This window comes from Adhaeribacter rhizoryzae (genome assembly GCF_008629685.1).
GTDB classification, from domain to species: domain Bacteria; phylum Bacteroidota; class Bacteroidia; order Cytophagales; family Hymenobacteraceae; genus Adhaeribacter; species Adhaeribacter rhizoryzae.
The window spans coordinates 230687-346029 of record NZ_VWSF01000001.1; the positions used below are offsets into that span (position 1 = coordinate 230687).

A 115343-nucleotide genomic window follows, 5' to 3' on the forward strand; every position below is an offset into this window, starting at 1 on the left:
TCGTGTATTCATGTTGTATAATACCTGTAACAACGCCACTGATTATACTGGTTAATATTGTTACAAGAAATTGGTTTTTGGTGGTAAACTTTATTATTTCTTTTAAGCCTCCTTCCAAATATGGCTCTGTTTCTACTTTAAGTTTTATGCCAGTAATAAAAGCCACTTCTCTTATAATAGCTAATAATTCTGTTTCACACTTATTCCTTACAAATGCATCCATAGAATGCGAATCATCATTAAAGAAATAGTGTATTTCTAATTTGTTAATTACTGGAGTTGTAATCATAACACTTTAAAGTATAAGCTTAGAGAGTTTAGTTTTTATCAATTTAGAATAGCTGCTTTTTCGTACAGTCTTCTGTTTTATCGTTTACGTCTAATACACAGTTCTTTCTTAAATTTTCTTACTAGTCTGTTACCTTATTGCACAAGTTGAAATACTTAGGAAGTAATAACTTCTTCTCCTTGTATATTTGCAACTATTGCTAATGCAATTTCCTTTGCACAATGTATCTTTTCTAAAGTGTTTTTTGGAGTGTAGGAGTAAATATACCTTTTGCCTGACATGAAGCAAGTAGAATTTATCTTCTAGATAAATAAATACCCGAAATAAATTATATATTTCTTTCTACATCAAATATTAAATTCACCAATAAAAGTCCATTCTGCTTAAAACTGCCCGAAACGATTTTTTTTGTATTTTACATTTTCTGAAAGGCTATTGTATATGCAAAAATACCTGCTGGCGTTTTGCCTGCTATTTACTTGCCCGGCGTTTGGCCAACTAACCTCCGGGCTTACCGGCAAAAAAGATACTTCCTACACCAATTACAGCGCTTACCAAAGTACCAGCAAGCAACACCCCAATATTAAGCTGGTGCGGGAGTTTAAATTACCAATGGTACAGGAAAAGCGTAACCTGGTATATTGTACTATTGGCGAACGGAAGCTGGTGCTGGATGCTTTTTACCCCAAAAAGAAAAGCAAGCAAAAAACACCAGCTATTTTAATTATTCACGGGGGTGGCTGGCGCAGCGGCAACCGGACGCAGCATTACCCATTGGCCCAACGGCTGGCCGCGCTGGGCTACGCCTGCTTTACCGTCGAATACCGCCTTTCTACCGAAGCGCTTTACCCCGCCGCTGTGCACGACCTGAAAGCAGCCCTGCGCTGGCTGCGAACCAATGCCAAAGCATTTAACCTGGATACTGCCAAATTTGCGGCGCTGGGCTTCTCGGCGGGCGGCGAACTGGCTGCTTTTATTGGAACCACCAATAAAAATCCGAAGTACGAAGGCCGAAATTGTTACCTGAATATTTCGAGCCAGGTGCAAGCCATTGTGGATATTGATGGTACCTTATCTTTTGTGCACCCTGAATCGGGCGAGGGAAACGATACCCGTTCTATTTCGGCGGCTACGTATTGGTTTGGCTATCCTAAAAAAGAAAATTATGTTCTTTGGGAAGAAGCTTCGCCGTTGCAGCACGTCAGTAAAAATACCCCGCCTACGCTGTTCCTGAACAGCGCCGTAGACCGCATGCACGCCGGCCGCGACGATTATCGGAAAATACTGGCCCAACATAATATTTATTCCGAAGCACATACGTTTCCGAATGCGCCGCACGCCTTCTGCTTATTTGACCCCTGGTTTGAACCCACGGTAAATTACATTGCAAATTTTTTAGCAAAGGTCTTTTAATAAATATTTACGGGCTAACTGACTTTAACTAGTAACGTAAACGGTTACCAGGCCAGAGCAGAAATATAAAAATACCATAAAAGAAAAGCAGGAATATTATTTTAAATAGTGCAGCATAACCGTAAGTATAACTTTTAATATTTTGAAAGAGTACAGCATATATTTGTACTAGCACCAGCCAGCTTAATTAAAAATCAGATACATTGGTGTAAAAATGCGCGCTTCTTTAATTCAACCTAATGTAATTTTTTAATGCACCCAAAACAGAATATTGCTCCGGATACTACTGTTAGCAGCCTTTTTCAGAATGGTGGCGAAATGGGCGCCTTAATGCGGGCCTTCGATTGGCATGCGCATCCGCTGGGCAACCCGGAGCATTGGCCCGAAAGTTTAAAAAATAATATTCGGTTGCTCTTAAACTCCGGCTTTCCTATGTTTATCTGGTGGTCCGAAGAGCTTTTTATGTTTCACAACGATGCTTATTTACCAGCCCTGGGCAATAAACACCCGGCTGCTTTAGGGGCCAAAGCGCGGGTAATGTGGGCCGAAATATGGGATGATTTAGGGGTAGTAGTAGATAATATTCTGCGGGGCGGCGATCCCTTTTTTGCCGATGCTTTGCCTTTAACCCTCGAACGCAAAGGTTTTCCGGAAGAAACGTACTGGACTTTTTCTTACAGTCCGGCTTTTAACGATAACGGCAGCGTAAACGGTATTTTTTGTGCCTGTACCGAGGTAACCAATACCGTGCTTAACCAGCGCCGTTTAAAATCGCTGAAAGAAGTTTCGGAAGAAATGACGCAGTTACAGACCATGGAGCAGGCCAGCCAGCGTACCTGCAACCTGCTTTACCAAAATAAAGAAGATATTCCGTTTTGTGCCATTTACCTTTTAAACAACACTGTAACTACGGCCACCCTGCTGGGCAAAGCCGGCAATATAGCCGATGCGGCATTGCCGGCAACCATTAATCTGGCTAATAAACAAGAGCATTGGGCCCTTACCGATGAACTAGCATTGCAGCAAATGGCCATTGTAGATTGCGCCCATGTAGCGCCGCATAACCTGCCGGATAACGAAATAAATATTAGGATAAAGCAAGCGGCCGTATTACCCATTATGCGGCCCGGGCAAAACCAGGCAATTGGTTTATTTATTACCGGTATTAGCCCCAAGCTGGTTTATAATGCAGAATATAGGGGGTATCATGCTTTATTAGCGGGGCAAATGGCTATTTCTATTACCAGCGTGCAGGCGCGGGAAGAACTGGCCCGGCAACAGCAAGTTTTAAAAGAAGTATTTCAGCAGGCGCCGGTTGGCATTACCATTTTAAGAGGGCCCAATCACCGTATAGATTTAGCTAACCCCGGCATATGCGAAATGTGGGGCAGAGAAGCAGAAGAAGTACTGGGTATACCCGTAATAGAGGCGCTGCCGGAAGTGGCAGACCAAGGTATTATGCAGTTGCTCGATGGCGTATTTACGACCGGGGAAGCATATATTGCCAATGAATTGCCCGTACAGTTAGAGCGGCAGGGCGAATTGGAAACACTGTATTTTAATTTTATTTATCACCCGCTCCGCGATTCGCAAGGCCTTATTCAGGGGGTTATTGCGGTTGCCATAGATATTAGCCAGCAAGTAAAATACCGGCAATCCATAGAAGCCCTGAACGAAGAACTGCTTATTACCAACGCCGATCTGGATAACTTTGTTTACGCTGCCTCCCACGATTTAAAAACGCCTATTTTAAACATAGAAGGTTTAATTATGGCCCTGGTAGAAGATTTGCCGGAAGCAGTACTGCAAACCGACGATGTAACAAAAGTAATTGATTTAATTAAAGCTTCGGTGCGGCGGTTTAAGCGCACCGTAACCGATTTATCGGAAGTAGCTAAAATTCAAAGGCAAGCCGGGCAAGATATAAGCCAGCTTAATATTGCCGAAACGGTAGCCGAAGTGCGGCTTGATTTTGAATCGCAGATTACCGCCTCCGGCGCCCAAATAGAAACCGATTTTGCACCGGACGGCGTTATCCAATTTTCGGCCAAAAACTTAAGAAGCATTATTTATAATCTCCTGAGCAACGCCCTTAAATACCGCGCGCCGGTACGCAAGCCCTATATTATTATTAAAACCGAAACCACCCCGGAATACGTGATGCTCTTGGTACAGGATAATGGCTTGGGTATGGATATGAGCCAGGAACGTAAAATATTCTCGATGTTTTCGCGCCTGCACGACCACGTAGAAGGTACCGGCGTAGGTTTGTATATTGTAAAAAGAATTGTAGAAAATGCCGGTGGTTTTATTCAGGTAGAGAGTACAGTTGGTACCGGCACCACTTTCCGGATTTACTTTAAGCGCTGATATCTTTAAATATAAGCAGGCAATTAATAAAATTAAACTAAATGCGCGCACCTCAATCATTTGAAACCGAAAGGTTAATTCTTAAACCTACTTCGGAAGAAGATGCGCCTTTCCTGTTGGCATTACTTAATTCGCCCAAATGGTTAAAATATATCGGCGACCGGCAGGTTAAATCGGTAGAAGGCGCTAGGGAATACATTAAAAATAAGATGCTGCCGCAATTGCAAAAGCTTGGTTTCTCCAACTACACCGTCATCCGGAAATCTGATAAGGTAAAGTTAGGCATCTGCGGCCTTTACGACCGGGCAGGCTTAGCCGGCATAGATATAGGCTTTGCTTTTTTGCCGGAACATGAGCAACAGGGTTACGCTTTTGAGGCGGCTCAGGAAATTAAACGCGCCGGCATAGAGGTGTTTGGCATAAACCAGATGAGTGCCATTACCACCAAAGATAATATTGCCTCCCAAAAGCTACTAGAGAAACTGGGTTTTAAGTTTACCAAAATGGTGCAACTTCCGCAGGATGAGGAAGAACTTTTACTCTATGAATTTACGAATAAAAACTAGTGAGAACAGTTCTTTTACAGACAGAACCATTTAAGCAACAATTAGAATAATAGCTTGTTAATTATGAAGTTGTTTAGCATTTCTGTTTCGAACAGATTTTGGTGCCATTGGCGGTGATAATACCATAGTCGTCAGGTTAAGGAAAAGAATACCGCAATTTTCCTTTTCCTTGGCTTGTCCCCTGACAAGCCAACATGATACTCTTTCAAATTTGTCATAAGGCTTGGGTTTATGTTCCGGCCTGTGAGGGCACAGGCCGGGGTAGTCTGCCTTTCTACAGCTAAGTATTCCTTTGCCTAACGGCTATGGTGTTTTCACCGCCAATTCTAAAGCTGCTGCCAAACTACTTGCTGGTGAAAACACACAGCAAGGGCAACGGTTTATACAATTTAAAAATGCTAAACAGCTTCTATTTAAGATTGTTTAGCCAGCCCATTTATTTCGAGTATAGCTGAATCAATACAAACTAATTTTTCTCTCAACGGCTTCCCGGTAATTTCTGCCAATGGGAATTTGATGATTGTCCATAACAATTCGATTGCGCTCGATGCGCTTAATGGCTTTACTTAATACCAGAAAGGACTTATGCACCCTGATAAAAAGAGAGGGTGGAAACATTTCCTGTACCATTTTTATAGAGCCTTTAATCACAATTTTCTCTTTGCCGGTATGAATAATAGCGTAATCTTTTAGCCCTTGAATATGGGTTACCTCGTTGAAATAGAGTTTAATCCGGTTTACGCCACTTTTTACAAAAATAAATTCCGGAGCAGGTTCGCCGGGTTCTAACTGGGTGTCTTGTTTTTTAAGCGAAAGAAAATCCCGAACCTTATCAATGGCGGTGGCAAACCGCTGAAAAGAAATCGGCTTTAATAAAAAATCAATAACTCCCAACTCAAATCCTTCATAAGCATAGTTGCGGTAAGCCGTTGTAAAAATCGTAAGAGGCGGCTCAGATAGCTGTTCCAGAAACGCAAGTCCGGTTATTTCGGGCATTTCTATATCCAGTAACAATACATCGGCTTTATTATTTTCTAAATAATGTAAAGCCTCCCGCGCTTTGCTAAACAAGGTTACCGACTGTACACCGCCCATTTTTTTTAAATAGCCGTCCAATATTTCCAGCGCGAGCGGCTCATCATCTACCACCACAAAACGTAACATTGCAATTAGTTTTAATATTGTTATAGTTCTATTATTAACCTGGCCCGAAAGCTATCTCTTTTATCTTCCAGCTCCAGATGGTGCCTCGTCGGATAAAGTAGTGCCAGGCGCTTGCGTAAATTGCCAAGCCCAATGCCGCCTTTACTTTTTCCGGCAACTAAAGGCGGTTTCCCATTTTCGACCACAACCGTAAGGGTAGATTGCTGCAAGCCAATATTTACGTTAAGCCAGCCGTTTTCGCTTTGTTGGCTAAGACCGTGTTTAGCCGCATTTTCTACCAGCGGCAATAATAGGAGCGGGGCAATTTCCTGCCCGTTAATGGCCCCGGTAACATTAAAACTAATAGCCGATTGTTCACTGAAGCGTAGCCGTTCCAGTTCCAGGTAGTGGTGGAGGTAGGCGATTTCTTTCTGCAGCAGCACCTTTTCATCGGTACTATCATACAACATATATTCCATCATGTCCGAGAGCTTGAGCACAACATCCGGAGCCAGTTCTGATTTTTTAAGCGTGAGCGCGTACAGATTATTGAGAATGTTAAATAAAAAATGCGGATTTATTTGGGCGCGCAGAAAATCGACCTCCGCATTTAGTTTTTCTACCGTAATTTTCTGAATAGTGAGTTGCTGCCCGTACCAGTCGAGGCTAAATTTAAGGGCGAGCATTAAGCCGAGGTACCACAAGGTGCTAAAAAAATTGTAAGATAAGGTTCCCAGCAAACGGCTATTACGCAGCGGCCCCACCACGTACCCATATAAATAATAATCGAACAAACTCTGGACTAATACATACCCGATTACGGATAAAATAACCATTGTAAAATAGGCTAAGTAGCGCTTTTGTAAAAGGTACCGCGGCAAAAAGTATTGAAGGTTGAGGTAAGCAATTAAGATAAGGAGCCCAATCCGGCCGGCCACACAAATTACGAAATAAGGCAAGTTAGCTTTCTGAATAAGATACTTTTTCTCATAAATAAAGAACCCGGTAATCAGCAGCCAAAAAACACCATGAGTTAAAGCGTATTCCAGGGGAATGCGGCGCTTGGCAAACGGCAGCTTAACGGTTTTATGCAAAAGGTCCATCTGTATTGACTTAAGGAACCGGATTGGTAATTAGGTTACCTCTCTGAGCAAAGGAAACAAAAAGGATTAAGGCTAAGAAATAATATCGACCAACTGCCTGAAAAATAGATGAATATAAGCATAAATAACCTGATATCTACTATTCTGGTAGTTAGTCTACTATATTTCTGTTTGCTATTTGCTTTAGGTAAATTAGGGTAAGAAAATTAAATGTTTCACTTAAAATTAAACCCTATGAGATCGATTAAAATAAATCAGGCGTTTATTAAAATATTTACCCTGATTATTTTTTGCTTCATCGCATTTAGTTTCACCACCCGGTTTGGTTTAGATAGTTATTCTATTTACCTGAACGACAAGCTTATTTTAAAGCAATCGGTGAACCAGCCTTTGAACCTAAGAGTGCTGCCACTGAGCACCGCCAAAGAAACCGACCAACTGCGCATTACTTATAACCATTGTACCATAAAAAATGGAGCCGGCACCAGCCGGAGCATTTCTTTACAGGATGAGAAAGGCAATATTTTAAAGAAATGGGAATTTGCCGATGCTACCAGTTCTGATTTAAGCATGAACATAGCCGTGCAAGAGCTGCTGAAATTAGAAAAGGCCCATGCCAAACAAGCGCTTAGCCTGGTGTATACATCAAGAGAGCTACCAAAAGGTGAAATGCTTTCCATGCTTCGGCTTTAAATAAGGCATACTTGCCTGGTGAAGGATAGCGAAAGGCCTGATTATGCTTTACCGGGCAAGTTTAATTCAAATGTTCAGCGGGAGTCAAAAGACTCCCGCTGTTAGCTTATATCCCAACCCATGAGTTATAATTATTAAAGCAAGAATATTAAAAACAGCGAATAGTAACTAAATATTACCTTTTAGCTAATAAAACCTATCAAACAACGTTTACCAACTCCTCTCATTTGCCCATCTTTACTTTCAGTCCGCTTACCACTTGTAGCCGACGATATATTATTCTAAGTAAGTTTTAAGTGTATAAACTATTGAAATAGAATATCATATCGAAATTTTTATATTAAAGTAATTTTGTCCCCTTACTTATTAAATTTAGCGGCTTACGCCAATTAAGGTAATTCCTAATTTCCTGGGTAATCGTCTAACCCCAACCTTACTTTCAATTGTTATTATACAAGAACTGGGTAAAATTGCTTTTACTTGGTAATTGCTGAAATTAAAAAATTGCTTAATTAAAAATATTCTTTCAATTTATAAACCTGTTAGGTGGTGATGCTACAGGGGTAACTAATTAAATATTGCCGGCTAATACTTTTCAGGTTTATTCAATAGTAACTTAAAACTTCGCCTAAAAACATGATCTTGCTTACAGGTTTTGTTTATAAGCCTTATACAAAGGTTACCAGTAAAGAAAAAAGGTTTTGGTAAGTAATAGCGGCATTAAAAATATTATCAGGTGAAAAAAGTCAAGTTTCTGCTGGGTTTACTGGCACTCGGAATAGTGTATCTGGCCTACGCTTCTAAAAAAGAAAAATTAGCTTTACCGGTTACGGGTGCTGCCGCTTCCTGGCAAACGGGTAAGATGCAGCCCGCAAAATACCGCCAGGCAATTTCCAAAGAAGCCCCGGATTCTAGCCGCTTCTCTTACCAGGCCTTAGCTTCCGGGCTGAACGAACCTATGGGCATGGCCATATTACCCAATTTAGATGTGGTGGTAATTGAAAGAAAAGGGGGTGTTAAATATTTTAATAACAGCACACAGGAACTAGCGCAAATTGCGCAATTTAATGTATTTAGTGGCATTGAAGACGGCTTGTTGGGGGTAGCTGTAGACCCGGCTTTTAAAAAAAACAACTGGATTTATTTTTACTATGCCGTTGCCGGCGACCGAAATATTAACCACTTGGTGCGTTTCGAGTTAAAAAATCAAAAACTTATTCAAACTTCTAAAAAAATATTATTAGAAGTGCCCACCCAGCGGACTTATTGCTGTCATTCTGCTGGTTATATTACTTTTGGCCCGGATGGTTTGCTGTATTTATCTATCGGTGATAATACCAACGCCGAAGAAATTGAAGGACATAACCCGATTGATGAAAGGCCCGGCCGGCAATTATCCGATGACCAGGGCACAACCGCCAACAGCAATGATTTACGGGGAAAAATTTTGCGCATAAAACCCGAAGCCAACGGCACCTACAGCATTCCGGAGGGCAACTTATTTCCGAAAGACGGATCTTTAGGCAAACCCGAAATTTTTGCCATGGGCTTAAGAAATCCTTTCCGCGTTTCCGTGGATGCGAAAACCCAGTATGTTTATTGGGGCGATGTAGGTCCGGATTCGGAAGTAAAAGCATCGGAAGGAAAGCTGAGTTACGACGAAATTAACCAGGCCCGCCAGCCCGGCTTCTTCGGTTATCCTTATTTTTTAGGCGCTAATGAGGTTTTTCCGGATTATGACTTTGCAACCAAAAAAGAAGGTCCGGGAAAAGACCCCAGGCGGCCCATTAATGATTCTCCTAATAATACCGGCGTAAAAGAATTGCCGCCGGCGCAGCCCGCGTTTATCTGGTACGGCAAAGGCCCATCTGCAAAATGGCCGTTGCTGGGTAAAGGCGGCGCTAGTGCCATGGCCGGACCGGTTTATTACAGCGATCTTTATCTGAATGCGCCTTACAAATTACCGGCCTATTACAATGGCAAATTATTTATTTATGACTGGATCAGGCGCTGGATTTTTGCCGTGACCATGGATGCCGCCGGCAATTACGTAAGCATGGAGCCCTTTCTGCCGCAGCTAAAAGTAGTGGCTCCCATAGATATGCAAATTGCGCCCGATGGTGCCATTTATTTGTTAGCTTACGGTACTAATTGGTTTGCCCACAACACCGATTCGGGTATAATCCGGGTTGAATATGCGGAAGGAAACCGTAAACCAGTAGCCGCCATAAAAGCCAATAACACCATTGGGGCGGCTCCTTTTACAGTAGTTTTATCGGCCAGCGGGTCAAAAGATTTTGATGCCGGCAGTAAGCTTTCGTACGAATGGAAGATTGGCAATAAAAGTTTATACGGGAAAGATGCCCGGTATACGTTTACCAAAGCTGGCGTTTATAAGGTAGTTTTAACGGTTTCGGACGAGCAGGGCGGAAAAGGAATAGCAACCATGCCGGTAAAGGTGGGTAATTCTCCGCCGGTAGTTGTTATTGCAACCAAAGCTAACCGCAGTTTTTATTGGGATAATACCGTCTTAGATTACCAGGTTAAAGTAACTGATCCGGAAGATGGTACTATTAATCCGGCAAAGATAAAATTAGCTTTTGATTACTTGCCCTTCGGGAAAGATTTGGCTAGCCTACTCTCAGCAGATAATGACGGAAATATTCAGCATACTGCTACGGTTAAATTGTATAATTCTCAGGATTGTAAATCTTGCCATACCCTGGAAACCAAATCTGTTGGCCCCGCTTTAAAAGAGATTTCAAAAAAATATAAAAACCAGGCCGGTGCTACCGCAATGCTGGCCCGCAAAATTATAAGCGGTGGTATCGGTAACTGGGGTACTTATCCTATGCCGCCACATGCCAACTTAGCAGAAAAGGAAGCGCAGGAAATTGCCGGCTATATTTTATCTCTGGCAGAAAAACCGGAAAAATTACCGCTTTCAAATAAAATAATTCTTTCGGAACATTTAGGAAAAGGAACCGAAGGCGCGTACGTGCTGCATGCCTCATACACCGATAAAGGAGCAAACGGCATTGAACCTTTAACCACCACCAGCCAACTGGTACTGCGCAACCCCTTAATTCAGTTTGAAGATTACCAGGAAGGAAACGTGAACGTGGTGATAGGTACCTTAAAAACGCAATATGTAACCTACATTGCCAATATTACCGATGGTAAGTTCGCTCGCTTTAACGGCATTGACCTTAATCAAATTAAATCTATCCGGTTACGGGTGCGGGAACACGGTGCGGGCGGAAAAATTGAACTGCGGCAAAATACCAAAGACGGTCCTTTACTCGGTGCAGTGGAAATAGCCGCCGGAAAAGCAACAGATACCAACACCGACTGGCAAGAAATTCAACTGCCTGTAACAGGAAAAAATATTGCTGGCGTCCAAGATTTGTATTTTGTTTTCCGGAACGGGCAAGCAAAAGAATCCTTGTTTCACCTAGACTGGATGTACTTTCAGAAATAATTAATTGGTTTAAATATTGTTTAGTTAGTGCATTGGGTCTTGATTTATTAATTCTTCTTTATAATAATTTTGACTTATCCATTTTAAACTAAGCAGGCATTTAGTAAGCATAAACTTACCCGGTTTGGACATGTTTAAATTGTTTTAATAAATCTTTATATTATTCACTTACTCCAATTTTAATGCGCTGAATTTTTCTTATATTCGTTGGCAACAATGAATATGTTTTCTTACAGCGCATTAACCGATCCTGATCTCTTCGACTTAGTGAAGTCGGAAGATGAAGCTGCTTTTAAAGAAATTTATGAGCGGTATTTTGATGTACTGTATATTCATGCCTATAAGAGATTACAGGATAAAGAAGAGGCCCAGGATGTAATACAAGAAGTATTTACAGCCCTTTGGGATAAGCGCGAGTATATTATTTTAACCAGTAGTTTACCGGCCTATCTGTTTACGGCGGTTCGGAATAAAATATTAAATACTCTTTCGCACAGAAAGTACGAGTCAAGCTACATCCAATCCCTGCAGCAATTTATTAACAAGGGAATTTGCCAAACCGATCACTTGATTAGGGAAAATCAACTACAGACCTTAATCGAAAAAGAAATAGCGGCTTTGCCGCCTAAAATGCAGGAGGTTTTTAGTTTAAGCCGAAATGCGCATTTAAGTCATAAGGAAATTGCCGCCGAATTAAATCTATCGGAGCAAACGGTAAAAAAGCAGGTAAACAATGCCTTGCGTATCCTCAGAACCAAATTAGGATTGCTTATCTTCCTGTATTTATTATTTAAAAATAATTTCTAATTTTTTTCAATTTCCCTACCCCCTATTCGGCTTTCGGCTGTCTATCTATTTAAATAAGGATAGAAACCTTCATGGATAATAGGGAAGCAAAAGAACTATTAAATAAATATGTAGCGGGTAACTGTACTGCAGAAGAAAAGGCTTTAGTAGAAAGCTGGTACCTAGAATGGCAGGCCGGTGAATTTGATTTGAGCCAGAACGAGCTCGAATTAATGAAAGCACAAGGTTTAAAACGAATCCTGCAACCAGATAAAAATAAATGGCGCTTTTCTTACTGGGGTAGTTACGCAGCCGCCGCCGCCGTTTTTGTTATTATTTTAATAAGCACAATCCTCTATAATAGCAATATTTATAAAACAGCCGAGCCAAAAATTGTTCAGCAGCAAACAGCCAAACCCCTTATTAATGATGCGGCCCCGGGCACTAACAAAGCGTTACTTACTTTAGCAGATGGCTCGGTTGTATCGTTAGATGAAATTAAAACCGGCAAAATCGCCGATTTGGCCGGTATGACTATTCGCAAAACAGCCGATGGCCAAGTGGTTTATGAAACAACTGCCGACTCTGGCAATAATGCTGCTACCGCAACTGTTACTGGCTATAACCAAATAACTACGCCCCGCGGCGGGCAACATAAAATTATCTTGCCCGATGGCACCAACGTTTGGCTGAATGCCGCCTCTTCCCTGCGTTATCCGGTTCAGTTTACTGCTGATACCCGGCGGGTGGAGCTGAAAGGCGAAGGATATTTTGAGGTGAATGGGCAAAAAACAACAGCCGGAAAACGGATTCCTTTCTTCGTAAGTACCGCCACTCAAACCGTAGAGGTTTTGGGAACGCATTTCAATATTAATGCTTATTCCGATGAAGCAGCGGTGGTAACCACTTTACTAGAAGGCGCCGTTAAAGTAGCTCCCAATCACGCCGGAATAAAAAACCATTCAATTGCAAATAAGGAAACCGTACTAAAGCCCGGTCAGCAGGCTAGCTTAAAAAATAATAGCCTTCAGGTAAGAGAAATAAACACCGAAGACGCCGTAGCCTGGAAAAATGGTTATTTCAGTTTCGAAGAAGCCGACCTGCAAACGGTGATGCGCCAGTTATCCAGGTGGTACGATGTAGATGTCGTTTATGCCGGTGAAATCTCCTCCGAAACCTTTACCGGAAAAGTGCAGCGGAATATGACGCTTAAGAATGTATTGGATATTCTTGCTTATGCTGACATCAACTTTAAAATGGAAGGCCAGAAACTGATTATTACCCCTTAATAAAAAAGCCAAAGGAAAAAGATTGTTTAACTAAACGAAGAAATATGAAAAAATAACTACATCCATTCGTCCACCCAGGAGACAGAAAAAAACCGCAGAAGTGTTGGCGCACCTCTGCGGCATATAATCTGAGCTAACCTCTTATCCCTGGAATAGGGATAAAAAAATGCAATTGTGACTTGATTTATTATTAACCCAGAAATCATAAAAGTATGATATTAAATACTTATACGCAACGCGTGCCCGTTGCCTGGCCGCGCATAACCAGAAAAATAATCATGGTAATGAAATTAACTACCTTCTTTATGATTATTGCGCTTATGCAGGTAAGCGCCGAAGGATTTAGCCAAATTAGCCTGCACGGTAAAAACACTTCTTTAGAGAAAGTTTTTAAAAGCATTGAGAAACAAACTGATTACGTCTTTTTTACCCGCGATGCGGTGCTGAAAAAGAATATTATCAGCGTGAGTGTATCTAATGTGTCTTTGGAAGCCGCTTTGGATATTTGTTTGAAAGGCTTGCCACTCACTTATAAAATTATAGATAAGACCGTGGTGATCCGGAAAACAAACGAAGAAAAAGCAGCGGAACAATCAGGGGCCATGCTTCCTATTCCGGTACGGGGCAAAGTAACCGACGAAAAAAATCAGGCTTTACCGGGCGTAAGTATTCAGGTGAAAGGAACCACTTTAGGGACGGTTTCCAATGCCGATGGTACTTACGACATTTCGGTACCCGATGACAAAGCTGTGCTGATTTTTAGTTATATCGGGTATACTTCCCAGGAAGTAAGTGTAAAAAGTCAGGGGCCGCTGAATATTGTGCTGAAAGAAGATCTCGCGAAACTGGAAGAGGTAGTAGTGGTAGGTTATGGCACCCAGAAAAAAGTTAATTTAACCGGTGCGGTAGATGTGGTTTCGGGCGAACAGCTCTCGAACCGGCCGGCTCCTAACGTTTCTTTACTCATACAAGGCGTTTCGCCTAATTTAAATATTGGCCTAAATAATTTTGGCGGCGAACCCGGGGCTACGCAATCCTGGCAATTAAGGGGCGTTGGTTCTATTTCGGGCAATACTTATCCGCTCATTCTGGTAGATGGGGTAGAAACCAATATTAATTACATCGATCCGGCCACGGTAGAAAGTGTGTCTATCTTAAAAGATGCCTCTGCATCGGCCGTTTACGGCTCCCGAGCTGCTTTTGGGGTAATATTAATCACGACCAAAAAGGGAGCTAAAAACCAGCCCGTTCGGATAGAATACAGCAATAACACTTCTTTCTCGGTGCCTATTTATATTCCGAGCATGGAGAACTCGCTGGTGTATGCGACCGCCTTTAACCAGGCCGCCATTAATGCCGGTGTAACGCCCACCTTTCCCGCCGAACAGGTAGAAAGAATAAAAGGTTATATCGACGGCACCTATAAAACCGAATACAATCCGAATAGTCCGCCGGTAAGCCAATGGCGGGGCCGCTGGGATGGCAATGCCAACTACAACTGGACCAAAGAATATTACAAGAAGTACGCCTTACACCAAAAACACAACATCAACCTAAGCGGTGGCACCGAAAAGAGCCAGTACTACATAAATGCCGGCGTATTTGACCAACCCGGAACCTACAGTTGGGGAGACGATAGCTATAAGCGGTATAATATTTTAGCCAACCTCAACTCCCAGGTTAAAGATTGGGTTTCGTTTAACTTTAGCACCAAGTATGCCCGAAGTGAAACCGATGTGCCGATTGGTATGGTAGGGTTAGACCGCACCTATACCTGGTCGCAGTTTACTAATTTCTGGCCCACCATGCCTAAGTATAATATAAACGGCACCATTGCTAATCCGTTGATATTAGTCTTGGAGCAAGGCGGCAGAATTGTTACCGAAAACCATGACTTGTGGATGAATATTGGAACTGAACTAGAACCAATTAAAGGCTGGAAAACCAGTTTAAATTACCGGTATAATTACCGTTGGGGTTCTAACACCCAAGACCCGAAACCCGTACCAGTGCCTATTCCAAACGGCTCTACCGGTAATATTGGCGAAGCCACTACGGGCTACCGTTCTACGTTAAGCCAGGGCCAGTATAGCCAGGTAAGTTTATTTACCTCTTACGAAAAATTATTAGGCCGGCATTACTTTAAAGGTTTAGTCGGGTACGAACAAGATGCCGATTATAACCGCGGCTTACAAGGTTCAAAAATGAATTTAATAACTCCCGAAGTGCCCTCTATCAGCACCGCCCTCGGTGATTTTACCCTGGATGATTACCTGAACCATTGGGCCACCAAAGGGGTTTTTGGCCGGTTGAATTATAATTTCGATGAAAAATATTTATTGGAGTTCAGCGCCCGCTACGATGGTTCTTCTAGGTTTGCGCCTGATTCCCGGTGGGGCTTCTTCCCGTCTTTCTCGGCCGGTTATAATATTTCAAAAGAATCTTTCTGGTCGCCGGTTGAACCTTATGTAAATACCTTTAAAATAAGAGGTTCTTATGGTTCTTTAGGCAATCAGAATGTAGCCAATTATTTGTATTTACCCACCATTCCCATTGCCTACCAACGCAACGCTTCTGATTTTGCTAATCCGGGTTACCTTATCAATAATGAAATTCCGTTATATGCCCGCCCGCCCGGCCTCATCAGCGACAATTTAACCTGGGAAACCATTACTACCCTGGATGCTGGGCTAGATGCCGGATTTTTGCAGAACCGTTTAAACCTGGTTTTTGACTGGTACGACCGCACTACCTCCAATATGTTAGGGCCATCGGTGCAGTTGCCATCCGTTTTAGGCAGCGGGGTACCATTCAGTAACAATGCCAAGTTATCAACCAAAGGTTTTGAGTTCTCACTGGGCTGGCGAAACCAAATTTCCAATGACTTTTCGTATGATGCCCGCTTTACGGTAGGAAATTATAAAACCACCATTCTGGAATATTTAAACGAGTCCGGCTCTATTAACGGGTGGTACAAAGGACGGGTGCACGGCGATGTCTGGGGCCTTACCACTGATAGAATTATGCAATCGGCCGACGAAGCAATACCAGACCAATCCTTCTATCATCCGAAGTGGGGCCCTGGCGATATTATTTACAAAGACTTAGATAACAACGGCGTAATAAACGAAGGTAAGCGTACCCTGGATGACCACGGCGATTTATCGGTAATAGCCAATACTACGCCTAAATTTAACTACAGCATTAGCGGTGGATTCCGGTGGAAAAACATCGACTTTAACATGTTTTGGCAAGGCATTGGCAAACGGGACTTCCTGCCGGGTAATAATTCGGAATATTTCTGGGGTTTAATGGGGTCGCCCAACAGCTCGGCTATTTTTCATGGGGGTAGAATGTTAGATTATTGGCGGCCAGCCAATGAAACCAATCTGTTAGGCCCCAACACCGATGCGTATTTTCCCAAGCCTTATTTTTCTTTTATTGAGCGCAGCAAAAACACCCAGGACCAAAGCCGCTACGTGTTAAATGCCGCTTATTTAAGGCTGAAGAACCTGCAAATAGGGTATACGATTCCGCCGACGGTGTTAAACAAGTTTTTTATTCAGCGGGCCAGATTCTACGTTTCCGGCGAGAATCTTTTAACCTTTTCGAAGCTGCCCAAAATGTATGAACCCGAAACCAGCGTTTCTTCCAACCCCCGGGAGGGCGGCGTTGATATGGGCGAAATATACCCGATTAACCAAATGTTTTCTGTTGGTGTCAACTTATCTTTTTAACCGGCCTCAAAACTTTAGAAATCATGCATAAATTAAAATATATCATCATTATTCTGGTGGGCGGCCTGTTAGCAGCTTGCCAGAAAGAAGATTTTTTGGATAGGTACCCTTTGGATGCGGTTACGGAACCGGTATTTTTTAAAACGCCTAACGACCTGAAGATTTACATGAACCAATATTATAACCGGAGTAATTTTCCGGTGATGGAAAAAGGAAAAGGCGATGTCGGAACCGATATTTACATCACAGAATCTGCTATTAATCCGCGGCTGGAAGGTAGCAGAAGTATAAACAGTGCACCGGGCCTTAATTATACCAATATCAGAAGTGTAAATTATTTCTTTGCCAATTATAAAAAATGCGAAGCCGATTTTAAAGAATACCAGCAATACGTGGGCGAAGCCTTCTTTTTCCGGGCCATGTTTTATTTTAACCTGTTAAAAAGCTTTGGCGATGTACAATTGGTAGAAACGGTGCTTACCACTAGTTCGCCGGAATTGTACGGTACCAGAAGCCCCCGAAATGTAGTGGCCGATAAGATAATTTCGGATTTGGATTCGGCGGCCTTATACCTTTCAACCGGGAAATCGAATGGCCATGACCGGATTAATAAGTGGATAGCCTTATTGTATCAATCGCGGGTGGCGCTGTACGAAGGCACCTGGGAAAAATATCATGCCGGTACTAAGTTTGGAGTTGCTGCCGCCGACCCAGCCAAATATTTTAACAAAGCCGTAGAGGCTGCTACTACCGTGATGAACTCCGGCTTATATGATATTTATTCGACCGGAAAACCCAACCAAGACTACAATGATTTATTCGGCCTACGGGATTATTCTCCGAATAAAGAAGTTATGTTCTGGACCAAAATGAACCTTAGTTTGGGCATACACGCTCATAGCAAACTTTACCGCCTGGAAACACCCGAGGGTTTTGGTTTAACCAAACAATTGGCTGATTCTTATTTAAGTCTGGACGGAAAACCAGTCTCTAAAAGCCCATTATTTAAAGGGCACGATAATATTATTTTAGAGACAGAAAATCGCGACCCGCGCTTTGTGCAAACCATATTTACGCCGGGTTCGCCGTGGTACATCGAAGCCAATGGCGCCGTCCGGAACTGGCAGGAAGCCTACGCCAAATTATACTCCAATTCTACTTATTCATCCAGCACCGGCTATGTGCGCCGTAAAGATTATAATCCTACGGTGGCTTATCATCATTTAAATTTCGAAGAATCGCCTACTATTCAATACCGCTACGCCGAGGTTTTATTAAATTATATTGAGGCCAAAGCCGAATTAGGCCAGATTACGCAGGATGATATTGACAAAACCATAAAAAAACTGCGGGATAGGGTAGGCATGCCGAATTTAGAACTGGCCAATATTGAAACCGACCCGAATTGGGAGTTCCCGGCTTTAGCACCCATCATCAACGAAATAAGAAGAGAACGGAAAATAGAACTGGCTTTAGAAGAATTCCGATGGGATGATATTGCCCGGTGGGCCGCCGCCGATGAATTAATTGTAGGAAAACGGCCTAAAGGCGCAAAAGTCTCCCAGTTTACGAATAAACCCGCTTTGCCCACCGATGAAAATGGTTTTCTCGACCCGTTTAAAAATGCCCTGCCCACTGGCTATGGATTTAAGCTAGACCGGGATTATTTGAATCCGCTGCCGCAGCATGAACTTACCTTAAATAACAAGCTGGTTCAAAATCCAGGTTGGTAAGGAGAACCTCACCCTAAATCCCTCTCCTGAAAAAGGAGAGGGACTTTGATTACTCTTTCAGCTACTGTAATTATCTCCGGCTGTTAAAAGCGTTTCCCTTTAAAAATGCGTTACCGGAGCTCCCCTTCTCCCAGAGGAGAAGGGGTTGGGGGATGATGCCCTACTCCGCCAAACTTCACTTAAAATATTCTAAACTTTAACTGCACCACTGAATGTATACAAGATTCTACAAGCCCCTTTTCTGTCTATTAACCATCTTTTTGTTAACCCAACCATTTAAAGCAGCAAGTCAAAATAATAAGCTCATTTCCGACGAAGCGGAAACAGCCCGTACCGATGCTTACGAAAAACAACTGGAGAATTATCTGCAACATTATCTGGTAGATGAGTACGAAGCCCGATCGGCGAAGGCCTGGAACCGCGATTACAGCAGCCCCGATGCCTTAGTCCGTAGTGTGGAACCTAACCGCAGAAGATGGGAGGCTGTTTTAAGCCCGCCGGTATTAACCAAAACCGGACCACTTGCCCGTAAACCACACTTCTTAGGAGATGTACAAGGGGAATGGATTGAACTGCCACTGGGCCTAATAACCGCGCAAGCGGTGCTGGCTTTTCCGGCTAAAGCAAGTAAACAAAAGCCAGTCCCGCTCATAATCGTGCAACACGGCATTGGCAGTTCGCCCGAAACTTCTTTTTCGCCGGGCGGCTACCACGAATATGCGAAAGGGTTGCTAAAAGCTGGTTTTGCCGTTTTGGTGCCCATGAATTTGCGATCAGTAGAACGGCGGAATAACATAGAACGCTATGCCCGTTTGGCCGGTACCAGCCTACCCGGAATTGAATTGGTACGCGTGCAAAACCTGCTGGATGTGGTATTAGCCGACCCAAGAGTTGATGCCGAACGGGTAGGCATGTGGGGTGTTTCGCTGGGCGGGATGGCCACCATGTTCTGGATGCCCCTGGAACCACGTATTAAGGCCGGAGTCGTTTCGGGCTGGTTTAATGAACGCCGGAATAAAATGGTCATTAAAGATAGTCGTTACTCCAGCTTTGCCCCCACTGAAGAACATGCCTTTTTTAACGGGTGGCTAACCGAATTCACCGATTACGATGCGGTTTCGATGATTGCGCCACGACCCTTAATGATTCAGCACGGCAAGAAAGATGGTATTGCCCATTGGCCCCAATTAATAGAAGAGTACGACAAAGCCAAAGTGCATTATCAAAAGCTAAATATGCCTGAAAAAATAGAGCTAACTTTACACGAAGGGGGGCACGAAGCTGTAGTAGAAGATGGCGTAAAATTCATGACCAGGTGGTTGAACACGGCTCCTTCAAAAAAGTAAAAACATCAGGAAATTAATAGTATACCCGGCGAGCTTTGCAAGAAAAAGAAGTGTGCCTTTTCATTTTTAAGATAACTACCGCCCTAGCAAAATGAAAATATTACCAGTTTGTGTTTTGGTGGTGCTGCTGGTGTTTGCCAATAATCTGGCCGGACAGGGGAGAAGTAGCGTAACGGCGAAACAGGAAATTTGCCCCGGAATTGCTAATTATTTCTCGCCGCCGGCCGCATACAAAGGGGTTTTGGGCAATTATCGTTCGCCGCTAAAGTTTTATAACGGAGATTCAGTACGCACAGCTCAGGATTGGAAATTGCGTCAAAAAGAAATCCGTGATAAATGGCATTCTTTAATGGGCAAATGGCCGGCCTTTATTACAAATCAGCAAATGGAGGTGTTAGAAACAACTAAGAAAACAGGTTACACCCAACACAAGATTCGATTTAGCTGGACCCCAACTGAGAAAACCGTAGCTTATCTTTTAATACCTCACACAAAAGGTAAAAAGCCGGCGGTAATTACCACCTATTACGAACCCGAAACCGCCATTGGCTTAGGAAAGCCCGACCGGGATTTTGCTTTTCAATTGGTAAAGCGAGGTTTTGTAACGCTGTCTATCGGAACCACCGAAACCACTAAATCGCAGGAATATTCCCTGTATTATCCTTCCATAGATAATGCAGCCGTACAACCCCTTTCGATGCTGGCCTATGCCGCGGCCAACGCTTGGTATTTACTGGCAAAGCTGCCGGAAGTAGATTCGACACGGATTGGTATTATGGGGCATTCCTATGGCGGCAAGTGGGCCATGTTTGCCTCCTGCTTATTCGAGAAATTTGCCTGTGCTGTTTGGTCCGATCCCGGTATTGTTTTCGACGAATCGAAAGAAGCCGTTAATTATTGGGAACCTTGGTATTTGGGTTACCACCCGAAGCCCTGGCGCAAACGAGGATTAATAACCAGTAATAATCCGGCAAAGGGGTTATACACTCAATTAGTTACCCAGGGCTTCGATTTGCATGAATTACATGCCTTAATGGTACCCCGGCCCTTTTTGGTTTCGGGCGGCTCGGAAGACCCACCGCACCGCTGGATTCCGCTTAGCCATACCATTCAGGTTAATAATTTACTGGGGTTTAAAAACAGAGTAGCCCAAACCAATCGCCCACAACATGCGCCTAATCCCGAATCTAATGAACAGGCATTCCTTTTTCTGGAATGCTTTCTTAAAAAGAAGCAGGCTGCCAGATAATAACGTTGCCTAAACCTCTCCAGCATTGATTCGCCACTAAAAGCCGAAAAAGCCGGTGTTCCGTGCTGTCGGGGGTAGGGGGAGCAATTTCTCCCACCTTACCAAATTAGCCGGCTCTCCGGAGTTTACCGGTGGAGTAGCAGCGTAGGTTAAAGGTGGTTCTGCGGCATAATTAGCGGGGTTGTGTCTTCTGGCGTATTCGTCCTCCCCCAACCCCCTCCCAAGGGGGACTGTTCAATATGCGTGGGAAAATAGGCAGGAAAATGCTCTTGTAAGTTCTAGATTACTTCTTTTGTTAATTCAAAGGTTTCTTCTAAATCTATGGTTACTTATGCTTACTGAATTGATTAGAGCAAATAAGGGTGAAAAGTTATTGGGGTTTACACCATTTTCAATTATTAGTAAAGGTATTCACGAACTAACAGAAGAATGTAAAGCATATTTTCTAGTTTTAAGAGAATATTTGGAATATGTCCTAATGGACATACGAGTTAACTTTGAAATGAATCAAAAAGAAAAGCATTAACCTAGAAGATTGGAGAAATAGCAGGAAATTTAAATACATCTGAGAATAGTTGATAAGAAGGAGGACTAAAATTGGTTTAAGCTGCCTTCCTTAACCTACTTTTTCAAAGTATCAGGTTTAGCAGGTTTATTATTAGGCTTAACTTTTAGAATAGGTTTTTTATCTAATACCTTTTTTATGCTATCTGGTACAGTCCCCTTATCAATTATGTATACTTGTTGTTTAACAGGTTCATGTTTATCAGTAATACCAAACCATTGCTGTCTAAGGCTTTCTGGTACAAGTGCCATTAAAGCAGCAATAAAAGACAATACAGCAATCAAAATTGAAACGTTACCTAATCTAGTTGCAGCTTTTGTAGATTCTTTTGCCTGGTCTAATGCATCCTTTTGAAGTTTTACATTATCATCGTGGCGTAATTGTTCTTTATCTTTAAATCCATTCTTAACAAATTCTATTAGTTCATTTGATGGGATTATAGCATAATCTATTTTTTTAAATAAATACTCGAATTGTTCACCTTTTAATAATTCTATTTTATTTTTGTAATCTTTTATGTGTAGATTGTTGTTAAGTTTAACTTGTACTTGTCCTTTGAAATTTTCGTCTTCAAGTATAGGGTTTGGGTTTATATAATAAATGTATATTAAATGATTTCTTTCAAGATAATCTAACAGAGAAAGGAAGTGTACAGTTTTCCTTTTTAAATTGTATTCTTCTTCATATATAATATTATGTAATTCTCTCCTTTCATCTATTGAATAGTTTTCTTTTCTTAATTTATCTACCTTTTCAGATAAAAAAACCGCAATATTATCTAGTTTATTAGTTAGGATTATAACATTTTCTTTGATAGCTAAATTTTCTAATAATCTGCCGATTTCCAAAAAATATTTTTGTTCGTTTCGTTCTTCTACAATAGCTTTTAAATAGATTTTTTCTTCTGAATTAAAATTTCGCATTAAGTATTTGGCTTTTTATATTTTAGCTTGAATATACTTATTACCTGATTTTAATATTGAAAATTTAGTTGCTAAAAATATAATGCACTTTTCTTTTACCGTTATTGTAAACAATGCAATAGCTGAGGAGTGGAGAGAAAATCTTGCAAAAGCCTAAAAATAGCTAATATGCTTTAAATTAGCGGTTTTTACCTAATCAAACCGCTTCAGCGGCGTTCCCATTTTGGAAAATAAATAAGGCTAACCCTTTCAGCATTAGCTTATACCAATAATATTATTTTAAAACTACTAAAATGAAGTAGCAAACCATTTTGGAAAATGTTTGCCAATTTTGTTTGCCACCAAAGAAGAAATGTATCAATCTATTTAACAATAATACTGATAACCTATTGATTAACAGGGTTTTAGTAGCCGCGACGGGAATCGAACCCATATCAAAAGTTTAGGAAACTTCTATTCTATCCATTGAACTACGCAGCCGGGTTCCGGGGGAGGAACAAGCGCAAATTTACCTTTTTATCAGTAAAATACAAGTCTGCTTATTCCAAAAGAACGCTCGGCATAAACAGACTGGCGGCTAGTATAAATAAACCGGCTGTTTTAAAAGAATTAAGTAAAAAGGTATAACCCAAAACGGGTTAAATCAGTTTAGGTAAGGTTTTAAGAGAACCTAAAGTAAATATTATCGGCCGGCAGTAATGGGTATTTTTAGACATCAGAAAAAGAACTTAGCGCCCCAGGTACCGGCAGTTAATGGCTCCGACAATACGCAGCCAGCGCTTATATTTATTCCGGATATAAGCGGGTTTACCAAGTTTGTAAACGAAACAGGCCTGGAAACCAGCCGCAGCTTAATTGCCGATTTGCTCGAAATTATTATAGAAGCAAATATTCTGGATATGTCGCTGGCTGAAATACAGGGCGATGCTATACTCTTTTACCGCCTGGGCCCACCGCCCACGGTGCAGGAAGTAATTAACCAGTGCAAGCAAATATTTATCGATTTCCAGAATTACCTTAAAATTGTGGAGCGCGACCAAGGCTCGGAAGCGGGGGCATCTTTATCGGATAGTCGCCTTACCTTAAAAGTGGTGGTACATTACGGCCGCCTGAGCATTACGCAAATTCGGGAGCACATAAAGCTAATGGGCAAAAACGTGATTATTGCGCACCGTTTGCTAAAGAATAACATAGACGGCGATGAATACGTGTTGCTATCCGAAGATTATTTGCAAACCCAGCCCGAAGAAACAATAAAACCTAATTTTAGCTGGTCTAGGCTGCACCAGGGCAGTACGTTTTATGAGCACCTTGGCGAAATTAAATACCGTTACGCGTTTTTAACGCCTTTGCGCTTGCTGGTAACTACCAACCGGCCCATGCAGCAAAAAAACAAATATGCCCGTGTTTTTAGCGCCAGTGCTACTATAGATGCGCCCACAGGGTTTGTTTTGCGCATACTCAGTAATTTCCGGCTTAAACCAGCCTGGGTGCTGGGCATGAGCAAAGTGCATTTTGATGTTACCAAAGCCAACCGCATAGGCATTTCGTATAAATGCGACCTGAACCGGGGCCAGATTGATATACAAACGGTGCAGAGCTTTATTGGTGAGAATGAAATAGAATACGTAGAGAAAATCTCTAATTTCCGGATTTTCCCGAACGCTTTTCTTTTTTACCACCTGCGTTCAGCGGGAGAAAATAGAACCCGCCTCGATATTAAATTTCATTACAGTGCCAGCATAGTAGGAAGCTATATTTATTCTTTTTTTATTCGTCGCCGGTTAAAAATCTTCTTGGGCAAATCTATCTGTAAACTAAAAGCACTTTGCGAACGCATGTACCAGGTACATCCTCGTTAGTCGTTGTCCGTTAATCGTTATTAGTTATTAGTTATTAGTTATTAGTTGGCCGATTTAGAAAATGCGTAAGGGCAATATTTTAATTAAAAAATAATGTTTGTGAAACGTAACCCAGGTTCAAATATCGGGTATCGCACTAACAACTAACAACTAACAACTAACAACTAACAACTAACAACTAACAACTAACAACTAACAACTAACAACGCTTACCGCACTACTGCTACAACAAACGACAATACCGTTAAAATAAGGCCTATCATAAATATGGTGTAGGAAACGCGGAGCAGCCGGTATTTTTTACTCAGTACTTCGCCCAGGTAATAAATATCGGTTATCATGTTGTTGTAAAGGGCATCTTTTTCGCGCATTAAATCGTGCATGCCCACCTGGAAATCTTCTAAAGGTATTTTGGTAAAATTACCGAAAAACAGAATATTTACTTTTTTACTTTTTACCTTATTGGCCCGTATTTTAAAGCTGGTTACTTCGGGCTGCGCCGACATAATAGCCGAAACTACTGAACCCAAGGTGGTTAATATAAGGGTGCCAACGGGCACCATCAGGATAGGATTACGGGTAAATTCGGTACCCAACACCGAGGTTTTTGCCCCCAGATAAGTAATAATTACCGACAAAATAATGGCATTGAGGCTAATCATCATGTTGGCTTTGTTATCGGCAATACCGCTCAACGACATGTGGTTCTGATACGTGGATTGAAACATGGTTTCGATGCCCCGTTTGGGTTGCGCCAGGGTTTCCCGTTCTTTTTTATTGTTTTTTTTCTGCTTTTTAGAGAGGGTACCCAGAATATTGCGCTGTTCCTGAATATTGGCTTTTAAACCTTCGTTAAATTTATCCTGGGCTACCTGGGTCCGGAAAGATTGCCCGACTAAAAAATCAAGTTGGTACTGCGCCCATTCGGCATCGGTAAAAAATTTGTTCAGAAAAACTTCCCATTCTACCCGCAGCAGCTCGGCATTCGAAAAAAAACTTTCTTTACCAATATTCGAAATATCGGCATCGGCTAAAATATCCTGCATCAGCGAGTCGGCGTGATGTTCTTTCTTGGTAGCCATAATGCAATCGGCAACTACCTGTATGCGGTCTGCGGGGTAGCCTTCTGCTGCTAAAAACTGGGTGGCATATTCCACGCTTCTTTCTTCGTGGCCATTATAGGTATCGGCATAACCCGTATCATGAAACCAGGCGGCTAAAACCAATGTTTCCAGGTCAGTTTCGTTTAGGTTGGCACTTTCGCCTAAACTCTGGGCTTCTTTGGCTATTTCGGCGGTATGTTTGTAATTGTGGTAAACTAACTTACGCGATAATTTCTCCTTAAATAAGGTAAATACATAATTACTGGCTTTGAGTATAATTTCCTGGTCTTTCATATTTTTTATTTGCACCATAAGCGGCTAAGGCGGCATTGGCAATCCAATTTTTTTACCGGGCTATACTTAGGTTTTATAGCTTTCTGAGGTTTGAAACGCAATAATAACCCGAAAGTTTGCCGGACCGGTTTACCTACCAAATAAACCAGTATTTAGGGCTTTTGTTCTTGCAGTAGTATTGGGCTGATTAAGCTTTATGGCCACACTGCGGGCATATATTGTTTTTTCTATTAAAAAGAAAAAGAGTAAAACATTTACCATTGGTATACGTCAGATAAGCTACATTAAAATATAGCGGGTTTAAAATTTATGCGGATAGACCAGGTAAAAGTTCGGCAGCGCCGGCCTGTATACTTTATACAGATTTCTCGTATAAAAGCCGTTGCCAGCCCGAAAGCCATTAATTTCCTGTGCGAGCCGGATAGCTGTTCAAACTCAAATACATCCATGAAGCATCAGTATCTTGCGTATTTTTTAAGTATTATTTTTTTATTTTTTTCTAACGCCTGCACGGTTAACCGGCCATTTTACAGCAGTGCGGTAGCCAACTGGAAAACCGTGGGGCCTCCCGACAGTAGCCGGCTAAAATATACCGTTTTCTTAATTGGGGATGTAGGCGCTCCGGAAAAAGACCCGCTGGAGCCATCGTTAAAACTGCTGCAATCGCAAATGCTGGCGGCCGGAGCTAACAGCGCTACGGTATTTTTAGGCGATAATATTTACAGCTACGGCCTGACCGAAGCTGGTTCGCCGGGCCGAAAAACCGACGAAGAACGTATTATTACGCAGCTCGACCGGTTTAAAGGCTACCAAGGCGAAAAATACATGATTGCGGGTAACCACGATTGGGCCCAGGGTTTACCCGGTGGCCTGCGGTCGGTAATCCGGCAGGAAGTATTTGTAGAAGAATACTTGAAAGACTCGACGTTTGTAACCGGCGGTGACTTTTTTGTACCCGACGAAGGCTGCCCCGGCCCCTACGAAGTTTATTTGCAGGAAGATGTGGTATTTATTGCGCTAAACTCGCAGTGGTGGCTGCAGGAAGAAGAACGTCCTTACGGGCCCAATAATTATTGCAACGTAGCCGACGAAGTAGAGGTACTTACCCGCCTCGAAGATATTATAGCCCGGAATAACGGCAAGCATATTGTCGTGGTAGGGCACCACCCTTTATTCAGCAACGGCGTACACGGCGGCAACTTCCAGTTACTCGACCACATCTTTCCGCTTACCCTCATCGAACCCTGGCTGGTTTTACCGTTGCCGGTTATTGGTTCTATTTACCCGTGGGCCCGCAAATACGGCGGCATCAGTCAGGATATTGCTCACCCCAAATACCAGGCTTATGTGCAGGGGCTTATGAATATTTTTCAGCGCTACCCCAACGTGGTGTATGCCGGGGGCCACGAGCACAATATTCAGCACTTTAAGCACGGCAATGTTAATACCATCGTTAGCGGCTCGGGTTGCAAAACCCAGCACATGAAATTAGGCGGCGGCGATGCCTTATTCGGCCACGAAGCAAAAGGTTACGCCAAAGTAAATTATTACGACAACGGCGAGGCTTGGGTAGAATTCTGGGAGCCGGTAGGCGATGGCTCAACCGGTAAATTATTCTTCCGGACGCAGATGTATACTAAAAAGGGCGGCACCCCGGTAGCTACCCCAATTGCCGAAGACAAAACACCAGCCCTCTCGACCCGGAATTACCGCGACAGCACCATTACCCTGCCAGCTAACCCCATGTACCAGGCTGGTAAGCTAAAAGAATTATTTTTAGGCGAGCATTACCGCCATATATGGGCTACCCCGGTAAAAATGCCTTACCTAGACTTACGCACCGAAAAAAGTGGCCTGCGGCCTTACCGCGTAGGTGGCGGCAAGCAAACCATTTCGCTGCGGCTCCGCAACGAAGAAGGCCACGAGTTTACCCTGCGGTCGGTAAATAAAAATCCTACTCAGGTATTGCCAAAACCGCTACAGGAAACTATTGCCCGCGACCTGATGCAGGACCAAATTTCGGCACAGCACCCTTACGGCGCGTTGGTGTTGCCGCCGCTGGCCAAAGCCGCCGGCGTATTTCACGTAAACCCCGAACTGTTTTATATTCCTTCGGACCCCGCATTAGGGCAATACCGGAATCAGTTTGCCGGCACCGTTGCTATATTGGAAGAAAACCCCGACGAAAGCCACGAGAATGTAGCCAGTTTGGGAAATGCGCTGAATTTGGTAGGTACCGATAAAGTGCTGGAACGCAAAATAGATAACAACGATAATACCGTAGATGAGACGGCGTTTGCCCGGGCACGGTTATTTGATATGCTGATTGGCGATTGGGACCGGCACGAAGGCCAGTGGCGCTGGGCCGAAAGTAAAACCGAAGACGGCCGCTTATTTACGCCGGTGCCCAAAGACCGCGATGCGGCTTTCTTTAAAACCGATGGTGTTTTGCCTTACCTGGCTACCCGCAAGTGGGGCATTCGCAACTTCCAGAACTTTGGCTATGATTTCGGAGATTACATCGGCCTGAACCTAAGCGCCCTGACTAACGATCATACTTTTTTATCAAGGGTAACAAAAGCCGAATGGATGGCCTTGGCTGAAAAAATGAAAGTCGATATTACCGATGAAGTTATCGAAGCAGCTTTGAAAGAATTCCCGTCCGAAGTATACGCCCAATCGGCACCCGAAATTGCCGCAAAATTAAAAGCCCGACGCGATATGTTGCCCCAATTGGCCGCCGATTATTATGCTTTTCTGGCCAAAACCGTAGATGTAGCCGGCAGCAACCGCACCGAATATTTTAAGGTAAATCGCCGCAACGATAAAGAAACCGAGGTAGAAGTTCGGAATATTAAACTCGACGGTACCATGGGCCGCAAACTGTACGAGCGTACTTTTTATACCGATGAAACAAACGAAATACGGCTATACGGCTTGGGCGGCAAAGATATTTTTGAAGTGACCGGCGAGGTAGGAGATGGTATTTTAATCCGGATAATTGGCGGCGATGACCGCGACAGCATTGCCGATAATTCTTCGGTGGGTGGTTTGCGTCGGAAAACGGTGGTGTATGATACGAAAGATAATAATGTTTTTCATTTTGGCTCCGAAACTAAAGACCGGACCGAAGCGGCCGGCGAAGTAAATATTTATAGCCGTACCGAACATAAAGTACCCTATTTAGGGCCGCGCCTGGCCCTGCAATATAACGTAGACGATCAGCTTTACCTGGGGGGCGGACTGGTTTATCGGCGGTATAAATTCCGGAAAGAGCCTTTTGCCGTTGAGCACAGCCTGTTGGGTAATTATGCTTTTGCCACCGGGGCTTATAACCTGCGCTACAAAGGTATTTTTACCAATATTATAAAAGATTGGGATTTAGATTTCCGGGCCAGTATTAACGGTCCGCAGTTACTGGCCAATTATTTTGGACAGGGCAACGAAACCGAAGCCAACGAAGAAAACATCCGGGATTACCGCGTGCGGTTTAAGCGGTATATCGTAAACCCAACCCTTACCTACGATATTTTCCACTTCTTAAAAATAGGGGTTGGGCCTACTTACGACCAGTTTCAGGTAGAACGGGAATCTTCGGGGCCGGCGGCACGGGCTTTAATTGCGGGCTCCGAAACCGATGCCAGTTCTTTCCGGATGAACGAGTATATTGGTGCCCGCGCTTTTATGAATGTAGTAGCCGTGAGCAACGAGGTTAATCCGTACATCGGCATTAAATGGTTGAATGAATTTTCGGTTAACCAGCAACTGGGCCACGAAAAATACCGCTTTACCAGGCTAAGTTCCGAAGTGATGTTTTACCTCACACCTAATTTCCCGTTTAAGCTTACATGGGCGGGGCGCATTGGCGGGGCGCACAACTTTGGCGATTACCGGTTTTACCAATCCAATACTTTGGGGGGTACCACTAATTTAAGAGGATATCGCATAACCCGGTTTGCAGGTCGGAGTAATTTTTACGCTAACGCTGAGGCACGTGTTCACCTCGCCAATTTTAATTTTTATTTATTTCCGGGCACCTTTGGCGTTTTAGCGCTGGTTGATCACGGTCGGGTTTTTGCCGACGACGATGCTTCGAAAAGTTTATTCAAAGGTTTGCACCGGGGCGTGGGCGGTGGTATTTGGGTAGATGTGCTGCGCAAAGCCGTGGTATCGGGTACTTACAGCGTTGGTGAAAAAGAAAAATTATTTAACCTGAACTTTGGATTTTTGTTTTAACCTACTCCAAACAAATGCAAGCTGGTAAGCAAAGGGTAGGTCTTAAGAATAAAATTTTATTTAAGAAGTCGTAAATGAAAGTAAATAATAAATGGCTGTTCTTGCTGGGGTTGTTATGCTGCCCTACTATTTTGTTGGCGCAGGTGCCTTCCGATTCGGCTAACAATGCTCCAATCGCAATCCCAACTGCTACCGTAGTCGATGAAAAAGAATTTGCCAACCCTTCGGTAATTGGCATGGGTAAAAGCAAGGGCATTATTGTTAATTACGAATGGCAACCCAATTTTGGCATTACCTCTACTTCGCCGCAGGATAATATTGGCAACAAACAAGGCGAGGTACGGCGCAATAATAAATTCGACCTAAAATTATATGCACCGCTGGTTAATAATCCGCACTTTAAAATGGTAGCCGGCTTTAATTACGCGTTCGAAGAATTTAATTTTAAATATCCGCTGCCGCCCGAATATCCGTTTTACAGCAACATTGAAGACCGGAACCTGAAAAGCATTAGCGGCCAACTGGTGGTGCTGCGCCCAATTAACGAAAAAAACTTTTACATAGTGCGCGCCAAAGGCGAGCTGAACGGCGATTATAACAGCAAACAAGTAGCAGTGCCCGATTATTTAAAAACCACGGTGGAGTTTTTGTACGGCTGGAAAAAGAGCCCGTCTTACTCGTATGGTTTTGGGGCGCAATTGGGTTATGCCTTGGGCCGCCGCCGCATTTACCCGGCTTTTTTGTATAACCGCACCTTTAACCCCAAGTGGGGCATAGAAGCCATTTTGCCGGCCAATGCCGATGTGCGGTATAACCAGTCGGAGCGTTCGTTGTGGTTTGCCGGGTTCTCGGTAGATGGCGCCAGCTACAATATTAACGTGCGCAACATTGGCATTCCGGAACTGGAAACCTTAGAATTACGCCGTTCCGAAATAAGAGGCCGCGTGCGCTGGGAAAGGGAGATTTATGATTTTCTGTGGTTTGGCGTAGAAGCCGGTTACCGCAAAAATATAAATTTTAACGCTTTTGAAAATGAAGCGAACGATGGTTTCTTCTTCGCGAAAAGGGAAGATCCGGTTATCGAGAATAAATTAAAAGGAGCAGCGCTTTTTAACGTCGAAATATTTCTGGTACCGCCCCGCCGTTTCTTAAAGCAGTAATCAGGCTGGTTATTAACTGTGTTCAGTCAAATTGGGGAAGGCACGGAAGTAAATCCGCGCCATAGAGAGTGATGGAGTTTAGGTGTACATTATTGTAGTCATCCTGAGCTTGTCGAAGGATCTATAACAACATTATAAAGTTAAATTTAGATCCTTCGACAAGCTCAGGATGACTACAATATTTTAAACGCATTAACTAATTTGGTAATAATATTATTTTTGCGCTTCAAGGAAAACATGCAAGTAAATCTGCAGCATAAAGAACCCCAATAATAAATAGGAGAGAATATTAAATCAGGGTTTGGTAGCGTTTTCGGATAGCCTTTTTATGATAACTTTATCTATTTTAATGCCGTCCATATCTACAATTTCAAATTCTACACCGTTGTACACGAATTTTTCGGCGGTAGCGGGTAAGCGGCCTAAATAATGAATAATAAAGCCAGCCAGGGTTAAATATTCGTTATTTCTTTGAATAAATTCCCTTTTCAGTTCTTTGTTTAATTCCTGTATTAAGGTAGAGCCTTTTACGAGGTAAGAACCATTATCCCGCTTAATCATGGCAGGTTCGTTAGATTCGTCGGTGTCGGGTAAATTACCCACAATGGCCTCCAAAATATCGTGCAGTGTTATAATGCCCTCTACCGAGCCAAATTCATCTACCACCACGCCCAAATATTGCTTGTGCTTTTTAAATAAATTAAGTACGGCGTTGGCCAGCATGGTTTCGGAAACGAAAATAGGTTTCTTCAATACATCGGTTAGCGAATGCCGGGGGTTAAGCATATTTTCGTAGTAATCTTTGGAGTTTAAAATACCAATTACATTATCAACTACCCCGTTCGAAACCAGGAATTTGGAATGCACGCTCTTCCGGATTTTTTCCTTAATATTTTCTTCGGGTGCATTAATATCAATCCATTCTACGTCTTTCCGGTGGGTTTTTAAATCGCGCGCTTTCTGACCGGCATAGTTAAAAATATTCTGGTGCAATTCGCTTTCTTCTTTGGCCAGTACGCCTTGTTTGCCGGCCGTTTTTATTATTTGCCTTAATTCTTCTTCCGATAATTTATCTTCGGCGGTTTCTTTAATGCCCAGCAGCCGCACCACCAGGTTGGTAGAGCCTGATAATAATTTTACCAACGGTAAGGTAAGCGTGGTAAAACCCTTAATAATAGGTGCCACAAACAGCGCAATTTTATCGGCGTTGCCCATGGCAATGGTTTTGGGAATTAGCTCCCCAATTACAATAGAAAAATACGTGATAAGCCCAATAACAATGGTAATAGAAAGAGCCTCGGCGTAAGGTTGCAGAAAACTAACCTGACTGATGAGCGGTTGCACATCGTCGGAAAGGGCTGCGCCGCCGTAAGCACCCGATACAATGCCAATTAAAGTAATACCTACCTGAATAGCCGAAAGAAAATCTTCGGGTTGGCTCAGCAGGTCCATAATAATTTTGGCATTTTTGCTGCCGCCTTGCGCTTTTTGGGCTATGCGGCTTTTTTTAACCGAAATAATAGATATTTCGGACAGGGCGAAAAAACTATTGAGTAAGGTTAAAATAATTAAAACTAAAATTTCCATAGTTTGAGTAATGTTGCCTTAGATAGTGGCATCCAGTTCGGGTAATTTGTAAAGGGTCGGGCTCCAAAGTATAGCCTCCGCACCAACCCCGGGTAATATTTATGATCTACGCAGTCTGGTTGGCAACGATAGCCAGTTAATATTATTTGGTTAATCGCTAAACTTAAACCTTGGTGTTGGCTAAAAAAAATAGCCGGAGCATGAACATCCGGCTATCAAGAACTTAAAGTAATATTTTAGAGGTTACCGGCCAACAATATCTAATATTTTGGTGTTCTTTTTAAGCGTACGCAGCACTAAAAAAGTAATTGCCCCCAGAATAAATATTACTTGCCAGAGCACATCTATTTTAAACTCGCCTTCGGCAAAAAAGTAGCTTAAAATATTAATGAGTACAAACGAAACTACTGTGGCAAACAAACCATTATACTCCCGCTTAAGCACGTTGCGCATCGAAAACTCCAGGTTAGAAGGTACCCAGCCCGAAAGGCGGGGTAAAAAAGCGGGCGTGCGGCTGGCCCAGGCTTCGTAGCGCGCCGAATAATTGCGGCGCAAAAACTCTTCTTCGGCGTACATAATCCGTTCGTAATAAATCCAGTAGGCCAGGGCGCAAATTAATACAAACCACCACACCCCAATAAACATAAACAAGCCCAGCCACATCAGAAAGTTACCCAAATACAGCGGGTGCCGTACCACGGAGTAAATACCGGTTTCGTTTAGGGTTTCGGCTACTTGTTTTTCGGTGTTGCGGCCCGAGGTACCTTTAGGCGTAAAACCAATGGTAAGAGCTCTTACTATTAAGCCCAGGAACGAAACGCCAAAGCAAATAAGGCCCCAGCTAACGCTGGTAATTAGGGGATGGGTGGTATCCTGGTAAAAATAAATAACCGCAATGGCAAAAGGGTACAAGAGCACCGGCAACCAGCTTCTTCTTTTAAATAACCAGTTTCCGTCGCGTTCAAACTCTTCTCTAAGGGGCATAAAATTTATTAATCAAAAGGTAATAATCAGGCAATTTAGGTTTGCAAGGGTCAAAAGTACTTAAAACCTAATTTACTTTAATCTAATTGGTTAATAAATTTTAACGAGCGTGGCTGGTACATGCTGTTTTGCCTGCTGCCAAATAGCATGTACCAGCCACTAATTTACCCAAAATATTACGTTTCGGGTACCAGGGTTTTCTCGTAAGCCGGGTTTAACTCTTTCAGGAAATGGTAAGTAGCGTACTGCGACCGGGTTTCGGGTTCGGTGCTGCGGCGCAGGTATACGTTGCGGGTATTCCGGGCTTTTACGTTATCGATGCGTTGCAATTCTACAATATGCCGGATTTCCTGCCGCAGGGTTTCATTATAAATAGGAAAGCCCACTTCAATGCGGCGGTTCAGGTTACGCGTCATCCAGTCGGCGGAGGCTATGTACAGCTTTTCCTGGTTGTTGTTGCAAAATATATAAACCCGGGCGTGTTCTAAGTAGCGGTCGATGATGCTGCGAACGGTAATATTATCGCTTAAGCCCGGAATTCCCGGAATAAGGCTGCAGATACCCCGTACAATTAATTCTACCTTTACGCCGGCTTTGCTGGCTTCGTACAGCCGCAAAATCATACGTTCGTCCTGCAAGGCATTCATTTTTAAAATCAGGTAAGCCGGTAAACCTTTTTTTGCATTACGGATTTCTTCGTTTATCAGGTCGTTAAAGCGATCGCGCATGTTAAAAGGCGCTACAAGCAAATGCTTAAACCGCTTATTGGGCAACCGATCGAAAAAGAACTGAAATACTTTTTCTACATCTTTCGTCAGGCGCACATCGCGGGTAAAAATAGCGTGGTCGGCGTAAATGTATGAGGTAACTTCATTAAAATTACCGGTGCTCAGGTAAGCGTAGTTAACCATTTTGCGGCCTTCCTGGCGGGTAACCAAGCCTAATTTGGTGTGCACTTTATAGCCTTCTACCCCGTAGATTACCGTGGCGCCGGCTTTCTCCAGTTTTTGGGCCCAGTAAATATTAGATTCTTCGTCGAAACGGGCTTTTAGTTCTACTACTACGGTTACCAACTTGCCGTTTTCGGCCGCTTTTACCAGCGCTTTTGCTACTTTCGATTTATCGGCTACCCGGTAGAGTGTGGCGCTAATGGCTTTTACAGCCGGATCAGCCGCCGCTTCTTCGAAAAACCGGATAACGTACTCGAAAGACTGGTAAGGATAATGCAATAAAAAATCCTGGTGATAAATGGCTTCGAGCATACTTTTATGAAACCGTAATTGCGGGTGGGGCAGGGTAGGCTGCGGCTCGTACTTCAGGCGCGGCAAATCAAAATCGGGGAAACTAAAAAACTCGCGGAAGTTGTGGTATTTGCTGCCGCTGATTAATTCATCGTCGGTAATGCCGGTTTTTATTTGAATAATATCCAGCAGCGCGGCCGGGGTAGCCGGGTCGTACAGCAACCGGGCCGGATAACCGGTTTCACGTTTTTTCAGGCTCCTTTGTATTTTTGCCATCAGGTTGCCCGATACTTCTTCTTCAATATCCAGCTCGGCATCGCGCGATATTTTAATGGCGTACGCTTCGGCCTGGTTATAATCCGGAAACAGTTGGGGCAAACACAGCCGAATTACATCTTCCAGAAACAAAACGTAGTGGTTGCCGTCTTGCTCGGGCAATTTTACAAAGCGGCCGCCGTGTTTTTTTACCGGTACTTCCATTAGAGCAAAGGCTTCGGGGTGCAGTTGCGGGCGTTTGGGCTGAAACAGCCGGATAGCCAAATATACTACTTGGTCTTTCAGGAAAACATGCGGTACGCCATCCGTTAGCATAACCGGCGTTAAGAAGTTTTGCAGGTTTTTGGCAAAATATTGCCGCACAAACGTTTCCTGTTCCGGGCTTAATTCTTTTTCTGTCAGCAGGTTTATGTGCTCACTGCGTAAATCGGGCAATATTTGGTTCCGGAATATATCGCCGAGTTCGTGTTGCTGCCGGGTTACTTCCTCTATAATATTATCGAGCTCCTGCGACGGATCGTCTTTTAGTTTCTGGAGGGTTTTCTTTTTTAATTTTATCAGCTTTTTTAAAGTAGCAACCCGCACTTTAAAATATTCATCCAGGTTAGACGAAAAAATAGCCATAAACTTAATGCGTTCCAGCAAAGGCACGGTTGGGTCTTTGGCCTCTTGCAGTACACGGTGGTTAAAAGCCAGCCAGCTTAGTTCACGGTTAAATATTTTTTTATCTTTTTCCATAATAATACTTTGGTATTACCACCAGCAGCAACTCAGGTAATTTTTTCGAGCCCGGCAAAAATTAGTGGTTAATAAATATTTACAACAGCCATTTGCCCAGCCTGTTTTTTCTGTTTAACGTAGGTTAAGGCCGGGCAATATTTTATTTAAGGTTTTTGGGATATTCGTAAAAGGCGAAAGCCGCATTTTGTTTTGCTATTTCGGCCCAGGTATCGCAATTAAAGTTCAGGCAAACCACCGCAGCCGTAGGCATAGTAGGCACCATTTCCGGCGATAGCAGATTGGCTAATTCCGAAATGGTATAATTATGCCCTACCAGCAATACTTTATCGAACTGGTTCGGAATATTTTTAATAATAGAAAGGAGATCTTGCTTGCTGGCCTGAAATATTTCTTCTTCTACGGCAATTTTTTCGGTATCGTACTCCAGTTCTCTGGCTACCAGGGTAGCGGTAGTTAAGGCTCTTACTGCTGAACTGGCAACAATTAAATCTACGGTTACTTCCCGCGAGGCCAGTTCCCGGCCCATCAGGGGCGCATCTTTCCGGCCACGATTATTCAAGGGGCGATCGTGGTCGCTTAATTCCGGAAAATCCCAGCTCGATTTAGCGTGCCGCATGAGGTATAGCGTTTTCATATAATATTTTTTTTAAGCGCAAATTATCTGTCTTTTACTTATTTTAAGGTAAAAGGATGCTTCTGGCAGATTAACCGGTTGGTTAATCTGCCAAGGATACCGCTATGGGTTAAACAGCCGCATTTAATTTTATTTTCGGCAGATAGTTTTTTTACTCCTGATTCTGCTGGTTGTTGTGGTATTCGTTTACCGGCTGCGAAGTAGGAGCATTGGGGTACCGCTCAAAATGGACGGCTCCTACCCGCCGCACCAGTTCTTCGCGCAGGGCATCCAGGTTAATGCTGTTTTTAGCCGATATAAATATGGCCGGCGCGTGAATTTTGGCCATATAAGTGGTTTTAAGTTCGTCTAAAGTGGGTTTGCCCGAGCCTTCGCCCATATCGTTTTGTTCGTCGGCTTCCTGCACGCGGTATTCGTCTATTTTATTAAATACCAGCAGCACCGGCTTATCGCCCGATTCAATGTCTTTCAGGGTTTGGTTTACCACTTCAATGTGTTCTTCAAACGAAGGGTGCGAAATATCAACCACGTGCACCAGCAAATCGGCTTCGCGGATCTCGTCCAGGGTAGATTTAAAACTTTCTATTAAGCGGGTTGGCAGTTTGCGAATAAAACCTACGGTATCGGAAAGCAGGAACGGAATATTATTTAATACCACTTTGCGCACGGTGGCATCTACAGTAGCAAATAATTTGTTTTCGGCAAATACTTCCGACTTGGAGAGCAGGTTCATAAGCGTAGATTTACCTACGTTGGTATAACCCACCAGGGCCACCCGCACCAGTTCGGTTCTGGCTTTTCGTTGCTGGTAGTTTTGTTTATCCAGCTTTTCGAGTTTGTCGCGGAGCAAAGCAATTTTATCGCGTACTACCCGGCGGTCGGTTTCAATTTCGGTTTCACCCGGGCCCCGCATACCAATACCCCCTTTTTGCCGCGATAAGTGGGTCCAGAGGTTGGTTAAGCGGGGTAAAAAATATTGGTACTGCGCCATTTCTACCTGCGTGCGCGATTGCGCGGTTTTAGCGCGCTGGGCAAAAATATCCAGAATCAGCAAGCTCCGGTCTACAATTTTTACACCTAATTCGCGTTCTAAATTACGGACCTGCGAGGGGGTTAAGTCATCGTCAAAAATGACCATATCTATATTATATTCTGTCACAAAAGCTTTTATTTCGTCTAGCTTGCCTTTGCCCACAAAGGTGCGGCTATCGGGGTGTTCCAGCTTCTGGACAAATTTTTTAACGGTAACGGCTCCTACTGTTTCGGTCAGGAAAGCCAATTCCTCTAAATATTCTTCGGTTTTTTCCTCCGCCTGGGTTTTGCTTGGCACTGCCACCAAAACGGCAGTTTCTTTTTCTTTAGCGGTTTCATGAAGTTTTTTAGCCATGTAGCGTTTAATTCTTAGTTCGGAAATGTATTTACGGTATCTTAAGCCTGCTTACCGGCAACAGGCAAAAAAAAGTATACGTAAATGTGTGGGGTAAAAGTATAGAATGCTAAAATAAACCTGCTGATTAGTTAAAATAAAATATATGTTAGTACCGCTAACTCCCTAAAAATTAAAATCCTAAATATTCACGTATTCCTAGTATCTTTGCGGCCCGAAGGTCATTTGCTTTATGCGTATTGCTATTGTTATAAATAAGTCTTGGAATATTTATAACTTCCGGATGGGTTTGGTAAAAGCTTTCCTGAAGTTAGGGCACGAGGTAGTAGCAATTGCACCCGAAGACGAATATTCGCAGAAATTGGTACTGGCCGGCTGCCGGTATTACCCCATTGAGATGGAAAGCAAGGGTACCAACCCGCTCGAAGATTTAATGCTAACCAAGCGATTTTATGATTGTTACCGTCAGGTAAAACCCGATGTAATTCTGCAATACACCATAAAACCCAATATTTACGGCACGGTAGCGGCCCGGCTGGCGGGTATTCCTACCATTAATAATGTTTCGGGCCTGGGCACAGTATTTATTGTGCGCAACTTTGTATCTAAAGTGGCTTTAAAGCTTTACAAGTTTGCTTTTCGGTTCCCGATTAAAGTATTTTTTCAGAATAAAGAAGACCGGCAGTTATTTCTGGACCACCGCCTGATAAAAGAACAAATTACCGATGTGTTGCCGGGTTCTGGTATTGATACGCAACGGTTTAAACCGGCCCCAATTTTTACCCGCAACCAACAGTTTACTTTTTTAATGGTGGCCCGGGTATTGTACGAGAAAGGAGTAGTAGAATACGTAGAAGCGGCCCGCATCATTAAAGCCCGGTACCCCGAAGTGCGTTGCCAGTTATTAGGCGGCATTGACGAATCGGGCAATATTGGCATTAAAAAATCGGTATTTCAGGAGTGGGTAGATGAAGGCGCCATTGAATATTTAGGCACCTCGGGTAAAGTAGAAACACACATTGCCGAAGCCGATTGCGTGGTATTGCCTTCTTACCGTGAAGGCACCCCCAAAACGTTGCTCGAAGCCGCTGCCATGGGCAAACCCATTGTTACCACCAACGTGCCCGGTTGTCGCGAAACCGTAATTGAAGGTCAGAACGGGTTTTTGTGCGAAGTTCGAAACAGTGAGGATTTGGCCGATAAAATGATAAAAATGTACCAGCTCCCGGTTGCGGATTTAGAAAATATGGGTAAGGCCAGCCGGCAATTGGCCGAAGAAAAATTTGACGAACGATACGTAATTGATAAATATTTAGCTGCTATTCAGGCTATTGCAAAATACCGGTTAAAATCGGCTTAAGTTTTCTGCGGAATGAAATAAATTTGCCGCAGCCTTAACAAAACCACATGGAGTTTAAAAAATTTGCCATAGCCGGATTAGTAGAAATAATACCCCACAAATTTGGTGATGCCCGCGGTTATTTCTTTGAATCGTATAGTTATAAAGTATTTGCCGAAGCCGGAATAGACGTAAATTTTGTGCAGGACAACCAGTCGCTGTCGCAGAAAGGCGTTTTAAGGGGCCTGCACTTTCAGCGCCCGCCGCATGCGCAGGGTAAACTCGTACGGGTTGCTTCGGGCAGCGCTTTAGATGTGGTTGTCGATATCCGGAAAAACTCGCCTACTTACGGCCAGCACCAAACCTGTTTGTTAACTACCGAGCAGCACAACCTATTTTACGTGCCCCCCGGCTTTGCGCACGGCTTTGTAGCCCTCGAAGACAATACCACTTTTTTGTACAAGTGCACCGACTATTATTACCCGGCTTCTGAAGGCGGTATTATCTGGAATGATCCTGCTTTAAATATTGATTGGAATATTCAGGCGCCGCTGGTTTCGGGCAAAGATGCCGTATTACCAATATTCGCCGATTTTGATTCGCCTTTTTAAAGACTTATTACAAGAGCTTAGTTAATCAGTTATTTTGTGCTTAATTCAGTTTTGGAAGGTTATTTATTAGAAATATACCTTATCTTAGTTAAATATTTATTTGCTTAAACTATTTTAAGAACAAGTCAGTTCTAATAAATATAACCCGTTAATAACATGCAACTAAACACAATGCTTCTTTTTCTAGGAGACGTAGGAGGAGGAGAAATTATGGTAATTATGGTAGCTGTATTGCTGCTGTTTGGAGCCGATAAAATTCCGGGGCTGGCACGCTCATTGGGTAGTGGTATCCGGGAATTTAAAGATGCCACTAATGGCATTAAAAACGAAATAGAACGTTCTATTAACGACGATGAACCCCGCGTTAAAACAAAAACACCAATAGTACAGGAGCCCGTAACGTCTACCGAAACAGCACCGGACCAAAAAGACGAAGAATCAAAAAGCCTCTGATAGCAGAGGCTTTTCTTTTTTTACCAGGCTTCTTTATATTACTTCCAGTAAACTCTCCAGGCCCATGCCGCGGGAGCCTTTTATGAGCAAATGCGTGTTTTGCAGCGGGTGTTGTTGCAGCCAATCTGTTAAAGTTGCTTTGGTTTCGAAATATTTAAACTGCGGATAATTTTGAGCGGCTACCTGCATTTCCCGGCCGCATAAGATTACTTCATCAAAATTTAAGCCGGCCAATAAATCGCCTAGTTTGCGGTGTTCTTCTGCGCTGTCGGGGCCCAATTCAAACATATCGCCCAGAATAACAACTTTCTTATTGGCGTTGGCTTTGGCAAAATTAGAAACCGATGCCGCCATCGAAGACGGATTTGCATTATACGCATCCAGTAAAACGGTATTGCTGTTCTTCTGTACTACCTGCGAGCGGTTGTTAGCCGGGGTGTAAGCCGCAATGGCCTGGTTAATTTTTTCTGTCGGCACGTTAAAAAACTTACCTACGCACGAAGCCGCGGCAATATTTTCGAAATTATATTCGCCAATAATCTGGGTTTGTACCTGCTCGCCGTTTTCGGATTTATATATTACATAAGGCGAAGCTTCCAGAAACTCAGCGTGGAAATAATCCGAAGCACTAGGGTAAGTAATTTTATGCTGAATGCGGCGGGCCATGCGCATCAGGTGCTCGTTCTGGGTGTTTACAAACACGATGCCGCCGTGCTGGTCCAGGTGCAGGTACAATTCGCTTTTAGCGCGCGCTACGCCTTCAAAGCTGCCAAAACCTTCTAAATGCGCTTTGCCAATATTTGTAATTAAGCCGTGGGTAGGTAAGGCTATACTACACAATTGGGCAATCTCGTTTATATGGTTAGCGCCCATTTCCACAATGGCTATTTCGTGTTCCGGCCGGATGCTTAGCACTGTAAGCGGTACCCCAATGTGGTTGTTCAGGTTACCCTGGGTATAAAGCGTGTTATATTTTTGGCTCAGTACTGCGTTGGTTAGCTCTTTGGTAGTAGTTTTACCGTTGCTGCCGGTAATGCCAATTATAGGTATATTTAGCTGCTGACGATGGTAAACTGCCAAATCCTGCAAAGCCTGCAGGGTATCGGTTACTACAAAACAGCTATCACTGGCGTAAGCATCATCGTCTACCACGGCATAGCGGGCACCTTTTGCCAGCGCCTGTTGGGCAAAGCCGGCACCTTTAAAGTTGGGCCCGTTCAAGGCAAAAAACAAAGAGTTGTGCTGGTCGGCGCGCGAATCGGTGCTTACGTGTTCGCATTGCTGGTAAAGCTCGTAGAGTTGCTGAATATTAAATGGCATAAGTATATTTTAAAATAGCTTTATCTTGTTCCTGCGTGTTATGAAAGGTTTACCCGTTGCGATTTTATTAGTTTTACTAAGCTGCCACTTGCGGGCTTTGGCGCAGCAGCAATATGCGTTTCGTTTCCGGAACGATGTAAAAATAGTTATTGATTCTGATACGGTAAAAGATCCGTGGGCGGGTGGCTTAAATAGTCCGGTTTTCTCGAAAATAGACTTAAACAACGATGGCACCGAAGACCTTTTTGTGTACGACCGCACCCTCGATAAAATATTTACTTACCTGGCCCAAAACAAAAACGGCCAATGGCAGTGGCAATATGCCCCGGAATACGAGCGCTTGTTCCCCCGGGACCTAACCGGCTGGGTGTTGCTGCGCGATTATAACCGCGATGGCCGCAAAGATATTTTTACCAAAACGAATGCCGGTATTAAAGTTTATAAAAATACCACCGGCGCTAACAACATACCTGCTTTTACCCAGGCCGTAGATTATATTAGGTTTAACAACAATATTAACTTGCAGGCCAGCAGCGAAAATTTACCCGCCTTGCTGGATATGGACAACGACGGCGATCTGGATATTTTAACTTTCGATTTTTCGGGCAGTACCACCGTTGAATATTACAAGAACCTGGCCGTAGAAGAAAATTTACCAACCGATAATTTAAAATATACCTTAGAAACCAACTGGTGGGGTAAATTAACCAAGTGCCCGCACGTGTGCAACGGCTATTTGTTTAACAGCAGTTGCCGCACCGATGGCACCAACCACAACGACGGCATGAACCTGCTGGCCCTGGACCTGGACGGCGACTCGGATAAAGATATATTGGTTGGCGGCGATGCTTGCCCCGATTTGGTACGAATAACCAACAGCGGCACCTTAACCAATGCCGTGCTGGCTTCTGCGGGTTTGCAACTGAATTATCCGGGTAATACCACCCGTGCCAGTTTTAATTATTTTCCGGCGGCCTATTACGAAGATGTAAATTTTGATAACCAGCCAGATTTACTCGTGGCCCCTTTCGTACGCAGCAATATTAACGATGAAGTAAATTTTACCCAATCGTCCTGGCTCTACAAAAATATGAGCGCTACCAATGTACCGGCTTTCGAATTTCAGCAGCGCGATTTTTTACAGGCCAATATGGTAGATGCCGGCGAGCAGTCGGTGCCGGCCCTGGCCGATGTGGATGCGGACGGCGACCTGGATTTGCTGTTGGGAAATCGCATGGGTAGTATCTGGTTTTTCCGGAATGTGGGCACGGCAACTAAAGCAATATTCAAACTCGAAACAAAAGATTATTTGAGTCTAACCGATGCCGGTTTCCGGGATATAAAACCCCAGTTTGCCGATATTAACAGCGATGGCCGACTGGATTTAATTCTGGCGGTAACCACCGGTAACAGCGGCTCTGTTAGATATATTTTAAATACCGCTACCGCCGGACAGCCCTTTAATTATGCGCTTACCAATATTAAAACTTTACCGGTAGGCCAGAATATTGGCGATGTACCGGCTTTCTACGACCTGGATAACGATGGCGATCAGGATTTAATATTGGCTTCGAATGTACGGCCTACGCCCACCAGCGGACCGCTCCGGTTCTACCGCAACACCGGCACCGCCGCCAATCCTAATTTTACCCTCGAAAACGAAGCCTGGGGCAATATTCCGGCCGAACTAACCCGGCAAAACAGTTACCTCATTATTACTGATTTAAATAAAGACAAAAGCCCCGAATTGCTGTTAGTGGATGATACCGGCGAAATAAGAATATTCGGGAATATCCGGCAAAACCTGAACGGCACTTTTACCCCGGTTTCCGATATTTTGCAGAACCCGCTCACCGAAGCGTTTGAACCCAGCAAACTAGGTAATTTTCTGGCCATAGCTGCCGCCGATTTAAACGCCGATGGCTTACCCGAAATAATTGTTGGTAGCCGCACCGGTGGTATCCATTATTTAAGCCAGCAAATGCGCGGCGAAATAGTAGATCCTGAACCATTGCCCGAACAAACCCAGGTGGTTATTTATCCGAACCCGGTAAACCGCGATTTAACTTTAACCATCCAGAGCCCCGACCGCGTAACCTTTACGCTATATAATTTGGCCGGACAGCGCATAAATATTGCCGGCAACGAATTGTCTAATATTCACCGGGTTAAAGTGGCGGGTTTAACGCCGGGTTTGTATTTGGTGCAGGTAATTACCGCCGATTTCCGCCGCAAGGCTTACAAAGTAGTGGTGCTGTAGCAAATGGAAGCTTTTATTCAGGTTAATATCGAAAATACAGCCAGTTTCTCTTTTCAACGGCCGTTGCTCTCCTGGCTTAAAGCCCAAAATCCGGAGATAGCGGTTCTGGATGTAGATTCGTTATCTGACGAAATGCTAATTACGCAAGCTAGCCGGTTAATACAGGAAGCGGCCAAATATGCCATTTATTTTAAGGTAGCCGAGCCAAACGGCAATTTGGGTGCAGCTTTTAAATTAGTGGAAGAAATAATTCGGGAAGATAAACCCGGTTTAATTTTAATAGAAGGTACCCACACCCGGCTAACGGCTATTGTGCAAAGCCGATTTTATTTGCAATATATTCCGGTAAATAACCCCGAAGAAATAAAACCGCATCTAAAAGAATATTTTAATCTGGCAGATTATTTAAACTAAACGCATCGGCATCTAAATAGGCCGGGAAGGCTTGGCGGTAAGCTTGTAAAGTTGCCTGGCTGAGTTTAATTGTTTGGATGGCTTCTGTTTCGTGCTGTTGCCAGATAACTTCACCGGTTGGTCCGTAGGCCGCTGAGTCGCCGGAATAAATAATGCCTTTGCTATCTTCGCCAACCCGGTTCACGCCCACTACATAAGCCAGGTTCTCGATGGCCCGGGCGGGTAGTAAGGTTTTCCAGGCCAAATTTCTTTTGGCCGGCCAGTTGGCAACGTACAACAATAAATCGTAATCAGGGCCAGTATTGCGACTCCAGACCGGAAACCGTAAATCATAACAAACCAGCGGACAAATACGCCATTCCTTTAGCGTAACAAGCAGCCGGGAAGTGCCAGCGGTATAAACCTGGTGTTCGTCTGCCATCCGGAATAAATGCCGCTTATCGTAGTGTTCAAAACTGCCATTGGGCCGCATCCAAATTAATCGGTTAAAATATTTTCCGTTTTCTTCAATAATCAGGCTACCGGTAATTACCGCGTTGTATTTCGCAGCCTGCTCTTGCAGCCAATTTAGCGTTGTGCCATCTGTTTTTTCGGCTAATAGGGATGCCTCCATGCTGAAACCGGTCGTAAACATTTCGGGCAGCACAATTAAATCAGTTGGCTCCGTTAAGCCTACCAGTTTCTGGGCCAGCATTTCCCGGTTTGCTGCTGCATCGTGCCAGTGTAAACTAGTTTGTACCAAGGTAACCGAGAGGTCGTGCATGGGGGGTTAGTTGTTAGTTGTTAGTAATTAGGTATTAGTTGTTAGTTATTAGTGGCTAGTTATTAATGAAAAAAAATATCGAAAATATTAAAGCTCAATTTGTTATAATTTTAAGCACTCCACCTTTGTCATTCAGGAGGAACCTATTTGGTTGTCTGCAAAATAGGTTCCTCCTGAATGACAGCGATGGAATTAATAGCCCTATAAAAATAAGAACCTTAAAAGTTAAACGCACCAATATTCCAAATCAACAGGTTATAACTCCTTTTATAATTTCTACTTGCCAAAACACTCACTATTAGAACCTAGAAACTAACAACTAATTACTTTCTCACAATACACAAAGTTTCTCGGCGGCTTGGCGTAAAGTTGCTTCGTTTTTGGCAAAACAGAAACGTAGTACTTTATTATCTTGCTGGTTGTGGTAAAATACCGAAACCGGGATGGCTGCCACGCCAATTTCCTGCGTCAATCGTTTGGCAAAAGCTACGTCGGGTTCGTCGGTAATATCTTTATAATGCGCTAACTGAAAGTAGGTGCCGGCCGATGGTATTATTTCGAAGCGCGAGGAAACCATGAGGTGGCTGAATAAATTGCGCTTTTGCTCGTAGAAAGCAGGCAGGTTCAGATAATGCTCGGTATTTTCCAGGTAATCGGCTAAGGCGTACTGAACGGGCGTAATGGTGCTAAAAGTTAAATATTGGTGTATCTTCCGGAATTCTTGGGTAAGGGCCGGCGGCGCTACACAGTAACCTACTTTCCAGCCGGTAGCGTGGTACGTTTTCCCGAACGATGAAATGATAAAACTCCGGCTAAATAATTCGGCGCGGCGCAATAAGCTTTGGTGCAACTGCCCGTCGTAAACCATGTGTTCGTATACTTCGTCGCCGATCAGGAAAATATTTGTATCCCGGATAATTTCGGATAAACTAGCTAAATCTTCGGTGCTTAGCGTGGCACCGGTTGGGTTATGCGGCGAGTTGAGCAGCAAGAGCCGGGTTTTGGGGGTAATGCGGCTTTTAACTAAATTCCAATCTATTTTGTAATCCGGAAAAGAAAGCGGTATAAACACGGGCTGCCCGCCATTGAGTAAAATAGCCGGTACATACGAGTCGTAAGCGGGTTCAATTACCAGCACCTCGTCGCCGGGGCGCACCACCGCGGCAATGGCACAAAATAAGGCTTCGGTCGCACCGGAAGTTATGGTTATTTCGGTTTCGGGGTTGGGTGCTACACTATACAGCAGTTCTGTTTTCCGGCTAATATTTTCCCGCAATTTTGCTACTCCGGTCATGGGAGCGTATTGGTTAAAGCCGTTGCGGGTATAGGTTCCAACCAGTTCTGCTAGTTCGGCCGGACAACTAAAATCGGGGAAGCCTTGCGATAAATTAATGGCCCCGTGCCCCTGGGCCAATTGCGACATAACCGAAAATATACTGGTACCAACCTGGGGCAGTTTAGATGGGGGTAAGGGTATCATGCAGCGGGCAAATAGCCAAATATTATTAATTTTTTAACTGGCGAGGCAGATAATTTAGCTGTTTTCTGAAAAATATTCTGGGGAAGATCTCCCGAAACCAGCGTGAATATTTTTAGGCGAGGTGCTCGGGAAAAAAATCCTGTACTATTTCTTTCACATCGTAATCGGTAAGCGGTTTTGCGAAATGCCGTTTTACCACGTCGTATTTTTCGAGGCGGTTTAAATCGTAAAAACTGGCCGAGGACGTAAGCATCATAATTTTGGCAGGAATCTGGTAGTGGGCGTGCAGTTCCTGGTAAGCATCCAGAAACTCAAAGCCATCCATAATGGGCATTTTAATATCCAGAAAAATCAGGTCAGGATATTCTTCAGAAGTTGCGCTACCTGTTTGGGCCGCTATTGCTTTAAGGTAATGCAGCGCTTGTTCCCCGTTCATAAATATTTTAATATCCTTCGCAATATTGGTGCGCTTCAGGGTACGCAAATTCACATGATTGGTCGTTTCGTCGTCGTCTATCAGTAATATTAAATCCAGCGGTCTCATGTGGTAAAAATAAACAAATTTAGGGTTTCCGGAAATAAACCCGGAAAGTACTGCCTTCTTTGATTTTGCTTTCCACTTCTACGTGGCCGTTGTTGTTTTGCATAATCCGATTAATCATGTACAAGCCCAGGCCGGTACCGGGTACGTGGCTGTGAAACCGCTTAAACATCTGGAATAACTTTTCTTTGTGCAAATCCAGGTTAATGCCCAGGCCATTATCCTGCACCGAGAGTATTACATGGTCTGGGCCAATGCTGGTTTTTACCAGAACTGCCGGCACCAGTTCGGGCGAGCGGTATTTAATGGCGTTGCTGATAAGGTTATACAGAATGCTGCGCAAATTAGCTTTAGAAAATTCCAGGTGCGGTACGGCCGCAAAATCGGTATTTATTTGGGCGCCGGAACTTTGAATCTGATCCTGAATACTTAAACAAATTTCTTCGGTAAGCGCCGCCAGGTCAATTTTTTCTTTTTCGGCGTGAATATTTTTCTGGACTTTGGCTATTTCCGACAGGTCGGTAATGGTGGTATTAATCTGGTCGAGCGATTTGTAAAATAATTGCACCAGCTTAGCGTGGTCAGGATCGGTGAACGCGCCTGACTTAATAATTTCTTCGAAAAGGCCGCCCATGTTTATTATGGGTAATTTCAGGTCGTGGGAAGCGGTGTAGACAAAGCGGTCAAGATCTTCGTTAATTCTTTTAAGTTCCGAGTTAGCTTCCTGCAGATTCTCCTGGGCTGTTTTCTGGTCGTGAATATCGGTAATGGTGCCTACCCACATGGTAATCAGGCCCCACTGGTTGTGCATGGGTAAACCGCGGGTAAGCTGCCAGCGGTAAGTGCCATCGGCACGCCGCAAGCGGTTTTCCGTTTGAAAATCAGTGGCAGTAGCGAGGCTATTTTTCCAGGCTTGTAAAGTATGCGGCAAATCATCGGGGTGCATTACTCTTTGCCAGCCCCATTCGGTTAGTTCCTCCATCTTTAAACCGGTGTATTGCAGCCACTGTTGGTTAAAATAATCAACCTCACCGTTGGGCTTCGCGGTCCATACTTTTTGCGGTATGGCCTCGGCTAAGAACCGGAAACGCTCATTACTTTCCTGTAACTTCCGCTGTATATCCTTCTGGTCGTGAATATCGGTACAAGTGCCGCACCATTTTACAATATTGCCTGCCACATCCTTTAAAGCTAAGCCCCGGGCCAGGTGCCATCGGTATTGCCCGGCAGCATTCCGGAGCCGGTACTCCAGTTCCAGCGGTTGGCCAGTGCTTAACCTATCGAGCCAGTGTTGCATGGTAAACGTATAATCATCGGGGTGTAAAACTTCCAGTAAACCCGAGTCTTGGCCTTCCTGCCACGGAATACCAGTATAATTTATCCATTGCTGATTTAAATAATCTATAATACCATCCGGCCGCGATGTCCAGACCAACTGGGGAACGGCCTCCGATAATAATTTAAATTTTTCAGTTTCGTGTTGCAGCTTTGCGGCCAGGGCCTCCGCTTGGTTTTTAGCTATTACCTGCCCGGTAACTTCCACCGAAAAACATAAAACACCTTCTACCTGCTGGTTCACATCCCGGAGGGGCTGAACCGAAATATTGAAATAACCAGTGGTGAATGGCGCTGCTGATCCCGTATTAATATTTAACGGGTACTCGTTGGCGGCAAAAGACTGACCAGTGTTATAAACGGTATTTATTTCTTCCAGGAAGCCCTGATTGGCTATCTCGGGCCAGGCATTGCGGGCCGGCAGACCCACCAACGCGCGATTACCGTACAAGCGCTCCATTTGGGGGTTCAGAAAAGTACATACCAGTTCAGGACCGCGCAACACACAAAACATAACCGGGGCATCGGCGAGCAGGCGCTGCAACCAGGTTTCGCGGTCTTGTAACTCTTGCTGGAAAAGCTTTTGTTCGTGAATATCCGTTGAGGTGCCAAACCATTTTAGTACCTGGCCATTCTGGTTGCGCATGGGAGTAGCCCGCGAGATAAGCCAGCGGTATTCCCCGGAATAATGCCAGAGCCGGTGTTCTATTTCAAAGGGCTGGCCGGTACTAGCCGATTGCATCCAGCGGGTGTAAGTTTCGGTTCTATCGTCCGGGTGCAAGGGTATGGTCCAGTCAAAGTCGGGCCGGTTAGCCGATTCGTCGCCAATATATTGGTAATAATTCTGGTTACGGTAGTCGGTAGTGCCATCGGGGTTACTGGTCCAGATAAGCGCCGGTACCATATCGGCCAGAAATTTAAAGCGCTGGTAACTTTCTTCCAGTGCTAGTTGCGTCATTTTCTGCGAATGAATATCGGTAGCAGTACCCAGCCATTTAACTATATTCCCTTCTGCATCCTGTTTAGGATTGGCCCGGGCCAGTACCCAGCGATATTCGCCGGCGGCATTCCGGATGCGCAGTTCTTTTTCAAAATAGAGCCCTGCTGCCAGGTTGCTTTGCCATTCAGCGGCTATTGTTTCCCGTTCTTCCGGGGGTAATAATTCTGACCAGTGAAAACCGGGCCGGCTTGCCAAACTGCGGCTTACAAAATTAAGGTAGTAAGCGTTCCGGTAGTCGGTGGTGCCGTCGGGGTGGCTCGTCCAGATAAAAGCAGGTACGGTATCGGCTAAAAACTGGAAAAAATCGGAAGTTTCTTTTAACTGTTGTTCTGTTTTTTTGTACAGCGTAATATCCTGCATCGAGCCCACCATGCGGTAAGGCACCCCGGCTTCATCGTGCAGTACATAGCCCCGGTCCATTATTTCGGAATACGAGCCATCGGCACATTGAAACCGGTATTCATCGGACCAGAATTTGCCGCCGCTCTCAATTACCTGCGTAATGCCCTGGTAAACCCGCTCCTGATCTTCGGGATGAATAAAGTCATGCCAGGATGCAGCATTGGTATCTATTTGGGTAAAGCCAAAAAGCGTTTTATAACTTTCGTTCCAAATTACGGTATTGTTACGCAAATCCCAATCCCAAACAGCATCATTGGTGGCCAAAGCAATTGCCGCAAACCGTTCCTCGGTTTTTTTGGTTTGCAGGGCCAGTAAATATTCCTGGGTTATGTCGCGGGCCTCATAAATAATATAAGCAACCTCGCCGCTGGCCGAAAGTACGGGACTATTTATGCCTTGCCAATAACTTGGCTCTTGTGCATCTGTTTGGTTAAAGGCAAGGCTTTGCACGGCCATGGTATGCGGCTGCCGCTGGCTTAGCACCTGGTTTAAAGAGTACTCCCATTCCTGGTAATAAGTGGTTGTTTCTGCATCCGGATAAAAATAAGAGCAAATAGCAGTAACCGGCTGATTAATTAAGTCTTGTTCTGGTAAAGCCAAAGCTTGTTTAAAACGGTTGCTTACGGCCAGAATAGTATGCTGCGGAGAGATTAAAATAAAATATCCTGGCAAAGATTGAAAGATTAAACGGTAATCTGTTTCGGCGTAGCCGGACGGAAGTTGCATATCTATAACCAGGGTTATTGTTGATGCCTTTTACAAGTACTTAATAAAAGTAAGGTTTTTTAAATTACCTGCCGTAAATATAGAATAGATATACAAAAAAGATTTTTGTATAAGCATTATGAGGTTAGCGCCCTGGTAGTTTTCGGGTAAGATTTAGAATATAATTTTTCTTTTCAGGCAAGCACTTTTGAAGCAAGCATTAAAACAATGGAACAGCTTATTTTCGCAGAAAATCATATTCAGGTATATTATAACCCGCAGGAAGAATGGCTTTATGTAAAGTGGTTGGGTTTACAAACCAATACCTCGGTAATGGCCGGTTTTGAAAAAGTACTGGAATATTTAAAGGCACACCAGTGCACAAAAGTGCTGAATAATAGCTTGCTGATGGACGGCATCTGGTCGGCGGCGGCTCGTTGGGTGGCAAATAACTGGTTTCCGCGGCTGCACGCAGCTGGCCCAATCTGGTTTGTCTGGATTTACGCACCGGATGGGCTAAGCCAATTATCCATAACTAAAACCTTAAGTTTAATGGCACCCGAAAATATTAAATTTATTAAAATTTTTCACGAGCTGCCAAGTGCTCAACAATGGCTCCGGACGATTTAAATATTTAACCGTTGCTGGGTTCGGCAACGGTTGGTGGTGATATACCCAATATTTGCGAAAAGTACGTAACGTGCTTGCGTTATTTACGTATGCTGAACAAACCTATTTAGCATGCCAGTAGTTTTATTTAGTGACTCTTATATACAAATTAGTTACGACGCGGAGGGAGATTGGATTTACGCTAATTGGATAGGTTTCCAGACGGTAAAATCTGTAAAAGAAGGCTGCGAAAAAATATTGCAGGCCCTCCTGGATGAATCCTGCACAAAAGTTCTGAACGATAACACGCAAGTCGAAGGCATTTGGTCGGGAGCTGCTACCTGGGTGGGCGCCGAGTGGTTTCCGCGCCTGAGCGAAGCCGGTCTTAAATGCTTTGCCTGGGTGTACTCGCCCAGTGTTTTCAGCCAATTATCAACCGATAAAGCCCTGAATCATACCAAAGAAAGCTTTGTGCGGGTTTTCTATACCATCGAAGATGCCAAAAACTGGCTACGTTCCAGCTAGTTGTACCCCTATCAAATAAGAACTGCATTTAAGTGTACATTATTGGTCATCCTGAGCCTGTCGAAGGATCTATAACAGCATTATCTAAATCAGCTATTTCAGCAAGCGTAACATAACTATAATAATGTAAGCGCATTAACCAATAAATATTCGTATTGGTTTGTAGCAATAATATTTAAGCAAAGTAAATTCTGGTAACTGCCACGAGCAGCTACTAGAAAAAATTAATGCAGAATAGCCTCAAAAATAGCTTTGGCTTTATCTACTGAGTCTACATTTTCGAATATTACCTGCAGCTTGTCTTTAGATTCTTTCAGGCGCGAGGTGCGCGAATGCTGCTGCACGTATTTTAATATTTTACCAAAGGTTTCGCCCTGAAAATACCGGTCGTTGTTTTCTGCCGGCAAATAGCCCCGCATAATTTCTTTTTTAATCGAAAGTTTCTCGAAACCTAACTTCTGGGCTTCCCAGCGGAGTTTTACAATATCAATCAATTGCACCACTTCCGGTGGCAAAGGACCAAACCGGTCGGTAATGCTGTTCTGAATTTTATCTAAACTTTCTTTGTCTTTTACGCTGTCGAGTTTGCTGTAGAGGTTTAAACGTTCCGAAATATTGCTCACGTAATTGTCCGGAATTAATATTTCCATATCGGTTTCGATGCTGCACTCGCGTACCTGGTCTACCAAATATTTCAGGTCCGGTCCTTTCAGGAATAAATTTCTAAATTCAGTTTCCTTCAGCTCTTTCACGGCATCGTCTAATATTTGGTGGTACATTTCAAAACCGAGGTCGTTAATAAAACCGCTTTGCTCGCCACCTAATAAATTACCGGCTCCCCGTATATCCAAATCCCGCATCGCTACTTTAAAACCATCGCCCAAATCAGAAAATTCTTCTAAAGTACTCAGGCGCTTGCGGGCATCCGAAGGCAAACCCGATACCGGCGGCGTCAGCAAAATACAATAAGCTTTTTTATTCGAGCGGCCCACGCGTCCGCGCATCTGGTGCAAATCGCTCAGGCCAAACATGTGTGCCCGGTTAATAATAATGGTATTGGCATTCGGAATATCCAAACCCGATTCAATAATATTGGTAGATACCAGCACATCAAACTCGCCTTCCACAAATTTCATCATGCGCTTTTCCAGCTTTTCGCCGTCCATTTGGCCGTGGGCGTAAGTAACGCGGGCATCCGGTACCAACTTCAAAATCAGGTTAGCCATTTCCTCAATGTCGCTTACCCGGTTGTGCACAAAAAATACCTGGCCGCCGCGTTTCAGTTCCTGCATCAGGGCATCCCGGATAATACTCTGGTCGAAAACGTGCAGTTCGGTTTGTACCGGCTGGCGGTTAGGTGGCGGCGTGGCAATCACCGATAAATCGCGGGCGCCCATCATGGAGAAGTGCAGCGTACGTGGTATGGGCGTGGCGGTAAGCGTCAGCGAATCGACGTTGACGCGCATTTCTTTCAGGCGCTCTTTGGTTTTTACGCCAAATTTCTGCTCCTCATCAATTATCATCAGGCCCAAGTCTTTAAACTTCACGTCTTTGCTTACGATGCGGTGCGTGCCAATTAAAATATCGGTTTTACCTTCGGCTACGCGCTTCAGGGTTTCTTTAATATCCTTGGCCGTTTTAAAGCGATTGATAAACTCCACGTTTACCGGGAATTTTTCGAGGCGGTCGCGGAAGGTTTTGTAGTGCTGCATGGCCAGAATGGTAGTAGGTACCAGCACAGCTACCTGTTTGCCGTCGCAGGCAGCTTTAAAGGCGGCCCGAATGGCTACTTCGGTTTTGCCAAAGCCCACATCGCCGCACACCAAACGGTCCATGGGGTGCGGTTGCTCCATATCGGCTTTTACGTCTTCGGTGGCTTTGCCCTGGTCGGGGGTATCTTCGTAAATAAACGACGATTCCAGTTCGGCCTGTAAAAAACCGTCGCGGGTGTAAGCGTAGCCGGGGGCACTCTTGCGTTTGGCGTAGAGTTTAATCAGCTCTTCGGCAATATCTTTAACCTTTTTCTTAACCCGCGATTTCTTGTTCTCCCACTCCGGCGAACCCAGTTTGCTCATAGTGGGCGGGGTACCTTCTTTGCCGGTATATTTACTTATTTTGTGCAGGGCATGTATACTCACGTACAGCAAATCATCGTCGCGGTACACTAGCCGGATGGCTTCCTGCATGCGACCGCCCACATCTACTTTTTCGAGGCCGGCAAAGCGGCCAATGCCGTAATCAACGTGGGTTACGTAATCGCCGGGGTGCAGCGCCCGCAGTTCTTTTAAAGTTAAGGCCTTACTCTTCGAGAACTTTTCTTTGGTTTTGTATTTATAATAACGCTCAAATAACTGGTGGTCGGTGTAAAGCGCAATTTTGGCGTTTTCGTCAATAAATCCTTCGCGCAACGAAATACCCAAATGCTGGAATTTAACATCGTGGTCCAGCTCATCGAAAATAGTGGTAAGGCGATCGATCTGGCGCGGCGAATCGGCGGCAATAATATTTACTAAGTTGTGCGATTGATTTTCGTGCAGGTTGCTCACCAGCAGCCCAAAATCTTTGTTGAAAGAAGGCTGCGGCTTTACTTCAAACTGAATATGTTCGCTGCTTTTAAAGTGAAAGCGCTTGCCAAACTCAACCGTTACAAAATTATCAAGTTGTTTTTTAAAGGTTTTCGAGCTATCGAATAAATCTTCGGGTTTAGAAACTACTTGGGTGCCGCCGTTGGTGAGCATTAAATATTCGAAAGCCTGCACCGCTTTATCAAAAGATTCGTCAATTACATCAAAAGCTTGCCGCGCATCTTTAAACCAGATTTTAGTATTGGCCGGAATAAATTCCAAAAACGGTTCGCGGGTTTCCTGCAGCAGTTTGGTTTGTACGTTGGGCACAATCGAAACCTGCGTTTTGGTTTCCACGGAAAGCTGCGTGTGCGGGTTAAACGACCGGATACTTTCTATTTCGTCGCCGAATAATTCGATGCGGTAGGGGAGATCGTTGGCATAAGAAAAAATATCGACAATACCGCCCCGAATAGCAAACTGACCGGGCTCGTACACAAAATCGGTGCGTTCAAAGTCGTACTCTGTTAGCACTTCGTTCAGAAAATTGGTGTCGAGTTTTTCGCCTACTTTAGCCCCAAAAGTATTGGCAACGAGCGATTTTTTATTGATAACTTTCTCGGTGAGCGCTTCCGGATAGGTTACAATCACCATGCCTTTGCCGGTTTTATTGTTCAGCAAATTCAGCACTTCGGCCCGCATCAAAATATTGGCGTTCTCAGTTTCGTCGAAAGAATAAGGCCGCTTGTACGACGACGGAAACAAAAGCGTATCTTTTTCGCCGTCGAATAAATTTTGTAAATCCGAGTGGAAATAGGCGGCTTCTTCTTTGTCGTGGAGAATAATCAGGTGGTGGGCTTCGTCGAGCAGGCCGGCGGTGGCCGCCGTTAAAACGGCATCGAGGCTGCCCACTAAACCTTTTAGTTGGATATGAAAAGGAGGAGCAGATTTTAACCGTTCGGCCACCGTATTTACCAGGGCATCGCGGTGGTAAAGCTCCAGGAAATCTTTAATTTTCAAGGGTATTGGGATTCGCTAAATAAAATGCAAAGATAAAGCTTTTTGTGCTTTACTAGTTACTTTACCAAAGGGTTATGGGGTAAAATCATTATCGGGTATATTACGTACTAAAGAGCGGTATATTCTTTAAATTAATTTATGTAAAAACTTTTACTAACTGGGGCAGCCCCAACCCGATGAAACAATTAGTGCTATCGGCGGATAAGCAAAGTCTTAAATCTGCTATTAACCTGAAGCTTGCTTTGTTCCTGAAGGCTTTTACGTCGGCTCTTTTCCTGACCGGAATGCTGGTTTTGGTAGGCTTGCTGTTAAAATTTACGCACCTGCCCGGCGAACAAGTAGTGTTTGTAGTAGCCATGAGTTTTTTAACTTTTTTGTTTTTGCTGCAAACCGGAATATCTTTTGTATTTGTGTTTGCGCACGCCAAGCTGGCCTTTTTGGGGGCGTTTAGCAGTTTAAGTTATGCACTCTCGTGCATAACTTTAGTATTTGTTTACGAAAACTGGTGGGGTACCTATTTAATGGTGTTACTAACGGGGCCGTTGCTGTTTATTTCTTTTCTTATTTTAATTGCTTATTTTTTATCGGGCGAACACCGGCACACCACGCACCGCAAGTTTTTGTATATTAATATTTTGTTGCCTTACCTGTTTATTTTTCTTTTGTGGCTGGCTTTTATAATTCGGCACGAAGTTCGCGAGAACAGAGATAGGCGGGTTGTCTGGAATTTCTCAGCAAGAATTTTTGGTTACCCGGAAAAACTTACCCGTTATTTTAATTTGTAACTGTGAAAAAACTAAGGTTTATTGTTGGGGCTGTTTTAATATTTTTTTTAGGGTTACCAACGGCAAAAGTGCAAGCACAAACCAACCCGCTGATGCAATCGTTTGCGGCACCCGCTAAAGCGCAGAAGCGGATAGTACTGGTTTTTGCGGCCACTGCGGCCGATGCCCGCTGGCAACGGCAACAGGTACTGTTGCAACAAGCGCATCAGGAATTACAAGAACGCGATTTAGTGGTGGTGGGCGTACTGGGCAACCAGGTAAATGCCGGCCAGGGCAGAATGGGCAAACTGCCGCCCCCCGAATCTTTACGTGAGCAATACAAAATTAAACCCGATGAATTTACGGTAGTGTTGGTAGGCAAAGACGGCACCGAAAAATACCGCGCTCCGGAAGTAATTAAACCCGGCACTATTTTCCACATTATAGATGCCATGCCTATGCGGCAACAGGAAATGCGTCGGCAAGGGCCTTAAAAATATTTAACTATCCTAAATTTTCCCGCATTTGGTAATGCTGAATTTTGCCGAACAATTAGTAGGTTTCAGCCAATATTGTGTAGCCACACTTTGGTAAAAGTATTATCGTCTGGGGCTGTTTCGCGGCCAGAGTGCCCGTAATATGCTAATATTTCCTAAAGTCGCTTTCAGTAGCAGGGGCAATTATTTTCATAGCTGCATATAAATATACGTTGGCTAAACAATTTGCCTGCTTCTGTGCCGGGTAAAAGACTAACAAAAAATTGTTTCTAATTCTGGCCAAGTCCTTTCAATCCACACCTTATCCTTCCGGGAGTCTTTATCTTAAAACCCGTATATTTTTGTTTGCCCACCAACCCGCCGAAATTTTGTATCTCTAAAATATTAACTTTATACCGCATTGCACGTGTATACATTTCTAATAAACTAAATTATTAAATTAAGTTATATGGCCTCTTTTGATATTATAAGTAAAGTAGACCCGCAAACGCTGGAAAATGCCATTAATACGGTAAAGAAAGAAATTCAGAACCGTTACGATTTTAAGGATACCAAAGGCGGTGTGGAACTGGATAAGAAAACCAATATTATTCATGTTTCTTCCGAAAACTCCATGCGGGTGGGGCAAATAGAAGATATTATCTTAAGCAAAATGGTAAAACAGGGGCTCGATGCCACGGCTCTGGATTTTTCGGAAGCCGAATATCCGTCAGGTCCTATGATTAAAAAAGATATTAAAGTAAAGGCCGGCATTGATAAAGAAAGCTCTAAGAAAATAGTAAAGCTGATTAAAGACAGCAAACTAAAAGTGCAGGCCGCCATCATGGACGACCAGGTGCGGGTTACCGGCAAAAAAATAGATGACCTGCAGGATGTAATCGCGCTGCTCCGGCGGTCCGATTTGGGGCTGCCGCTGCAATACGTAAACATGAAATCCTAGCATGAAGGCTGCAGATTGATTTGTTTTTATATTGAAAGTTTAAAATAGTAGCGTTCCCATTAATAAATTTTATTTATATAATTTTTCTGTAACCCCAAACAATGATAGAAGCTTTTAATAGCATAGACTGGACCAGCCTGGATCTTTGGATTAGTTTACTAACCCTGACCTTCATGGAAATAGTGCTGGGCATTGATAACATAATATTTATTTCCATTGTAGCGGGTAAATTGCCGGCTTCGGAACAAGGACGGGCTCGTACCATCGGGTTAATGCTGGCGCTGGTTTTCCGCATTTTGCTGCTCCTTTCTATTTCCTGGATTGTAAGCCTGAAAGATCCTTTGTTTTCGGTGGTGCTGCCCTGGAACGGCGAAGATTTTGGCGTAACCGGCCGCGATTTGATTTTACTAGCTGGTGGTTTGTTTTTAATTGCCAAAAGTACTACCGAGATTCACCATAAACTGGAAGGCGAAGAAGAGCAGGCAGGCGCTATAAAGGCTCCACAAAGCTTGGTAAAGGTTATTATTCAAATCATACTCGTTGATATTGTATTTTCCTTCGACTCCATTTTAACAGCAGTAGGCTTAGTAGATAATGTAATTATTATGATTATCGCGGTTATTATCTCGATGGGTATTATGCTGGCCTTTGCCAAATACATTGCCGATTTCGTGAACAAGCACCCGACTATTAAAATGCTGGCGCTATCGTTCCTGATTATGATTGGCTTTATGCTGGTGCTGGAATCGTTGCATACGCACGTACCAAAAGGTTATATTTATTTCGCGATGTTCTTCTCGTTGCTGGTAGAAATGCTGAATATGCGTTTGCGTAAGAAAAGCGAGCCTGTAAAGTTGCGCGATTCAACTTTGGATTAATATTCGGTTGGCTAGAAAAGAAGTAAATGATGATAAGGAAAACGCCGGCTTAATTTAAGCCGGCGTTTTTGTTTTGGAATAATATGCATTTGCTTATCTTTTGAAAGATTCCATCTTACAATGGTCTGGTGCTAACTGGCAGCATCTTCCTAAGTTCGCTCCCGGCCGCGGGCCCCGTTTGGGCACTCGGGCTGTTATGTCTTCCTTTCCTCCTGCGTCGGAATGCTGCGCACCGGAATCCCAGAAGAGCATCTTCCAAAAGGCCCTCGCTACCCAAACTGCTGTTAGTTGCCAGTAGCTACTGCCTTTCTATGTTGCTATGCGTAGAGTTAGCGCAGCGCTCTACGCATTTTACGGAAAGCCAATCTCTGATTGGCGTATTGAATAAAACCAACTTATTACTATAAACTGCTACTGAAGTTAACCAAGTCTTTGCAGCAGATGCAAAAGTTCTTCCAATTAAAAGGTTTGTTATTTTGCCTTATTTAGAAGCGGCATTATTGGCTTAGTATCTATTTAGTAGTAGCTGAAGCTGAATACGCCAATCAGAGATTGGCTGTCCGTAAGATGCGTAGAGCGCTGCGCCAACTCTACGCATAACAAGGTGAAAATTGGTAATTCAAAACGGCAGTAGCTACGCAGCAAACTACAGCAGTTTGGACAGCGAGGGCCTTCTAAGGTTGTGGTGCTTTAGCATTCCGACGAAGGAGGAAAACAAGCTTAGACAGCCCGAGTGGCCAAACGGGGCCGGCCGGCCGGGAGGCTACTTAGACTTCTAACTACAGTTAGCAACCCAGCATTGAAAGATGGAATCTTTCAAAAGATAAAGCTATTTAATTGAAAGATTTAGGGAAATTGCCTTCTTAATCGATTCAGGAAGCTGCAAAAGCTACTTCAACTCTGTTTTATACAAATAATCCCAAACCACTACCCCAACCGTTACCGAAATATTCAGCGAGTGCTTCGTCCCAAATTGCGGAATCTCCACCACGGTGTCTACCAAGGGCATTACTTCATCACCCACGCCAAATACTTCATTCCCGAAAATAAAAGCGTATTTGGCCTCCGGGTCCGGTATAAAGTCCTGCAAAAGGGTAGTGTTTTCGGCTTGTTCCAGCGCAATTAAGGTATAACCGTCGGCTTTTAGTTTTTTCGCCAATTCGGCGGTATCGGTTACATGTTCCCAGTTCACCGATTCGGTCGCGCCTAGAGCGGTTTTATTAATTTCTTTGTTGGGCGGTGTGCCGGTAATGCCGCAGAGATATATTTTCTCAACCCGAAAGGCATCGCCGGTCCGGAAGGCCGAACCTACGTTGTGCAGGCTGCGCACATTATCCAGCACCAGCACCACCGGCAGCTTGGGTAATTCTTTAAATTCTTCCACCGATACCCGGTTCAGTTCTTCCATTTTAAGCTTGCGCATGGTTCTGGTGTTTAAGCGTGTTCTCTAAAAAATACGGTAAGGGGCTGCAAAATTATACAGATTGGCTGTATCTTGCCTGTATTATTTTGGAAAAGGGACGATTAGTGGAAATAACCAGAGAAGAACAGGATATACTGGATTTGCCTACCAGCAAGAAAGGCAAAGCGGTTAAAACCGGCAACGACACCGAAGTTAGTGTAACGCCGCTGATGAAGCAGTACAACGCCATTAAGGCCAAACATCCGGGTGCGTTGCTCCTTTTTCGGGTCGGCGATTTTTACGAAACTTTTGGCGAAGACGCGGTGAAAGCGGCCAAAATATTAGATATTGTTTTAACCAAACGGGGCAACGGCACGGCCTCCGAAGTAGCTTTGGCGGGTTTTCCGCACCATTCCCTCGATACGTATTTGCCCAAACTCGTCCGGGCCGGACTGCGCGTAGCTATCTGCGATCAGCTCGAAGACCCCAAAATGGTAAAGGGCATTGTGAAGCGGGGCGTAACCGAACTGGTAACGCCGGGTGTGTCTTTTAACGACCAGGTACTCGAAAAGAAAAGCAATAATTACCTGGCGGCCCTGCACCTGGGCAAAGAACAGACCGGTATTTCTTTCCTGGATATTTCGACCGGCGAGTTTATTACGGCCCAGGGCGACCAGGAATATATCCGGAAACTACTCCAGAATTTTAACCCAGCTGAGGTGCTTTTTTGCAAGCGCAAAAAGGAAGAATTTCAGCTTTCGTTTGGCCAGGATTACTGCCATTATGCCTTAGATGAATGGGTATTTGGCTACGACTTTGCCTACGAATCGCTAACCCGGCAGTTTGGTACTACCTCGCTCAAAGGTTTTGGTATTGAGGGCATGCAAGAGGCCATTATTGCCGCCGGCTGCATTTTGCACTACCTCGCCGAAACCCAGCACCACGAGATAAGTCATATTAAAACCATTTCGCGCCTGGAAGAAGACCGCTACGTGTGGCTCGATAAATTTACGGTGCGCAACCTGGAACTGGTATTTCCGCAGCACGCCGAAGGCGTACCGCTCATTAATATTCTGGACCAGACGGTAACCCCAATGGGCGCCCGCTTGCTCAAAAAATGGGTGCTGCTGCCCCTAAAAGAAGTTAGCCAGATTCAGCGCCGCCTGAACACCGTAGAAGCTTTAATCCAAAACGCCGAACTGCTGCACGACATTGTGCACTACCTGAAGCAGATAAACGACCTGGAACGATTGATATCCAAAGTAGCGGTAAAACGGATTAATCCCCGCGAACTGCTGCAACTCAGCCGGGCCCTGGAAGCCATGCTGCCCATTAAAGAGCTAATGGCCTACAGCAATATTCCGGCGCTTCAAAAATTAGCCGACCAGCTAACCTCCTGCGAAAGCATCCGGGAAGAAATAAAAACCAAGGTAAAGCCCGATGCGCCCATGCTTACCAACCTGGGCAATATTATTAATCCGGGTATTCACGCGGAACTGGACGAGCTGCGGAAAATTGCTTTTTCAGGTAAAGATTATTTGTTGCAACTACAGCAGCGCGAAGCTAAAAACACGGGTATATCGTCGCTGAAAATTGCTTATAACAAGGTGTTTGGTTATTACCTGGAGGTTACCCACGCCCACAAAGATAAAGTACCCACCACCTGGATTCGGAAGCAAACCCTCGTAAACGCTGAGCGCTACATTACCGAAGAACTTAAAACCTACGAGGAAAAAATATTAAACGCCGAAGACCGCATCTACACCATCGAGCAGCAATTATTTAATGAGTTGGTGCTGTCGGTGGGCGATTACGTGGTGCAGATTCAGCAGAACGCCAAGGTGTTGGGCATGATTGACTGTTTAGCCTCTTTTGCTACTACGGCTACCCAGTTTAATTACGTTAAACCGGCGGTAAACGACAGTAAGGCGCTGAATATCAAAAAAGGCCGGCACCCGGTTATCGAGCGCCAACTGCCCTTAGGCGAAAGCTACATTCCGAACGATATTTTCTTGGATACCGACGAGCAGCAACTGATGGTGATAACGGGTCCGAATATGGCCGGTAAAAGTGCCTTGCTGCGCCAGACGGCCTTAATTGTGCTCATGGCCCAGATTGGTTCGTTTGTGCCCGCCGAAGCTGCCGAAATTGGCATTATCGATAAAATATTCACCCGGGTAGGCGCTTCGGATAATTTAGCGCGGGGCGAAAGTACGTTTATGGTGGAAATGACCGAAACGGCCAGCATCCTGAATAATTTATCCGATAGAAGTTTGGTGCTGATGGACGAGATTGGCCGGGGCACGAGTACTTACGATGGTATTTCCATTGCCTGGGCCATTGTGGAGCACCTGCACAACCACCCGAAAGCGCGGGCCAAAACCTTATTCGCCACCCACTACCACGAGCTAAACCAACTGGCCGACGATTTGCCGCGGGTGCGTAACTTTAATGTATCAGTAAAAGAAGCCGGGGACAAAATATTGTTTATGCGTAAATTGGTACCCGGCGGCAGCGAACACAGCTTCGGGATACACGTGGCGCAATTGGCGGGTATGCCCAACAACGTGGTAATCCGGGCGAACGAAATTATGCACCACTTGGAGCAGGATAAAATCCGCGAAGGCGATAAAAAATCGTTGCAGCAGGTGCCCAAACAAAAGTTTCAACTAAACATGTTCGAGCTGAACGATCCGCTGATGATTAAAATACGGGACTTGTTCGATAAGCTGGATATTAACACCATTACGCCCGTAGAAGCCCTGCTGAAGCTAAATGAGTTGAAAATGCTGGCAAACGAGGCTAAGAAATAGGGGTATTTTGGTGGCAGGATTGAGGTTACGTAAATATTTAAAAGCAGAGGTTAAAGTAACCCACTACTGTCATTCAGGAGGAACCTATTTAGTAGGCAGCCAAATAGGTTCCTCCTGAATGACAAGTGTGAACTCCTTAGACGTATAATTTATCTGGTTCTAAGGAGATATTACGTAACGATAGTTTATACAAAAGCTTGGGGGGAGAACTTGGTAAGCTAGGAGAGAAGGATAAAAAATATTTCCTTGAAACTCAGGAAGAAAGGAAAAAGATAAAAAATTTTTGCTGCTAGTACTTGACAATAAACAGAAGTTGCGTACATTTGCATCATCAAAACACATCAACATGTGTGGAGATAACAAAACGCGAAAGTAGCTCAGTTGGTAGAGCGCGACCTTGCCAAGGTCGAGGTCGCGGGTTCGAACCCCGTCTTTCGCTCCACTAAAGAGAAAAGACGTTGCACCCGCAACGTCTTTTCTTTATCTAAAATACTGAAGGCGCCAGCCTTCATGCCGGGGTGGTGAAACTGGTAGACACGCAAGACTTAAAATCTTGTTTCCATTAGGAAGTGCGGGTTCAAGTCCCGCCCCTGGTACTTAAAGCCCTTGTAAGTCGCTGATTTGCAAGGGTTTTTGCTTTTTTAGGTGTCAGATTTGGTGTCAAAATTATTGATGCATTTTAATTATTTTGTATTGATGGATGATAATAGACTTATATGGCCGAAGGTTTGAAATTCATTATGGCTTTATAAGTGGTTCTAAGTTACAATTAAAAGGATTATTAGAATGACTAGCTGTACAATGCCCTAACGTTCATTTTTTTAGCTATTATTTGCTCTTTTATTTCTGCTGTAGCTTTATGATGTTTTTTTCCTGATAGAAGTCAGAAAAATTTCAAACTAAATAATCGTCTGAATATTTTGGGGGATATTTAATTTTATAACCTCTTAGATTCAAACTTGTTTTGGAGTAAAAACAAATTTGAATAGCAGGTGTAAAATCTAAGTAAGCAGGTTTACCATTTTCAAAAGGTAATGTAAATGAAAATTTGGAATGGAAATTTTTACTTCTAAAGCCCAAAGCTCTTGTAGCTGAATACTTAAATGTTTTTACATCTTCTTTTAAATATTGAATAATTCGTCCTACAGTTGTTTTGCTATTAGCTAATCCTTTTTGTTTTAAGAATTCATATGTATCATGAAATAATTTCAAATGTTCTGTATTACCAACTAAATCACAACAGTCAGAGTCATTAAAATCACAAATAGCTTCACAAATAATATAACCGTTAGAATAATTCCTGATTTCTTGGCCCCACCAATGGGCATTCTCAATAAAAGAATCCCAGAAGTAGTACCCATGACCTAACCATGTATTTGGCCATTTACAAGGATATGGACCATTTAACTCTAACTTGCCTAAATCAGTATCTCTGTCTTCTAAAGTTTGATATACAATTACTCTTCTCAAAACCAATCTATTTTTGAATTGTATTCCTTCTTAAACCTTCTTCTAAATTGGTCAAATTAAGAGTAGGTAAAATAATCCCTGGTACGTTTGCCTGTGTAGTTACTAAACTAATATAAGCACGGACATAAGGAAATAAAATTGCTATACAGTTACGATAGAAAAAGTCTGGAATTTCATCCAAAGTGGAAACATTTTCAAATTTAAAAATGCCTTTACATTGTACCTCTACGAATGGATTATCACTTTCCTTATCCGACACCTTAACAAGAAATGTTAATTCAAAAGCTGCATCAGATTTATAAAAAAGACCGCTTGTATCAAATGATAAAGACAATTCTTTGTTCTTATGGTTTGATAAGTCAATCTTAACTTTATCAAATTGATAGTTTATAATTGAAAAGGCTGCTTTAAGCATATAAATTAGAATTTAATGTTAAAAAAAAACCCGAAGAAAACTTCGGGCTATAGTCTGTGATATTGGTCATTTCCTCAATGACTGGGTCTTCAGAAAAGACATAATACTGTTGCGAATGTTGCAAGAATTCTTCAACAGTTGGTCCAACATTATCAAAATCAGCGCTTTTTGACCAATCTTCTAATATTTTTTCTTCAGGCGTTGCCTCAAAATATTTCTTTAATTCTTCAAAAAAATTGCTCATTTTTAGGTGCTTTAAAGTGCAAAGATAAAAGTATTTTTAATTATTTAAATTTTTTAAAGTTATATATTATTAATATAGTTTTTAAAATATTACCTCCGAGTAAGAGATTTTAGGTAATTTACGTTATTTACCTTTTTTCGTTTTTATAATAATCGTTCTTAGGATATCAGCTAATTAGCAGGTAAACGGAACATGTTCTGGTCACCTGCACCATATTAGAAGTGCTCCAAATCACTTATGGGTTATTTTGCGCTGCTTAAAATTCTACTTACACAATATATGTATATTTAGAACAATTCCACATTTTTAAATAATAATAAAGAGGTGTTGTACTAATATCGCTACTTAAGTGTCTAATTATCATAACTTTAATAGTTTTAATAATAAATTTTATGCTTCTTCTTGAAGGGAATACTTTTTCTCATACTTAATATGTTCAAGGCAGATAAAAGCCATTTTGGTCTTATCGGACATTCTCCCTTTTACCTTTATTGTTTTTAACTCTTTAAGTCCTTCTTCAAGTTTAGAGCCAAAAACCAAAAGTGAGAGCATTTCAGTAAGTTTACCTGCTGCAAATACATTTTTTTCAACTATTCTGTAAATACCTATATAGTTCTCTTCCCTGTAGACCGCTAAAGATTTTAATACTGTAAACCTGATAGAATCTTGAACAATGGTAAAAAGAAGGTTGGAAGGGTTATAAACAAGGTTATTTTTATAGACAAATATCGAATCCATTATTTTAAAGCTCCTTGTTTCCTTAAATCTTCTTCGCTTGGTTGATAGTCCGAAAGGGTATCTCCCGTAGAAATATTTACCCAGTTAGAGTATTCTTTTATCCATTCGTATTCCATTTCATCTATCCAAGCCTCTGTTTTATCATCTCCTTTATTTTCAGGAGCTGCAACTTCTTGGTGAGCAATAAACCCAAAAGGCTGAAACGCTCTACGGTTAGTAAGATTCTGAAAAATTATATCCAATGCTGCCGGAGATATAAATTTATCTTTCGAAGAATTGGAAGTAAGCTTAGTAAAGTATTTAAAAAGCTCCTTAACCGATTTTTCGTCAGCAGGCTTAAAGTCTTGAAATTGTGGGTCAGCGGTTAAGCCTTTCCTGAACTCTTTAAATTCTGGTAACTGTATAAAGTTACTTTTAGAGCTACCACCTTTCAATTTCTCTTGCAGGGAGAAAATAAGCCTAGCTAAAGTCTTCTTACAAACCCCTTCATTAAATTTATAAATCCATTTTTCTATAACTTTTTCGGCTGATAAGGCACTTTCTAGAATAAAATGGAAATGCGGGTGATAGGTGTCTTCTGTTCTGTTGTAGGTAATTTCAAGTTTTCGGATACCTACCAGATTTCGGTCTGCTTTCCTTTCTGAATCTTTTATTTCGGTAAAGTAAGTATGCATCTTATCTAAGGTGTCCCTTAAATTTCCGGCTGTACAGTTTTTAACCGTAAGGGTGAGAAATACTTTTTCCTCCCAAGATTCTAAGGTTAAGTTATACTTTTGTATAAGTTGGGCCGTCCGGATACGGTTGCAGATTAAGCACCACCTATTTTTACAGAACTTAGATTTAGCTTCGGGGCCCCTTACAACAACCCTATGAGAACAATGATAGGTATCCCAGTACTTTTCTTTTAAAGAAGATTTTAGGTTAGCAAGAGAAATAGCAATATTGTTGTTAAAGAATTTGGCTCTTGCACGCTTGGTTAATTTCTCTCGGTCATATTCGCAGCTCCTGTCAAACTCTAAAGAATCTAAACTTAATTCCGAAGTTATTTCTAATTTATCAAGGGAAGGCTTTTTAGGGTATGGGTTAGGAGTAGCTACCTGTTTACATTTTTCCTGATTCTTAGAACCAAAAGAAGTTTTAGGGGTTGAGCCTTCAACCTTAACCGGGTTGATATTCTGGTTAGGAGAACAGAACTCTTTAGGTGTTTTTTTATCGTTTTTCATTTTGTTACCTCCTTGCCGCTTTTAAAAGTTGTGGATTTTGGGAGGTAACCAGTTTAAGTTCTGATTTAAGAAAATAAACTCTTCTGGTGTTGGGCAATTGGTGATAAGGGATTAAGCCCTTTTTCTTCCAATCAATTAGAGTTGCTTCGCTTATACCAAGCCGGGAAGCAGCTTCTTTTTGGGTAATCTTGTCATTAGAGATTTCTTTCTCTGGTTGTGTTAAAGATAGGCTAGTTTCAGCTATACAATCCTTGATTATTTGCTTAAAGTCCTTTAGCCTTAAAGGGATTAGAATCATTTGTTCCATTGACTAATTGTTTAAATTTTAGTCAAAGGTGATGTGAGTTAAAGCGATTTAGTAGAAGGGTAAGAGATTTGGTAAGTGTTATTTGCGTTTAAAGTGCTGATGGTCAATTATATTATTTTTGCTAAGTTTTTCTTTAAGGGAAGCATATTGTAAAGCGCTACTTCTTTGCATTTGAACATATTGAAGTACAAAGTCAACTATTTGCTCATGCGTAGCTATGATATTTTTTGTTTCTTTTAACTGACCTAATAGTTGGGGAAAGCTTCCTTTTGCGCCCAGCCATTTTAAACTGAAATCTTCTTTATATAATGGAATAGAATATCCTTTATTTGTATAGAAGTCAAAATTAGAGTATACAAAATCTTCAACGTTTTCTACTTCAATTTTTCCTCTGGCCTTTAAGTAATTAAATCCTTGAATTAAATATTCGGGAGAAGCTGAATATAACAACCTTTTTCTAGGTTTTAAACCTGTTAATAAATCGATAAATATTAAACTTTCATTAAAGCCTGGTTTCTTTTTTAAATAGAAATTATCCAGGAAATAAGGATGGGTTCTATTTAGGATTTTTTCTAAGAATTTAATCATTAAATGATTAAACCTTTCCTGGTTTTTGTTTTCTTCCCTGCCATAAGCAGTATAGAGTACTAGTTTTCTAATAAATTCATTAGCAGATTTAAGATGCTCTATTTCACCTTGAATAACATCATCTACAGTTCTTTGCGTTTTTTCAAACGGGTCAGGAAGAAAACTTTGGAAATGAGACGTAAAAACCTGAAAGAAAGTATATTCAATAAATTTTATCCAATTATCAATTATCTCTTCATGTACATTATTCGATTTTCCTTTAAGCACTTTTAAATTGAATACTAATCTAGAATTGTGAAGTATATCTTCGGCTATATTTGCACGACTATACATTACTAAAATCTTTTAATTTTTTTCCATTAAATTTTTGATTGAAGACTCAATTAGATTTAAAGCATTATAATCAGGAAAAGATTTTTGTATTTCCTCGTTAGAGGAACTAGGTAAAATCTTGCTTCCTCGTTCAATTAAATCTGCAATTGTATTAATTGATAATTTTAATCTCTCAATTGTGCTCTGGTCTTGATTATTATAATGTTTATTGGCAATAGCTTCTGCTTCATTCGCAAGTATATTATTTAATTGATTTTTCTGAGCAGAAATGATAGTTGATAAAGCCTCGTTTTTTAAATCTAAAGTTTTTGCATGAGCTTCAAATATTTTAGCTTCCGCATTTTTCTTTTTTATAACTGCTGCTGCCCAGCAGATTGCCGCTATAAGCTTAATTGCCATTACACTTCCTAAACCAACAACTAACCAAATAGAACCAGGTTCAGCAGTAAGAATATTTACATCGCCTTGAATGCTTTCATCTCTAATAGGAATTTCTATCCCTTTTTTGAAATCATTAGCTACCTTCGATAATTCCTCAAATGATTTAAGTTCAGGAAGTTTTATATATAATAAATTATCCGAACCATCAAAAGTTGATGCTTCAGCTACTCTATATAGATAATCTAAACCCGTCTTAATCTTATAAACTAATGATTGTACTTGACCGTTTTGGTTGGCTGATAGAAATTGTACATCATCATCACTCCTATAAATCCATGTTTCTTTTAATTTTTCTACTTCTTCCTGTATAAAGGGAATATACTCTAAATTGCTAAGTACATTTTTAAGCTTTTTTAGTTCTGAAGCTCTAAACCTATAGTCAGTATTGTTAGGAAGCTGTTCTGAAATAAACTCTAATGATGGACCGTATTTTTCAATTCTTCTTTTTATTTCTATTAAATGCATTTTATATAATCTACAGGATTTAAGTCACTTATATATTTAAGAAAGTTCTTAATAAAAAAGGATAATATATGTATTTGAAATAATAAGGTAAAAATATATATTTTTATAATATCATATATCAACAAGATATTTAATATTGTACTTGAAAATTTTAAATTAATTTACTATTTATCCTATATTTCAAATAAACTCTTAATACTTAATTATTTTAGTTTAAATATGAATACAGAATATTCAGACCTATTAGCTTTTAAAAGAATAGTTATTAGGCTTTTGGCTGCTAATTTATTTGTTTTAGGAATCACATGTTTTCTAAGTTTTATGAGCTTTAAGGAAGCTAATGAGGCATCTTCAAATGGGCATTCAGCAAAGATTATGGCAGCTCAATTGAAATATCGGTTAGTCAAAAAAGGAATAATTGAGAAAATGGATGATATGAGTACTGCGGAGGGAGTTAAAGAAATCCAGTTCTTATCCCAGGAACCTGAGCATAAAATTTCTAATTACTAGGAATTCTATTTCCTTTTATTCCAGGCTTTATTTGATTCCTCTTTTAAATATTCATCTGCAAATTTAACATACCGCTGAAAGTTCTTGTCTTTTTTGTGGCCTGTTATCTTTTTTACTAAAGTTTCATTCAGCCCAAATATCAAAGAGTTTGTGGTAAAAGTCTTTCTAGCAGTATGGGAGGTTATAAGCTCATATTTAGGAACCGTTTTTTCTATCACTTTTCCTCCTGAGTAGGAGGTTATAGTAATTAGTTCGTCTATGCCTGCAAGTTGGCAAGCCTCTTTAATGTAGGTATTGAACTTTTGGGCTGAGATAACAGGAAGGGGATTAGGGTAATCTTGGTATTTGTCCAAAATTGCTAAGGCGTAATCATTCAGGGGTATTCTCTGGAATTGCCTTGTTTTTATTATGGTTTTCTGAATTTCTCCATTCTTAATGTGTTCTCTTCTTAAATCGAATAAATCCGAGAATCTTAAACCGGTAAAGCAGCCGAAGCAATAAACATCCCTTACCTGTTCAAGTCGTTTACTTTCGTATTTAAAAACATATAGGCTGAATAGCTCTTTTTCGTAAAGGCAAATAATATCTCCTTCGCGTTCCATGGTAGAGAACTTCTTGTAAGCTAGATTTTCGTTGTACCCTCTATCTGTGGCCCAACCTAAAAAAGCCTTTAGCCTGTTTATAAGGGTTGAGAAGTAGTTATCTTTTACTTCCTTCTCCTTAAAGGCATAAGTTCGCAATTTATCGAACCACTCAAGGGTAATATTATCGAAGCGGATTTGTAGTTTTAAATCATTCTGGAAGCCTTTTAGGAAGTTTACCGTAGTCACGTAGCCCATTATAGTTCTTTTAGCTTTAAGAGGCTTATTTGCCTCTATAAACTCTTCAAAACAGGTAAAAAAATCTTTGGCTTGTGGTTGTGCGCTGAACTTGTTACTTAGTTGGCTTTCTACATATTCTTTGGTAAGTGGGATGCCATTAAGTAAAGCATGATTAAAAATACCTTGCACCTTCTTTTCGGTGTTATCTAGGATAGTATTAAACTCCGCGTGGTTATTGCTAGGCTCTCCCTTTAATGGTGCTTTTATTCTTTGGGTCTTTTCTACCCAATACTTTTCCTTAAGCTTGGCTTTAGTTGCTTTCCTTATTCTTATGCCATTAAAGTTTAAAACCATCCAAACAGGAATTAATCCCTTGGAATCTTTTTTCTGGTGATTTAAGGTAAAATTTATAGTTGCCATAATTAGGGAAGGATTGGAAGGAAAATAAATAAAGGTTAAAAAAAAATCTACTCGGCAGATTGGGCGCTTAGGCGATTGGAAGAATTTTAAAGGTTAAAAAAAAAGAAATTCCGGTTATGTGGTTTTGCAGTAGTTTAAAAAATGGTGGCAGATTTGGTGTCATTTTTTTTGTTAAAATTGGTTAAAGTACACTTAAGGGAGTTGAAGAACCCCCCAAATATGGCTTAAATGCATGAAATTTAAAAGGATTTAAGTAAGTTTAATAAGTATGGTAGTCCCGCCCCTGGTACTTAAAAAGCCGCTGAAAAGCGGCTTTTTTGTTTTACCTCATTTTTTCTGAACAGTAGCAGGAAGTCGGAGATTTCCCAATTTTATTAAAAATTTGTAGCATTACTGCGGAAGACTACAAACAGCCGGGGAAGGTCTTAATTATAATTTGTTGATTCTAACTAGACTGCACCAACATTCGCATTGTTTAAAGCAGCTACAACGGTAGCGGTATCTTCGTAAATCTGGAACCGGCTTACTTTCCCATCCCGCAGTTGAAACACATGTATCCACTCAATATTTAAGGGTTGCCCGGTAGCTCTGGCTTTGCTCTGGTAATGTCCCAATACAACCACTTTGTCGCCTTGCGCAATCATCTCCAGGGGCTCAAATACACTGAATTCGAAGGTTGCACCTACTTTGCTGTAAAACTGTTTAACCCCGTCCTTTCCTATATAACGCCCGGCAATCGGACTTAAGTCTGTGGGCCCGGGCACAATATACTCGACATCTTCTGTATAATGTGGCATTAAATTTTCAATTTCACCGGTTAAAAAAAGGCGGTATCCTTCCTGCACAACTTTTACATTTTCCTGTTCATTCATAATAATGGAGTTTAAAAGGTAAGCGGTTGCAAGTAAATTAGCTGTTGCCGCAACCACATAGGCAACAGAAATAAATGAGAATAGCTATTACTGATGAGTAATCACCTGTTGCTTTAAAAAGCAAAGGCTTAAAACTTCTTTAATATTTTAAGAAAACTAAATAATGCAGGCTTGCCAGGAGGTTCTGGAACCCAATTAAATTTTTAAACGGAAGAAACAATCCTGAAAAAGTAATGTACTCGACAAAAGTCTATAGCCAGACCAGTTTGGTTGATTTTATATAAGCAGGAGAATTATCTCTGAAATATGTCTATCTGGATAAATCCTAATAATTGCCCTTAAAGTTAAGTTTTATACAACCGTATGCAAATTTATTTGGATAAATTTATGAACGCCCAGCTCTTTGCAGTCTCCTGCAGAAGACTGCAAACTATAAATGAAACCGAAGGAACTCTGTTCCGGTAAATGACAGTAAAGCTCATTATATGCCAGCAGGTTATCAAATCCGGGACCCAAATAGCAACGTGATTCGTAGCAAAACCTCCCGATTATATTTATTTAAGTGCCATAGATTAAAATGGCGGTAAAGGATTAATTTCGATAGCTTTCCTGTTAATTAACAGGAAACCGAAGATTTACCGGTTCCTAAAAAGTTTGCCTTTAGTCTGCGGAATACTACAAACAGAGGGGTCTTCCGCTTTTGCCCAAACGAATCCTTACAGGAGCAGAAGCCAGTTTCATTAAGTTTATTGCCCATATCGCCTCCTCCATTTGAAATTACAGGCTATATGTTATCTTTAAGAATTAAGAATTATTGGGGCAAAGCACTTGATTAGATTTTAAAGTAATTTATTATGGGCGGGGCCGGAAAAAAGTACCTTTTTAAGGGAAATAATGTCATGAAAAACGTTATATTTTTACGCAATGGTAAAACTAATAAGCCTGCTACTACTTTTTCTGACTCCTCTTTTAACCCGCGCAGCAGCAAACAAAAAGAGCCCAAATGTTATTGTTATTTTAACCGATGACCAGGGGTGGGGTGATTTAAGTATTAACGGCAACAAAAATCTACAAACGCCTAATATTGATTTGTTAGCAAAGCGGGGAGCCCGATTTAATTCTTTTTATGTAAGTCCGGTTTGCTCTCCTACCCGGGCGGAGTTACTTACTGGGCGCTATCATCCCCGTGCTGGCGTTTATAGTACCTCGGAGGGTGGCGAACGAATGAACTTGGGCGAAGTTACCATAGCCGAGGTTTTCAAAAAAGCAGGTTATGCCACGGCTGCTTTTGGTAAATGGCATAATGGCATGCAATATCCGTATCATCCTAACGCCCGCGGATTTGAAGAGTTTTATGGGTTTTGCTCCGGCCATTGGGGTGATTATTTCAGCCCGATGTTAGAACACAACGGCAAAATTGTGCAGGGTAAGGGCTTTATCATCGATGATTTAACAGATAAAGCACTGGCCTTTATCCAGACGAACCAGGCTAAACCTTTCTTCCTGTATGTGCCTTACAATACGCCGCATTCTCCAATGCAGGTACCAACTAAGTGGTGGGAAAAATTCAAAAATAAAGAACTTACCATGCGGGCCGATAAGCGGGCGGGTGAAGAAGATGATAATTTTACCCGGGCAGCACTGGCGTTGTGCGAAAATATCGACTTGAATGTGGGTCGTATCCAGGATAAACTTCAGAAACTAAATTTAGATAAAGAAACCATCGTTGTTTATCTACACGACAATGGCCCTAACAGTTTCCGCTGGAACGGTGGCATGAAAGGACGTAAAGGCTCCACCGATGAAGGCGGTATAAAATCACCCCTCCTGATTCAGTGGTCAGGTAAAATTGCTCCGGGTTCCCAAATAAACCAGATTGCCGGCGCTATTGATTTATTGCCGACCCTGGCCGACCTGGCCGAATTAAAATACCAGCTTCCAAAACCCATAGATGGCCGCAGCCTGAAACCGCTTTTGCTGAAACCTTCCCAGGCGTGGCCAGACCGCCTGCTTTTCGCTCACTGGGCTGGCCGGGTAAGTGTTAGGAACCAGCGATTCCGTTTAGACCACGAAGGTAAATTGTTTGATATAAATAACGACCCCCAGCAACTAAGTGATGTTTCGGCCCAGGAACCAGAAATAACTCATCGGTTAATTAAAGCCGTGGAAGATTGGAAATCTGAAGTGTTGAAAGGTATAGCAGCGGATAACCGGCCGTTTCCGGTAGGGCATGCAAATTTCTTATACACCCAATTACCGGCCCGCGATGGCGAACCCCATGGTGCCATTGTAAGGTCTAGCATACACCCCAACAGTTCCTTTTTTACTGGTTGGAAAAGCCCGAATGATAGCATTACCTGGAATGTGGATGTGCTAACTACTGGCAATTACCAGGTTGAAGTTTATTATACCTGTCCGGTAAAAGATGTGGGCGCTACCCTACGGTTGTCCTTGGGCTCAAATCAATTGAAATTTAAAATTAATCAAGCCCATGATCCGCCCCTTAAAGGCCGTGAATATGACCGGGTTGAACGAACAGAATCGTACGAAAAAGATTTCAAACCATTAAAAGCGGGTATTATTCATTTGGAGAAAGGCCTTGGTAAATTGTCCCTCCGGGCCCTGCATATACCAGGCTCACAGGCGATTGATTTTAGGCTACTGATGCTTACCAAAGTAAATTAAAAAGAAAGGAAAAACTGTTTTTACGAGTAGTAAAATAGATGCCGAATTTGGCTGGTTTTCCTTAAGGTATTCGTCTTTTGTAATTAGCAAGTCCCCGCTGTTTGCAGTCTCCCGCAGGAGACTGCAAACAGCGGGAAACTAGAGGAACGCGGTTCCGGTAAATACCAGCAAAAGTTTCTACGAGAAATAAATCTTAGCATAATCTCCAAAAAATTGCTTCTGCTTCTAATCCCCACTATGGTGCGAAAGTTACTTCCGTGCCTTTCTCGAAAGCTAGGCTTCTAATCAAATTTAACTGTTACGCTCTTACCCGCAAAATCACCATCCGGCAAGTCTACTAAAATAGAGGTGCTGCCTTGTTCCGCATCGGGAAGGATGGTAAATGAATCGCCTTTAGCTTTGTGCGTACCGGACAAAGTTACCAAAACGCTTTTGAGTTTTCGGGAAGGGTCGGAGAGGGTTAGTTCCTGTACTTTGCCATTTTGCACTTTAAGCATGGCCATCCCTTGGCTTTCCAGGCTTACTTTTAAATTACTGGAAACTTTAGCTTCGCCGGCCTGATAAAAGGCCATTTGCGTAATACCTGATTTATTATTTTTGACGGCCTGTAACGCAGCCGTGTTGGCGATAACTTCGATTTGGCGGTTATTTTGGCTGGATGCTATAAAGGCTTGTTCGCTTACGGCCGGCACCACAATGTATTCGTAAGAGGCATTGCGGGGGCTTTTACCGTGGTCGAACCAGAGTTTAAATACCTCTTTACTAACTACTGCCTGCGAAATATTCTTCTGGTCGGTAATATCAGACCAGCGGCCTTGCTCCGCCTGGTTAGAGAGATGTACCGTGGTGGGAGCGGGTAAAATATAGCCAACTTTATCGTGGTACACGAGCTTTAAATCTTTTAGTTCGTGGTTGCCCGGCGGCAGCTTTTTAACCTGGTTATTTTGCATAATGGTTACGTCGCTGCGCATGAGGGCTTGATTAATGGTGGTGGCTATCGGCAGGTTGGGTTGCGATTTAATATCGGTGCCCAAACAAACGTATTCTTCATCAAAAAAGAACCAGGTTTTTTTAGCTTTTACCTGGTCGTGCGGGCTAATAAAATCAAAGGCTACGGCACCGTATAAGCCATCGGTTACGGCTCCTACAAAATCGGTGAGGCCATCTAGTTGAATATTTTCGGGGCCGTGCAGCTTGGGTTTTTGCATAATGGTGGTACCGGATATTTTTTGCCAGTCGTAAACGGGCCAGATGTTATGGTACTCGTCGCCTTTCAGCATTAAATAATTGGTGCCATCGGCGCGGTGGTGGGTGGTTTTACCGGGCCCGTTGTAAGGCTCTTCCATGTTGCGGTTGCGCGTAGAAAACATGCGCACCGTGGTATAAAAAGTAGGCCGCTGAAACACGAAATGCTCGGTTTGCCAAAAGAATTTACTGAAAGACTGCGCCGGCTGGGCTTCACCTTTCCGGAGTTTCATAATTTCTTCGAGTTCCTTTTTACGGTAGTCGGTGCTGATTAATAACCTTTCGATTTCGGTTACGCTATGCGGCTTAAAAGGGCCTTCTTCCTGCGTAATACTCCGGTTTTTTACACTTACATCGGTGTAAATGCCATATACCATTTGCTTGTAAATACCCTCCAGGTAATAATCTACTAGTTGGTTAATTTTTTCTTTAGCGAAAGCGTATTGGGTATTCGCCACGTAATAAGACCAACTGCCAAATTCATTCGCGTATTTGCTATAGCCGTACGAAGTGGTATTATTTACCCGGTCTTCGCGGTGGTGAAAACTGTAGTCGCTTTGCATGCCGCGCTTACCGGTATTAAATTTTATTTCGCCCGCAATTATTTTAATTACTTCGTCGAACCCGGCTTTATCGCTCACAAAAAGCATGTTTTTGGCCAAGATGCCGGCAATTACAATCCGGTCGCCGCTAGGCCGGGCTCCCGAGGCATTCATGTTGGCCCGGCGAATAATGGGTTGGGCTTTCGCTACTAAATCTTTCGGTAATTCATCTCCGATTACCAGCATAAAATCGCCCAGATTGGTAGGCGTCGTTATTTGGCTATCGTGCCAGTTATCGCCCACAAAATCGTGGTCTACCCAATATTTTAAGGAGGCAATAATGCGTTCTTTTAATTTGCTATTTTTATAATATTTCGATTTTTTGTTTTTATAGGCTTTTGCCAGATAGAGCAGATCAGATGTGTGAAATCGATGCGGAAAACCGGCCGTCCGGCTCAGGTCGGCATAATTAATATTCTTAAAACTACCATCCGGATTCATGCGGTCCAGGATAGCGGCTACCCTGCTGGCTTCTATTTTGGTTTCCATTAATTCCGAAACTACTCTTCCTTTTATAAGCTGAAAATCGGTAGGCTTGGCGGCAGCGGGTAAGGTTAAAAACGTAACGAGTATAAGGGTAATTACTAGTTTGATGGTGGAAATCATGGTTTAATAAATATGGCGCAAGTATGAAGGTAGACGCACGAAAGCCCTTTAGAAATCCGTAGCGTAGGAAGGTACAGAAAATATTAATTAAATACCAAACCTTAGAGGCTAACAAATTACCAATTTATTGGCAGTAATTTTTGGTTAAATCTGTTTTGGAACTAATAACTGAAGCATGTTACTGCTGCTAATTAAGCTATGTCTACTGTTTTAAACAGTTGTTAACTACATATTACTAAAATGCAGAAAGCCGTTTGCGGAAGCGAACGGCTTTCTGAAAGTATGTTTATTTAATTAAATAATAATTGGTTTGTTAGTAAGCGCAAGCTTTAAACTTTATGGTAAGTTTTAAGGTGTAAACTATAATGCCGCAACATTTGCTTTGTTTAAAGCTGCTACCACAGTGGCGGTATCTTCGTAAATCTGAAACCGGCTTACTTTACCATCCCGTAGTTGAAATAAATGTATCCAGTCAATAGCCAGTAGTTGCCCGGTAGCTTTTGCTTTGGCTTCATAATGGCCCAGCACCACAACTTTGTCGCCCTGCGGAATCATTTCCTGGGGTTGAAACGCGCTAAACTCAAAGTTAGCACCTACTTTACTGTAAAATTGTTTAACACCTTCCTTTCCTACATAGCGCCCGGCAATCGGACTCAAATCGGAAGGCCCGGGCACGATATACTCAACGTCTTCGGTATATTGTGGCATTAAATTTTCGAAGTCGCCGGATAAAAAAAGGCGGTATCCTTCCTGTACAACTTTAACATTGTCCTGTTCACTCATTATTGATAGGATTTATAGGGTAAGCGGTTGCAAGTAGACTAGCCGTTGCCGCAACCACATAGGCAACAGAAAAAATAAGCATATTTACTATTAATGAATATTTACTTTAAGCGTTAATAGGCGAAAGCTAAATACCTCTTTTGTATTCGGAAATAATAAAATATTGGCGCTCTGACCAGTATTGTAAGCCGCTTTAAGCTTAATTTTTAGAAACAGCTACCCTGAAGGTTAGTATACTCTCAGAATGCTGCCTTTAAATTTGCCTGGTTGATTTTAGGTAATCCAGAAGAATATTTGCAGTATATGCTATCCGGAATAATCCTAATAATTATTCTTAAAGTTAAGTTTAATATTGATGTGTGCAAATTTATTTAATTGAATTTGCGAGTATTTTATAAAATAAATATTGGTGCTGTTTGGCGCTAGCTGGTTGTTGTACCAAACTATAAGAACGCTAATTTAAAGCCAATAAAAAAGGCCGTTCACTTTCGCAAACGGCTTTTTAAATAATTCATTCGGCTATAACTTAATTTACCATTAACCGCAGATTTTGCACTTCTTGGTGGGTTTTCAGGCGTAAAATATACAAGCCTTTGGCTCCTGTTTGGGGTTCCCACAAGGTTTCTACTACCTGACCGGCCCGGGCTTTACCTTGCTGTAGCGTTTTTACCAAACTGCCTTTTAAGTCGTATATCGCCAGCGAATAATCGCCATCCTGGCTTAGGGTAAGCGCAATATTGGCTTGCCCGGCTACTGGGTTAGGATAAGCTGTAAGGCTTGTTTTTTTAGTACTGTTATATTCTAAGTTAGCATCCGGTTGGCGGGCGGTTAAAACAGGTCCGGTTCCGCGTACTCCTACTTGTACGGTAAGGGTAGCCGTAGTACCCCTGGCATCGGTAACGGTTACGGTGTAAAAGCCTGGCGTAACCTGGGGTAAATCTTCCATCTCGCTGCCGGCATTCCAACGAACTTTATAAGGTGCTAAGCCCCCCATAATGGTTAAATCAATAGCACCATCGGGTTTACCCCAGGCAGAAGCATCGGTATGAGAGGCTCGTAAGGCAAGAGGCTGGCCTTTTACCGATACATAAACCGAGGTAGTTACGCTGGCTCCCGTGGCATCGGTAACCGTTACGGTGTACAGGCCCGGCGTGGCGCGGGGTAAATCTTCTGAATCGACGCCGGCATTCCAGCGGTAGGTATAAGGTGCTACGCCGCCAATAACCGTTAAATCTACGGAGCCATCGTTGGCACCAAAGCGGGAAGCGGGGTTGTGCGCGGTGTGCAAGGCCAAAGGATCGTTTTTAGCCGATACAAAAACAGCGGTATAAGCGCTATTGCCGGCGGCATCGGTAACCCAAACTGTATAAAGTCCGCGGGTAACGCGGGGCAGATCTTCGGTAGTTACGCCGGCATTCCATTTAAAGGTATAAGGCGCAACACCGCCTACTACCGATAGATCAATAGAACCATCCTGGGCGCCATAAGCCGATACGTTTTGGTGCGCAGAAGTTAAGGTTAATGGCGTACCGGTAACGCCTACCTGCACGGTGGTAGTAGCGGTGCAGCCCGTAGCATCGGTTACCCATACAATATATTGTCCGGGACTGGCTTTAGGTAAGTCTTCGGTAGTAGTGCCGGCATTCCAGCGGTAAGTATACGGGCCGGTACCGCCCTTAACCGTTAAATTTATTGCGCCTGCGCTATTGGGCGTAGCTTGTATTACCTGCGTGGTAAGCGAAATATTGCAACCATACGTACGGGTTGTTTCCAGGGCTTTGGTGGCCTGCACAAAGCCGTAACCCGTTTGGTAATCGAAACCAAAATCGAAACCGGGCGTTAATGGGTCATCCATATCTGTGGCAGAACTAATTAAATTGGCGAGAATAGCCGCGGGGGCCAGGCTGTTGCGGCGGGTTTCCTGCATCAAGGCCGCTACTGCCGCTACATGGGGCGCGGCGGCCGAGGTGCCAAAAAAGTTAGGGAAAGCATCCGTATCTATGGTAATATCATCTCCGAAAAAAGTAGTGTTGGTGCCATCCGGACCTACTACTTCGGGCTTTTGCCGGATGTTGCTGTTGTTGAGCGGGAGGCGTGTACCGGTAAGCGTATAAATAACGGGCGTGCCGCCGGCCGAAGAAAAATTATTGATTACCGGGCGCGTTACGTTGGCGTTAAAAGATGGCGTATTAAACCAGGCGGAGGCACCTACCGCAATGGCGCTTTGCGCATTGGCATGGCCGTAAATGGTAGAACTCTTGGTGTTATGTTCCTTCGGGGTAGATACGCCAAAGTCTACCCATTTCATAATGCCGGGATTTGGTCCTTCAAATTTGGTGATCATAATTTCAATATCTATGGCTTGCTCAAAGGGGTTGGAAATGCCTACATATTCCAAGGGGTCGCGGCCAATATTATATTCCAAAGAAGAAAGCTCCGGCAAGAATACACCATTATAGAAAACCAAAACATCTAAATCGGTGCGGGCACCGGTACCGCCGCTAACCGAATAAAAAGGATCGTCCCACTGAAAAGGAATTTCGAAAGTACCGCCAGCCGGAATCCGGATTGTTTGGGTAATATCGCCGTTGCCAAAATCGTGGGCTTCGCCGTAATAACTACTATCCAGTACAATAGCCCGGCCAGAGCTCCGGAAAGCAGCCTGGTACGATTGGCGGTTATTATTACCGGCGGCACTAAAGTAAGTGATGTTGTTTTTTACGACTACATCTACCGCCTGGGCAATAATACCGTCCTGAAACATTGGCTCACCCGGATAAATAACATCATCGACAATAATGTTACAACCGGCTTGGGCCAAACGCAGAATGCCGACAGCAAAAGTTGCCTGCCCGCCCACTGCCGTATGAAAAGCAAGTTTGGCACCCGGAGCCACATCGTGGATTAATTCGGCCATACCCCTGCCTTCGTCGGTTTCATTGGGGGCATCCAGTAATATTTGCACATCGGCCGGCAAATCGCCGGTAGCAATGCCGTCTGCTGCGCCGGCCTTATCGGCGGCATACGAATCTGAAATTATGCCAATTTTAGAACCCGCGCCGGTAACATTAAATTGCTGACGGGCTTTGTCGGAGAACAAAGCCGCATCGCCTTGGGTAGTAACGGCACCGGTGGCGTGCTGCAATTTATACGCCGGCATTACCTTGTTCAGCGCTTTAACATTTTCTAGTTCGTCTATTTTGTCTATTGGGAAATAGCCTGAAACAATCCGCTTGTAATAAACGCCTTTTTGTAAGCCTAATTGCTGCAACTGGCGCAGCAATTCCTGGCCATCCGGTCCTTCAGCTACGGCATCAATGGCTACGTAACCATCCTCTACCTGGAGTAAATCTAATTTCTGCGGCTTAGTTGGGGCTTGCCGCGAACGGATACTAATGGGCGGATTAGCTAAATCGCGTAAAGCAGCCGCAGCTTTGTATTTTTCTTTATCTGAGGGTTTGGGCGTTTGCGCGAATCCTGTTTGTACCTGCAGGTTAAATAATCCAAATAAAAAGGCCGTAAAAGTTAGCCGGAGTAAATTGTGCTTCATACTGCTATGGGTTGAATATTTATAAAAGCTTTTAAATATATAGTCGGATAACACGTTATTAATTAATGGTATGTTGTCCAGAAATAATGGTAATTCGTGTTTATACAATAAAGCTGTTTAGTATTTTTGGTTTCGAACAAATACGTATATTATTAGTGGTGTTATCACCGGCTTTGTGTCAGGCAAAGAGTACAGTATTACGATATCCACCTTTGTTAATTGTCTAACTTTAAATGATTTATGGTTTTAGTTATGTGTGCTAAAAAAACGGGGCTAAAGTAACCGGTAAAGGCAATATTTAACTTAATAGCTATGGTGAAAACAAATTTAGCCTATTCATAAAATATTAAATAACTGCAATATTTATAGTAATTGTTTTGCCTCACTGGCTGTTTTATACCCGTAAGTTTCTCTGCGCAAGTTTTGCTTTAGTATTAGTATTAATAAGCTGCTGGTAAGTTATAGGTTATAACGAAATAATAATAGAATATAAACTTATTCGCAGGCAATATACCTATTTTTAGGTATTTACAGGAATTTAGTAAGTAAAGGCTTCTAAAATATTACCTAAACCTGATCGGGTTGTTTGTTTTTTACAAGATTTAGCTGCATAAATTCGTTTATTATACAATAAAAAAAGCTAAGCGGTTTGTACCGATTAGCTTTTTCGGGTAATATTTATTACTGGTTTTAGGCTAAATCTAATCTGAATAATTATATATGCAGTTGTTTAGGTATATGCGCAAGCTAATTTGATAGGGCTTATTTAACAAGTATGCAGGAACATATTACACTTTGCTAGCTAGTAAACCGGGTTATGTTATTAAGCTCAAAAACTTTCATCTCACCAGGTTGCAAAAGGCTTCAATAATACAAAACCAGTTAACAGTAAGTAATATACCGCCAACTGGTTTTGTAACTTTACCCACCCAAGTTTTTAATTCATATTTCTTCTAGTCATTGGCAATGCTCCAACTGGTTTTAGGGGCCGGCCTCGTTTATCGGTCCAGGCAAAAGAACGATCATAAACGGTTTTAATGTCGAAAGACCTGGAAGCGGCTTTGTCGGTTAGGTAATTTACTTCAAAGGTGTATTTGCCATCGGTTACCGCCGCTAAATCAAAGAATTTGGTAAATTGGGTATTGCGGATAACACCCTGGTACAAAATGTCTTTTTCGTTATTCCGGAAAATATAATTCAGGGGTTCGCCGGTATTATTTACCACGTGCAGCGTTATCTGAGCAGGAGCACTTTTATAAATGGCAGCCATTACGTCGGATGGTCTCCGGTTTTCCAGGTCAGTGGGGGTCATGTTCCGGTTTTCTTTGCTATTAATGGCAAACCGCTTTACATCTGTTTGTTTATGGCCAGCTACTACCAGCGAATACCGGCCCATTGGGGTTTGCGTAAAATTTAATATTTTGTTGTATTCTTTGCCGGTAAAAGAATCTTGAAATAACGGAATGTTGGCGTAATTGCGGATAGCAATACGCACTTGTTTACCGGTTGGGTTAAGCACGTTTACTTTTACCCGCATGGGCGATATTTCCTCTACAGAAGTAATTACGCGGGCTGTTACTTTCGCTTCTTTTAAAGTGCCTTGCGGAATTTTATCGTTTTTTTTGTTTTTACCCGAAACCTGGGCCGCAACTGGGCTAGCTACAAAAGCTACTGCAAAGCCTATCAGCATAAGCATTAATAAAATGTATCTGATTTTATGATTAGCGGTTTTATATGAAGTTTTCATGAGTTTGTTTTATTAAGGTTAAATTTTAAATAAATAATGCCTGGAAAGTGGTTTTTGCTGCGCTTACCGGAATAGCAGCGGGCACATTGCGCGTAAATTATTGCCGGCTATTGCCGCAAAAACAATACTTACCAAAACAATTGGTTAGGGGGTAGTACAAGCCTGTAAGGCAACGGCGAAGCGTAGATTAAATTTGTTTGACTGCTTTTTCTGGCCAGGTAAAAACCTGACAGAAAATAATTATTTGGGGAATGCTGGTACCAGGTGCTAAGCGGCTATTTGTCAGGGGAGAACAACAGGCTAGCAGCGCCGTAATTTTTTAGTAATAATAATATTGCTTGCGCAAGCGGGGTATATTTAGTTGTAAAAATCAGGTTCATGTACATGCCGCGTTGCTTTAAGGTACGTAATTTTGCACTGGCTTTATTAATAACTAGCAGCAATAGACCGCATAGCAAAACCCGATTTTAGCCGTTATTCAGAACCTGGCTGGCTTTTGATATTTTACCCTTTAGCTTGTAAAGCAATAAGGTTTTTCAGAAGGCTTGTGCATAGGCGTTTAGATGGTTTTGGATTAACAATGGTGTTCTTTTATTAGCTCGGATGAATGTCTTAGCGGCCTATAATAGCTAAGAAAATGGCGTGTGGTTTAGTTGTTTTTACCCCCCAACCAAAACAACTAAAATTTATTTGTTCTTTCGAAATAATGGTAAATATAGTACGACGGGTAATCTAATAAAATACTTAATATAAGTATTTTTAGAACTAATTATATTTAAGTATAGGGAAATGCCGTTTTTAGATATTTAACAGGAGATGGTTTTATATATATAATTTGAATATTTTGATATTGCTCGTTTGTCTTATGTCTGGGGTTTAAAGCAAGATTAATTTTTCGGAATATTAAAAACCGGCCAGAATAGCAAAGTGTACCAGACAAGAAGTGTCTTTAATATTCGTTTTTTCCAGCATATTGCGCCGGTGGGTTTCAACGGTATGAATACTGATAAACAATTCGTCGGCTACTTCTTTACTTGAATATCCTTTGCCTAGTAACTTTAAAATTTCTATTTCGCGTTTACTCAAAAAAGTATCTTTGGTAACGCGCTGTTCGGCCAGGTTGTAAAAGTAAGCAAAGCCGCTTTCCTGCTTGTTTATAATGTGCAGTATTTTGGTATTATCTTTTTTAAGATGCGTAATATCGGTTAATACAACCAGCAAATGCAACACCTGATTGGCTTCGTCGAGGTTTAAAATAAGGTTGCGTTGGAGCACCCGAATATACGTGCCGTTAATTTTGCGAATGCGGTAATCGTAACTAGAGCGGTAATCCAGGCGCTGATTAGGGGTTAAACCAGCTATATAATCCATTTCTTTTTCTAAAATTTCGAGTAAGCCGGGTACATCATCCGGATGAATTTTGGATAAGGTAAAGCACAATCCTTCCTGTAAATACGCCTGGGCTTCGTAGCCTAATAATTGCTCCAGTTTATAGCTAATGTACGGGTAATTGGTTTTACTCGCATCAAAAATGGCAATGGCACAATCGGCACCTATAAATATTTTTTCGAGCAGCGGGTTACGGTTTACCAAAAAGTCAAAATCTTTCGTGGCAGTACCGGGTTTGCTTTCCTGGTAGCGCTGCAATATTTTTTTTAGCGTCGGCTGTCCGTTTTCAAAAGCTTCTTCCATGCCCATTGGTATGCCATTTATCTTTTTAGTTTCTGGGGTTGCTACCGGTCATAAACGGTTAAAATCAAACAGTACGGCAGAATAGTTAGGCTTATATTTGTTTGTCTGTTTAACCTGCCTGCTGGAATTAAGTAGTATTTGTTTAGATGTTTAATTAATTCCGGAAAGTAAAAGATTTATTCTATTTTTTAATAAATAATACAATAATATATTAAAAATATACTAATTTTGGAAATTATAGTTGCCCTAAAAGGGAATTAATTTTAGTTGATTGTTAATTTATTTGTTGGTTATAAAAGAGTGAGTGGGCAGAGCGGCAACTTAGGCAAAAGCCTGTTTAATATTAACACGTTTAAGCCAGCATTATTGCCTGGTTGGTTTTGTAACGGCTTAATTTAATAGCGAAAACCTCGTGCATTAAAATAAAGTTACAGCAGTATAATAAAATAATTTGCTCTGGTATTACGGGGTTGGGTATCTAAATAAAATAACTTTACTTAGCCTTTGTAACTACTGCAACCTTATGATTTCGACTGCCACAACCCCGCAGGAATATTTAGAAACGCTGGAACCTGCCCGGCAGCAAGCTATGGGTAAACTCCGAGATTGTTTGCTCGCTAATTTACCGGCGGGTTTCACCGAAGTTATGAATTATGGCATGATTGGGTATGTGGTGCCGCATGCGCTTTATGCTCCGGGTTACCACTGCAATCCAACATTGCCGCTGCCATTTATAAGTATTGCTTCGCAAAAGAATTTTATTGCGCTTTACCACATGGGCCTGTATGCCAATGCCGATTTATTAGCCTGGTTTGTGCAGGAGTACCCAAAACACGTAAAAACCAAACTCGATATGGGTGAAAGTTGCATACGGTTTAAGCGGCCCGACCAAATACCCTACGACCTGATTGGAGATTTAGCTACTCGCCTAACGCCCCAGGATTGGATTAAACTCTACGAAAGCCAGCTAAAAAAATAGCTTTACTGCCAGCTTGCTTTTATTTGGTTGGGGCTTGTATAATTACTTATTTATGTTGCCAACCTGAAAATCTAGGTTATAAAACCAGTAATTTCTTCTTAACCAAATTGTATAAACTACTGCACAAAGCTTTTTAGCAGCTTGGTAAACGGAATGAAAAGCGTAGATTAAATATTTTGCGTGAGACTTAGTATTATTAACCCGCAATGCTTTATTCGCGGGGTAAGTTAAGCCGCATAAAAAACAGCACGCCACTAGTAGCAGCTAAACCATATGTAAAAAAGTTTTGGAGCGAAAAGGTAGCTTCGGTTTTCAGCGGAAACTGCGGCCCCTGGAGCAAAATACCCGATATTAACCCTACTAAACCGGCAATTACAAAGTGCCGCCGCTGCAACTTATACCCACCTTTTTTAGGCAACATAACTACTCAATATTTAATATTATAAATATATATTATTAAATATATTAAAGTCAAGCCTTACATTCTTTAAGGCGCTAAGTTTCTGAAAATATTGGTGTACTACCTTAACAAGCTTTTAAAAGGAAGAATTTGTGCGAAGCGCCATATGGCCAAATAATGCACCCCATTCCGTAGTAATTTTATGGTAGCCGTTTTGGTATCTAACTAAATTCCAAAATATAGAAAACAGCGCTTTAAGCAGGTTTATTGTTTTATTACAATTTTTTATCTAAAAATAGTTGCTTGGTTTAATTTAAATAAAGTAAATTTATGCGTTAATTATATTAGAGATGCGCTTTATTTTTGTTGTTGGGTTATTTTTAACTTTCTCTATTCCAGGTTTTGGACAAGTTTTCGGGTTTGAGCAGCTTATAAGTTTAACCAAGCGCGACTCGGCCCAGGTGAGCAGTTATGTTGCCGAAAAAAAATGGGTTTTAAACGAAGCCAAAACACCTACCGAAAATACCGCCGGCCGGATAACCTGGAAGCACTCTGCTTTATCTAAATCTGACCAGTTTGCCCAATATTGGCTGGTGTATTTTTATAAAGAGAATAAATGCCGCCGGCTCTCTTACGCCACTCTCGATGCCAAAACGTTTGAAGCTTTAAAAAGGCAGGTAGCCAGTAAAAACATGCGGAAAATCTCAAGTAAAAACAGCAAAGGCCTTAGCCAAACGCAGTACCAATGGGGCACCTATACCGTTACGTTAGAGCAAAACAGCAACAGCGTAGATCAGGAAAATAAGCCTATTAAAAGCTTTGAAATAACCATAGATACTATTTAAACCTTTAAATTTTAGCTAAGGTAACCTACCAGGTAAAGCTTGCTTAGTTTTTCGGGTTGTAAAAACTACCAGTATAAATTGATTTTCAGAAGATAAACCGCTATATTAACAGTAAATTAACTCCTTCTTGTCGGTCCTGCTTATTTATACCAGGCTGTTTTTGGCTCCAGTAACCTGAACTAAAAGTACATTCTTTTGCGGCTCATTTGGGCGTGGTTAAGCTTTTAGTGTTATTAATCTAGTTTTATTAAACAAACTATGCCATACGAAAAGCTGATTGTACAAGTACAATCGTTTTTAAAGGAAGGTAAAACCGATGAGGTAGTGGAGCTGTTGTTTTCTACGTATTTGCAAACCCACCCGGAGGCCCGTAACATTCAGGATTACCGCGAGCGGGTAAGTTACAAGTTGCAGAATGAGTTTAACGCGCTAGCGGAGCCGGAAGCTAAAGAAAAGGCCGAATTACTAATTTTTGGCTTTATGGCCATTGTAAGCAACAGCGAAGGCGAAACCGGTTATAATATTGTGCTTTTGTTGCTACACTTAATGCGGCGCGGCCAGTTTGATGCCATCCGCGAAATTATTCAGGTACTTAAACTCGAAAAGGCTTCGCGGTTGTTGGAAAAACTGCGATAAAGTAAATATTATAGGTTACTAAAAATAGGAAGACCAATATTTTCGGGTTGCAACCAGTTGGCTTTTACTATACCACTATCAATTAGAGACTGCGCTTAAAAATTTGGTCATCCTGAGCTTGCCGAAGGATCTATAACAGTATTATAAATTAGATTTAGCTATTTCGACAAGCGCAACAAGACTGCAATAATGTAAGCGCATTAACCAATAAATATTATTATTATTCCGCCCTTGCTTAGCTTTTTTGCCCAGCCGTAAATCTGCCTGTAAAAAACCTTAACTACTAGCCGGGCTTATTTTTTTGCCTACCAGGTAGTTAAAGCAATTTTGTTTAGGCCGCAATAAAAATAACCAGTCAACTAAACTTTAGCCATCTTTTTTTGTCTATTACCTTTTTTGGACCTAAATAATTAACGTTGTACGCGAGGCATAAACGGGTTAATAAGGTAAAAAGCGCAAAATATGTTAGAACTTTATAATTTTGCAGACCCGGCAAAAAAACTTACCTCCTGGCTACCTTAAAATTATTGCTTTGAAAGGATTTTATACCATTGTGCTGCTGATACTTTCTAACGTATTCATGACGTTTGCCTGGTACGGGCACTTACAATTTAAAAAGTTGGGTTGGCTGCAGCAGGCCGGATTGTGGGTTATTATTTTAATTAGCTGGGGCTTGGCCTTTTTCGAATACGTGTTTCAGGTGCCGGCCAATAAAATAGGTTTCCGCGAAAACGGCGGCCCTTTTTCGTTATTCGAGCTGAAAACCATACAAGAGGCGGTATCGCTGGTGGTATTTACCTTAGTAACCGTATTTATTTTTAAAACCGATAAACTTGCCTGGAATCACGCTGTAGGGTTTGCGTTGCTGGTGCTGGCGGTTTTTTTCATTTTTAAGAAATGGTAGTAATAAGCCCGAACTGCCAGCATAAATTAATATTTTAATGGAAACAGAAGAAATATCGTACCAGGAGCGCATTCGGGAACATCAGCTTAAAATAAGGCAAGTGTTTGCCGAGGTGGGCAAGGTAATAGTGGGCCAGCAATACATGGTTAACCGCCTGCTGATTGGGCTTTTTACCAACGGCCATATTTTGCTCGAAGGGGTGCCGGGTTTAGCCAAAACCCTAACCATTAACACGCTTTCCAAAGTACTGCACCTCGATTTTCAGCGCATTCAGTTTACGCCCGATTTATTGCCTTCGGACCTGATTGGCACCATGATTTACAACCAAAACTCCTCGGCGTTTGAGGTGAAAAAAGGGCCCATATTTGCGAATTTATTATTGGCCGATGAGGTAAACCGCTCGCCGGCCAAGGTGCAATCGGCGCTGTTAGAAGCCATGCAGGAAAAACAGGTAACCATTGGCGAAACTACTTTTAAGCTCGATTTGCCGTTTCTGGTGTTGGCTACGCAAAACCCCGTAGAGCAGGAAGGTACTTACCCCTTGCCCGAAGCCCAGGTAGACCGCTTTATGATGAAGGTGTTTGTTAATTATTTGTCTAAAGCCGATGAACTGGAGGTAATGCGGCGCATGGCCAATATGTCGTTCGATAGCCACGTAAACACCGTACTTACCAAAGCCGATATTTTTGGTATCCGGCACGAAATAAACCAGGTGCAGATTTCGGAAACGCTGGAGCGTTATATTATTGAACTGGTATTTGCCACCCGCCGCCCGGCCGAGTACGATTTAGCTGAATTTGCTGATTACATTCAGTTTGGGGTTTCGCCGCGGGCTAGTATTGCCTTAAACTTAGCCGCCAAGGCCGTAGCATTTTTTGATGAGCGCGATTACGTTTTGCCCGAAGATATTAAAGACGTGGCGTTGGATGTGCTGAACCACCGCATTATTTTAAACTACGAAGCCGAAGCCGAAGACATTAAAACCAAAGATTTTATAGAAGCCATCTTGCGCAAAGTACCCATTAGTTAGTAAGGCAATATTTTACATCGAAATCCGGAGTTGCAGCAGTTCCGATTCGCCGTTGTCGTTATCGGTTATGGCCAGGCCCAGGTAAGTTCCTGCATTTTCTTTTTCCTGAATCACCAGCGATTCTACTTTGCCCTTATAAGGTTGCCCGTTTTTATTTGTAATGAGTGCGGTTTGCAAAGCTTTGGCACCGTTGTTTGTGTTAATTTCCGAAATATTCAGCCAGCCTATAAAGCTACCCATTACTTCCCCGTCCTGAATAGCATCGGTGGTATTCTCAACGGAAGCCGTAAAGAATAATTTATCTTCAAACGTGTAAGCGCCCGAGAACCGCGCTTTAGAACCAGCCAGTTCGGGCAAATCAAAAGGAATAATGGTATAAGCCGGTAACTGTTCTGGTTGGCTGGTAAGGTGCTGTATAAATTCCGGGCTATCAAAAAGCAACAATGCATTGGGGCCGGTATTAGCAGAGCGCTGAAGTAAGATTAATTTGTTATCCGAAGTAACTGCCGCTGCTTCCAGGTTTAATAAATCGCCGGTTAATAGGGCGGTATCTTGTTGCATTGCGGCGTATAATTTTTTCAGGGAATATTCTTTTACTTCGGAGGTAGCATTGGTGGTTGCCGGTAGTTTAATTGTGTAGCATTTGGTGCGTGTGGGCGCCGAACCGGAGCCAAAAGCTATTAAGTAAGGTTCGCCGGCAATATTTATGGTGGTCAGGCATTCCAGGTCCGGTTTCAGGGCTTTAGGTATCCGGCCAGAACTAAAATCAGTACTCCGGAACAGCTCAATTTTATTTATTAGTTTAAAAGTGTTGGCATCCAATACATACAAAAAAGGCGAATCATCGCCAACTACGTAAATTTTATTCTCTAAAATTTCCAAGCCCGAAGCCGAAGGAATATTCTGGTAAAGAATTTTATTTAAGATGGTTATTTGCATCGTATTGGTTACCATTCTGGCGCTTTTAGCCGTATTTTGCTTTTGCGCCTGTTCACACGAAAGTAATATATGCGTACAAACGCAAAACAAGCCGAGCCAACGCAAATATCTCATACTTTTAAAGTTTAAATGAGAGCATACGTTTTCTTACTTAAAACGATAATTAGTTTACAGGTAATTCGCGCCAGATGGCTTGTTTATAACTTGCCGGATTAACCATAACCATTTTATGATTGATTTTACCAAAGAATTTGAATACCGGACTTCCCGTAGTGGTGGCCCCGGCGGACAAAATGTAAATAAAGTTTCTTCTAAAGTAGAGCTGCGGTTTCACGTAAATAATTCGGAGTTGCTAACCGAAGAAGAGAAAGCGCTGTTGTACCAAAAGCTAGGCAACTACATTACCCAGGAAGGTTACCTGCAGGTAATTTGCCAAACCGAGCGCAGCCAGTTGGCTAATAAAGAAAACTGTATTCAGAAGTTTTACGCGTTGTTGGGCAAAGCTTTTACGAAACAGAAAGCCCGTAAACCCACCAAACCATCCAAAGCCTCCCAACACGAACGCATTGCCGCCAAGAAAAAGTTATCCGACAAAAAAGCCAACCGGGGCCGTGTCCGGAATTCAGATTATTAAGAATTGAAAGTTTGATAATTAGCGTTAGCTTGAAATTAGGGTGATGCTGCTTTTATAGTCTTTATTCTATAAAAAATAATGCGGAGCTCCTTGCTTGTTCTGGGGTAAAATAGCAAGGAACTTTGGCTGGAATTTGTTTAAATTATAATTTACTTTTTATTAGTTCCAATATTTCATGCTCCTCAGAATTTAAGAAATCCTGTATAACGCTTATATTATTACGCAGCAATTCTGAAATTGAGTTAGTAGTTAAGTTTCCTGTTCTCAGCCAAATTATTTTCGGAGGAAAGCCTTTTATTATATTCAAATCGACAAAATCAGAATCGAAAGTAACTATGGCATAATCATGCTTTTTTGCATACTCAAAAATTGCTGCATCAGAAGCATTTTCTAGACCAAGCTGACGAACTTGTTTTGCTTCCGGAAATATATCTTCTAATTGTTTCACCAACTTCGGAGAAATATTCTGATCGAATAACAGGTTCAAGAGGCAATTTTTAGTTTATGTTCTTTATCGGCAGCAAAGGCAAGGCACGCATTAATCATGTCCTCATTTAGTTCTTCAAAATCCGACATGATTTCGTGTTTAGTCATACCATTTGCTAACCAATTCAGCACCTCATAAACAGATATTCTGGTGCCTTTAATGCAGGGTTTGCCAAATCGCTTTTCTGATCGAATCTCTATAAAGTCTTGATAATTCATAATTCAATATACTAAATTCTAAGCAATGGGATTTTATAACTGCCTATTTCTGAATATTAATATAAATGTACAAAAATAAGAATGCCGGTTAACTACAAGCTAACCGGCATTCTTATTCACTAATATTAAAAACTACATTTCTTTCAACTCACCTACCATTTTAGTAATAGTAGCTTTGGCATCGCCGAAGAGCATGAGAGCGTTGGGGAAACCGAATAATTCGTTTTCGATACCGGCGTAACCCGAGGCCATGCTGCGTTTACTAATAATAACAGTGCGGGCTTTATCGGCATTTAAAATGGGCATACCGTAAATCGGGCTGGCCGGATTGGTGCGGGCTGCCGGGTTTACTACGTCGTTGGCCCCGATAATTAAACAAACATCGGTATTGGCAAACTCATCGTTAATATTTTCCATTTCAATTAGTTTATCATACGGTACATTGGCTTCGGCCAGGAGTACGTTCATGTGGCCCGGCATCCGGCCGGCTACCGGGTGTATGGCAAATTTTACCGAAATATTCTTTTTCTCCAGCAGTTCGGTCATTTCGCGCACAATGTGCTGGGCTTGCGCCACGGCCATGCCGTAACCCGGTACAATTATTACCGATGAGGCAGAATCGAAAATCATAGCGGCTTCTTCTACGCCTACTTCTTTTACCTGCATGTCGGAGCCGCCACCGGCAGCCGCAGCACTGCTGCCGCCCTGGCCAAAACCACCCAACAATACGCTCACCAGCGAACGGTTCATGGCCTTACACATAATCTGGGTAAGAATAATGCCCGAAGCACCTACCAGCGCACCCGCAATAATTAATACCTGGTTGTTTAGGACAAAACCGGTGAAACAAGCGGCCACCCCGGAGTAAGAGTTCAGGAGCGAAATAACCACGGGCATATCGGCCCCGCCGATGGGAATAACGGTAAGGATACCTAGTAACAAACCAATGGCCAGCACCGCTATCATGTAAATATCGTTGTTGGGGTCCAAAACCAGGAATATACTGGCCACCAGCATAATTAAAAACAAAATGGCATTTAGTGGATGTTGGCCGCTAAAGGTTATGGCATTGCCGTTTATTTTGCCCGCCAGTTTGCCGTAAGCCACCATAGAGCCGGTAAACGTAACAGCCCCAATAATTACACTAAGCACTACCGTTACACCGGTAATAACCGGCATCGCAATATTGGCATCGTGGGCCATGCGCCAATATTCCGAAGTAGCAACCAGCACGGAAGCCAGGCCGCCAAATCCGTTAAAAAGACCAACCATTTCGGGCATCTGGGTCATTTCTACTTTTTTGGCCACGTAAGTACCCACCGCCGAACCAATTAAGATGGTAACAAATATTTCGGTGTAACTTAATACCTCCTGTACCAGCAAAGTAGCCACAATGGCAATAAACATAGCCACCGCCGAATAAATATTGCCTTCGCGGGCGGTGTGGGTTTTGCCCAGCATTTTAATGCCAACGATAAACAACACCGAAGCTACTAAATAAGCTAACTGAATAATAATGGTTAATATATTCTGATTCATGTAGGGCTATCTCCTTTATTTCTTTTTCTTGAACATTTGGAGCATGCGGTCGGTAACAACATAACCGCCCACCACGTTGAGGGTAGCGAAAAACAGCGCTACCATACCTAATATTTTACTCAGCGGGAATTCGCCGGGCAGCGGCCCCGCACAAATAATAGCCCCCACAATGGTAATACCCGAAATTGCATTTGAGCCCGACATAAGCGGTGTATGCAGGGTGGGCGGTACTTTGGCAATCAGTTCAAAGCCCACGTAACTGGCCAGTACCAGCACGTAAAGCAATACAATTAAATTTTCTATCGACATGGTTTAGGTTGTAAGTTTTAAGTAATGAGTTTTAAGTTTTATAACTTCTGATTTTTTCTTGCGGTGGAATTAAGCGTGTCTGGTTGATTTGTTTTCTGTGCTGATAATAATTAATCTGGTAATAAATTATGAAGTAATTGCTTGAAGTAAATAGCTGTTATAATATTGCATAACAAATTGTAAATCAAGCCGCAATTCCCAAATTAGTACATTAGTAAATTGGTACATTAGCACATTAAGCTAAATTAAGCTGTAGCTTTCGCCAGGATGGTTTGGGTAAAGCCATGTACCAGTTGGCCCTGGTGTGTTATAAGCGAGCCTTTGGTAATTTCTTCGTCCAGATCCCATTTAAAGCCATCTTTAGTAGCCAGGTGCAGCAGCAAAGTGCTGATGTTGCGGGCGTACAGTTCGCTGGCATTAACCGGCAGCAAAGCCGGCAAGTTAGACTCGCCGATAATAGTTACGTGGTGCTTTACTACGGTTTCATTTATTTCGCTAAGGGCGCAATTACCGCCCGATTCCACGGCCATATCTACGATTACCGAACCGGGTTTCATCGATTTTACCATTTCTTCGGTAACCAAAACCGGTGCTTTTTTACCAATAACCAGGGCGGTAGTAATAACCAGATCGGCATCTACAATGCGGCTTTTAATTAATTCCTGTTGCTTCTGTAAATATTCTGCCGAAACTTCTTTGGCGTAGCCACCTTCGGTTTTTACGCCTTCATCGGATTTTACTTCCAGGAAACGGCCGCCCAGCGATTCTACCTGTTCTTTGGTTTCGGGGCGTACATCGGTAACTTCTACTACCGCGCCTAAGCGGCGCGCGGTGGCAATGGCCTGCAAACCCGCTACGCCCGCGCCAAATATTAAAACTTTAGCGGGCGTAATGGTACCGGCAGCCGTCATCATGAGCGGGAATATTTTGCCTAAGGAATTAGCGCCCAGCAGCACGGCTTTGTAGCCACCCAGGTTGGCTTGCGAACTAAGGGCATCCATTTTTTGCGCGCGCGATATCCGGGGCACCGCATCCATCGAGAATGCCGAAATGTTTTTTTCGCGGAGTGCCTGCACCAATTCCGGCACCGTGTACGCATACAAGAATGAAATCAGGACAGCGCCATCTTTCAGCAAGCGGGCCTCGGTAGGAGTGGGGGCATTCACTTTTAGTACTACATCGGCCTGGCTGTACAACTGTACCGGATCAGTCACTACGGTAGCACCGGCTTGGGTATAAGATTCGTCGAGGAAGTTAGCGTTTACACCCGCATTTTTTTCTACGAAGCAGGAAAAACCAGCTTTGCTTAAGGTCTTAACCACATCGGGCGTAATAGCCACCCGATTTTCGAATAGCTTGGTTTCTTTAGGAATAGAAATTTTCAAAGCACTTGTGGGTTAAAATTTGTTAAAGTTTTAATTTTCAGGGTCAATTTAATTAATAAATCTGTTCTGAAACCCAGGCTTTGTAAATAATTAGAAATATTTAATAAAAAAGCGATTATTTAATTATAAATTCAAATTTTACTAATAAAAATAACTAAATAAATTTCTGAATGTCTTCGCCTAAATCGTACACAGCTTGGTTCCGGATTTTGCGGGCCAACAGGCTGCTGCCGGCAGCCGAACGATAGCCGCTGACGCAATGCACAATAATAGGTTTATCGGTCGGAATTTCTCTGTACCGATCGCGTAGTTCGGGTAAAGGAATGGCGAGACTCTGCGGAAAAGGTTTGTTGGCCGCTACTTCTTCGGGGTTACGCACATCTACAATGGTAAACTGATCTGCATTTTGGTAGAAGTTAGAAAGGTCAGTGGCAGCACTGGTTTCGGTGGCGCAAACGGGGTTAATAAGGGCACCGGCAATGTGAGTTTCGTAGCCAATTTTAGCGGTTTTACAAATTACTTCTTTTTGCGCTTCTTCGTCGGCGGCAACCAGGTAAAATATTTCGTCGGGCCGAACAATGGCACCCAGCCAGGTTTCAAATTTGGTTTCGTTCTGCAAATTAATAGCGCCCGGTACGTGGGCTGCTTTAAAGATATCTGCCGGACGGGTATCAATTACAATAGCACCTTTTTCAATATTGTAATCAGATGGCAAAAGGGGTACTGCCTGAATGCTGTCTTTAAAATCGGGAGCGCCTTTTTTATTCAGCGCCACAGCATACGGGAAATACGCGGGTATAAAAGGCTGCTCCGCTAGTAAATATTCTACGAACGCCTCTTCCGACATTTCCTTTAGGGCCGGATTGGTTTGTTTTTCTGCGCCAATGGTGCTGTAAGGATCGCTGCTAATGGCTTTGCCGCACAAGGAGCCCGCGCCGTGCGTAGGATACAATATAACATCATCGGGCAAAAGCATTAATTTATCCCGGGTAGTGTGGTACATGGCTGCGGCCAGGGTTTCGCGCGAAGTAGCAGGGTTTTCTTTATCTTCCCGTAAGTCTGGCCGGCCCACATCTCCTACAAACAACGTATCGCCCGAAAACAGGGCATAGGCTTTGCCGGTTTCGTCTTTGGCCAGCACCGAAATACTATCCGGCGAATGGCCGGGCGTATTGATAGCGTGTAAGGTTATATCGCCGAGTTTAAAAGAATCGCCCTCGTCGAAGTTTTTGTGCGGATAAGTTGCTTTGGTTAATTTGCTGGTGTAAATATCGGCTTCTTTGGTGGTACCAATTTCGTAGTGGCTGCTTACAAAATCGGCGTGCGGATGGGTTTCGATTACGGCTACAATGCGGGCATCGTGCAGGTTGGCAAACTCGTAATAATGGCGCGGGTCGCGGGCCGGGTCCACAATGGCAATTTTGCCTTCGCTCATAATTACGTAAGAATAATGCGCCAGGCCTTTATCATCAAATTGTTTTATAGTCATTGCCGCCAGTTTTAATTAATAAGCCGCCGACTGAAAAATTACCGGCAGCTACGGAATAAATGCCTTATACTCCGTAGCCTTACCGGTTGTTTTTAGTTTACTAGCCGAACAAGCCGCCCAGCAAACTTTTTTTCTCTTCTATTTTGTAGCCGGCTTTTTTTACGTTCTCAATCACTTTTTCGGCACTTACGGCTTCACCTTTTACCGTTAATATTTTATCCGGATTATTGGTGTCTACGTGCCATTCCTGCACATTTTCTACTGAATCTAAGTAAGGTTTGGCATTGGCAATACAGCCGCCGCAGTTTATATTGGTTTTAAATTTTAGCGTTTTCATCTTTATTTATTATTTAATTATTAATTTATGTAACGATTAGTCTGGATAAAGTTTGAGTTTTTGGTTTGAGTTTGTTGCCCTATTAATCCTACTATAGCTCTTACTATGGCGCGGAAGTTACTTCCGTGACTTATTAGAAATATTGCTTTCCATTCCAGTATTATTATTCTTAATACCTATTAGCAAGTCACGGAAGTAAATCCGCGCCATAGTAAGCCATAGAGAGCCAGAGAAAGGTGTAAATCTATTTCAGGACAAGACAGCAAGCGCATTTTTTTAATTTTACAATTTAGTATTCCGCAAACGCAGGCTGTTCGTTACCACCGAAACCGAACTTAGTGCCATAGCCGCACCAGCTATCATAGGACTGAGCAGAAAGCCAAAGAACGGATACAACAACCCGGCTGCCACCGGAATACCTATAACGTTATAAATAAAGGCCCAGAATAAATTTTGCCGGATGGTGCGTACCGTAGCGTGCGACAACCGGATGGCCGTTAAAATGTGGCGCAAATCTGATTGCATCAAAGTCATGTCCGCCGATTCCATGGCAATATCGGTGCCTTTGCCCATAGCCAAGCCTACATCGGCTTGGGCTAGTGCCGGCGAGTCGTTAATGCCATCGCCGACCATTGCTACTACCTGGCCCTGCGCTTGTAACTGCTGCACATAATGAGCTTTGTCGGTGGGCAACACTTCGGCTGCCACGTGCTTAATATTTACTTGTCTGGCAATAGATTGGGCAGTTTGGATATTATCGCCGGTAAGTAAATGTACCTGCAAGTTTAACGCCTGCAGCGCTTTAACCGCTTCCGCCGAGGTTTCTTTTATTGGGTCAGTTACGGGTATAAAGGCCAATAAATGTTTACTGTTACTGATGTGAATAATGGTTTTGGCCAGTGCGGCTTGTTCGGCGGCTATTTTTTGCTGCGATTCCGGCACTATTACCCCGGCATCCTGCATTAATTGGCGGTTACCTATATAATAGGTTTCGCCGGCAATTACCGCCTGTACCCCTTTACCGGTAATACTCTGGAATTTCTCAACCGCAACCGGTTTAATATTTTCAGCTTCTAATTTCCGGATTATGGCATCGGCTAAGGGGTGCTCCGATTGTTGTTCCATCGCCAGCATAATACCTTTAATATTGGCCTCATCTAAACCTGGTTGCGCCCAGCTAATTTCCTGGGCTTCGGGCTGACCTTTGGTGAGCGTGCCGGTTTTATCCAGTACAATAGCCGTGGCTTTATGGGCGGTTTCTAAGCTTTGCGCATCTTTAATTAATATGCCGTTTTCGGCGCCTTTGCCTACGGCTACCATAATGGCGGTGGGCGTAGCCAAACCCAAAGCGCACGGGCAGGCAATAATTAATACCGTAATTAAGGCTTGTAGTGCGTAAGTCAGGTTGTTTTCTACGCCCGAAAAATACCAGGCCGCAAAACTAATAAGCGCAATTAAAATAACCACCGGCACAAATATACCGGCTATTTTATCTACCAGCTTTTGCACCGGCGGCTTGCTGGCCTGCGCTTGCTGCACCGTTTTAATAATTTGGGCCAATAAAGTTTGGCTGCCGGTTTTCTGCGCCAGCAACTCAAAACTACCTTTCTGGTTTACTGTGCCGGCAAAAACTTTAGCTCCGGGCTTTTTGGCCAGCCCTACGGGTTCGCCGGTAATCATGCTTTCATCTACAAACGATTCTCCGAAGTGCACCACACCATCTACGGGTATTTTTTCGCCGGGCCGGATGCGGATACGATCCTGCGGTTGTACCTGTTCTATAGAAATTTCTTCTTCGGTATCGTCGTCGCGCAGCACCTTTACTGTTTTGGGTTGCAGGCCAATTAATTTTTTCAGTGCTACGGAAGTGTTATTCCGGGCCCGTTCTTCCATTAATTTACCCGCCAGAATAAAGGCAATTATAGCCGCCGCCGATTCAAAATATACCTGCGGCGTTAAACCCCGGCTCAGCATATATTCCGGATAAAGGGTATTAAAAGCACTAAACAAAAACGCCACACCGGTACTCAGGGCCACCAACGTATCCATATTGGCCGATAAATGGCGGGCCTTTTTAAAACCATTAATAAAAAAATCGCGGCCAAACCAGAATATTACCAGGCCTGTAAGCACCAGCATAATTAAGTTAGAACCCGGAAAACCGTGATGAAAAAACATGCCAATTATGACCACGGGCAAGGTTAAAATAAAGGCCGCAACGGTTCTGAATTTTACTTTTTCGTAGTGTTTTTTTTCGGTTTCTTCCAGTTCCGCGGCCGCATTGGCGGTGTCGGGTAGCAGTTCGTAGCCAATCTGGCTTACTATTTTTTGCATCCCTTTTAAGTTAATCTGGTCGGGTTGGTAGGTTACCTCGGCCGACCGGTTGGGGTAGCTTACGTTTACGTCCAACACGCCCGGCTGGGCTTTCAGCATCGATTCCACGCTTACCGCACAGGAGGCACAGGTCATGCCGCCAATGGGAAAAGTGGATTTTACAGTGCTGGCAGTTTCTATATCGGCAGTTTCCATATTATTTTCCTCTCTTTTTACTATTACAAAGATAGTTTCGTACGTACAGGTTCGTGTTACAGCTTCCTGCCAAAATGTTATAAGATTTTGACAGTTGGTTTAAAGGTTATACCCCTAAGAATATTTATTAAGATTAAAGCATGAAGAAACCCAAAGGTACCCTGATAGCCCTGGGCGGCGGCGGCGACGATGTGCTGCTAAAACTGATTCACTCGGAGCACTGCCACGGCAAAGCCGCGATAGAAGTAATTACCACGGCCGCGCCGGAGCCGGAAGAATCGGGGCAGGCTTACGTAGATGCTTTTGAAGAACTGGGGCAGCCCAACGTGCGGTTTATGCACATAGACGAAGAAAATGAAGCGGACCAGCCCGATTACCTGCGCCGGATTAAAAACGCCGATGTTATTTTCTTTACCGGCGGCGACCAGCGGCGGATTCTTAAGTTTCTGAAAGATACCCAGGTGCACAAGCTCATGAAAGAGCGGTATTTAAACGAAGATTTAATAATTGCGGGCACCAGTGCCGGATCGGCGGCCATGTCGGATAGAATGATTTACGAAGGTTACGGCCCTTATTCTTTAGAGAAAGGCCGCACCAAAACCAGCGCGGGCTTATCGTTTATTAAAAAAGTTTACATCGATACCCATTTTACCGAGCGGGGTCGGTTTGGCCGTTTATCAATTGCCGTGTCGCAGCACCCCGAATATATTGGTATTGGCCTGGGCGAAGAAACCGGAGTAATTATACGGGAAGGTAATTTAATCGAGGTTTTTGGAATAGGGGTGGTAACAATTATAGATGGTGCCGAAATAAAATATTCGAATATTCACGAAGTAGCACCTGGTTTGCCTATTGCGGTAGAGCACCTGGTAATGCATTTATTAGTAGAAGGTCACCAATATTCTTTAAAAGATAAAAAAATTGGGTACGAGCCGGCAAAGGCATTTTAGCTGCGGGATATTAGTATTTGGATATTGGTAAAAGGAGCAGCCAGTAAGGGTGTTGCTTAATATTTTACGCCGTTCCTGGTAAAAAATTGTTTTTGCTTCTGATACCCATTTTTGTCATTCAGGAGGAAACTATTTGGCTACCTACTAAATAGTTTCCTCCTGAATGACAAGAGTGAGTTCCTTCACCTATTAAAAAATGAGGCTTTCAGTGTAAAAGATTTACCGTTTCGCACCCAGAAACTTCATGCGGTAATCGGCATCAACGTCGCCTTTGGTTATTTTGGTAAGCCGGCCTTTGAGCAGGCGTTTTTTAAAGCCTGATAAATGGTCGGTAAACAAAATGCCTTCGATGTGGTCGTACTCGTGCTGAATAATGCGGGCTACCATGCCGTCGAAAACTTCTTCGTGCTCCTGCCATTGCTCATCGCGGTAGCGTATGGTAACACGCTCAGGCCGGAAAACATCTTCGCGCACGCCCGGAATGCTTAAACAGCCTTCTTCAAAAGCCCACTCGTCGCCTTCTTCTTTTAATATTTGGGGGTTGATAAAGGCTTTTTTTACCGCCAGTTTTTTCTTTTCCTCGTCTTCTTCAAAAGGAGCCGAATCAATAACAAACAGCCGGATGCTTTTGCCAATCTGGGGCGCGGCTAAACCTACGCCGTGCGCGTTGTACATGGTTTCGTACATATCGTCGATTAGCTTTTGCAGGCTTGGGTAATCCTGCGGAATATCTTTGCCTTTGGCTTTTAAAACCGGGTCGCCGTAAGCAACAATCGGGTATATCATAAGTTATTTTGAGCTAAATAAGATTGCAAAATAATAGTAGCACTTACTTTATCTACGGTGGCTTTGTTCTGGCGGTCTTTCTTTTTTACACCGCCATCTATCATTGCCTGAAATGCCATGCGGGAAGTAAAGCGCTCATCAATAGTAAAAACGGGTATGGCGGGCAGCTCTTTTTTCAGTTTCCGTACAAAACCCACCACCGCGCTGGTTACATCGGTGGGCGTATTTTCTAAGGTACGGGGCATGCCCACCACAATGGTTTCTACGGGTTCCTGTGCCAGATATTGCTTCAGAAAAGAAATTATATCTTTGGCATGCACCGTATCCAGGGGCGTGGCAATTAATTTAAGCGGGTCCGTAACAGCTACCCCAACTCGTTTATTCCCATAATCAATGGCGATAATTCTTCCCAAGGCCGTAAGTTTCCGCAAAGGTAAGCACTATTTTTTAGTTTAGTACTTATCTGTGGCATTTGTAATTATTTGGAGTTAAAGCAAACCCGCTTTAAATTAAAAATATTAAGTAAGTAGAAAGTTATAAGTAATAAGTTTTAAGAATATATGCTATTGAAATTTGTATAGTAAAGTAATTTTATCTCCTTACTTATTAAAAACAAAGCAATAGCGGCGAGGTTTTAGGGTTAAACTTTGCTTTAAAAAACAAGGTAAAAACCGTTAGTTATTCAGAACCGGGTCAATGAAATAAATACAGCGTTACTCAATTAAAAATATTAGGGAGCAAACAGCCCGTTCGGGTTAATTAAAATAAAAAAATTTATGCGGGCTTAGCCAGGTTAATGTTTAATTTAGGGTACAAAACACATTTTGATATAGCTTATTTATAATATTTTACTATTTTTAGAAATAAAGTACGGTTGTTTCATATTGTTTTTGGAGTATTATGTAAATAAAATCAATTTTATAATAATAAATATTGCTGTCTTTAATTATTTATTATTTTATATAATTGTAAAAAAGATTGTATTGTTTGAGTTTGCTATAATCAGGTTTAAGCTTATTTAATAGCATATTATTTAGATTTATATAATAATATTTAAAAATATAATCTTGCTTGTGTAGTAAATAATTACATTTTGTATACATTTGTTCAGTTAGCTTTTAGGAGCTTAGGTATATAAAAAATACAAATTTTGGTTGTATGGGTGAAACTTCTACAAATTCTACTTTTCAGATAAGATTACCTTTTTTTCTGGCTTTGGCTTTGGCCGCTGGTATCCTGATTGGGTCCAGCAGTTTCCGGGGTTCTACGCAGGGGGCGCAGGCTACCGCCAAAGGCTATCTTAAATTCCGCGATATTCTGAGTTACGTAGACCGCGATTACGTGGATTCGGTAAATATTGAAACGTTATCGGATTTTGCTATTTCGAGCATGCTCGAAAAACTAGACCCCCATACCACTTATATTCCGGCCGCCGAAATGGATATGGCCCGTTCTTACCTCGAAGGCGACTACGAAGGCATTGGCGTAGAATTTAATATTTTCCGGGATACCATACACGTAATTGCTCCTTTAAGCGGCGGCCCGGCGGCGGCGGTTGGTTTGCAGGCCGGCGATAAAATAATTAAAGTAGATGGCCAAAATATTGCCGGCGTAGGCATAACTACCCAGGATATTTTTGAAAAACTGCGGGGCCCCAAAGGTACCAAAGTAAACCTGACCGTGCTGCGCAAACACAAAAAAAGTCCGATTAATTTTGTAATAGCCCGCCACCGCATTCCCACGGTTTCGGTAGATGTAAGCTATATGGTAGATGACTTAACCGGCTACATAAAAGTAAATCGCTTTGCCGCCAACACCTACGATGAGTTTAAAGCCGCTTTAGTTAAATTGAAAAAAGAAGGTATGCAGCGCCTGGTGCTCGATTTGCGCGGCAACCCCGGCGGCTACATGGATAAAGCTACCAAAATGGCCGATGAATTTATTAGCGGCAATCAAAAAATAGTGTACACCAACGGCAAAGGCACCAAGTATGATTCAGAAACGTATGCCCGGGTAAAAGGCGAGTTTGAAGAAGGCTTGCTGGTGGTGCTGATAGACGAAGGCAGCGCCTCGGCTTCCGAAATATTGGCCGGCGCCTTGCAAGATAACGACCGGGCTTTAATTGTAGGCCGTCGTTCTTTTGGTAAAGGCCTGGTGCAAATGCCAATTTCGCTGAACGATGGCTCGGAATTGCGTCTGACTATTTCGCGGTACTACACCCCCAGCGGCCGCTCTATTCAGAAACCTTACGCTGCCGGAGCCGAAGATTATGAATTAGATATTTCGAAACGCTACGAGCGCGGCGAATATTTTCACCCCGACAGTATCCGGTTTGTAGATTCCTTAAAATATAAAACGGCTAACGGCCGCGTTGTTTACGGCGGCGGCGGTATTATGCCCGATGTTTTTGTAGCCCGCGATACCGCCCAGTTAACCAATTACCTGAACCAGTTAAACGCGAAAAACCTGGTCCGCGAATTTGCCCTGAATTATTATCGCGACCACGAAAAAGAACTGAAGCAAATGAATTTCCAGCAATTCCGGGCTTCGTTTGCTGTAACCGATAACATGCTGCAGCAACTTATACAGGAAGCTACGGCGCTAAAAATTACCTACAAATCGCAGGAGTTTAACCGTTCCAAAAATTTGCTCAAAAATAATATTAAAGCCTTTATTGCCCGCAACACCTTTGGCCCCGAGGGTTCTTTCCCGATAATGCACGACCAGGACGAAGAATTTCAGCAGGCTCTGAAACAGCTAAAACAAGCCGAAATGCAGCACCGGCAGTTTGCCCTGTTGCAACAGAAAAAATAATCAGGAACGTTTATTAACCTGCTGGTAAAAATATTCTATATTCAACCCGCTTTCTTTAAATAGGAGGTGGGTTGTTGCTTTTTATAACCCTATTTTACACGGATAATAATACGCATAAAGCTCAATTGAATACTTTCGCACATAGTGCAGATAACCGGAATAGAATCTGTTATACAATAGGTGTACAATATTAACTAATGTTAAATAACTTCGAAATTGAGAAAAGGGTAACAGATGCTTTCCTGAAAAGTAGAGGGATAACACAATATTACCTTATTAGGCCGGAGAAAGATCCTCCAGATGTTATTGTTCAAATAGCTAGTAGTCAAGTTGGAATAGAGGTAACATCCCTAATTAGCAGTCATTCTCAAATAAAACTAGAAAAAGCCTTTCGTAAGATTTTCGATCGAGTTGAAGAGCGACTAATTAAATCTGGAATAAGCAATCTAGTGATAAGGATAGAACCAGAAAAGAACGTTCAAATAGTTAGAGATAAGTGCGTTGAGGTTATTGTTAATTTATGTTTGGAAAAATTAGATCGGATTGGGTTAAATAAAAGGACTGAATTAGCGAATAACCCAGTTTCAGGAATAAAGAAAGTAACCGCTTTTAAACAAGTTGAAGAGCGAATAATTATAACTTTTGATTCAAGAAGTATTACTTACGGTCCGCTTCGTGATGAAAAAATCGGATCAGTTATTGAAAATAAAATTGAGAAACTGAATAAATCAAGGCAAAATGCTCCCGAAAAATACAGCAAGATTCATGAATATTGGCTTCTAATTACCATTGAAGGTACATTTTACGCGAATTATTCAGCAGTTCAAAATACCAGCATTTCAATTAATAAAGAAAATTGTTATGATAAAATATTTGTCTACCATGAAAAAGAAAACTGGATTGTAGAATTAATAACGATGTACAACACTCGATAAAAACGCAATTAAACACATCTTACACCAAACGTTGGCAAACATTTGGAGTATGAAAGGGAAGTTACAAAGTCTGAGGTTCTATCACTTCGGGTAAGCCGTAGAAAATGAATGTAATAAAAAGAAACCCTACAGCAGAAATATTGCTAAAAATTTCTGCTGTAGGGTTTCTGCTTTTAGCGTTGTTTTATTTAAACCAGCCTTTTCGTTCAGTAAAATGGTTACATCCAAACATAGCGCCGGTAATCATCTCAAATTGTTGAGGGGTATTATCGGTGCTGGTTTCGTGCACCAAGGGTAATACATATTCGGGGTTCATGGCGTGCTGGCCAGTAAGTTCGTCGCATACGCCAAAATCCTGGGTAGGGACTGGTTTTTCCTGCTCCGGATGCCAGTGGTTACAATGATTGCATGTTGCTTCCATAATATTTTTATTTAAAAAATTCAACATCAGATAGAATAGAATATACTGGTTTTATGGAAGTACAGGTTACGTAAATAACTGGTTTTAACCGTAATTTATAATTAGGCTAAATAAAAATTCCGGTATTAAGTTTGCGTAGCTCAAATTTGCAAATCAGGAAAAAATCTAATACCAATATTAAATATTATTTAGGTACTGCGCTCAATTTATTGTAGTCATGTTGCGCCTGTCGAAATAGCTGAATATACTTTTATTTGGTTGTAATAGATCCTTCGACAAGCTCAGGATGACCCAGTAGTAAACACCTAAGCGCAAGTTTCGTTTTATAAAGGTTTAAGTTTCAATTTCTTTAACGTAACCAGGATGGGAAAATGGATGCTTAGCTAAACAGAAGTGGAATATTTACCCGGAGAAATACTGCTAAAAAATTAGCCCGATATAAGCAGGCCAGTTGCCGTAAGTACCTGAACCTTCGTATAAATAGTAGAACTGCCACATTATGAGTATATTTTAATTTATGGGCTACTACTATAAACTAGGGGAAATTCCGGCTAAACGGCATACGCAGTTCCGGCAACAGGACGGCACGTTATACGCTGAGCAGTTGGTAGGAACTTTGGGTTTTCACGCGGTGTCTTCGCTGTTGTATCACTTGCACCCGCCCACCCGCATTGCCCGCCTGGGTACCCCGGTACCTTACAGCGCCAAATTGCTTAAAGACCGGGCGCTGGCTCCTATGCACCTTAAAACCCTAGCGCAAACTATTACCGGCCCCGATTACCTGGCTGCGCGCCAAACTTTGCTGCTTAACAACGATGTTACTATCAGCATCTGTAACCCTTCAGAAAAAAATATGCGGTATTATTACAAAAATGCCCAGGCCGATGAGGTGGTTTTTGTACACGAAGGCAGCGGTGAACTTCTCTCGCAGATGGGCACGGTACCGTTCCGAGCCGGCGATTATCTCGTCATTCCGCGTACCATTATTCACCAGTTTAGGTTCAATCCCGAAGCCGTACGGTTATTAATTATTGAAGCTTTTAGTCCGGTAGAAACGCCGCGACGCTACCGCAACCAGTACGGCCAATTATTAGAGCACGCGCCGTATTGCGAACGCGATATGCGCCCACCCACCACTTTAATTTCCGAGCCGGAAGCGGGCGAATACCACGTGCAAGTAAAAAAAGAAGGTTTTCTGCACCAGTTTTTCTATAACCACAGTCCGTTTGATGTGGTAGGGTGGGATGGCTATTTTTACCCGTATGCTTTTTCGATTCACGATTTTGAACCCATAACCGGCCGAATTCACCAGCCGCCCCCGGTACACCAAACTTTTGAAGGTAATAATTTTGTTATCTGCTCGTTTGTACCGCGTTTGTTCGACTATCACCCTTTAGCCATTCCGGCACCGTATAACCATTCTAACGTAGATTCCGACGAGGTGCTGTATTACGTAGCGGGTAATTTTATGAGCCGGAAAGGCGTTGATTTAGCTTCGTTTACAGTACATCCGGGTGGAATTCCGCACGGGCCGCACCCTGGCACGGTAGAAGCCAGCATCGGTAAAAAAGAAACCCACGAACTAGCCGTTATGATCGATACTTTCAGACCTTTGTATCTGACCGAAGCCGCTTTGCCGTATATCGACGAAAACTACCCCATGAGTTGGCAGTAACCAATATTCGGGGGCTTAATCAGCCGGAATTAATAATTATTACCAGAAATCAAGCTTAGGATAGTTACAGGTTAATATAATTTTTTTAAGTTTACTTCAGCATTACCTTTACTTTTATGACTAAAATTACCTTTGTTTTATTTACTTCTATTTTGCTGATATTATCGGGCTGCAAGCAGGTAGATAAGCTGTTAACCTTTAACATTAACCGTTCCCAAACCATAACAGTACCCAAAGTAGCTATTATTCCGGGTTTATCTATTCTGGGGCCACCGGTAACAATTTCGGCCGATACCAAAGAAGAATTCAGAAGGCAAAATACCGCAGCCGAACTGGTTAAAGATGTAACTCTGCACAAAATTGTAATGAACCTGGAAAGCCCGGCCAACGAAGACTTTGGTTTTTTAAAAGAAGTGGAGCTTTTTTTAGCGGCCGATAATTTACCGGAAGTAAGTATGGCTCATTTACGCGATATTCCCGCCGATGCCGGCCGTAGCCTGGAGCTTACTTCTAACAACGTAAAATTAGATAAATACCTAAAAGCGCCCAGCATTTCGCTACGCATTCGTGGGGCCGCCGACGAGCCCGTACTAAACGATATTACTGTAAAAGTAGATTTAACCTTTAAGGTAACCGCCGATCCTTTATAAACTTAAAGGATACGGATTAAGAAGTAAACAAAAGCTGCGGTTACAAGCGCAGCTTTTGTTTTTTAAGCTAAGTTGTTTTATAAAGAAAATAATGGCTGTTTTATCCGTTTTGTGGTAGCAGTTTGGTTCAAATATCTGTTTATCACTACCAAACAAGGTATTCGAAGTATCTCTTTGGAGGTGGTAGAGGAAGGATTTAAAGAACAACTTTGCGAAAGTCCTGTTTCTACTACTGCTATAAATAAGTTATCTGCTAAGTTTAAGTGGTTTACTTCGATAAAATTCAGGGCTAACATGCGCTGTGCTAAGTTTATGCGTATATTTGCGCCCTGTTCTAAAAAAATGCATGCGAGTTTTGGAAACAAATAAACTGGAAAGCGTAATTATTGTCGGCGACCGGGTATTAATTAAGCCGAAAACGGCCAAAGAGCAAACCAAAAGCGGCTTATTTTTGCCGCCCGGGGTGCAGGAAAAAGAAAAAGTGCAGGAAGGCTATATTATGAAAGTTGGCCCTGGCTACCCCATTCCGGCCGATTATGGTTTAGATGAGGAGATTTGGAACCAGGAAGATCAGGAGCCGGTACGGTATATTCCGCTACAAGCCAAAGAAGGCGATTTAGCTATTTACCTGCAGCGCGATGCCATTGAAATAATTTACCACGGCGAAAAATATTTTATTGTACCGCAATCGGCTATTCTGATGTTGGTACGCGAAGAAGATTTGGTTTAGTTTTAAGTTTATATCCTGAATATATATTAATCCCATTGCTTTTAACCGCAATGGGATTTTTATTTATAACTAAGAAATGGAGAGCTATTTTCAGCAAATAAATACCAAATAGTAAATATTACCTTGCATAAAACGCACCTTTATTGTTGTCATCCTGGAAGGACCTTTTGGTTAGAAAATCAAGAAGGTAATATACCTTTTAACGCTAGTTGCCTGTAAGAACATCTAAACAATAGATTTTTTCAAAATGACAGAGAGCGTATCTATGGAAGATAGCTTATACTATTTGGTATAATACCAAATAGTAATTACCACATTTCCCATTATCATAGTATAAAAATCTTCTGTTAACATTCTGGAGAATTCAAAGAATTCCAGAAGCATCTATTATTTAGAAAGTAAAAGAGGCAATTCCCGCTCTACTTTTCTTTACCTGTAAGGCTTTTTAGCCAATACATCTTTCCAAGATGACAATTAGGAAGAAATATTATGGTAGTTAGTAACACCAATTCATATTATTTTTATTCCAAAGGAAGGGTGTTTGGGCATTATGTAAAGTAAAGGTTATTTGTAGTCTATTCAGTATGCTTTGTTATGCTGTAGTACTTCTGCGGCCTTTCTAGCTTGTGCAGCACGGCTTTTCTTCTGGAATAGATTAACCCTTCCGCCCTCCGGGCACCTTCCCTAAATTAGGTAAGGAGTTCGGCTTATCTGTATCGTTGCGGATTTGCTTTGTTGAGCGGGCTTGCTAGTTGGTTTTTAATCATGATTTAGGCCTAGAAAAGCAGTAGCTACAACGCAAACTACATCAGTTTGGGCAATGAGGGCCTTCTAAGGTTGTGGTGCGTAGCATTCCGAGGTACGAGGAAAACAAGCTTAGACAGCCCGAGGGACCGAACGGGGCCTCGCGGCCGGGAGCAAACTTAGGCATATTGATTTAGTTAGTAACCGAACATTGAAAGATGGAATCTTTCAAAAGATAGACAGATAAACCAGACTACTTATGGAATAGCGTTAAGAAGCATTTTGGGTGTTAAACCATTTCCTGGCATCTTAACCAATTAAGCGGCGCCGCGTTTAATACTAAGTTAATTTTTGCCGGGTGGTTTTAAGCAAACAATTAGTTTATTTATGGTGTAGCAGTTTGCTGATGCTGGTAACATGCCACGGCAAAACGCCGTCCACTACTACGCAGGCCGCAACAGGCACCATTACTAACCAACAACCCGTGATAACACCCGGAGAATTGCCGCGTAAAGAAATAATGTCCCAGCCCACGCCAAACAATAGGCCAGATCGGATAGCTCCTGGCAGTTGCCGGCTGCAAGGAGAAATAATTGCGGTTTTGCCAACTTTAGAACCAAATAAAAATACGCCCTGCGGGAAAGTACCTTGTCAGGCGGTGGTAAAAGTACAAAGGGTGTTAGGTTACGGTTCGGCGTTTGATAAGCCACTGGCCTCCGGGCAAGAAATAAACGTTTATTTTCATTTTACTTTAAGCCCTAGTGCCCGCTATTTTTCCGAACTTACCAAGCCATTACCCGGCCTGAAAGTTGGCAATATTTTTCAGGCCGATATGAATCGGGCAAGTGATGGCATAACAAACAAAGAAGGTTGGTTCCAGGTTTATAGCTATACCGTTATAAAATAAAATCTAATTAGTAATTTTCTGCCAACTATACGGTGGCAACTAACATCAAATAAATAATATGCTTTAGGTACAATAGCTTGGTTAGAAAGTAGTTTACTCTTTTAAAAACAATATTGCGCATCGCCTATAATTTACGCTGTAGATGAATCAAAATTTAGTTAATAATAAAGTAACGGTAGTTGGGTTATGCCTGCTGCTGGTATTCTGTAGTACATTTTATTTTAGTATCAGTAATTCAGAAGAGCCGGTTCGGAGCAAAAAAGATTTGAAGGCGGCCGTGGCGGCCATGAAAAAAATCCGGAAGCTGGTAAAATCCAGCATTGGCACGCCCGAAGACCCGCAGGCCCGCTACGAGTTTGAATTTAAACGGCTGCGCGACCCTAAAACTGGCAAAATTCCCGAAAATATTCGCCAGAAAGAATTAGCATTTTCGGCTAGTATTCCAACGGCCGAACTAAATAACCTGAATAAATTTGGCCGCAACGCCCGGGGCATGGTGCAGAACTGGGATAGCCGGGGCCCTTATAATGTGGGTGGCCGCACGCGGGCACTGGCCCTGGATGTAACCGACGAAAATATTATTCTGGCGGGTGGCGTATCGGGTGGTATGTGGCGCTCTACTAACAACGGCAATTCCTGGGTTAAAACCACCGATCCGGCAATTATTCAAAGTGTGACCACCGTAGACCAGGATCGCCGCCCCAACAAAACCAATATTTGGTATTATGGTACCGGCGAACTGGAAGGGAATTCGGCTTCGGCTACGGCAGCGCCTTACCGGGGCAATGGCATTTATAAATCTACGAACAACGGGCAATCCTGGACGGTGCTGCCCGCAACTGTTACCAACGATGTAAGTACCTTTAATAACGTGTTTCAGTGGGTGTGGCGGGTAAAAACCAATCCGGCCAACACCAACCAGGATGAAGTACTGGCGGCTACCATCGGGGGCATTCAGCGGTCGGTGAACGGCGGCAATACCTGGAGTAATGTGCTGGGTACCGGCAATGCTGCCCAATCTAATAACCAAACCCGGTATACCGATATCGACATAGCGCCCAATGGTGTGATGTACGCCACGTTAAGCCAGGCGACTAATACCGGTACCGGCAGCGCCACCCGCCGGGGCATTTACCGCTCTACCGATGGGGTTAATTGGGCCGATATAACGCCGAGTGGGTGGCCAACTGTTTACCGCCGGGTTGTGTTAGATATTTCGCCGAGTAACCCCAATGTAGTTTATTTTCTGGCCGATACGCCCGGCTCCGGATTATTTGATGCCAATCTTTGGAAGTATACCTACGTATCTGGCAATGGAAGCGGCGCGGGTGGCGTATGGGAAAACCGGTCCAACAATATTCCGGCTTTTGGCGGGCTGGTGGGGAACTACGATCACCAAAGCAGTTATAACATGGTAATTGAGGTAAGGCCCGACAATCCGAATATTGTTTTTATTGGGGGCACCAATTTATACCGGTCTACGGATGGTTTTGCTTCCCGCAATAATATTAAATGGATAGGCGGTTACACCCTTCAGAATACGGCTGCCAAGTACCCCGAACATCACCCGGATCAGCATGCCCTGGCCTTTTACCCCTCTAACCCGGCCCGGATGGTATCGGCGCACGATGGCGGCTTAAGCCGCACCCAAAACAGCCTGGCCACCGATACTGTACGCTGGGAAAGCCTGAACCGGGGCTACTTAACCACGCAGTTTACCTCGGTAGCCATGGATTTAGATACCCGCGAAGAATTTGTGATGGGCGGCATGCAGGATAATGGTACTTACGCGGCCGACGAAGACGGCCCCACCAGTGAGTGGTATTCGTTGTTAACCGGCGATGGCGCTTTTGGCGCGGCGGTGGCTAATTCTTTAATTGTTTCGGCGCAGAACGGCTTTATTTACCGCTATGCTTTTTCCAGTACCGGCCAGTTTCAGGGGTATGCCCGCATCGATCCGCTGGGCGGCACCGGGTATATTTTTGTAAACCCCTACGTGATAGACCCTAATAACCAGTATGTAATGTATTTGCCCGCCGGCGATTCTTTGTGGCGGAACAGCAACATAGAAGCCATTCCGGTAGGTACCGGCGATAAGTTTGGCGAGCAGCAAACCACTAACTGGAAAATAATATCCAACACCAACACCGACGAAAATATTAGCGCCATTGCCGTGAGCAAAACACCGGCAAATATTGTGTATTTCGGCACGGACCAAGGTAAAATGTACAAATTAACCAACGCTTCGGCCAGCGATAATCCGCCCCGCACCGAAATAACCGGCACTAATTTTCCGGCCGATGGTTATATAAATTGTATTGCCGTAGACCCTACCAACGCCGACCATATTATCGTAGTTTTCTCTAACTACAATGTAATGAGCTTGTTTGAAACAACCAATGGTGGTACTTCCTGGACAGCTGTAGGTGGCAATTTAGAACAGAATTCCGATGGTACCGGTAACGGCCCTTCGGTGCGCTGGGCCTCCATTTTACCGTCTACCCGCGGCGATACTAAGTTTTTTGTAGGTACCAGTACTGGTTTGTATGCTAGTCCGGCTTTAAATGGCAATAATACTATTTGGGTGAAGGAAGGTGGCGCCACCATTGGCAATGTGCCCGTAGAAATGGTAATTAGCCGGAGTATTGATGACATGGTGTTGGTGGGCACCCACGGCAACGGTGTGTACAGCTTACGGTACACGGCAACTATAAGCGTGCCCGATCCTGGCGAAGGCGGAAGCTTTACCGTAGCGCAAAATTATCCTAATCCTTTCCGGCCCGGACAGAATACCACTATTGCGTATAATTTAATTCAGCCGGGGCAGGTATCAGTAAAAATATATGATTTGGCGGGCAAGGTAGTGGCTAACCTGGTAGATGCCAGCCAGCCGGCCGGCGAATACCGCATTACCTGGAACGGTTTAGGCCAGCGGGGTGGCTATTTAGCCAACGGCATTTATATTTACAGCGTTCAGGTAGGTAAAGAACAAAAATCGAAACAACTGTTGTTGTTACGTTAAGTTTTAACAGCAATAATATTTAAGACAGAAGAGGCAGCTTTAACGGCCGCCTCTTCTGTCTTAAATTTATATAAATAAATTATCTTTTTAATAATTGCGCATATTCTTTAGCAAAGTAGGTTAGTATTATATCGGCACCGGCGCGTTTAAAACTCATTAATATTTCCTGCATCGCCCGTTCGCCATCGATCCATCCATTTTGGGCGGCCGCTTTTATCATGGCGTACTCGCCGCTAATATTATACACGGCAATAGGTAAATGCGAATTATCGCGTAAGGATTTTACAATATCTAAATAAGGCAAGCCCGGTTTAACCATTAAATAATCAGCGCCTTCCATTGTGTCCAGTTCAGCTTCCAATAAAGCTTCGCGGCTGTTGGCCGGGTTCATCTGGTAGGTTTTTTTATCTCCAAACTTAGGCGCAGAATCTAAAGCATCGCGGAAAGGACCATAGAAAGCACTCGCATATTTTGCGGTGTACGACATAATAGCCACATTCTGAAAGCCGTTAGAATCTAAATAATTCCGCAGAAAGCCTACGCGGCCGTCCATCATATCCGAAGGACCAATAATATCGGCACCGGCGCGGGCCTGGGCCAAAGCCATTTTGGCTAATATTTCTAAAGTGGCATCGTTTAATATTTCGCCGTTATCTACAATGCCATCGTGGCCGTCGGAGCTGTAAGGGTCCATGGCTACATCGGTCATGAGCACCACATCCGGAAAGTTGCGTTTTACTTCGGCAATAAATTTTACAAACAGGTTATCAGGGTTAAAGCTCTCGGTGGCGAAGCGGTCTTTTTTGGCATCTTGTATTACCGGGAAAGGCGCGAAAGCTTTCAAGCCTAAATCTACGCAGGCGGCAATTTCGTCGAGCATCCGGTCGGTGCTGTAACGGTAAATGCCCGGCATCGAGCTTATTTCAACGGCCTGGTTCTGGCCTTCTATTACAAATATCGGGAATATTAAATCGTTTACGGTTACACTGTTTTCCTGTACTAAATTTCGGATTACTTCGGATTTGCGGTTACGGCGGGGCCGTCTTAACATACTACTCATAGTTGGTATAAGGTTCGTTTTAAGTTAAAAGCCGTTAGGCTCTTTTTTTAACAAATAGATTAGCTTTAAAATTCAGCAATGGTTTGGGCAATAATATCACAGCACGCGTGCAGTTGTTCTTCGGTAATAACCAGCGGGGGCGCAAACCGGATAATATCGCCGTGCGTTGGTTTAGCCAGCAGTCCGTTTTCTTTTAAAGCAACGCACACGTCCCAGGCGGTACGGCCATCAGGCGTAGGATTAATTACTATGGCATTCAACAGGCCCTTGCCCCGCACCAGGGTAATTAATTGCGGGTATGTGGTCCGGAGGGTTTCCATGCGGTGCCGGAAAACTTCGCCCAGCATACGGGCATTTTCGGAGAGGTGCTCTTCCCGGATAACTTCCAGCGCGGCTACTGCTACGGCGCAGGCCAGCGGGTTGCCGCCAAAAGTAGAGCCGTGTTCGCCGGGTTTGATGCACAGCATTATTTCGTCGGCGGCCAACACGGCCGAAACCGGCAACACGCCGCCCGACAAGGCTTTACCCAAAATTAAAATATCGGGGTGCACGCCTTCGTAACAAGAGGCCAGTAATTGCCCGGTCCGGCCTAAGCCGGTTTGTATTTCGTCGGCCAGCAGCAGCACGTGGTGTTTTTGGCAAAGGGCTTTGGCAGCCGCCAGATAGCCGGCATCCGGCACTACCACGCCCGCTTCGCCCTGAATGGGTTCTACCAGAAAGCCACAAACGTGCGGATTTTGCAGCGCTTCTTCTAAGGCTTCTAAGTTATTATAAGGTATAACTTTGTAGCCAGGCATGTACGGGCCAAAACCACGGGTAGAATCCGGATCGGTAGAAAACGAAATAATGCCCGTGGTGCGCCCGTGAAAGTTTTGCTCTACCACAATAATTTCGGCTTCGTGGCGCGGAATACCTTTCTGTTCGTATCCCCATTTGCGAGCCAGTTTAATGGCAGTTTCTACGGCTTCGGCACCGGAGTTCATCAGCAAAACCTTGTCGTAGCCAAAATAATCGCAGATATATTTTTCGCATTCGCCGAGTTTGTTGTTGTAAAAAGCCCGCGAAGTAAGCGTTAATCGCCCGGCCTGTTCTACCAGGGTATTAATTATTTTAGGATGGCAATGGCCCTGGTTTACAGCGCTGTAAGCCGATAAAAAATCGTAATATTGTTTGCCTTCTACGTCCCAGAGAAAAACACCTTCGCCGCGCGCCAGTACTACCGGCAGCGGATGGTAGTTGTGGGCACCGTATTTATCTTCGAGGGCAATGGCATCCTGGCTGGAGGTACTGGTGGTGTGCTGCATAAGCTTCGGAGTTAAAGGTTTAACACGGCCCTGATTATGGCTCTTAATATTAACGGCGCATTGGGGCAAAAGTAGGTAAAGAAGAAGATATAAAAAATGAGT

The 115343-nt window shown here is 42.9% G+C and carries 90 protein-coding genes and 3 tRNA genes (1 of these 93 cut by a window edge); 45 read left to right on the forward strand and 48 right to left on the reverse strand.

Translation table 11 applies throughout. The features are described from left to right. A protein-coding gene (locus tag F0145_RS00785) for a hypothetical protein (protein ID WP_150086159.1) crosses the window boundary here: on the reverse strand, window positions 1-289 show its 5' portion. 47 nt of this gene lie to the left of the window's left edge; 289 of the gene's 336 nt are visible here — the first part of the coding sequence; it begins with the start codon at window positions 287-289; the stop codon falls past the left edge of the window. 441 nt (window positions 290-730) lie between these two features. Here F0145_RS00785 and F0145_RS00790 point away from each other — a divergent pair, with 441 nt between their 5' ends. From F0145_RS00790 to F0145_RS00800, 3 genes are all read left to right on the forward strand, one after another. Then, window positions 731-1702, forward strand: coding sequence for an alpha/beta hydrolase (locus F0145_RS00790; RefSeq protein WP_150086160.1), 972 nt, complete (start codon window positions 731-733; stop codon window positions 1700-1702). 252 nt (window positions 1703-1954) lie between these two features. After that, complete coding sequence (locus tag F0145_RS00795) at window positions 1955-4072, forward strand: sensor histidine kinase (protein WP_223815758.1); 2118 nt, start codon at window positions 1955-1957, stop codon at window positions 4070-4072. Window positions 4073-4113: 41 nt separating this feature from the next. Next, on the forward strand, window positions 4114-4638 hold the full coding sequence (locus F0145_RS00800) for a GNAT family N-acetyltransferase (RefSeq protein ID WP_150086161.1): 525 nt from the start codon (window positions 4114-4116) through the stop codon (window positions 4636-4638). A gap of 456 nt (window positions 4639-5094) precedes the next feature. Here F0145_RS00800 and F0145_RS00805 read toward each other — a convergent pair whose 3' ends face one another. Next, complete coding sequence (locus F0145_RS00805; RefSeq protein WP_150086162.1) at window positions 5095-5802, reverse strand: LytR/AlgR family response regulator transcription factor; 708 nt, start codon at window positions 5800-5802, stop codon at window positions 5095-5097. Window positions 5803-5822: 20 nt separating this feature from the next. Continuing rightward, a complete protein-coding gene (locus F0145_RS00810; protein WP_150086163.1) occupies window positions 5823-6884 on the reverse strand; it encodes a sensor histidine kinase in 1062 nt (353 codons plus the stop codon). Window positions 6885-7118: 234 nt separating this feature from the next. Between F0145_RS00810 and F0145_RS00815 the strand changes: the two genes are divergently transcribed. The 8 genes from F0145_RS00815 to F0145_RS00850 all read left to right on the forward strand — a co-directional run bounded on the left by F0145_RS00815 (window position 7119) and on the right by F0145_RS00850 (window position 21198). Beyond that, window positions 7119-7577: a hypothetical protein gene (locus tag F0145_RS00815; protein ID WP_150086164.1), complete on the forward strand. Its 459-nt coding sequence runs from the start codon at window positions 7119-7121 to the stop codon at window positions 7575-7577. A 736-nt stretch (window positions 7578-8313) separates the two neighbouring features. Continuing rightward, window positions 8314-11058, forward strand: a complete 2745-nt coding sequence (locus F0145_RS00820) for a PQQ-dependent sugar dehydrogenase (protein WP_223815759.1) — start codon at window positions 8314-8316, stop codon at window positions 11056-11058. A 222-nt stretch (window positions 11059-11280) separates the two neighbouring features. Further along, window positions 11281-11865, forward strand: a complete 585-nt coding sequence (locus tag F0145_RS00825) for an RNA polymerase sigma-70 factor (RefSeq protein WP_150086165.1) — start codon at window positions 11281-11283, stop codon at window positions 11863-11865. 71 nt (window positions 11866-11936) lie between these two features. Next, entirely contained in the window at window positions 11937-13133 is a 1197-nt protein-coding gene (locus F0145_RS00830; protein WP_150086166.1) for a FecR family protein, read from the forward strand. Between the two features lie 212 nt (window positions 13134-13345). Next, entirely contained in the window at window positions 13346-16870 is a 3525-nt protein-coding gene (locus tag F0145_RS00835) for a TonB-dependent receptor (RefSeq protein WP_150086167.1), read from the forward strand. A gap of 23 nt (window positions 16871-16893) precedes the next feature. Then, window positions 16894-18603 carry a RagB/SusD family nutrient uptake outer membrane protein gene (locus F0145_RS00840; protein WP_150086168.1) on the forward strand — a complete coding sequence of 570 codons (1710 nt, stop codon included), beginning with the start codon at window positions 16894-16896 and terminating at the stop codon, window positions 18601-18603. Between the two features lie 212 nt (window positions 18604-18815). Then, complete coding sequence (locus F0145_RS00845; RefSeq protein WP_150086169.1) at window positions 18816-19949, forward strand: alpha/beta hydrolase family protein; 1134 nt, start codon at window positions 18816-18818, stop codon at window positions 19947-19949. Between the two features lie 91 nt (window positions 19950-20040). Continuing rightward, entirely contained in the window at window positions 20041-21198 is a 1158-nt protein-coding gene (locus tag F0145_RS00850) for a prolyl oligopeptidase family serine peptidase (protein WP_150086170.1), read from the forward strand. A gap of 621 nt (window positions 21199-21819) precedes the next feature. Here F0145_RS00850 and F0145_RS00855 read toward each other — a convergent pair. Next, the gene (locus F0145_RS00855; RefSeq protein WP_150086171.1) at window positions 21820-22686 is read right to left on the reverse strand and encodes a hypothetical protein; all 867 of its coding nucleotides are present in this window, start codon (window positions 22684-22686) and stop codon (window positions 21820-21822) included. A 408-nt stretch (window positions 22687-23094) separates the two neighbouring features. Continuing rightward, window positions 23095-23166: transfer RNA gene (locus F0145_RS00860), tRNA-Arg, on the reverse strand. A 218-nt stretch (window positions 23167-23384) separates the two neighbouring features. Between F0145_RS00860 and F0145_RS00865 the strand changes: the two genes are divergently transcribed. Beyond that, a complete protein-coding gene (locus F0145_RS00865) occupies window positions 23385-24548 on the forward strand; it encodes a DUF2652 domain-containing protein (RefSeq protein WP_150086172.1) in 1164 nt (387 codons plus the stop codon). Window positions 24549-24757: 209 nt separating this feature from the next. On the opposite strand, the gene F0145_RS00870 is transcribed toward F0145_RS00865, so the two are convergent. Then, window positions 24758-25945: a Pycsar system effector family protein gene (locus tag F0145_RS00870; RefSeq protein WP_150086173.1), complete on the reverse strand. Its 1188-nt coding sequence runs from the start codon at window positions 25943-25945 to the stop codon at window positions 24758-24760. 447 nt (window positions 25946-26392) lie between these two features. On the opposite strand from F0145_RS00870, the gene F0145_RS00875 reads away from it, so the two are divergent. Together F0145_RS00875 and F0145_RS00880 are read left to right on the forward strand one after the other, a co-directional pair. Then, on the forward strand, window positions 26393-30181 hold the full coding sequence (locus tag F0145_RS00875; RefSeq protein ID WP_150086174.1) for a metallophosphoesterase: 3789 nt from the start codon (window positions 26393-26395) through the stop codon (window positions 30179-30181). 74 nt (window positions 30182-30255) lie between these two features. Further along, entirely contained in the window at window positions 30256-31341 is a 1086-nt protein-coding gene (locus F0145_RS00880; RefSeq protein ID WP_150086175.1) for a DUF6268 family outer membrane beta-barrel protein, read from the forward strand. Window positions 31342-31635: 294 nt separating this feature from the next. On the opposite strand, the gene F0145_RS00885 is transcribed toward F0145_RS00880, so the two are convergent. From F0145_RS00885 to hflX, 5 genes are all read right to left on the reverse strand, one after another. Further along, entirely contained in the window at window positions 31636-32928 is a 1293-nt protein-coding gene (locus F0145_RS00885) for a hemolysin family protein (RefSeq protein WP_150086176.1), read from the reverse strand. A gap of 243 nt (window positions 32929-33171) precedes the next feature. Next, window positions 33172-33912, reverse strand: a complete 741-nt coding sequence (locus F0145_RS00890; protein WP_150086177.1) for a methyltransferase family protein — start codon at window positions 33910-33912, stop codon at window positions 33172-33174. A 176-nt stretch (window positions 33913-34088) separates the two neighbouring features. Next, the gene (gene ppk1, locus F0145_RS00895) at window positions 34089-36167 is read right to left on the reverse strand and encodes a polyphosphate kinase 1 (protein ID WP_150086178.1); all 2079 of its coding nucleotides are present in this window, start codon (window positions 36165-36167) and stop codon (window positions 34089-34091) included. Window positions 36168-36309: 142 nt separating this feature from the next. Then, window positions 36310-36804 carry a SixA phosphatase family protein gene (locus tag F0145_RS00900; protein WP_150086179.1) on the reverse strand — a complete coding sequence of 165 codons (495 nt, stop codon included), beginning with the start codon at window positions 36802-36804 and terminating at the stop codon, window positions 36310-36312. 151 nt (window positions 36805-36955) lie between these two features. Next, window positions 36956-38191 carry a GTPase HflX gene (gene hflX, locus F0145_RS00905; protein WP_150086180.1) on the reverse strand — a complete coding sequence of 412 codons (1236 nt, stop codon included), beginning with the start codon at window positions 38189-38191 and terminating at the stop codon, window positions 36956-36958. A gap of 232 nt (window positions 38192-38423) precedes the next feature. Between hflX and F0145_RS00910 the strand changes: the two genes are divergently transcribed. The 3 genes from F0145_RS00910 (at window position 38424) to F0145_RS00920 (ending at window position 40594) form a co-directional block, all read left to right on the forward strand. Further along, window positions 38424-39551, forward strand: coding sequence for a glycosyltransferase family 4 protein (locus tag F0145_RS00910; RefSeq protein WP_150086181.1), 1128 nt, complete (start codon window positions 38424-38426; stop codon window positions 39549-39551). 47 nt (window positions 39552-39598) lie between these two features. Next, on the forward strand, window positions 39599-40141 hold the full coding sequence (gene rfbC, locus F0145_RS00915) for a dTDP-4-dehydrorhamnose 3,5-epimerase (protein WP_150086182.1): 543 nt from the start codon (window positions 39599-39601) through the stop codon (window positions 40139-40141). A gap of 156 nt (window positions 40142-40297) precedes the next feature. Next, the gene (locus F0145_RS00920; protein WP_150086183.1) at window positions 40298-40594 is read left to right on the forward strand and encodes a Sec-independent protein translocase subunit TatA/TatB; all 297 of its coding nucleotides are present in this window, start codon (window positions 40298-40300) and stop codon (window positions 40592-40594) included. A 33-nt stretch (window positions 40595-40627) separates the two neighbouring features. Here the strand turns inward: F0145_RS00920 and F0145_RS00925 are convergent, their stop codons facing one another. After that, window positions 40628-41914, reverse strand: a complete 1287-nt coding sequence (locus F0145_RS00925) for a UDP-N-acetylmuramoyl-tripeptide--D-alanyl-D-alanine ligase (RefSeq protein ID WP_150086184.1) — start codon at window positions 41912-41914, stop codon at window positions 40628-40630. Window positions 41915-41939: 25 nt separating this feature from the next. On the opposite strand from F0145_RS00925, the gene F0145_RS00930 reads away from it, so the two are divergent. Continuing rightward, window positions 41940-44174, forward strand: a complete 2235-nt coding sequence (locus tag F0145_RS00930; RefSeq protein WP_150086185.1) for a T9SS type A sorting domain-containing protein — start codon at window positions 41940-41942, stop codon at window positions 44172-44174. Between the two features lie 3 nt (window positions 44175-44177). Further along, window positions 44178-44588, forward strand: coding sequence for a hypothetical protein (locus tag F0145_RS00935; protein WP_150086186.1), 411 nt, complete (start codon window positions 44178-44180; stop codon window positions 44586-44588). Here the strand turns inward: F0145_RS00935 and F0145_RS00940 are convergent. The 4 genes from F0145_RS00940 to F0145_RS00955 form a co-directional block, all read right to left on the reverse strand. Beyond that, entirely contained in the window at window positions 44563-45351 is a 789-nt protein-coding gene (locus tag F0145_RS00940) for an amidohydrolase (protein WP_150086187.1), read from the reverse strand. The two genes, F0145_RS00935 and F0145_RS00940, sit on opposite strands and share 26 nt — an antisense overlap. A 331-nt stretch (window positions 45352-45682) precedes the next feature. After that, complete coding sequence (locus F0145_RS00945; protein WP_150086188.1) at window positions 45683-46831, reverse strand: methionine aminotransferase; 1149 nt, start codon at window positions 46829-46831, stop codon at window positions 45683-45685. Window positions 46832-46943: 112 nt separating this feature from the next. Beyond that, window positions 46944-47375, reverse strand: a complete 432-nt coding sequence (locus tag F0145_RS00950) for a response regulator (RefSeq protein ID WP_150086189.1) — start codon at window positions 47373-47375, stop codon at window positions 46944-46946. A gap of 19 nt (window positions 47376-47394) precedes the next feature. After that, window positions 47395-50835 carry a PAS domain-containing protein gene (locus F0145_RS00955; RefSeq protein ID WP_150086190.1) on the reverse strand — a complete coding sequence of 1147 codons (3441 nt, stop codon included), beginning with the start codon at window positions 50833-50835 and terminating at the stop codon, window positions 47395-47397. A gap of 207 nt (window positions 50836-51042) precedes the next feature. Here F0145_RS00955 and F0145_RS00960 point away from each other — a divergent pair, with 207 nt between their 5' ends. Then, window positions 51043-51444 (forward strand): hypothetical protein, encoded by a 402-nt coding sequence (locus tag F0145_RS00960; protein WP_150086191.1) that lies wholly within the window; start codon window positions 51043-51045, stop codon window positions 51442-51444. Between the two features lie 111 nt (window positions 51445-51555). Then, a complete protein-coding gene (locus tag F0145_RS00965) occupies window positions 51556-51948 on the forward strand; it encodes a hypothetical protein (RefSeq protein WP_150086192.1) in 393 nt (130 codons plus the stop codon). A 224-nt stretch (window positions 51949-52172) separates the two neighbouring features. Here F0145_RS00965 and mfd read toward each other — a convergent pair whose 3' ends face one another. Next, window positions 52173-55532 carry a transcription-repair coupling factor gene (gene mfd, locus F0145_RS00970; protein WP_150086193.1) on the reverse strand — a complete coding sequence of 1120 codons (3360 nt, stop codon included), beginning with the start codon at window positions 55530-55532 and terminating at the stop codon, window positions 52173-52175. Window positions 55533-55708: 176 nt separating this feature from the next. Here mfd and F0145_RS00975 point away from each other — a divergent pair, with 176 nt between their 5' ends. The 4 genes from F0145_RS00975 (at window position 55709) to F0145_RS00990 (ending at window position 58611) form a co-directional block, all read left to right on the forward strand. Then, window positions 55709-56317 (forward strand): hypothetical protein, encoded by a 609-nt coding sequence (locus F0145_RS00975; protein WP_150086194.1) that lies wholly within the window; start codon window positions 55709-55711, stop codon window positions 56315-56317. Window positions 56318-56319: 2 nt separating this feature from the next. Further along, the gene (locus F0145_RS00980) at window positions 56320-56790 is read left to right on the forward strand and encodes a DUF4174 domain-containing protein (RefSeq protein WP_150086195.1); all 471 of its coding nucleotides are present in this window, start codon (window positions 56320-56322) and stop codon (window positions 56788-56790) included. Between the two features lie 451 nt (window positions 56791-57241). Then, window positions 57242-57733: a YajQ family cyclic di-GMP-binding protein gene (locus F0145_RS00985; protein WP_150086196.1), complete on the forward strand. Its 492-nt coding sequence runs from the start codon at window positions 57242-57244 to the stop codon at window positions 57731-57733. 101 nt (window positions 57734-57834) lie between these two features. Next, window positions 57835-58611, forward strand: coding sequence for a TerC family protein (locus F0145_RS00990; protein ID WP_150086197.1), 777 nt, complete (start codon window positions 57835-57837; stop codon window positions 58609-58611). A gap of 889 nt (window positions 58612-59500) precedes the next feature. On the opposite strand, the gene F0145_RS00995 is transcribed toward F0145_RS00990, so the two are convergent. Continuing rightward, entirely contained in the window at window positions 59501-60034 is a 534-nt protein-coding gene (locus F0145_RS00995; RefSeq protein ID WP_150086198.1) for an RNA methyltransferase, read from the reverse strand. A 209-nt stretch (window positions 60035-60243) separates the two neighbouring features. Here F0145_RS00995 and mutS point away from each other — a divergent pair, with 209 nt between their 5' ends. The 3 genes from mutS (at window position 60244) to F0145_RS01010 (ending at window position 63422) form a co-directional block, all read left to right on the forward strand. Next, window positions 60244-62826, forward strand: a complete 2583-nt coding sequence (mutS, locus tag F0145_RS01000) for a DNA mismatch repair protein MutS (protein ID WP_150086812.1) — start codon at window positions 60244-60246, stop codon at window positions 62824-62826. Window positions 62827-63192: 366 nt separating this feature from the next. Beyond that, a tRNA-Gly gene (locus F0145_RS01005) sits at window positions 63193-63268 on the forward strand. 70 nt (window positions 63269-63338) lie between these two features. After that, window positions 63339-63422, forward strand: a tRNA-Leu gene (locus tag F0145_RS01010). Between the two features lie 298 nt (window positions 63423-63720). Here F0145_RS01010 and F0145_RS01015 read toward each other — a convergent pair. From F0145_RS01015 to F0145_RS01050, 8 genes are all read right to left on the reverse strand, one after another. Continuing rightward, window positions 63721-64296 (reverse strand): hypothetical protein, encoded by a 576-nt coding sequence (locus F0145_RS01015; protein WP_150086199.1) that lies wholly within the window; start codon window positions 64294-64296, stop codon window positions 63721-63723. A gap of 7 nt (window positions 64297-64303) precedes the next feature. Then, on the reverse strand, window positions 64304-64711 hold the full coding sequence (locus F0145_RS01020) for a protein-export chaperone SecB (RefSeq protein ID WP_150086200.1): 408 nt from the start codon (window positions 64709-64711) through the stop codon (window positions 64304-64306). After that, window positions 64704-64955: a hypothetical protein gene (locus F0145_RS01025; protein ID WP_150086201.1), complete on the reverse strand. Its 252-nt coding sequence runs from the start codon at window positions 64953-64955 to the stop codon at window positions 64704-64706. The genes F0145_RS01020 and F0145_RS01025 overlap by 8 nt, the downstream gene beginning before the upstream one ends. 390 nt (window positions 64956-65345) lie before the next feature. Continuing rightward, entirely contained in the window at window positions 65346-65693 is a 348-nt protein-coding gene (locus tag F0145_RS01030) for a hypothetical protein (RefSeq protein WP_150086202.1), read from the reverse strand. Beyond that, the gene (locus tag F0145_RS01035) at window positions 65693-66916 is read right to left on the reverse strand and encodes a protein rep (protein WP_150086203.1); all 1224 of its coding nucleotides are present in this window, start codon (window positions 66914-66916) and stop codon (window positions 65693-65695) included. Before F0145_RS01035 ends, F0145_RS01030 begins: the two co-directional genes overlap by 1 nt. Window positions 66917-66920: 4 nt before the next feature. Then, window positions 66921-67223 carry a helix-turn-helix domain-containing protein gene (locus F0145_RS01040; protein ID WP_150086204.1) on the reverse strand — a complete coding sequence of 101 codons (303 nt, stop codon included), beginning with the start codon at window positions 67221-67223 and terminating at the stop codon, window positions 66921-66923. A gap of 78 nt (window positions 67224-67301) precedes the next feature. Continuing rightward, window positions 67302-68144 (reverse strand): hypothetical protein, encoded by an 843-nt coding sequence (locus F0145_RS01045; protein WP_150086205.1) that lies wholly within the window; start codon window positions 68142-68144, stop codon window positions 67302-67304. Between the two features lie 12 nt (window positions 68145-68156). Beyond that, window positions 68157-69050 (reverse strand): hypothetical protein, encoded by an 894-nt coding sequence (locus F0145_RS01050; protein WP_150086206.1) that lies wholly within the window; start codon window positions 69048-69050, stop codon window positions 68157-68159. A 219-nt stretch (window positions 69051-69269) separates the two neighbouring features. Here F0145_RS01050 and F0145_RS01055 point away from each other — a divergent pair, with 219 nt between their 5' ends. Further along, the gene (locus tag F0145_RS01055; RefSeq protein ID WP_150086207.1) at window positions 69270-69560 is read left to right on the forward strand and encodes a hypothetical protein; all 291 of its coding nucleotides are present in this window, start codon (window positions 69270-69272) and stop codon (window positions 69558-69560) included. A 5-nt stretch (window positions 69561-69565) separates the two neighbouring features. Here the strand turns inward: F0145_RS01055 and F0145_RS01060 are convergent, their stop codons facing one another. Continuing rightward, entirely contained in the window at window positions 69566-70801 is a 1236-nt protein-coding gene (locus F0145_RS01060; RefSeq protein ID WP_150086208.1) for a site-specific integrase, read from the reverse strand. Between the two features lie 449 nt (window positions 70802-71250). Continuing rightward, entirely contained in the window at window positions 71251-71673 is a 423-nt protein-coding gene (locus F0145_RS01065) for a nuclear transport factor 2 family protein (protein ID WP_150086209.1), read from the reverse strand. Window positions 71674-72597: 924 nt separating this feature from the next. Here F0145_RS01065 and F0145_RS01070 point away from each other — a divergent pair. Then, entirely contained in the window at window positions 72598-74358 is a 1761-nt protein-coding gene (locus tag F0145_RS01070) for an arylsulfatase (RefSeq protein ID WP_150086210.1), read from the forward strand. 281 nt (window positions 74359-74639) lie between these two features. On the opposite strand, the gene F0145_RS01075 is transcribed toward F0145_RS01070, so the two are convergent. The 5 genes from F0145_RS01075 to F0145_RS01095 all read right to left on the reverse strand — a co-directional run bounded on the left by F0145_RS01075 (window position 74640) and on the right by F0145_RS01095 (window position 84589). Continuing rightward, on the reverse strand, window positions 74640-76811 hold the full coding sequence (locus F0145_RS01075) for a polysaccharide lyase family 8 super-sandwich domain-containing protein (RefSeq protein ID WP_150086211.1): 2172 nt from the start codon (window positions 76809-76811) through the stop codon (window positions 74640-74642). Window positions 76812-77171: 360 nt separating this feature from the next. Next, a complete protein-coding gene (locus F0145_RS01080) occupies window positions 77172-77594 on the reverse strand; it encodes a nuclear transport factor 2 family protein (RefSeq protein ID WP_150086212.1) in 423 nt (140 codons plus the stop codon). A gap of 526 nt (window positions 77595-78120) precedes the next feature. Beyond that, window positions 78121-81144 carry a T9SS type A sorting domain-containing protein gene (locus F0145_RS01085; protein ID WP_150086213.1) on the reverse strand — a complete coding sequence of 1008 codons (3024 nt, stop codon included), beginning with the start codon at window positions 81142-81144 and terminating at the stop codon, window positions 78121-78123. 937 nt (window positions 81145-82081) lie between these two features. Further along, a complete protein-coding gene (locus F0145_RS01090; protein ID WP_150086214.1) occupies window positions 82082-82891 on the reverse strand; it encodes a hypothetical protein in 810 nt (269 codons plus the stop codon). Window positions 82892-83794: 903 nt separating this feature from the next. Then, a complete protein-coding gene (locus F0145_RS01095) occupies window positions 83795-84589 on the reverse strand; it encodes a LuxR C-terminal-related transcriptional regulator (RefSeq protein ID WP_150086215.1) in 795 nt (264 codons plus the stop codon). A 517-nt stretch (window positions 84590-85106) separates the two neighbouring features. Between F0145_RS01095 and F0145_RS01100 the strand changes: the two genes are divergently transcribed. Then, window positions 85107-85562, forward strand: coding sequence for a DUF1801 domain-containing protein (locus F0145_RS01100; RefSeq protein ID WP_150086216.1), 456 nt, complete (start codon window positions 85107-85109; stop codon window positions 85560-85562). Between the two features lie 211 nt (window positions 85563-85773). On the opposite strand, the gene F0145_RS01105 is transcribed toward F0145_RS01100, so the two are convergent. Further along, entirely contained in the window at window positions 85774-85983 is a 210-nt protein-coding gene (locus F0145_RS01105) for a hypothetical protein (RefSeq protein WP_150086217.1), read from the reverse strand. A gap of 329 nt (window positions 85984-86312) precedes the next feature. Between F0145_RS01105 and F0145_RS01110 the strand changes: the two genes are divergently transcribed. The 4 genes from F0145_RS01110 to F0145_RS01125 all read left to right on the forward strand — a co-directional run bounded on the left by F0145_RS01110 (window position 86313) and on the right by F0145_RS01125 (window position 89377). Then, window positions 86313-86807, forward strand: coding sequence for a hypothetical protein (locus F0145_RS01110; RefSeq protein WP_150086218.1), 495 nt, complete (start codon window positions 86313-86315; stop codon window positions 86805-86807). Between the two features lie 258 nt (window positions 86808-87065). Next, window positions 87066-87443: a hypothetical protein gene (locus tag F0145_RS01115; protein ID WP_150086219.1), complete on the forward strand. Its 378-nt coding sequence runs from the start codon at window positions 87066-87068 to the stop codon at window positions 87441-87443. Window positions 87444-87975: 532 nt separating this feature from the next. After that, complete coding sequence (locus tag F0145_RS01120) at window positions 87976-88347, forward strand: DMT family protein (RefSeq protein ID WP_150086220.1); 372 nt, start codon at window positions 87976-87978, stop codon at window positions 88345-88347. 37 nt (window positions 88348-88384) lie between these two features. Next, on the forward strand, window positions 88385-89377 hold the full coding sequence (locus F0145_RS01125) for an AAA family ATPase (RefSeq protein ID WP_150086221.1): 993 nt from the start codon (window positions 88385-88387) through the stop codon (window positions 89375-89377). A gap of 12 nt (window positions 89378-89389) precedes the next feature. On the opposite strand, the gene F0145_RS01130 is transcribed toward F0145_RS01125, so the two are convergent. Next, entirely contained in the window at window positions 89390-90430 is a 1041-nt protein-coding gene (locus F0145_RS01130) for a DUF6929 family protein (protein ID WP_150086222.1), read from the reverse strand. A 115-nt stretch (window positions 90431-90545) separates the two neighbouring features. Here F0145_RS01130 and arfB point away from each other — a divergent pair, with 115 nt between their 5' ends. Then, complete coding sequence (arfB, locus tag F0145_RS01135) at window positions 90546-90950, forward strand: alternative ribosome rescue aminoacyl-tRNA hydrolase ArfB (RefSeq protein ID WP_150086223.1); 405 nt, start codon at window positions 90546-90548, stop codon at window positions 90948-90950. Window positions 90951-91092: 142 nt separating this feature from the next. Here the strand turns inward: arfB and F0145_RS01140 are convergent, their stop codons facing one another. The 8 genes from F0145_RS01140 to F0145_RS01175 form a co-directional block, all read right to left on the reverse strand. Continuing rightward, window positions 91093-91437 carry a DUF5615 family PIN-like protein gene (locus tag F0145_RS01140; RefSeq protein WP_150086224.1) on the reverse strand — a complete coding sequence of 115 codons (345 nt, stop codon included), beginning with the start codon at window positions 91435-91437 and terminating at the stop codon, window positions 91093-91095. Next, window positions 91434-91655 (reverse strand): DUF433 domain-containing protein, encoded by a 222-nt coding sequence (locus F0145_RS01145; protein ID WP_150086225.1) that lies wholly within the window; start codon window positions 91653-91655, stop codon window positions 91434-91436. Before F0145_RS01145 ends, F0145_RS01140 begins: the two co-directional genes overlap by 4 nt. 132 nt (window positions 91656-91787) lie before the next feature. After that, window positions 91788-93194 carry an NAD(P)(+) transhydrogenase (Re/Si-specific) subunit beta gene (locus tag F0145_RS01150; protein WP_150086226.1) on the reverse strand — a complete coding sequence of 469 codons (1407 nt, stop codon included), beginning with the start codon at window positions 93192-93194 and terminating at the stop codon, window positions 91788-91790. A gap of 15 nt (window positions 93195-93209) precedes the next feature. Then, window positions 93210-93503 (reverse strand): NAD(P) transhydrogenase subunit alpha, encoded by a 294-nt coding sequence (locus F0145_RS01155; protein WP_150086227.1) that lies wholly within the window; start codon window positions 93501-93503, stop codon window positions 93210-93212. A gap of 245 nt (window positions 93504-93748) precedes the next feature. Continuing rightward, the gene (locus F0145_RS01160) at window positions 93749-94888 is read right to left on the reverse strand and encodes a Re/Si-specific NAD(P)(+) transhydrogenase subunit alpha (RefSeq protein ID WP_150086228.1); all 1140 of its coding nucleotides are present in this window, start codon (window positions 94886-94888) and stop codon (window positions 93749-93751) included. Window positions 94889-95042: 154 nt separating this feature from the next. Next, window positions 95043-96377 (reverse strand): MBL fold metallo-hydrolase, encoded by a 1335-nt coding sequence (locus tag F0145_RS01165; protein ID WP_150086229.1) that lies wholly within the window; start codon window positions 96375-96377, stop codon window positions 95043-95045. Window positions 96378-96477: 100 nt separating this feature from the next. Then, window positions 96478-96714, reverse strand: a complete 237-nt coding sequence (locus F0145_RS01170) for a heavy-metal-associated domain-containing protein (RefSeq protein ID WP_150086230.1) — start codon at window positions 96712-96714, stop codon at window positions 96478-96480. 282 nt (window positions 96715-96996) lie between these two features. Next, on the reverse strand, window positions 96997-99243 hold the full coding sequence (locus F0145_RS01175) for a heavy metal translocating P-type ATPase (protein WP_150086231.1): 2247 nt from the start codon (window positions 99241-99243) through the stop codon (window positions 96997-96999). 140 nt (window positions 99244-99383) lie between these two features. On the opposite strand from F0145_RS01175, the gene F0145_RS01180 reads away from it, so the two are divergent. After that, on the forward strand, window positions 99384-100193 hold the full coding sequence (locus F0145_RS01180) for a cyanophycinase (RefSeq protein WP_150086232.1): 810 nt from the start codon (window positions 99384-99386) through the stop codon (window positions 100191-100193). Between the two features lie 219 nt (window positions 100194-100412). Here F0145_RS01180 and def read toward each other — a convergent pair whose 3' ends face one another. Beyond that, on the reverse strand, window positions 100413-100979 hold the full coding sequence (gene def, locus F0145_RS01185) for a peptide deformylase (protein WP_150086233.1): 567 nt from the start codon (window positions 100977-100979) through the stop codon (window positions 100413-100415). Further along, window positions 100976-101392, reverse strand: a complete 417-nt coding sequence (gene ruvX, locus F0145_RS01190; protein WP_150086234.1) for a Holliday junction resolvase RuvX — start codon at window positions 101390-101392, stop codon at window positions 100976-100978. The genes def and ruvX overlap by 4 nt, the downstream gene beginning before the upstream one ends. A gap of 745 nt (window positions 101393-102137) precedes the next feature. On the opposite strand from ruvX, the gene F0145_RS01195 reads away from it, so the two are divergent. Then, on the forward strand, window positions 102138-103793 hold the full coding sequence (locus F0145_RS01195) for a S41 family peptidase (protein ID WP_150086235.1): 1656 nt from the start codon (window positions 102138-102140) through the stop codon (window positions 103791-103793). Between the two features lie 197 nt (window positions 103794-103990). Then, window positions 103991-104728: a hypothetical protein gene (locus F0145_RS01200; protein WP_150086236.1), complete on the forward strand. Its 738-nt coding sequence runs from the start codon at window positions 103991-103993 to the stop codon at window positions 104726-104728. Between the two features lie 184 nt (window positions 104729-104912). On the opposite strand, the gene F0145_RS01205 is transcribed toward F0145_RS01200, so the two are convergent. After that, window positions 104913-105149, reverse strand: a complete 237-nt coding sequence (locus F0145_RS01205; RefSeq protein ID WP_150086237.1) for a hypothetical protein — start codon at window positions 105147-105149, stop codon at window positions 104913-104915. Window positions 105150-105666: 517 nt separating this feature from the next. On the opposite strand from F0145_RS01205, the gene F0145_RS01210 reads away from it, so the two are divergent. From F0145_RS01210 to F0145_RS01235, 6 genes are all read left to right on the forward strand, one after another. Beyond that, a complete protein-coding gene (locus F0145_RS01210) occupies window positions 105667-106824 on the forward strand; it encodes a homogentisate 1,2-dioxygenase (RefSeq protein ID WP_150086238.1) in 1158 nt (385 codons plus the stop codon). Window positions 106825-106940: 116 nt separating this feature from the next. Beyond that, the gene (locus F0145_RS01215; protein WP_150086239.1) at window positions 106941-107474 is read left to right on the forward strand and encodes a hypothetical protein; all 534 of its coding nucleotides are present in this window, start codon (window positions 106941-106943) and stop codon (window positions 107472-107474) included. A gap of 72 nt (window positions 107475-107546) precedes the next feature. Further along, the gene (locus F0145_RS01220; RefSeq protein ID WP_150086240.1) at window positions 107547-107843 is read left to right on the forward strand and encodes a hypothetical protein; all 297 of its coding nucleotides are present in this window, start codon (window positions 107547-107549) and stop codon (window positions 107841-107843) included. Further along, complete coding sequence (locus F0145_RS01225) at window positions 107821-108204, forward strand: co-chaperone GroES (protein ID WP_150086241.1); 384 nt, start codon at window positions 107821-107823, stop codon at window positions 108202-108204. Before F0145_RS01220 ends, F0145_RS01225 begins: the two co-directional genes overlap by 23 nt. A 1150-nt stretch (window positions 108205-109354) precedes the next feature. Beyond that, the gene (locus tag F0145_RS01230; protein WP_150086242.1) at window positions 109355-109855 is read left to right on the forward strand and encodes a hypothetical protein; all 501 of its coding nucleotides are present in this window, start codon (window positions 109355-109357) and stop codon (window positions 109853-109855) included. 142 nt (window positions 109856-109997) lie between these two features. Next, entirely contained in the window at window positions 109998-112877 is a 2880-nt protein-coding gene (locus tag F0145_RS01235) for a T9SS type A sorting domain-containing protein (RefSeq protein ID WP_150086243.1), read from the forward strand. Window positions 112878-112956: 79 nt separating this feature from the next. Here F0145_RS01235 and hemB read toward each other — a convergent pair whose 3' ends face one another. Then, window positions 112957-113928: a porphobilinogen synthase gene (hemB, locus tag F0145_RS01240; RefSeq protein ID WP_150086814.1), complete on the reverse strand. Its 972-nt coding sequence runs from the start codon at window positions 113926-113928 to the stop codon at window positions 112957-112959. A gap of 74 nt (window positions 113929-114002) precedes the next feature. After that, the gene (gene rocD / locus F0145_RS01245; protein ID WP_150086244.1) at window positions 114003-115241 is read right to left on the reverse strand and encodes an ornithine--oxo-acid transaminase; all 1239 of its coding nucleotides are present in this window, start codon (window positions 115239-115241) and stop codon (window positions 114003-114005) included. Window positions 115242-115343: the final 102 nt, after the last annotated feature.

Coding starts and splice junctions, on each gene's coding strand:
- F0145_RS00790 (WP_150086160.1), top strand. CDS start 731: ATGCAAAAATACCTGCTGGCGTTTTGCCTGCTATTTACTTGCCCGGCG.
- F0145_RS00795 (WP_223815758.1), top strand. CDS start 1,955: ATGCACCCAAAACAGAATATTGCTCCGGATACTACTGTTAGCAGCCTT.
- F0145_RS00800 (WP_150086161.1), top strand. CDS start 4,114: ATGCGCGCACCTCAATCATTTGAAACCGAAAGGTTAATTCTTAAACCT.
- F0145_RS00805 (WP_150086162.1), bottom strand. CDS start 5,802: ATGTTACGTTTTGTGGTGGTAGATGATGAGCCGCTCGCGCTGGAAATA.
- F0145_RS00810 (WP_150086163.1), bottom strand. CDS start 6,884: ATGGACCTTTTGCATAAAACCGTTAAGCTGCCGTTTGCCAAGCGCCGC.
- F0145_RS00815 (WP_150086164.1), top strand. CDS start 7,119: ATGAGATCGATTAAAATAAATCAGGCGTTTATTAAAATATTTACCCTG.
- F0145_RS00825 (WP_150086165.1), top strand. CDS start 11,281: ATGTTTTCTTACAGCGCATTAACCGATCCTGATCTCTTCGACTTAGTG.
- F0145_RS00830 (WP_150086166.1), top strand. CDS start 11,937: ATGGATAATAGGGAAGCAAAAGAACTATTAAATAAATATGTAGCGGGT.
- F0145_RS00835 (WP_150086167.1), top strand. CDS start 13,346: ATGATATTAAATACTTATACGCAACGCGTGCCCGTTGCCTGGCCGCGC.
- F0145_RS00840 (WP_150086168.1), top strand. CDS start 16,894: ATGCATAAATTAAAATATATCATCATTATTCTGGTGGGCGGCCTGTTA.
- F0145_RS00845 (WP_150086169.1), top strand. CDS start 18,816: ATGTATACAAGATTCTACAAGCCCCTTTTCTGTCTATTAACCATCTTT.
- F0145_RS00850 (WP_150086170.1), top strand. CDS start 20,041: ATGAAAATATTACCAGTTTGTGTTTTGGTGGTGCTGCTGGTGTTTGCC.
- F0145_RS00855 (WP_150086171.1), bottom strand. CDS start 22,686: ATGCGAAATTTTAATTCAGAAGAAAAAATCTATTTAAAAGCTATTGTA.
- F0145_RS00865 (WP_150086172.1), top strand. CDS start 23,385: ATGGGTATTTTTAGACATCAGAAAAAGAACTTAGCGCCCCAGGTACCG.
- F0145_RS00870 (WP_150086173.1), bottom strand. CDS start 25,945: ATGAAAGACCAGGAAATTATACTCAAAGCCAGTAATTATGTATTTACC.
- F0145_RS00875 (WP_150086174.1), top strand. CDS start 26,393: ATGAAGCATCAGTATCTTGCGTATTTTTTAAGTATTATTTTTTTATTT.
- F0145_RS00880 (WP_150086175.1), top strand. CDS start 30,256: ATGAAAGTAAATAATAAATGGCTGTTCTTGCTGGGGTTGTTATGCTGC.
- F0145_RS00885 (WP_150086176.1), bottom strand. CDS start 32,928: ATGGAAATTTTAGTTTTAATTATTTTAACCTTACTCAATAGTTTTTTC.
- F0145_RS00890 (WP_150086177.1), bottom strand. CDS start 33,912: ATGCCCCTTAGAGAAGAGTTTGAACGCGACGGAAACTGGTTATTTAAA.
- ppk1 (WP_150086178.1), bottom strand. CDS start 36,167: ATGGAAAAAGATAAAAAAATATTTAACCGTGAACTAAGCTGGCTGGCT.
- F0145_RS00900 (WP_150086179.1), bottom strand. CDS start 36,804: ATGAAAACGCTATACCTCATGCGGCACGCTAAATCGAGCTGGGATTTT.
- hflX (WP_150086180.1), bottom strand. CDS start 38,191: ATGGCTAAAAAACTTCATGAAACCGCTAAAGAAAAAGAAACTGCCGTT.
- F0145_RS00910 (WP_150086181.1), top strand. CDS start 38,424: ATGCGTATTGCTATTGTTATAAATAAGTCTTGGAATATTTATAACTTC.
- rfbC (WP_150086182.1), top strand. CDS start 39,599: ATGGAGTTTAAAAAATTTGCCATAGCCGGATTAGTAGAAATAATACCC.
- F0145_RS00920 (WP_150086183.1), top strand. CDS start 40,298: ATGCAACTAAACACAATGCTTCTTTTTCTAGGAGACGTAGGAGGAGGA.
- F0145_RS00925 (WP_150086184.1), bottom strand. CDS start 41,914: ATGCCATTTAATATTCAGCAACTCTACGAGCTTTACCAGCAATGCGAA.
- F0145_RS00935 (WP_150086186.1), top strand. CDS start 44,178: ATGGAAGCTTTTATTCAGGTTAATATCGAAAATACAGCCAGTTTCTCT.
- F0145_RS00940 (WP_150086187.1), bottom strand. CDS start 45,351: ATGCACGACCTCTCGGTTACCTTGGTACAAACTAGTTTACACTGGCAC.
- F0145_RS00945 (WP_150086188.1), bottom strand. CDS start 46,831: ATGATACCCTTACCCCCATCTAAACTGCCCCAGGTTGGTACCAGTATA.
- F0145_RS00950 (WP_150086189.1), bottom strand. CDS start 47,375: ATGAGACCGCTGGATTTAATATTACTGATAGACGACGACGAAACGACC.
- F0145_RS00955 (WP_150086190.1), bottom strand. CDS start 50,835: ATGCAACTTCCGTCCGGCTACGCCGAAACAGATTACCGTTTAATCTTT.
- F0145_RS00960 (WP_150086191.1), top strand. CDS start 51,043: ATGGAACAGCTTATTTTCGCAGAAAATCATATTCAGGTATATTATAAC.
- F0145_RS00965 (WP_150086192.1), top strand. CDS start 51,556: ATGCCAGTAGTTTTATTTAGTGACTCTTATATACAAATTAGTTACGAC.
- F0145_RS00975 (WP_150086194.1), top strand. CDS start 55,709: ATGAAACAATTAGTGCTATCGGCGGATAAGCAAAGTCTTAAATCTGCT.
- F0145_RS00985 (WP_150086196.1), top strand. CDS start 57,242: ATGGCCTCTTTTGATATTATAAGTAAAGTAGACCCGCAAACGCTGGAA.
- F0145_RS00990 (WP_150086197.1), top strand. CDS start 57,835: ATGATAGAAGCTTTTAATAGCATAGACTGGACCAGCCTGGATCTTTGG.
- F0145_RS00995 (WP_150086198.1), bottom strand. CDS start 60,034: ATGCGCAAGCTTAAAATGGAAGAACTGAACCGGGTATCGGTGGAAGAA.
- mutS (WP_150086812.1), top strand. CDS start 60,244: ATGAAGCAGTACAACGCCATTAAGGCCAAACATCCGGGTGCGTTGCTC.
- F0145_RS01020 (WP_150086200.1), bottom strand. CDS start 64,711: ATGCTTAAAGCAGCCTTTTCAATTATAAACTATCAATTTGATAAAGTT.
- F0145_RS01025 (WP_150086201.1), bottom strand. CDS start 64,955: ATGAGCAATTTTTTTGAAGAATTAAAGAAATATTTTGAGGCAACGCCT.
- F0145_RS01030 (WP_150086202.1), bottom strand. CDS start 65,693: ATGGATTCGATATTTGTCTATAAAAATAACCTTGTTTATAACCCTTCC.
- F0145_RS01035 (WP_150086203.1), bottom strand. CDS start 66,916: ATGAAAAACGATAAAAAAACACCTAAAGAGTTCTGTTCTCCTAACCAG.
- F0145_RS01040 (WP_150086204.1), bottom strand. CDS start 67,223: ATGGAACAAATGATTCTAATCCCTTTAAGGCTAAAGGACTTTAAGCAA.
- F0145_RS01045 (WP_150086205.1), bottom strand. CDS start 68,144: ATGTATAGTCGTGCAAATATAGCCGAAGATATACTTCACAATTCTAGA.
- F0145_RS01050 (WP_150086206.1), bottom strand. CDS start 69,050: ATGCATTTAATAGAAATAAAAAGAAGAATTGAAAAATACGGTCCATCA.
- F0145_RS01055 (WP_150086207.1), top strand. CDS start 69,270: ATGAATACAGAATATTCAGACCTATTAGCTTTTAAAAGAATAGTTATT.
- F0145_RS01060 (WP_150086208.1), bottom strand. CDS start 70,801: ATGGCAACTATAAATTTTACCTTAAATCACCAGAAAAAAGATTCCAAG.
- F0145_RS01065 (WP_150086209.1), bottom strand. CDS start 71,673: ATGAATGAACAGGAAAATGTAAAAGTTGTGCAGGAAGGATACCGCCTT.
- F0145_RS01070 (WP_150086210.1), top strand. CDS start 72,598: ATGGTAAAACTAATAAGCCTGCTACTACTTTTTCTGACTCCTCTTTTA.
- F0145_RS01075 (WP_150086211.1), bottom strand. CDS start 76,811: ATGATTTCCACCATCAAACTAGTAATTACCCTTATACTCGTTACGTTT.
- F0145_RS01080 (WP_150086212.1), bottom strand. CDS start 77,594: ATGAGTGAACAGGACAATGTTAAAGTTGTACAGGAAGGATACCGCCTT.
- F0145_RS01085 (WP_150086213.1), bottom strand. CDS start 81,144: ATGAAGCACAATTTACTCCGGCTAACTTTTACGGCCTTTTTATTTGGA.
- F0145_RS01090 (WP_150086214.1), bottom strand. CDS start 82,891: ATGAAAACTTCATATAAAACCGCTAATCATAAAATCAGATACATTTTA.
- F0145_RS01095 (WP_150086215.1), bottom strand. CDS start 84,589: ATGGGCATGGAAGAAGCTTTTGAAAACGGACAGCCGACGCTAAAAAAA.
- F0145_RS01100 (WP_150086216.1), top strand. CDS start 85,107: ATGATTTCGACTGCCACAACCCCGCAGGAATATTTAGAAACGCTGGAA.
- F0145_RS01105 (WP_150086217.1), bottom strand. CDS start 85,983: ATGTTGCCTAAAAAAGGTGGGTATAAGTTGCAGCGGCGGCACTTTGTA.
- F0145_RS01110 (WP_150086218.1), top strand. CDS start 86,313: ATGCGCTTTATTTTTGTTGTTGGGTTATTTTTAACTTTCTCTATTCCA.
- F0145_RS01115 (WP_150086219.1), top strand. CDS start 87,066: ATGCCATACGAAAAGCTGATTGTACAAGTACAATCGTTTTTAAAGGAA.
- F0145_RS01125 (WP_150086221.1), top strand. CDS start 88,385: ATGGAAACAGAAGAAATATCGTACCAGGAGCGCATTCGGGAACATCAG.
- F0145_RS01130 (WP_150086222.1), bottom strand. CDS start 90,430: ATGAGATATTTGCGTTGGCTCGGCTTGTTTTGCGTTTGTACGCATATA.
- arfB (WP_150086223.1), top strand. CDS start 90,546: ATGATTGATTTTACCAAAGAATTTGAATACCGGACTTCCCGTAGTGGT.
- F0145_RS01145 (WP_150086225.1), bottom strand. CDS start 91,655: ATGAATTATCAAGACTTTATAGAGATTCGATCAGAAAAGCGATTTGGC.
- F0145_RS01150 (WP_150086226.1), bottom strand. CDS start 93,194: ATGAATCAGAATATATTAACCATTATTATTCAGTTAGCTTATTTAGTA.
- F0145_RS01155 (WP_150086227.1), bottom strand. CDS start 93,503: ATGTCGATAGAAAATTTAATTGTATTGCTTTACGTGCTGGTACTGGCC.
- F0145_RS01165 (WP_150086229.1), bottom strand. CDS start 96,377: ATGACTATAAAACAATTTGATGATAAAGGCCTGGCGCATTATTCTTAC.
- F0145_RS01170 (WP_150086230.1), bottom strand. CDS start 96,714: ATGAAAACGCTAAAATTTAAAACCAATATAAACTGCGGCGGCTGTATT.
- F0145_RS01175 (WP_150086231.1), bottom strand. CDS start 99,243: ATGGAAACTGCCGATATAGAAACTGCCAGCACTGTAAAATCCACTTTT.
- F0145_RS01180 (WP_150086232.1), top strand. CDS start 99,384: ATGAAGAAACCCAAAGGTACCCTGATAGCCCTGGGCGGCGGCGGCGAC.
- def (WP_150086233.1), bottom strand. CDS start 100,979: ATGATATACCCGATTGTTGCTTACGGCGACCCGGTTTTAAAAGCCAAA.
- F0145_RS01195 (WP_150086235.1), top strand. CDS start 102,138: ATGGGTGAAACTTCTACAAATTCTACTTTTCAGATAAGATTACCTTTT.
- F0145_RS01200 (WP_150086236.1), top strand. CDS start 103,991: ATGTTAAATAACTTCGAAATTGAGAAAAGGGTAACAGATGCTTTCCTG.
- F0145_RS01205 (WP_150086237.1), bottom strand. CDS start 105,149: ATGGAAGCAACATGCAATCATTGTAACCACTGGCATCCGGAGCAGGAA.
- F0145_RS01210 (WP_150086238.1), top strand. CDS start 105,667: ATGGGCTACTACTATAAACTAGGGGAAATTCCGGCTAAACGGCATACG.
- F0145_RS01215 (WP_150086239.1), top strand. CDS start 106,941: ATGACTAAAATTACCTTTGTTTTATTTACTTCTATTTTGCTGATATTA.
- F0145_RS01225 (WP_150086241.1), top strand. CDS start 107,821: ATGCGAGTTTTGGAAACAAATAAACTGGAAAGCGTAATTATTGTCGGC.
- F0145_RS01230 (WP_150086242.1), top strand. CDS start 109,355: ATGCTGGTAACATGCCACGGCAAAACGCCGTCCACTACTACGCAGGCC.
- F0145_RS01235 (WP_150086243.1), top strand. CDS start 109,998: ATGAATCAAAATTTAGTTAATAATAAAGTAACGGTAGTTGGGTTATGC.
- hemB (WP_150086814.1), bottom strand. CDS start 113,928: ATGTTAAGACGGCCCCGCCGTAACCGCAAATCCGAAGTAATCCGAAAT.
- rocD (WP_150086244.1), bottom strand. CDS start 115,241: ATGCAGCACACCACCAGTACCTCCAGCCAGGATGCCATTGCCCTCGAA.